The organism is Neorhizobium galegae (assembly GCF_017877135.1).
Taxonomy (GTDB): domain Bacteria; phylum Pseudomonadota; class Alphaproteobacteria; order Rhizobiales; family Rhizobiaceae; genus Neorhizobium; species Neorhizobium galegae_A.
This window is the reverse complement of record NZ_JAGIPH010000002.1, coordinates 336,604-451,585: the sequence shown is the minus strand read 5'-3', so window position 1 is coordinate 451,585 and position 114,982 is coordinate 336,604. Positions and strand designations below refer to the sequence as shown.

Here is a 114,982-nt window from a genome sequence, read left to right as displayed (position 1 = left end):
GGTGTCGCGCTCCAGCTTGATCTCGCTTTCGATGCGATGCACCTCCTCAAGCTTCAGTTCGGCGCGGTGCTTGATGCTGTAGGTCACGACGGCGGTAGCCGTCATGACGCCGATCAGGATCAGGTCGAAGCTTCGCAACATGGTCAGGCTCCCAACTTGTCGAGGCTGGCGAGATCAGGCAGGTCGAAAATCGAAAGATCGGCAGCTCCGGGCGGGGCCGCCGTGCGGAAGGCGGCACGAAGCTTGGCCGAGCGGGCCCGCGGATTGATCTCCGCCTCCGCTTCGGTCGCAGACTGCATGCCCTTGCCGACCGGCTCGAACACGGCAGCCTTTTCCTCGACCATCGGCATGTGGCGCGAGCCGGTGGCGCGGCCGGAGCGGTCAGCGAGGAAGCGCTTAACGATACGGTCTTCGAGCGAATGGAAACTGACGATGACGAGACGTCCGCCGGGCTTCAGCGCCTGTTCGGCGGCAAACAGCGCACGCGCCAGCTCGCCAAGCTCGTCGTTGACGAAAATGCGCAACGCCTGGAAGACGCGGGTGGCCGGATGGATCTTGTCCTTGGCCTTGCGCGGATTGACGGTTTCGATGAGGTTTGCCAGGTCCCGCGTGGTGACGAACGGCTCGGAGGCGCGGCGCTTTTCGATCGCGCGCGAGATGCGCCCGGCCTGCCTCTCCTCACCCAGAAAACCGAAAATGCGCGCGAGATCGCCAGGCTTTGCGCGGTTGACGACGTCGGCCGCCGACACGCCGGACGACGACATGCGCATGTCGAGCGGGCCGTTGCGCTGAAAGGAAAAGCCCCGCTCGGCTTCGTCGATCTGCATCGAGGACACGCCGATATCGAGGACAACGCCATCAAGGCCACCGTCCGGGGCGTGGTCGGCGAGGCGCGAAAAGCGGGTGGCATGAAGCGCCAGACGTCCGTCAAATTCCGCGACCATGGCCTGCCCGGCCGCAATGGCGTTCGGGTCGCGATCGAGCGCCACGACATTGGCACCGGCACCCAGAATGGCGCGGCTATAGCCGCCTGCCCCGAAGGTGCCATCCAGAATGGTCTTGCCGGGGGCCGGAGCAAGTGCCGACAGCACTTCTCCCAGCATCACCGGAATGTGGCGCATCGGTCCACCATCGGCCTCGGAAATTCCGTCGCCAAGATTTGCCGCCATTCCGATCCCCTGTCTTATGCAGGACGCGCCGCAAACGTGGCTCGCCCTGCTCTTGCAGCCGTTTGCGCCTCGTGAAACGCCTGCGGCTGCCAAAGCTGAAAATGATCCGAGCGACCGACGAAGGTGATCTCCGTCGTGATGCCGGCGAAGTCGCGGATGAAATCCGTCACCATCAACCGGCCCTCCGCATCGAGCCGCATATAGACGCCGCCACCGTGAACCAGCAGCGACATCGCGTTTGCCTCCGGCGAGAACGGGTCCGCCTGGGCGATCTGGCGCTCGTACCGCTCGAGCAGATCCGGACCGCCGACGCTCACCGCCGGAAACACGAGATCCTGGAGACAATAAAGCTCCTGGATGTTCCGCTGCGCGAGCACGGCTCGAAAGGGCGCCGGAACGGAAACCCGTCCCTTCGCATCGATCCTGTTCGTCGCATTGGACAAGAAGCGGTTCATAACGCCAAACACCCGCCCCATCATTACGCAGAGCGAAAACACACCCCACAAAACGCAAGCCGCCGGACACAACCGAGCCGTTCAGACGGAAAGCATCCCGTCCGGTTCCCCCTTGCAGGAGCGCTCCGAAACTGTCCGATGAAAGGGCATCTGCCTGCCCGCTCGCAGTGTAGAATTGGGATAACATGGGACCATATGGGCGTCAATGGGAAGCCGCCACACCGGACCGTGGCAACCTGAATTATTTATAACCTGTTAAGTTTAACAAAGGGTTAGCGGAGCCTCACCAGAGACCGCCCCAAACGGGCCTGCAACGGGAAAGGCAAAGACGGTTAAGTCTTTGCCATCATGGCAAGATTTGCGAAAAGCCGAGCCTATGTCAGCACCAAGGATACAACCTTAACGATATTTTAGGTTTTGCCGCACCGCAACGTTAGCGCAATCAGGAGACCTGCCGACGCACCGGAGAGCGAAACCGCTCTCCGGTCGCAGTGCATCGGAATTGAAATCGCCAGTTGGCCTGTAAGCCGGGTTCTGTATGGCCCCGGTGAAAACACCGGAACGTGGCAGCCATTCATCTGGGACGGCGCTTGCACGCCGCCTCACGCAACCCACCCGGATGACTGGTCCGGAAACGGACTGTAGCGCCGAGGCACCCGCGTCATCCCTATTCGGTCTTGCTCCCGGTGGGGTTTACCATGCCGGTCCTGTTGCCAGTCCCGCGGTGGGCTCTTACCCCACCCTTTCACCCTTACCCCGCCAGCTCTTGCGCTCGTTGCCGAGCGAAACAGCAGGCGGGGCGGTTTCCTTTCTGTGGCACTTTCCCTAGGGTCGCCCCCGCCGGACGTTATCCGGCACCGTGTTTCCGTGGAGCCCGGACTTTCCTCACCCTACCGCCTTTCGGCACTGGTAAAGCGCGGCTGCCCGGCCAACTGGCAGGGGCTCCTTAGACGGTTTGGAACCCGATTGCCACCGGAAAGACGAAAGCGGCTCAGGCAAAATCGGGCGCAAAGGAGACACCATAAGCCTCGTCCACGATCCGCCCCTTGTGGAGCAGCTCGGCGCCCAGCCGGCCGATCTCGTCCGAGCTTTTGGCCGCCGCCCCGCAGCCGCCGGTCAGAACGGCGATTGCCGGGCTCTGCGTATAGCCGATGGCCGGATAGCCGCTCGGTGTCTTGGAGACGACGCATGCGCCCGTCGAGATCCGTGTGGTGTCGATGCCGGGCACCAGCGATGTCATGATACCCGCATGATGATCGCGCACGCTCGCGCGTCCGCCGGAGCGGAACCAGGCCCGCATGTCTTCGTCGCGCGTCAGAAGAATGTCATCCGGATCGCCACCGATCTTCAGATAGGTCTTGCCATCGGGATAGCGCACCGGCGGCAGCATGTAGATATGGTTGCGGCTGTCGCGCGGCTCGTAGATCAGCGACGGCATGCCGGCAAACTGCGCCAGTTCCTCGTCCGGAATTTCGAAAAACGTCACCGTACGGGCATAGACGGCCATGTCGACCGGGCGCGCCATGAGATGTTCGGCAATGGAAAAACCACCGGCGGCAACCAGCGCCTTTTCAGCGCTATACACGCCACCTTCCGCGGTGCGCACGACGGCAAGGCCGCCCTCCTCGCGCACGCTGACCACCGTTTCCCCGATGAGACGCGCGCCCTGCCGCCCGGCAAGCTGCGACTGCGCAGCCACCAGCGCGCGCGGGTTCACATAGCCGGCATTATGCGCCTCGAAGACCCCTTTGCAGGCCGGCTCGAAGCCGAAATAGGAAAAGCGCGCGGCAAGCTGCGCATCGGTGAGCAGGTCCGTTTCGACGCCAAGCATTGCGGCGGCGCTCAAGATGCCGTCGATATAGGTGTGGCCAGTTTCCGGATCCGGCCCCACCATCAGGCAACCGACGCCGTGATAGAAGCGGATGCCGCTGTCGCGTTCGATCTCGCCGTAGCGCGCGATGGAGCGGTTGGCGAGGCGCGCCCATACCGGATTGGAATCGATGGTGCGGGTGATTCGGGCCTCGTCATAGTGACTGGCGAAAACACCCCTGTGGGTCTTCGCGTCCGCCGGCTCGTCCGGGCCGATGAGCGCCACGCCGTCGGTCCATTGCGTCAGGTGGCGCGCGGCGGCTGCCCCCATCATGCCGCGCCCGATGATGATGTATTTGAAGTCCGGCGCCATGATCGCCTCTCGCCTGCCCTGTTATGCCTGAAATGCTCATGCGCACTGATACCGCTTTGCGGGCCAGTTTCCAGAGGCGAAACGGTCGCAGCCGCGGCGAGCGCCGAAGGGACGGCAACAGCCCTGGATCAGTCGGATGCCCCATAGCGCGGCAGGTGCGACAGGAGACGGTGCAGCGTCTCGATGGTCGACATGTCGGCAATGCCATCCACGCGCTGCGGCCTGAAATGCCGCTGGAAGGCCTCGACCACGCCCTCCGTCTTTTCGCAGAACTCGCCGGTGATCTCGATGCCGTAGCCGTAGAGCGCCAGCATCCCCTGCAGCGCTTCCACCGGTTGGCCGCTTTCGCCGCGCTGGAAGAACCGCCCGCTGCGGATCGGGCTGGGCTCAACCCAGTGTCCGACGCCGGCGCGGAAGAGCGTTTCCCAGGAAAAATTCTCGCCGGGATCGACCTTGCGTCTCGGCGCCACATCCGAATGGCCAAGCACCCGTTCCGGCCGGATCGACCAGCGCTCGGCACAATCGCGGCAGAGCGCAATCACCGCCTGGATCTGCGCGTCCGGATAAGGAGGAAGCCCGCCCGGATGGCCGGCATTGGCAATCTCGATACCGATGGAGCGGGAATTGATGTCCGTCTCGCCGGCCCAGATGCTTTTTCCGGCATGCCAGGCCCGGCGCGCCTCGGGCACCATCTGCACCACGCGCCCGTCCGGCCAGACGAAATAATGGCTGGAGACCTGGCTTTCGATATTCTTCAGCCACGACACCGCCTGCCCGTGGTCTGCCATGCCGGTGTAATGCAGGATGATCATATCCGGCGCCACGCCGCCAACGCGCTCGCCGTGATTGGGAGACGGATCGACCCGCGCCCCGGCAAAATCAGGCACCAGTTTCATGCAGCCTTGCGTTCCTTGGCAATTGCCGCATAGGCGGCATTGAGCGCGGCCATCCGCTCATTGGCGGCCGCATGCAGGGCTTCGGGCACGCCGCGCGCAATCAGCTTGTCGGGATGGTGTTCGGACACCAGGCTTCTGTAACGCTTGCGGATATCGGCAAAATCATCGTCGGGCGAAACACCGAGGATCAGGTAGGGATTGCCCCCATCCACTTCGACGTGGCGGGCGAGGATGCGTCGAAAGTGGTCCTCATCGATGCGGAAGATATCGGCGATGCGCGCCAGAAACTCCAGTTCCTTCTCATGCACCATGCCGTCAGCCTTGGCGATGTGGAAGAGACCGTCGACGACGTTTTCCAGCATGCGGCAGTTCTGCTCGCCCGACCCGCAAAGACCGGCAAGCTTTTCCGCATAGGCTTCGTATCCGGCCACGTCCTGGCGGGCGAGATTGTAGAGGCGGGCGACGTTCTTCGCCTCCTCTTCCGGAAAATCGAAGATCTGGCGGAAGGCTTCCACTTCGGAGGCAACGACGGCGCCATCGGCCTTCGCCATCTTGGCAGACAGCGCGATGATGGCGACGGAGAAGGACACCTTCCGACGTGTTTCGGGATCGCCTTCGAACAGGGTGCGGATGGCTTCGACGACACGCGACAGCGCATTGGTGGCGGCATCGCCGACACTGCCAAGCAGTCGCTCCCACAGGGACGTCAGTTGAAGGCATGCAAAATCTAAAATCATGCTGCACCTGACCAAATTCTGGAACCCTTGGCAAGCGCAAGCCGGCAAAGGTCGCGTTAAACTTTGTTCACCCTTACGGGATTGGTTTGCGCCCGGTTCTGCAACACGCCAAAACGTCGCAGTCCGGCACAGCGGCCGCGTGGCTTTACCTCGCGTGACGAACTGTCGTTCGGCGCATGCGCGGGCGCTTCCGAATTTGAACCGATTAAATCACCAGGCGTTCCTAAAAAGGCGCGAAATGCCGGATTTTCTTGAGAAATTCACTTTACACCTGCGATCCTCTGTCGCATCCATTTGCCAGTTCTTGGCAAGGCGCATAGGCGCGAAGGAGGGTCGATGGCCAAACAGAAAGTGGCGATGCTGACAGCAGGTGGGCTTGCCCCATGCCTGTCATCGGCAGTGGGCGGATTGATCGAACGCTATAGCGATATTGCCCCCGAACTGGAGCTGGTCGCCTACCGTTCCGGCTATCAGGGCGTTCTGCTGGGCGACCGAATCGAGATCAACCAGACCATGCGCGAGCGCGCCCATCTTCTGCACCGCTATGGCGGCTCGCCGATCGGCAACAGCCGCGTGAAACTCACCAATGCCGCCGACTGCGTCAAGCGCGGGTTGGTCAAGGAAGGCGAAAACCCGCTGAAGGTGGCCGCAGACAAGCTGGCCGCAGATGGCGTGACCATTCTCCACACGATCGGCGGGGACGACACCAATACGACTGCGGCCGACCTTGCCGCCTATCTCGGCGAAAACGGCTATGACCTGACGGTTGTCGGCCTGCCCAAGACGGTCGACAACGACGTGGTGCCGATCCGCCAGTCGCTCGGCGCCTGGACGGCCGCCGAAGTCGGCGCGCATTTCTTCGATCACGTCAGCAACGAGCAGAGTGCGGCCCCGCGCACGCTGGTGATCCATGAAGTGATGGGCCGCCACTGCGGCTGGCTGACGGCTGCCACCGCGCGCGCCTACATTCAGGACACCTGCAACAACGAATATGTCGAAGGCTTCATGATGAATACTCAGATGAAGAACATCGACGGGCTCTATCTGCCCGAGATGGCCTTCGATCTGGAAGCAGAAGCCGAACGGCTGCGCGGCATCATGGATACCTGCGGCTTCGTGACGCTGTTCGTCTCGGAAGGAGCAGGCCTCGACACCATCGTTGCCGAGCGGGAAGCCTCTGGCGAAAAGATCAAGCGCGACGCATTCGGTCACGTCAAGATCGACACGGTCAATGTCGGCCACTGGTTCCAGACGCATTTCGCCTCGCTCCTCCATGCGGAGCGCTCGATGGTGCAGAAATCGGGCTATTATGCCCGCTCGGCACCGGCCAACCAGGAGGATCTGCGCCTCATCCAGGGCATGGTCGATCTGGCCGTCGAAAGCGCGCTGAACGGCGTCTCGGGCGTCACCGGCCATGACGAAGAGCAGAATGGGAAATTGCGCACGATCGAATTCCCGCGTATCAAGGGTGGTAAGCATTTCGATCTCTCCACCCCGTGGTTCGCCGACGTCATGAACTTCATCGGACAGCCTTTCCGGGCGGCGTGATCGAAACCGTGGCCGGCGGCGAGGAAAGGCCGGCCCTGTGTGGCGATTGAGGCGGAGGAGACGACATGGGCACCGAGGCGATCCTGATTTTTTCAGCGCTCTGCGTGCTTACGCTGCACCTGCCGTCTTCCTCCAACCGCTTTCTTGTGGATTATACCATTGCCCGCGGCAAACTGCGGGCGATGGCGCTCGTTCCGTTATTTGCCGCCGGCTCATTCCTGTCGTTTGCGGCAGGCGGCGCGATTTTCCTCTGGCTGTCCGTCTCACTGCGCAACATGCACGATACGCTCGCCTGGGCGGCACTGGCCTATCTGGCGCTATACGGCGTGAAGGGCCTGCAGCAGGGCCTTCGCCTGCGCCTTGCCGACAATGACAACCTGCGCGAGAAGACGCTTGCCCGCGCCATGGCGCGCAGCTTGATGTCTCAGGTGCGCCCGGGCCTTGCGATCGCCTTTGCCGCACTCCTCGTCCAGGTGGCTGATTCGTCTGCGGCAACGCCGAAGGCAGCCCTTGAAACCGCAATCGGATTTGCCCTCGCCGCACTTGCCTCTCCTCTGCTGCAGATGCAGATCGCCCGGCGCCGCGCCGGCAAAATGCGGCTTTCCAGCCTTAGAAATTCCACCTCCACCAGGCCCCAGACACGCTTCATCGCACGCCGCGCCGTCAGCGCCGGCTATCGCCGGATTGCTGCATAGCATCCCCGGGCTTGCCGCCTGCGTTAGGATAAGTTAAGAAATCTTTAGATTTGAGGGGCACTGGCAGGTTGGGATTAATATCTTCGTGAAAGTGAGACCATGGCGATAACCCGAATTCTCGGTTGCAACGCGGTTGTGGCGTTTGCGATTTGCGGGGCTGTTTCCGGCTGCTCGAGCGTGGAAACGGCATCCAAAAAGACAGCGGCAGACACCGAACAGTCCGCAGAGCTGGCCTCTGCCGAGGCTCCTTCCGCCGGTCAGGCGACGGGGCAACAGCCGGCAACCAAGACCGGGCGTATCTCCATTGCAGCAGCAGCCGCCGCTTCGGCTGCCGCAAGCGGGCCTGTCGAAGCACCGGCCGGTACAACGACCGTCGTTGCTGAAAAAGGCGGACGGGTTCACACCGTGACGCTTCCGACCGGCCAGTCGGCGCTTGCCGCGCAGAACGATGCCGTGCGCGCCGCTCTTGCCCAGGCCTCCGAAATGCCCGTGGTCACCCCGGCGCTTGCCGTTGCACCCACCTCCATCCAGACAACGGGTGCGATGGAAGCCATCAATGTGGCAACCACGACCGCTCACACCATGACCGAGCCGGTGTCGGCCACGCCGCTGGCCAAGACCAGCCAGGAAATTGCCCCGACCCTGCAGACCGCCGCCTTGCGATCCACGCAGAAGCCGGCGGAAAAACCGGCCGGCATTCCGCCGGAGTTTTCCGCAAGCTATGCGGCCATTCCGACGCCGCGTCCGCGCCCTGCGCCTTCCAGCACCTCTTCGATGCTCGCCTACGCATCCCCGGCACAGCCGCTCTCGTCCGTGTCCAATGATTTCTTCCCGCCGGCCCCCGGTGCTCCGGTGCCGGCAACGGCTGAGGCCAGCACGCCGACCCTGAACAAGCTGATCAAGCGCTATGCCGGCATGTACGGCGTGCCGGAATCACTCGTCCACCGCGTCGTGCACCGCGAAAGCCGCTACGACCCGAAGGCCTATAACAAGCGCGGCTATTTCGGCCTCATGCAGATCAAATATTCCACCGCCAAGTCCATGGGATATAGCGGCACGCCGGAAGGCCTGCTGGATGCAGAAACCAACCTGAAATACGCCATCAAATATCTGCGCGGCGCCTGGCTGGTGGCCGATAACGAGCCGGATGACGCCATCGGTCTTTATGCGCGCGGCTACTATTACGATGCCAAGCGCAAGGACATGCTGAACGTTCTGAAATAAGCGGCCAAGATCGCCGTCGTTACAGCGCTTGAAGCAATGCCGCCGCCAGCGCGTCCGACCGGTATCCTTTCGCTGCCGGCGTCAGCCCCAGGCGCACCACGACAAGCCCTCTTGACGGAATGACCGTCACGCTTTGTCCGTCATGCCCTTCCAGAGCAAACTGATCCTGAGGGACGACCGCGCGAAACGCCCCCTCCCCCGTCCTTTGACGAGCAAGCCATGTCTGCATGCGCGAATAACGCCCGCCAGACGTCGCATTTTCCTGCCACATGTCTTCCACCAGATGGGGTGGCAGGATGCTGCGGCCCTGCCATTCCCCGCGCTTGGCAAGGAGAAGTCCGAAGCGGGCCCAGTCGCGGGCCGTGGCATACATGTAGGAACTGCCGGCAAAGGTTCCGGTCTCATCCAGCTCCATCACCGCACTTGCCATGCCGAGCGGCTCAAACAGCGCCTTGTGCGGATAGGCGAGCGCCTCGGCCTTCTCCGTGAACCGGTCCATCCACAGGCGCGAGAGCAGCATGGCCGTGCCGGACGAATAATGGAAGCCCGTCCCCGACGTTCGTGCAAGCGGCAGGCTTGCGGCAAACCCCGCCATGTCGGGCTCGAGGAACAGCATTCGGGTCACATCCGCCACGGCACCGTAATCCTCGTTGAAGGCAAGCCCGCTTTCCATGGCAAGCAGCTGCGCAAGGGTGATGTCGGCACGCTCATCACCTTTCCAGGCGCCAAACAGGCCCTTGTCGGCAAGCGTCATGCGCCCGTCGCGGATCATCGTCGCAATGAGCGCGGCATTCACCGTTTTCGTCATCGACCAGCCGAGGAGCGGCATCCGGGCGTCAAAGCCTTGACCGTAGCGCTCGCCAACGATGCGGTCGTCCTTCACCACCACGACGGCCCTTAGCCCCGGCCCCGTCAGGTCGTCGCGAGACAGGATGTCGCCGATGTCCGGCCGGGTGACGACCGTTTCTCCTTCAGGCCAGAGAGCCTTGGTGTCAACCGGTGCCTTTGCCGGCGCTTCGGCCGATGCAGCGGCTGTCGGAAGGCTTGCCGGGGTCTTGCCATCCGCAAGCAGCGTGCAGCCAAAGCCCTCGCGGTAAACGGCGGTTGCCGGCGCGATGGCGCCAAGAATTGCGGCATGCACCCGCCCCGCATCCCGATCCACGGCAACCCGCATCAGGCGAAGCAGCGGATGGCCCGGCGCCTGCACATCTTCAGACAGCACCTCTGCCGATTCGCGCCCGGCCAGAAACACATTCGAGCAGACGATCTTGGCCGCATAGCCGCTTCCGACCCGCAACAGCGCAGGCGGGGCGACATAGAGCCAGACCAGGCAGGCGATGAGCACCAGCACCACGAAGACGAGAAAAAACCGAACAAGACGAAGCACAAGGCGCATGAAACCAATCCCGCTGGACAGCCGCGGCGCTCTCTTCGAACCGAGCCGCCGCGGCGAGCTTCGGCCCCAAGTACGGCGGCAGAAGGACACGTCATGAAACTGTAGCAGCAGGCGGCTACAGCCATTTGACACGCAGGGCGAGACGACAGGGGTTGAGCATGGCCGAGATCGCACCGGAAGCCGGGTTTCTGAAAAACGGAAAGCTGAAGACTGCATTGCTGCAGCACAAGGCCTTGTCGAAGAGCGGCTTTTCCGAGCGCCTGTTCGGCCTGTTGTTTTCCGGCCTCGTCTATCCGCAGATCTGGGAGGATCCGGATGTCGACATGGCCGGCATGGAACTGGCGGCCGGGCACAGCATCGTCACCATCGGCTCCGGTGGCTGCAACATGCTGGCCTACCTCTCCCGCTCGCCGCGCTCCATCGACGTGGTGGATCTCAATCCGCATCATATCGCGCTCAACCGGTTGAAGCTGCAAGCCTTTGCCGCGCTTCCCGCCCATGCCGACGTCGTACGTTTTCTGGCCACCGAAAATGCCCGAACCAACGGGCGCGCGTTTGATCTTTTCATTGCGCCGAAGCTCGACGAGACGACCCGCGCCTACTGGCAGAAGCGGAGCCTCACGGGGCGCCGCCGCATCTCCGTGTTCGAGCGCAATATCTACCGCACCGGCCTGCTCGGCCGCTTCATTGCCGCCGGTCACCTTCTGGCGCGGCTGCATGGCGTCAACCTCACCGAAATGGCGACCATGGGATCGCTGCGTGAACAGCGACAGTTTTTCGATACCCGCATCGCACCGCTCTTCGACAAGCCGCTGATCCGCTGGCTGACGAGCGCCAAAAGTTCGCTGTTCGGCCTTGGCATTCCGCCGCAGCAATATGACGAACTGGCAAGCCTTGCAGCGGATGGATCGATTGCGCCGGTGCTGCGCCAGCGGTTGGAAAAGCTCGCCTGCCACTTCCCGCTTCGCGACAATTATTTCGCCTGGCAGGCCTTTGTGCGCCGCTATGCGCTGCCGCACGAAGGTTCGCTGCCGACCTATCTCAAGGCGGAACACTACCGGACCATCCGCAACAATGTATCGCGCGTTGCCGTCCATCATGAAACCTTTACCGATCTCCTGTCGCACAAGGCCGCCGGGACCGTCGATCGCTATGTGCTGCTCGATGCGCAGGACTGGATGAACGACCGCCAGCTCAACGATCTCTGGGCTGAAATCAGCCGCACCGCCGCACCGGGCGCCCGCGTCATCTTCCGCACGGCTGCCGAAAAGAGCATTATCGAGGGCCGCCTTTCGCCGGCGATCCGTGACCAGTGGCGCTATCTCGACGTCCGCTCGCAGGAACTGAACCTGCAGGACCGTTCGGCGATCTATGGCGGCTTCCACATCTATGAGCGCGCCGCATGACGACCTTTGGCGAAACACGTCCCTTGCCGGCAGCAGACCATGCGGCACGCATGGACCGGATGTATCGCTACCAGCGCCATATCTACGACCTGACGCGCAAATACTATCTTCTCGGGCGGGACCGGGCGATTGCCGATCTTGCGGTGCCGACCGATGGCACGCTTCTGGAAGTCGGCTGCGGCACCGGCCGAAACCTGCTTCTGGCACACCGGCTCTATCCACGCGCACGCCTTTTCGGCCTCGACATCTCCGCCGAAATGCTGGCAACGACACGCGCCAATTTTCGCGGCAAGGCGACAGAGCCGACGCTTTCCGTCGCCGATGCCACGACATTTTCCGCCGCAGACTTTGGGGTCGACGGGTTCGATCGCATCCTGATTTCCTACGCGCTGTCGATGATTCCCGATTGGCAGGGCGCGCTTGTGGCGGCGCTTTCGGCGCTGAAACCGGGCGGATCGCTGCATATCGTCGACTTCGGCCAGCAGGAAAACCTGCCCGCCTGGTTCCGCACCGGCCTCAAGGCTTGGCTTTCCCGATTTCATGTGACGCCGCGGGCAGATCTTGCCGAAGCGCTCGAAGTCCGCCTTTCAGAATTCCATGCCGACATGATGTTCGAGACGATCGGCCGTGGCTATTCATGGCACGCGATCATCCGGCGCAGCATCTGAGACCATTCCCTGCGATAACCACTTGAGAACGGGCGCGTTTTAGCGTAATCTCATAGGACGTGGCGCGCGGGCGGAGAAGGCATGGCGTCGCGTAAGGGAATTTTTACGACGATATGGTTATCAAGACCCTAGCTCGTTGTTTTCGGCTGGTGCTTCGGCCCCCGTCGGCCAAGCGATACGTGTCGCGCTCACCTACGGAATTGCCATGCGTCGATTTCTCTTCGTCCTCCTCTCGACAGCCGTCCTTGCGACGGGCTGCACCTCGACAAGCTATGATTTCATGTCGACGGGATCAATCAGGAAGCCGAAGTTCCAGGATACGGATTCGCAGGATTTCGGCGCGAACCACCCCGACCGCCACGAGATCCATGGCATCGACATTTCCAAATGGAACGGCGACATCGACTGGGCAACCGTGAGGCGCAGCGGCGTATCCTTCGTCTTCATCAAGGCGACCGAAGGCAAGGACAGGATCGATCCGGCGTTCGACACGAACTGGCGCAATGCGGCTCAGGCCGGCCTTGCCCACGCGCCCTATCATTTCTACTATTTCTGCTCGAGCGCCGACGAACAGGCCGACTGGTTCATCGCCAATGTGCCGAAGGCGGCAAGCAGCCTGCCGCCGGTTGTCGACGTGGAATGGAACCACACCTCGAAAACCTGCACGACGCGACCGGCGCCGGAGACCGTGCGGGCCGAGATGAAGCGCTTCATGGACCGGCTGGAGGCCTATTACGGCAAGCGGCCGATCATCTACACCTCTGTCGATTTCCACCGCGACAATCTCGTCGGCGCCTTCAAGGAATATCATTTCTGGCTGCGGTCGGTGGCGGCCCATCCGGCCAAGATCTACGAGTCGCGACCGTGGGCCTTCTGGCAGTATACCTCGACGGGCGTGGTCCCCGGCATCAAGGGCGGCACGGATATCAATGTGTTTGCCGGCACCGAAAAGAACTGGCGCGCATGGCTCGCCTCGGCTGACCGTTAACGGTAATGATACCCCGCCATTGACCTTGACCGGTCCTTGCCCATCTTCGGTCACAAATCTCGCCGACATGGGACTTCTACCCGTCAAAGGAACGTTTTGAATGCCTGCTGCTTCCGCTCGTCCGCTCTTGCTTGCCCTTGCCCTCACCGGTCTTCTGGCGCCATCCGCCTTTGCCCAGACCGCGGCACAGATCGCGCCGGCCTGTGGTGGCGACCTGCCGACCTTCCTGCAGGGCGTCAAGGCCGAAGCCGTATCCATGGGCGCTTCGGCAGAGGCGGCCGATAGGGCGCTTGCAGGGGCTGCGATCGATCAGAAAGTCCTCTCCCGTGACCGCGCTCAAGGCGTATTTCGCCAGACCTTCCTCGAGTTTTCGCAGCGCACCGTGAGCCAGGCCCGCCTCGATATCGGCCGCCAGAAGATGCAGCAGTATGCGCAAGTCTTTCAGCGGGCCGAGAAGGAGTATGGCGTCGCCCCCGGCGTCATCACCGCCTTCTGGGCCATGGAAACCGATTTCGGCGCGGTGCAGGGCGATTTCAACACGCGAAATGCCCTGGTGACGCTGTCGCATGATTGCCGCCGCCCGGAACTGTTTCGCCCGCAACTGCTGGCGCTGATCGAGATGGTGCAGCATGGCGATCTCGATCCCGCGACCAATACCGGCGCTTGGGCCGGCGAGATCGGCCAGGTGCAGATGCTGCCGAAGGATATCATCGCCCATGGAGCGGATGGCGATGGCGATGGCCATATCAATGTGAAGACGAGCGCTCCGGACGCCATCCTGACGGCCGCCTCCTTCATCAAGAGCCTCGGCTTCAAGCCCGGCGAGCCGTGGATCCAGGAGGTCGAACTGCCGGAAAGCCTGCCTTACGAGAAAAGCGGTCTCGGCAACGAAATGCCGGCGTCGGAATGGTTCAAGCTCGGCGTCAAGCCGCGCGACGGCAATACGGCCTTTGGCGCGCTGCCGGCCGCCCTGGTTCTGCCGCAGGGTCGCAAGGGTCCGGCCTTCATCACCTATCCGAATTTTGCGATCTATCTCGCCTGGAACCAGTCATTCATCTACACGACCTCGGCCGCCTATTTCGCCACCCGTCTGGCGGGCGCTCCGCCTTACGCCAAGGGCAATCCGGAACCGGGCCTCAGCGTCGAGGAGATGAAGCTCCTGCAGACCAAGCTCGACGGCATCGGCCATGACGTCGGCAAGATCGACGGCATTTTGGGCTCTGGCACGCGGGTCGCCGTCCAGAAGGCGCAGCAGAAGCTCGGCATGCCCGCCGACGGCTGGCCGACCGCCGCGCTGCTGAACGCCCTGTAAGGTCATTCGGCCCGAGCAGGACTCATCGACATCGACCAACAAAAGACCTCCCGCGGTTTCCCCGGGAGGTTTTTTTAGGTGCGCAGATGAGGCAAATTCGGCCTCTGTCATCACGCAATGTGACAGTTCTTAACAGGGCATCCAGATTTATTCACGAATGGTAAACCCTGTCCGTTAAAGAATTTTCCCTTTCATATCAACCGCTTGAGCCGGCGCACTGGAAGCTGGCGCCGAAAGCGCTGCCGCACTGCAGCACATTATTTGCTTTCCAAGCCTTCAAAAATGCACTTACATCGGAGCTGTTAACGCAAGGAGACAGACATGGGACACGTACATTCCTTCAATGTCATTCTCGTCGGTGCAGCGTTTGTGTTCGTGGCATCCATGCTTTTCGTCTGACAGGGACGAAGAACAATCACTAAGGGCCACGGTTGGGCTGACCGTTTCAACAGTCGTTTAAAAGATCCGGCTTCACACCCCTGGAAGGACGATGCTTTCGCCCTGTCCTGAAGTCCTGGCTCAGGCCGCCGCCCCGGCCTGGGCCTTTTCCGTCTTGGCATAGCCCAGACGATCCAGAACGGCGCTGGTCAACGCCGCCCGGTTCATCGTGTAGATATGGAATTCGCCAAGGCCGCGGCGCATGAGGTCTTCGATCTGTTCGGCAGCCACGTCGGCGGCGACCTTCGCGCGCTCTTCCGGCTTGTCGTCGAGGCCCGCGAAGCGCTCATCGAGAAACGACGGCACGCTTGAGCCGCAACGGCCGGCAAACCGCTTCAGCTGCGTCAGGTTCTGGATCGGCATGATGCCGGGAATGACCGGAATGGTAATGCCCGCCGCACGCACCTGCTCGAGATAGCGCTCGAACACGTCATTGTCGAAAAAGAACTGCGTCAGCGCCCGGTCGGCGCCGGCATCGGCCTTGCGCTTCAGCATCTCGATATCACGGGCGACATTAGCGCTTTCCGGATGCTTTTCCGGATAGGCCGAGACGGAAATCTCGAAACCGCCGATCTCCTTCAGGCCCACCACCAGCTCCGCCGCATTGGCATAGCCCTTCGGGTGCGGCATATAGGCGGTGCCGATGCCGGCTGCCGGATCACCCCGCAGAGCCACGATGTGACGCACGCCGAGCTGGCGCAGGTCCTCGATCACCTGATGCGTTTCTTCCCGGTCCGCGTCGACACAGGTGAGATGCGAGGCCGTTGCCAGTCCCATGTCGTCAATCATCCGCTTGACGGTGGAGAAGGTCGGCGCCTTGGTGGTGCCGCCGGCGCCGTAAGTCACCGACACAAAGTCCGGCTCATAGAGCGACAGCGCATCAACGGTCTGCCAGAGCTGATCCTCCATCTCCGGCGACTTCGGCGGGAAGAATTCGTAGGAGAGCCGGAAGGGCTGGGCCTTGCGGGACAGGGGGGCGACGGTGCTCATAGCTCGATTTCCGACAGAAGGGATTTGCGGGGGGCGGCTTTTTCCATCGCCGGCACATTGAGGGCCTGTGCCCTGGAACCGAGAGGCGATGTGGCAAGCCAGATGGTGACGGTGAGCGCGGAGGCCGGCTTTTGCGACTTCGGCTGAAGATCGATGATCTTCCCGACGGTCAGGCCAAGCTTCTCCAGCCACTCCGTCACCGTCTGGTGGGAAAAGCCGAGACGAAGATGCGCGTGTTCCTCACGCAGGTAATCAAAGGCATGCGGGGCCAGATCGACGATGACGAGGCGACCGCCGGGGCGCAGCACGCGGGCCGCCTCGGCAATGGCGCGCTCGGGCTCGTCGAGGAAGTGCAGCACCTGATGGATGGTGATGAGATCGAAATCCCCCGCCTCCAGCGGCAGGTTGAAGATATCGCCGTGGCGAACGCTCGCCTTGACGATGCCGGCCTTGTCGAGATTGGCGCGGGCAACCGCCAGCATGTCGCGGCTCGCATCAATGCCGACCGCCCGCCGGTAGTTCGCCTCCAGAAGCTGCAGGATCCAGCCGGTGCCGGTGCCAAGGTCGAGGAGCGCATCGACATTGTCGGGCCCCAGCGTTTTCAGGAGCGCGGCCTCGACATCGGCATCGCTTACATGCAGGCGGCGCAGTTCGTCCCATTCAGACGCATTGCGGCTGAAATACGCCTGCGCCCGCTCCGCCCGCGCCCGCTTGACCGTTGCCAAGCGCTCGCCATCGCGGGCAAGAACCGGATCGGCCGCATCGACGGCGGATAGAAGATTGGTCGCAACGACAGCCGCCCGTCCGTCCTGCTTCAGCCGGAAATAGGCCCAGGCGCCCTCCTGGTAGCGCTCGATCAGGCCCTCTTCGGTCAAAAGCTTCAGGTGGCGGGAGATGCGCGGCTGGGACTGGCCGAGAATATCGGTGAGGTCACTCACCGTCAGATCCCCGCCGGACAGAAGCGCCAGCAGCCGGAACCGGGTTGGCTCCCCCGCCGTCTTCAAAATTCCCACCAGACTGTCCAGCGGCAGACCCATCGCAACAATCCATCCACAATCAACACATAAAGATATGTTTATGTGATTTTCAGCCGCGTGACAAGTCCAAAGCCTGTGCCGGACATGAAAAGGACGGCCTGCGCCGCCCTTTTCGAAATTTGCTCAATGAGGTGTAAACACCGGTGTCGATTATGTAAACGCTGCGAAGCCAGCAAGGGCCAAGGCTTTCGCGCCTATGCGGCCCGGGCAGAGCCGCGCCCGGACGGCTGCCCCTGCACCCGTGCGGCACCTGACAGGCGGAAGCGAGACAAAAGATCGGACAGTTGCACGCTTTCCTGCGCAAGACCGGCACCGGCTGCATTCATTTCCTCGACCATCGCCGCGTTGCGCTGGGTGGCCTGGTCCATGTGATTGACGGCAGTGTTGACTTCCGCAAGCCCGGTCGACTGCTCGTGGGCGGCGGTCGCAATCGCATCCATATGCGCATTGATCGTCTGCACCAGCTGTTCGATGGCCGAGAGGCCCTCGCCCGTGTCGCTCACCAGCTTGACGCCTTCGGAGACGGCCGTGGTGGATTTGGAAATCAGCGCCTTTATCTCCTTGGCGGCATTTGCCGAGCGCTGGGCCAGCTCGCGCACTTCCTGCGCCACGACGGCGAAACCCTTGCCAGCCTCCCCCGCACGGGCAGCCTCCACACCAGCATTCAGCGCCAGAAGGTTGGTCTGGAACGCGATCTCGTCGATCACCGAAATGATCTGGTTGATCTGGTGCGAGGATTCCTCGATGCGCTGCATGGCCGAGACCGCATTGCGCACCACGGAACCGGAGTGGTCGGCCCGCGTGCGGGCGTCACGGACGACGTCGCGTGCCTCGCTGGTACGTTTGGAGGTCGCCACGACATTGGCGGTGATTTCCTCAAGTGCGGCCGCGGTCTCTTCAAGCGATGCGGCCTGCTGTTCCGTGCGCTTGGCCAGATTGTCGGACGCGTCGGAGATTTCCTTCGACCCGTTGGTGACGGTCGTCACCGAACCGCCGACGCTCAACAGTGCATCACGCAGCTGCCGCACGGAGGTATTGAAGTCTGCCCGCAGATCTTCAAACTGCGGCGCAAGCGGCGTTTCGATCTCGCACACCATGTCCCCCCCGGCCAGACGGCGCAGACTTGCGGCAAGCGTTCCGGTTGCCTGGTTGAGACGCTCCTCGGCTTCTGCTTCGGCGCGCGCCTGCAATTGCGCACGCTCGGCTTCCATGCGCTGGCGGCTGGTCACGGCTTCGGCTTCCAGCTGCCCGTTGCGGATGGCCGCCTGGCGGAACACTTCCACCGATTGCGCCATGTGCCCGATTTCGTCGGACCGATCGGTAAACGGAATGGAGCGGGACGAATCGCCGCCTGCCAGATCCGTCATCGCGGTGCCGATCCGGCGGATGCGGGCGGCAAGGCCGCGGGTTGTCGCCACGCTGAAGACGATGACCAGGACGACAAACGCCGCAAGGCCGCCGATGACGATCAGCATCTGGCTATGGGCCGCCGTCAGCCGCGCCTGCGTCGCGTCCAGCATCATCTGCCCGTTGTCGCGGATCACGCCGCCCACGTAGTCGCGACGCTTGGCCGTGTCACTCAGCCAACCGTCGAAGGCTTCGGGGCCTCCCTTGTAGTCCTCAAGGGATTCCATGGCTTTGATCTGCCCGGCAATCCTGCCGCCTTCCGGCGTCTGGAAGAAGTCATCGAAACGGGCGATGATTTTTGGAGACGCATGTTCCCGGAAGGGAGCGTCGTAGGTCCGCATCTGGGTGAGCGCACCGGCCAGGCGAATAACATCCGATTTGCCGAGACTGCCGTTGCGGATATAGACTTGGCCCATGCGGGCGAGAATGAGATAGCCCTCATTCACCTTCATCAACGCGTGATGGCCACGAATGTCTCCAGACAGGGCAAGATCCGTGGTGAGGTTGGCACTGCGCAAAGCCAGGGCCAGGCCGGCGGATGCCACCGGCTGCGCATAGCGAAGCGGCAGGATCGGATCATTTTCGCCGGCATCCAACTTCTGGCGGTATTCGGGAATGCGCGAATAGGTGTCCGTAAGCTTGCCGCGCATTTCGCGGGTGATCGGGTCATTGAACCCATAGGATGCCAGAACATCCAACTGGTCCATCATCTGCTTGTAGGTCGCATCGGATTTTTCGCGGATCTTCTGCTTTTCGGGCGCGCTGGTCGGTGCCGCTTCGAGAGGCATCGTCATCATCAACTCGCCACCGGCATAGGCAAGCCCGGCGAAGGCTTCCGCCCTCTGCAACTGCCTGTAATTTTCATAGTTCCTCGCACCGAGCATCCCACCGAGGCCGACTGCCGCCGCAAGGGGAACAAGAGCTAGCAAAGACAGAGTTTTGCGAAATGAAAGCTTTCCGAGTGGCGACAACGCACCCTCCTCCGTTGCATCTCCACGAGAAGCCTCATGCTCGCCGGGCGGGAATCGTCTGCCGCTGCCAATCATGGCAGTCCATTTCACTGGAAAATAAAACGGAAACACTACAAATCTGTATACATTTGAAGTCTATCTCTAAAAGGGGATTTGAAGTCACAAAGTCACTCCGTTCCATATTTTTGAGACCATCAAAAGGCGACGCATTCCGGCATAACAACGCACAGGATCATGCGCCGTTATAGTGAAGCGACATGAGCGGGAAATTTTGAAATCGCAATGAAAACAAAAGCCCCGCATGCTGCAGCGCAACACACGGGGCTTTTTATTGTCACGAACCGTTGCCGGCTTCACGAGCCGGAAGGCATGCCCCTGAGGCAACCGTCACCCGCTGATCGCGAGTGACGATCAAGCCGGTCAGGTTCAGCGCGTCAGACGCTTGTAGGACTGGCTGCCCGGGTTCAGCGCATCGGCGCCAAGGCGACGGACCTTGTCCTGCTCGTAGTCCTCGAAGTTGCCTTCGAACCATTCGACATGACCATCACCTTCGAAAGCGAGGATGTGGGTGGCCAGACGGTCGAGGAACATGCGATCGTGGCTGATGATGATGGCGCAGCCGGCAAAGGCTTCGAGCGCGCTTTCGAGCGCACCCAGCGTTTCCGTATCGAGGTCGTTGGTCGGTTCGTCGAGCAGCAGAACGTTGCCGCCGGCCTTCAGCATCTTGGCCAGATGCACGCGATTGCGCTGACCACCGGAGAGATTGCCGACCTTCTGCTGCTGGTCACCGCCCTTGAAGTTGAAGGCGCCGCAATAGGCGCGGGAGTTCATGTCGAACTTGCCGAGCTTGATGATTTCGGCACCGCCGGAAATTTCCTCCCAGACCGTCTTGTTCGGGTCCAGCGAATCGCGGCTCTGGTCGACGTAACCGAGATGCACGGTGTCGCCGATGCGGATCGACCCGGCATCCGGCTTTTCCTGGCCGGTGATCATCTTGAACAGCGTCGACTTGCCCGCACCGTTCGGACCGATGATGCCGACGATGCCGCCCGGCGGCAGCTTGATCGACAGATCGTTGATGAGGGTGCGGCCTTCAAAGCCCTTCTTGATGCCTTCAAGCTCGACGACCACCTGTCCGAGTCGCTCGGACACCGGAATGATGATCTGCGCATCGCCGGGCCGGATGTTTTCCGCCGCATCGACCAGCTGTTCGTAAGCCTTGATACGGGCCTTCGATTTGGCCTGACGGGCCTTCGGGCTGGAGGCAATCCATTCCTGTTCGCGCGAAAGGGCCTTCTGGCGACCGGCTTCGTCACGGGATTCCTGCTGCATGCGCTTGGCTTTTGCCGTGAGGTATGCCGAGTAGTTGCCTTCGTAGGGAATGCCGCGGCCACGGTCGAGCTCGAGAATCCAGCCGGTGACATTGTCGAGGAAGTAGCGGTCGTGGGTGATCATCATCACGGCACCCGGATAGGCGCGCAGGTGCTTTTCGAGCCAGGCAATGGTCTCGGCGTCCAGGTGGTTGGTCGGTTCGTCGAGCAGCAGCAGGTCCGGCTGCGACAGAAGCAGGCGGCAGAGCGCGATTCGGCGACGCTCACCACCCGACAGAACCGTTACGTCCGCGTCCTTTGGCGGGCAGCGCAGCGCTTCCATCGCCATCTCGACCTGCTGTTCCAGATCCCACAGGCTCTGGCTGTCGATGATGTCCTGGAGCTTTGCGCCCTCTTCCGCCGTCTCGTCGGAATAGTTCATCATCAGTTCGTTGTAACGGTCGAGCACGGCCTGCTTGTCGGCCACACCTTCCATGACGTTCTCGAACGCGGTCTTGGCCGGATCGAGATGCGGTTCCTGCTCGAGATAGCCGACGGTCGCACCTTCGGCGAGCCAGGCCTCACCGGTGAACTCCTTGTCCTTGCCGGCGATGATGCGCAGGACGGTGGACTTACCGGCGCCGTTCGGACCCAGGATACCGATCTTGGCATCCGGGTAGAAGGACAGGTTGACGTTTTCGAGGATCTTCTTTGCGCCGTAGGCCTTGTTGAGCCCGGACATGTGATAAATAAACTGACGTGCCATTGGGATAATTGCTCCGGCGTCTTTGGGGGTTTGGACGCTATCTAGGCGAAACGGGCCGCCGGAGCAATGCGGCAAGCGGAGGAAGAGTGCATGTTCGAGACAGTTAAACGGCTGAAAAGCCCATCCGGCGCCGATCTTGCCGTGCGACATGCGCCCGCCGAGGGGGCTGGCCGAGCCATCCTGCACATCTGCCACGGCCTTGGCGAGCACAGTGGCCGCTATCAGCCATTTGCCCGCTTCATGGCCTCCTGCGGTTTTCACGTCTATGCCCATGATCATCGCGGCCATGGGCTGACGAAGGCGCCGGATGCGCCGCAGGGGCGCTTTGCCGGCACGGACGGCGTCGACAAGGTGATTGAAGACGTCAAGGCCGTCAGCGATCATGCCGCAGCCACTCATCCGGGCCTGCCGATCCTTCTCTTCGGCCATTCGATGGGCGGGCTGATTGCGCTCAACACCGTGCTCTCCCACCCGCGCGCCTATCAGGGACTGGCCGTGTGGAATTCCAACTTCGCCGTCGGGGCCGCCGGACGGCTGGCGCAGGTGGTTCTGAAGACCGAACGGGCGCTGAAGGGATCCGACGTGCCGAGCCTGCTGCTGCCGAAACTCACCTTCGACACCTGGGGCCGCGCCATGCCCGACCACCAGACGAAAGCCGACTGGCTGTCGCGCGACCGCGCCGAAGTTGCCGCCTATCTCGCCGATCCGCTCTGCGGCTTTGATATCTCCATCTCGCTGTGGCTCGATGTGTTTGCCTTGAGTTTTCGCGGCACCGAACAAGAGCTTCTGGCGCGCCTGAAGAAGGATCTGCCGATCCATCTGGTCGGTGGTGGACAGGATCCGGCAACCGAAGGCGGCAAGGCGATTTCCTCGCTGTCGCATCGTCTGGCCGCCAGCGGCTTTTCGCGCGTGACGAAACGCATCTACCCCGAGATGCGCCACGAAACATTAAACGAGATCGGCCGCGAGGCGGCCATGCGGGAGTTTGCCGATTGGGCCACGGCAAATCTGTCCACACCCGCGGCACCTGCCGTTGCGGGAATGACCTCATGACTAGATATCAAGTGCCGCGACCGGGTGGTGACGGTATGAGGGAGATGGAAGGAAGGCGCCTGTTGTGACGCGCGGCCCCTCACACCGCCTCCGCTTCGCGCGGCAGACCTCTCCCGTCGGGGAGAAGGGTTGGCTGGAGGGCGGATGAGGGGGACTACCGAGGCAACAGCAATCTTCCTGTTGGGACACCAACTGACACCGCAGCATGCGTAGACCGGCGAGAAGACATGACCAGCGAGACCCACAACACACCACCCCTCAACGGCATCCGCGTGATCGAACTGGCGCGCGTGCTGGCGGGCCCCTGGGCGGGCCAGATGCTGGCCGATCTCGGCGCCGACGTGATCAAGGTGGAAAACCCCAATGGCGGCGATGATACGCGCGGCTGGGGTCCGCCCTTCGTCGAGGGCAAGGACGGCGAGAACCTGTCTGCCGCCTATTACCATTCCACCAATCGCGGCAAGCGCTCGATCGCGGTCGATTTCTCCACGCCCGAGGGTCAGGAGATCGTGCGCCAGCTCGTCGCCGATGCCGATGTCTTCATCGAGAATTTCAAGCTCGGCGGCCTCAAGAAATACGGCCTCGACTATGACAGCCTGAAGGCCATCAACCCGCGCCTCGTCTACTGCTCGATTACCGGGTTTGGGCAGAACGGTCCCTATGCGAGCCTCGCCGGCTATGACTACATCGTGCAGGGCATGTCCGGCTTCATGTCGGTGACGGGCGCACCGGACGGAGAGCCGATGAAGGCCGGGGTTGCCATTGCCGACATTTTTACCGGCATCTATGCCGTCACCGCCATCCAGGCGGCCCTCATCCACGTGATGAAGACCGGCGAAGGCCAGCAGGTCGACATGGCGCTGCTCGACGTGATGTCGGCGGTGCTTGCCAACCAGAACATGAACTATCTCGTCTCGGGTGCGGCGCCCGTGCGACTCGGCAATGCCCATCCGAACATCAGCCCCTATGAGGTTGTGCCGGTTGCCGATGGCCACCTCATTCTCGCCGTGGGCAATGACGGCCAGTTCCGTCGGCTCTCGGCCATTCTCGGCATCGAAGCCTTTGCCGACGATCCCCGCCATGCCACCAACAAGGCGCGCGTGGCCAATCGCGACAGCGTGCGCGCGGCCGTGATTGCCGAGACGGTGAAATGGACCAAGGCCGATCTGCTTGCCGCCTGCGGCGAGAATGCCGTTCCGGCCGGCCCGATCAATTCCGTGGCGGAGATGTTTGCCGATCCGCAAATTGCGGCGCGTGGCCTTCGCATCGACCTTGAGGCAGAGGACGGCACGACGATCCCAGGTGTGAGGACGCCCATCGTGCTCTCCAGAACACCTCTCTCCTATCACCGACCAAGCCCGGCGCTGGGCGAGCACACCGGCGCGGTTCTGGCAGAACTCGACAGACGACAGAAGGAAAGACAGATCCCATGAAGACCGGCGGTCAACTCATTGTCGAGGCCCTGAAAGCAAATGGCGTCCGGCGCGTGTCCTGCGTGCCCGGCGAAAGTTATCTCGCCGTGCTCGACGCGCTCTATGACAGCGGCATCGAGGTTCTGGTCTGCCGCCAGGAAGGCGGCGCGGCGATGATGGCCGATACCTGGGGGCGCCTCACCGGCGAGCCCGGCATCTGCATGGTCACCCGCGGCCCCGGCGCCACGAACGCCTCTGCCGGCCTGCATGTGGCCATGCAGGATTCCATCCCGATGATCCTCTTCATCGGTCAGGTGCAGCGCGATGCGCGCGAGCGCGAAGCCTTTCAGGAGGTCGAATACCGCCGCGCCTTCACCGAATTTGCCAAATGGGTGGGTGAGATCGATGACGCCCGGCGCATCCCGGAGTTCGTCACCCGCGCCTTTGCCGTCGCGACCTCCGGCCGCCCCGGCCCCGTGGTCCTGACGCTGCCGGAGGACATGCTGCGCGATCTGGTGGAAGCGCCTGAGGCCAAGCCTTACACGCGCGTCGAAAACCATCCGGGGCCATCGCAGATCCAGAAGTTCGAGGCATTGCTGCGGGACGCGCGCCGGCCGATGGTCATTCTGGGTGGCACCGGCTGGTCGGAAGAGGCTGTCGCCGACTTCCGTCACTTTGCCGAACGCTTCCATGTGCCTGTCGGCTGCTCCTTCCGCCGCCAGATGCTGTTTGATCACACGCACAGCTCTTACGCCGGCGATGTCGGCATCGGCATCAACCCGGCGCTGTCGAAGGAAATCAAGGACAGCGACCTCATCGTGCTGCTCGGCAGCCGTCTGTCGGAAATGCCGTCGTCCGGCTATACGCTTCTCGACATTCCCTACCCGTCGCAAAAGATCGTGCATGTCTTCCCTGACCCGGAAGAACTCGGCCGCATCTACCGACCGGATCTTGCCATCTGCGCCGGTCCCGCCGAATTCGTCGCCGCCATCGGCGATCTGCAGCCGCCGGCCTCGCCGGTCTGGGCCGAACGCACAGCGGCCATGCATGATGCCTATCTGCGCTGGTCGACGCCGCCGGAAACCGGACCGGGTGACGTGCAGATGGGTCCGATCATGACCTGGATCGAAGAAAACACGCCGAAGACCGCCATCTTCACCAATGGCGCCGGCAATTACGCCACCTGGCTGCACCGCTTCCACCGTTTCCAGGCGTTCAACACCCAGTCGGCACCGACATCCGGCTCGATGGGTTACGGACTTCCGGCAGCGGTTGCGGCAAAGCAGCTGTTTCCCGAACGTGAAGTGGTTTGTTTTGCCGGTGACGGCTGCTTCATGATGCACGGGCAGGAATTCATCACCGCCGTACGTTACGGGCTGCCGATCATCACCGTGCTCGTCAACAACGGCACCTATGGCACGATCCGCATGCACCAGGAGCGCGACTTTCCCGGCCGCGTCAGCGCCACGGATCTCGTGAACCCCGATTTCGTCGCCTTTGCCGCAGCCTATGGCGGCCACGGCGAGCGGGTGGAAAAGACCGAACAGTTCGGCCCCGCCTTTGAACGCGCCCGCGCCTCCGGCAAGCCCGCCATCATCGAGGTGATGCTGTCACCGGAAGCGATTACCCCGACCCGCACGCTGAGCCAGATCCGGGGCACACCCATCGCTTGATTCCCTGGATTGACAAGCATCTTCCGCCGCAATAAACCTTTTGAGGTACGTACATCAGATTGATTGTCGTGCGCATCTCAAAGGTTTTCGGGAGGAAAAACAGATGCAAGCGTTCTCACCCGACCCGCTGTTTACCATCAAGAATGAGGACGGCCTGAGAAGCCTGTTCGAGCCAACGCATGATCTCGCCATCATAAAGTGCCGGGAGACGCTGAGCGACCATGCGAAGGCCTTCATCGGCCGCTCACCGTTTCTCTGCATCGGCACGCAGAACGCTGACGGACGCACTGATGTCAGCCCCCGCGGCGATCCAGCCGGCTTCGTTCAGGTGCTGGATGACAGTACGCTGGCGATCCCGGATCGGCCGGGCAACAACCGCCTGGATACGCTCGCCAATGTTCTCGGCAATCCGAATGTCGGCCTGCTGTTCATCATTCCGGGCTTTGAAGACACGTTACGCGTGAACGGGCGTGCCACGCTGACGATGCAACCGGAATTGTTGGACCGCATGGCAGTCAACGGCCGGTGCCCGAAACTTGCGATCGTCGTTCACATCGACGAAATCTTCTTTCACTGCGCCAAGGCCTTCCGGCGGTCGCATCTGTGGAACCCTGAGCATTTCCAGGATCGCAGGCAGATGCCTTCGCTCGTCCAGATCATTCTCGATGAAACGACGGGAGCACCGGAGGGTGAAGCAGAAAAGCGCAAGCTGGATGATGATCTGGAAGAGGCTTACAAAAGATCGCTTTATTAGGAATACAGTTTTTCTTCCTGCAAAGCACAGGAGCAGACGATCCGTTAGCGGACGTCTTGAACCACAAGCTGGTGTGGCAGCCGTCGGGCAGGCCTCATGGCCGTCCATGCATTAATGAAATGGCAACGCAGCTATATGTCTGCGGTGCCATCATCGACTGATCAAATCGGGCTCAGAGAGCAGCCGTTACGATAAATTCGACCTTGTAATCCGGCGTTGCGAGCGGTGCACCGCTGGTTGCACGTGCCGGCGGGTTTGCCGGGTCGATCCAGGCTTCCCAAACGGCGTTCATTTCGGCAAAGTTGGCCATGTCCGAAAGATAGATGATCGTCTGCAGGATCTTGGACTTGTCCGTGCCGGCGAGCGCCAGCAGGCGATCGACTTCGGCAAGGGCCGACTTCGACTGTTCGGTCACGGACGTGCCTTCGCCAACCTGGCCGGCGAGGTAAACGGTGTTGCCGTGAACGACGGCGCCGCTCATGCGCTTGCCGGGTTCGATACGCTTGATGCTCATGGAATGCTCCTCATGAAAATGAGCGGGATGAAAACCGATGACGGTTTCGGGAAAGGACGATCAGCCGCGAATGTGCAGGCTTTTTTCGTAGATGGCCTTGGAACGGGCGCCCGAACGGCAATAGCCCAGCATGGGGCGCGGGAACTCGTCCAGCGCATCCACCATGCCCTGGACCGCTTCGGCATCGACGCCCATGCGGCCCACCGGCACATGCGCAATCTCAAGGCCCAATTCGCGGGCCCGCGCTGCCACTTCGTCGAAGCTCGGCTGGCCGGGCTCTTCGTCGTCGGGGCGATTGCAGACGATGGACTTGAAGCCCAGGGCTTTGATGTCGTCGAGATCGGCGGGCGTGATCTGCCCGGTGACGGAATATTCGTCGTTGATCTGGCGAATGTCCATGATGTCGGCCTCCAGTGTTCAAAGAGCGTTTCAATTACGACGCCTGACAAAGGGCGTCAATGAAAACACGGGCGTTCAGGAAAAGCTGAAGCGAAGGGCGTAGTCGACGCTTTCGCCGGGTTTCAGCATCTGCAACTCGCCAGAGGCCGCAAGGTCCTCGCGGCTCACCCAGCGGTGCGACACCGGCTCGATACCCAGCACATGCGCCGGCGCCCGCTGGTTGCGCCAGACCTGCAGATGGGGAAGCGTATCGGTCCTGAAGCGCACCTTCAGCGTCACGCCTCCCAGTGCCGCGATCGGGCCCAGCATCACCTGCGCCCATTCCTCGCCGGCAACGGCAGCCGGCACGCAAAAGACGCCGCCCGGCTCCTCGCCAAAATTCCAGGGGAAGCCGCCACCCTCCAGCATCTGGCCGGAAAGGCGCACGTCGCCGTCAAACAGCCAGGCGCCGATATTCATGTGATACATATGAACCCTGGCAAATGGCGTCGAGCCGACATTGCTGACACGGTCAATGAGGCAGGTTTCCCCGCTTTCGCCATCCATGCGCACATGCCGCTCAAGAAGGGCGATGCCGCCCTCTGCCGTCTTGACCGTCACGCGCGCCTTGCATTCGGCAGTCTCGCCCTGCGCATCCCAGAACAGGATTTCCGCAGGATTGCCGGAATAGGATCCATGAAGGGGGTATTTGCGGCCGCTGGCATCGCCTTTAATCGCTTGCGGATGGCGGATGTGGTCCGGCCCGCAGGTAAACAGAAACCCCTCCAGCGAATGGTCGATGCGCGGATCGCCATCATCCGGAATGGCTCGCCCGGGCGCCACATCGATGCCGTTGACGATGCAACTGCCGATATCCAGGACGCTGGTTTCGTCAAGAAACAGCTTTGGGCCCCGCCCCGCCACAAATGCCTTCATTCCATCCTCCATCAGCGACGCCTCAACAAAGCGTGACAAACTCTCAAAATTAAGTATTCGTTCACCACAATGGCCAATTCTTCCTTACTGGCGTCAAATTTGACCTGTCTGAGGAAGACCCGGCAATCGGGGAACGTGTCAGCGCGTGCCGCCGTTATACGTCGTAATCTCGAATCGGTGATATTGTGAAGTCCACTTCAGTGTTCAGCCTCAGTCTGGCTCTCCTCCTCTCGGTCGCGGCACTTTCGCCCGCAGCGGCCCAGGGCGCCTACGGTTCCCGCTCGGACACCGTCCTCGTGGCGCCGACCGGGGAAATCCTCGATTACATACCCGAAGCCGGAGAGGTCGTAATCAGCCGCGACCGCATGGGACGACAGGTATTGATCGACCATTTCGGCAATGTGGTGGCAACGGAAATGCGCCGGGATACCTACCGCAACTCGGTCGATGGCGGCTACCCTTCCAGACCGCAGCGCGGCTATGGTTCGGCTTACCCGCCCCAGCCCACCTATTCGCGGCAGGACAATGGCGGTTACCGCGACTATCGCCAGTATCGTCCGGGCGAGCCGGGTGCCGTCACAGGCTCGATCCCGCGCGACAGCTCCATCGTGCGCCTGCCGCTCGATGCCGATGGCGCGATCCTCGACGACGGACAGGAAGAGGCCTCGCTCGAAACACAACCGATGCCGCAGCCGAGCATCGTGCCGCGCGCCGAAAAGCCGGTGATGGCGATCACCAACAAGCCGCAGGCGGAAGTGACGGCGCTGCAGGTGTTTCTCGACCGCGAGGGCATTTCGCCCGGCGTCATCGACGGCCATCTCGGCGACAACGTCAACAAGGCGATTGCCGCCTGGCAGGAAATGACCGGCGAGACGCTCGACCCGAACAATTCCGAAGACATCATGCAGCGCCTCTCCTATTCGGGCGGACTGCCAATCGTCAATTACACGATCACGCCCGCCGATGCGGCCGGCCCCTATGTCGCCTCCATCCCGGATGACTATGCCCACAAGGCGCAGCTGCCGGCCATGTCCTACACCTCCACCAGCGAGGCGCTGGCGGAACGCTTTCACATGGACGAAGGCTACCTCAAGGCGCTCAATCCCGGCGTCGACTTCTCCATCCCCGGCTCGACGATCAAGGTGGTCAATCCCGGCCAGCCGAAAACCGGCGATGTCGTGCGGGTGGTGGCAAACAAGGCGAAGAAGCAGGTGTTCGCCTATGGCGCCGATGGCAAGCTGATTGCCGCCTACCCTGCCACCATCGGCTCGTCGGACACCCCCTCGCCCACCGGCACCCATACCGTGCAGCGCATCGCGCTCAATCCGGGCTATACCTATAATCCGAAGATCAATTTCAAGCAGGGCGACAACGACCAGATCCTGCAGATCCCGCCCGGCCCCAACGGCCCCGTCGGCACCGTCTGGATTGCCCTGTCGAAGCCGACCTATGGCATTCATGGCACGCCGGAGCCCTCCAAGATCGGCAAGACCAACAGCCATGGCTGTATCCGCCTCACCAACTGGGATGCGACGGAGCTTGCCAAGATGGTGAAGCCCGGCACGGTGGTGGAATTCGTCGACTGAGGCTGGCGACGGCCACACAGCCGAAATCAGAAAGGGCGCCTTCGCGGGGCGCCCTTTTTCATAAGTCGTGACGGAGGAATATTACGCCGCGTGGCGACCGAAGCCGATGATGCGGGGAAGACCGGTGCGCACCACGCGCGTCGGCATCAGGCGCTTGACCTCTTCGGCCAGCAGACGGGCGTTTTCGCGCGCCTTGTCGAGGTTTGACACCTTTGCCGCATCCAGCGTGTGCAAGGTGCCGCCCACTTCGAAGAGTTCGCGAAAGGCGGTGCGCTCGCCGATCGGCGTGTTCAGCACGTTGACGCCGCGCTGGGCCAGCAGCCCCTTGATGGCAACCAGCGCCCGGGTGGTGACGACCGGCGTGACACGGGTCAGCACCACCGAATGGGCAATGGCAAGCCCCGCCTTTTCCTTCATCAGCGCCAGAAGATCGAGGATCTGGGCGGCCCCCTTGGCGTCCATGGCAGAGCCCTGGACGGGGATCAGGACATGGTCGGAAAGCCCAACGGCGGTCGTCACCAGCGCATCGCGCGCCCCGGCAAGATCGATGATGAAGTAATCCGTCGCCGACGACATTTCGCGCAGGTGACATTGCAGCGACGCAACCGTGACTTCCGTGATGATGGTGATGTTGCGCACCGCGCCGGACATTTCATGCCACTGGCTGATCCAGCGCTGCGGGTCGGCATCGACCAGCGTCACGCGATGCCCCTGATGCGCCAGTTCCGTGGCAAGAAGAAGCGCCGCCGTCGTCTTGCCGGCACCACCTTTGGCATTTGCAAATGAAATCACAGGCATAGTTTGTCCTCGATGGTCATCGAGCCGCATCGCTCAGAAGCGGCACCGCCTCATGACATGGTGCCTATGACGGTAACCTTTGCAAAAACAGGGTTAATGATCGGTAAATTTTAAGGCCATCAATATGACCCGGCAGAACTGAGGTTGCGGTGTGTTGCTGACAGAACCTCATGAAAAAACCGGGCGGATGGCCCGGATTTTTCGACGCGTAAAACCGTGCGGCCTGCTCTCAGAAGCAGTCGGCAAAAAGTTTCTTGGTATTTTCCAGCGTCATCTTCACCGGATTGCCGCCGCAGGACGGATCTTCGATGGCCATGGCCGAAAGCTCATCGATCCGGTCGGGCTTGATGCCCATGGCGGTGAGATTTTCCGGTACGTTGAGTTCGCTGCGCAGCGCCATGACATAATCGTAGAAGCCGTCAAAGCCGCCGGAAATGCCGAGATAGGCAGCGGCGCGCTCGATCTTGTCTTCGATGGCCTTGCGGTTGAAACGCAGGACGGCCGGCATCACCACGGCGTTCGTCATGCCGTGATGGGTGTTATAGACGGCACCGATCGGGTGCGACAGGGCGTGAATCGCGCCGAGCCCCTTCTGGAAGGCAACCGCGCCCATGGCCGCCGCCGCCATCATGTTGGTGCGCGCTTCCAGATCGTTCGCCTCATGATAGGCGCGCGGCAGAAATTCCTTCACCAGACGCATGCCTTCCAGCGCAATGCCGTGGCTCATTGGATGGAAGAAGGGCGAGCAATAGGCTTCCAGGCAATGGGCAAACGCATCCATGCCGGTGCCGGCGGTGATCGCCTTCGGCATGCCCATGGTCAGTTCCGGATCGCAGATGACGACGCCGGGCAGGAATTTCGGATGGAAGATGATCTTCTTCACATGCGTCTTGGAATTGGTGATGACGGACGCGCGGCCGACTTCCGAGCCGGTGCCGGCCGTCGTCGGCACGGCAACGATGGGCGCGATGCCGTCGCTGTTCGCCCGCGTCCACCAATCACCGATATCCTCAAAATCCCAGACAGGCCGCGTCTGGCCGACCATGAAGGCGATGCATTTGCCGAGATCGAGCCCGGAGCCACCGCCGAAGGCGACGACGCCATCATGGCCGCCATCGCGATAGGCCTTGATGCCGGCTTCCAGGTTGATCTCGTTCGGATTCGGATCCACCTCGGCAAAAAGGGCGCGGCCAAGGCCCGCCTCTTCCATCGCATCCAGCGCCCCTTGCGTGATCGCCATGCCTGCAAGCCCGCGGTCGGTTACCAGCAACGGCTTCTTCATGCCGAGCGATTTGCAGGCATCGCCGAGTTCCTTGATGCGCCCGCGGCCGAGCTTGATGGCGGTGGGATAGCTCCAGTTGGCGGTAATGTTCATGAGGGTCAGGCTTTCTTCAGGTGATAGGATTTCGGCCGCGTGAGGTTGTGGAAGCCGAGGACGGAGAGCGAGCCGCCGCGTCCGGTCTGCTTGACGCCGGTCCAGACGAGGGCCGGATCGAGATAATCGCAACGGTTCATGAACACGGTGCCGGTTTCGAGATCGGCGCCAAGGCGCGAGGCCCGCTCCTCGTCCTTCGTCCAGAGCGAGACGGTGAGGCCATACTGGCAATCGTTCATCAGCGAGAGCGCTTCTTCGTCGCTCTTCACCTTCATGATGCCGACGGCCGGGCCAAAGGTTTCCTCGCGCATGAAGGTCATGGAATGGTCGACATCGACCAGAACCTGCGGCATCAGATAGGCGCCGCCATCGTCCTCAGGGAACAGCTTCGGATCGACCAGCGCCTTCGCGCCCCGCGATACGGCATCGGCCACCTGCTCGCGCACGGTTTTGGCAAACCGGGCATGTGCCATCGGCCCCAGCGTCGTTTCCGGGTCCAGCGGATTGCCGAGCTTGTAGTTCGAGACCCAGGCGACGGACTTTTCAACGAAGGCGTCGTAGAGGCTTTCGTGCACATAGATGCGCTCAATGCCGCAGCAGCACTGGCCGGAATTGAAAGTGGCGCCATCCATCAGCGTGTCGACGGCAGCGTCGAGATCGGCGTCCTCCATCACATAACCGGGATCCTTGCCGCCAAGCTCCAGACCCATGCCGGTGAAGGTTCCGGCTGCGGCGCGCTCCACGGCACGGCCGCCAGCCACCGAACCGGTGAAGTTGATGAAGTTGAACGAGCCGGAAGCGATCAGCTTTTCGGTCGTTGCGTGATCGAGGAAGAGGTTCTGGAACACGTCTTCCGGCACGCCCGCCTCGACAAAGGCGCGCACCATGCGCTCGCCCACCAGCAGCGTCTGGGCGGCATGTTTGATGATCACGGTATTGCCCGCCATCAGCGCCGGCGCCACGGTGTTGATCGCCGTCATGTACGGATAGTTCCATGGCGCAATGACCAGCACCACGCCATGCGGTTCGCGCTCGATGCGGCGGGTGAAGGCAGAACTGTCCTCGACAAGGATCGGCGCCAGCGCATCGGCGGCAACGGAGGCGACATAATTGGAGCGCTCGTTGAAGCCACGGAATTCACCGCCGTAGCGCACAGGCCGGCCCATCATGTGGGCAAGCTCCGGCACCACCTCGTCCACCATCTCGTTCAGCCGCGCGACGCCCTTCATCACAAGCTGCACACGCTCATCCAGCGGGCGGTTGGCCCAGGACTTCTGCGCCTTTTTTGCGCGCGCCACCGCCTCTGCGGCAGGCTCAAGCGCCATCGCCGGCCGCTCGGCATAAACCGAGCCATCGATCGGCGAAATACATTGAATCATCGACATGGTTGTTTCCTGTTACCCAAATCAGCTGGCGAGCCGAGAGACGTTTTACGCCCTCTCGAACCCTCTCGCCACCTCCCAATCCGTGACGCGGCGGTCATATTCCTCCTGCTCCCATTCGGCGGCGCGGACATAATGATCGATGACGTCTTGGCCAAAAGCCTGACGCAGCATGGCCGAGGCGCGCAGCTTTTCGGTCGCGTCGCGCAGCGTGCGGGGAATTTCGCGCACACCCTTGCCGCCATAGGCGTCCCCGACGAAGGCGGGCTCCAGTTCCATCTTGTTCTTGATGCCCTCGATGCCGGCGGCCAGCAATGCGGCCATGGCAAGATACGGATTGAGATCGGAGCCACCGATGCGGCATTCGATACGGATGCCCTTGGTGCGGTCACCACACAGGCGGAAACCGGCCGTGCGATTGTCCATGCTCCAGACGATCTTTGTGGGGGCAAAGGTGCCGGCGACGAAACGCTTGTAGGAGTTGATGTAGGGTGCCAGAAAATAGGTGTACTCCTCGGCATAGGCGAGAAGGCCTGCAATGTAGTGCCGCATGGTCTCGGAAATGCCGTGGTCGGCGTCCTTGTCGAAGAACAGCGGCACCTTGCCATCCGTGCTCCACAGCGACTGGTGGATATGCGAGGACGAGCCGGCGGCCCTGTCGTTCCACTTGGCAAGGAAGGTGACGGCCTTGCCCTTGGCCCAGGCAATCTCCTTGCAGGCATTCTTGATGATGACGTGGCGGTCGGCCATGGTGAGCGCCTCGGCGTAGCGCACATTGACTTCCGCCTGGCCGGGCGAGGCCTCGCCCTTGGTGTTTTCCACCGGCACCCCTGCCCCCTGAAGCCCGGTGCGGATCGCCCGCATCACCTCTTCCTCCTTGGTGGTCTGGAAGATGTGATAGTCTTCGTTATAGGCGCTGGAGAGACGCAGGTTGCGGTAGCCCGTCTCGCGGGCATGATCAAACGTCTGGTCGAACAGGAAGAATTCAAGCTCCGTTGCCATGAAGGCGGCAAAGCCCAGATCTTCCAGCGCCCGCATCTGCTTCTTGAGGATGGCGCGCGGCGAATGGGGCACTTCCTCATGGGTGTGATGGTCCAGCACGTCGCAGAGCACGAGCGCCGTGCCTTCCAGCCATGGCAGCTTGCGCAGCGTGGCCAGATCCGGCTTCATGATGTAGTCGCCGTAACCCTGCTCCCAGCTGGTGGCCTTGTAGCCGGAGATGGTTTCCATCTCGATGTCGGTGGCCTGCAGGTAGTTGCAGCTGTGGGTTTCCTTCCAGGCGCTGTCGACGAAATATTCCGCCTGAAAGCGCTTGCCCATCAGGCGTCCCTGCATGTCGATCTGGGCTGCAATGACAGTATCAATCCGTCCGGCGGCAACATCGATCTTCAGGTCGTCGAACGTGTAAGGTGAGGTCATGGACGTATCCGTTTCGAAAAGGGAGCCGCCGCACGGGTGCGGCGGCGGATGAAGGTTGAAGACGAAGCGGCGATCACGCCTCGCCGACAGCCGCTTCGGCTGCGGCAATCTCCGCCTTGCGCTTTGCAATGGCGTCGCCGATCGGCGGGCCCTGGAAGCGGCGCTTTTCGAAGGCGAACCAGACCACCGCCGTCAGCACCAGGAAGCCGACGGTGATTTCCAGCGCCCAGTCGTTCGGCGGCTGTACGCCGATGAAGAAGATCACGATCATCGCGACGATGGCAAGAACGGCGACCAGCTTGTAGGTGGCAACGCCCATGTTCCACGGCCCCATGGCCGGCCATTTCGCCGTCCCGATGGCGCCGAGCCCCAGCGCAATCGGCATCATGAAGGACAGGAACAGGAAGATCACCGTGCAGGACACGACGATGGAATAAGCGGGCGTTCCGGCAATGGTGATGGCCGAGGTGAACCAGACAAACAGAACCGACAAGACCGATCCCGTCCAGATCGCGGCAACCGGCGTGCGGTATTGCGGGCTGACCTTGGCAAGCTTGGAGGAGGCCGGCAGCCCCTTGTCACGCGAGAAGGCAAAGATCATGCGCGACAGCGAGGTGACCGTCGCCATGCCGCACAGGAACTGCGAGATGAAGATCAGGAGGTAGAGCACGATCTTCACCTTTGCATTCACCTGGGTATCCATGGCCCAGAAGAACACGTTCCAGCCCTGTTTCGCCGCATCTTCCATATTGGGCAGCATCAGAACGAAGGCGCACAGCATGACGTATCCGAAGACCGAGGACCAGATCACCGAGGACACCATGCCGCGTGGCACCGATTCGGCGGCCTTGACGGTTTCTTCCGAAGTGTGGGCGGACGCGTCGTAACCGGTGATCGTATAGATGGGCAAAAGCAGGCCGAGCAGGAAGGCCATCGCGCCGGACACGACATTCGGCCAGACGGCCGCTCCCGTCAGCGTGCCATCGGCAGCAACCGTCGGCTGGCCGGTATAGTTGGCGAAGGTGAACAGGCGCGAGAACTCCCAGCTCGGCGCATAGGCGAGGCACGCGACCGTCAGCGCAAGCGCCGTCAGGAAGATCAGGTAGCCGGAGAAGTCGGTGAGCTTTGCCGTGAGCCCGATGCCGAAATGGTTGATGGCGGCCTGCAGACCGGTGATCACGGCAACGAACAGCACGCGGTGCACCAGCGTGTCCTCGATGCCGAAGGTCGTCCCAAAGGCGCCGAAGAAGAAATAGAAGGTACCGACATTGATGGCGCCGAGCACCGTGACGAGACCGAGCAGGTTCAGCCAGGCCGACAGCCAGCCGGTGAAGCGGTTGCCGAGGATCGAGCCCCAGTGATAGAGCCCGCCGGCCGTCGGATAGGCCGAGCTGATCTGTGCAAGGCCAAGCGCGAAAATGCCGGAAATCAGGCAGCCGAGCGGCCAGCCGATGCCGATCGAAGCGCCCCCGGCGCCGGCGGTCGCCTGCCCCAGCGAATTGATGCCACCGGACAGAATGCAGATAATGGAAAATGAAATGGCGAAGTTGGAAAAGGAGCTCATACGCCGCTCCAGTTCCTGCGCGTAACCCATGGAATGCAGGATTTGAACATCCTGCTTTTTATCATTTTCGGTGTAAGCGGACATGAGATTCCCCTCTCATCAGGTCGACCGCTTCATTGCGGCCGCCCAGTTTCAACCCCCGTGACCCAACGGTCGCGGGCATGCCACCAACTGCTCCCCTGGATCTTATCGTTGGATGTCGCGAAGGCTTTTCGCCAGCAACTCCGTGAGAAAACCGGCCACGACCCTTTGCCCGGCTTCCGTATCGATCAAATCGTTTCTCACCTCTATCATCACGTTCAAAAGCCGGGCCGGCAAAGCGTGAAGCGCAAGCGTGTGCGTCACGCCATCGGCGGGGCCGTAAGGTTCGTTGCGCTCCACCCGGAAGCGTCCATTGCCATCGGCCGCCTGCAGCATGCGGTCGGCAAGCCGGCTGTCTTCGTCATGCAGGATGCCGATTTCGACGGCCCGCGGCTTGCCGTAATAGACCGGCGTGAACGAATGGATGGTGACCAGCACCGTCTCCTGCCCGCGGTCGCGCCTGTGGACGATCTCCTCGGCGATCCGACCCTGGAACGGATAGTAAAGCGCCTCAGCGCGGGCTGCCTTCTCCGCCTCCGAGAGGTTCTCGTTGCCGGGAATGCGGAACACTTCGCTCACATCCCGAATGGCGCCCGGAGCGCCCGGTGGCCGGTTGCAGTCGAAAACCAGACGCGAAAAGCGCTGGAAGATCAGGCAGGCATCGAGATCGGCGGCCAGCAGCCGCGACACGGCAAGCGCCCCCGGATCCCAGGCGATGTGGGAGGACAGCGCATCCTGCGAAAGACCGAGCGTTCCAACCCGCGCCGGCAGACGCCGCGACGCATGCTCGCACACCAGAAGCACAGGTCCGCGAGCCTCCGGCTGCTCGACGGCAACCGGGCTTTCATCTGCGCTGGTCAGAAAATCGGTCTGAGCAAACATCATCAGGTTTTCCGCGCCTGTATCAGACTTCAACAAGAAGAGAATTCTTCAAACCCAGTCCATCGTCAACCACTTCCTGAAAAAATCTTTTCAGTGAATGGATTGACTCACTCCACCCGCGATTGTTTATTTGCGCAAAACCGGCAAAGACCGGGAAGGGGAACAACAGGTCGTGACGTCACAAACGCAGACCGTGCTGGACGTGATACGCCTGCATTATGACGGGCTGACGCCGGCCGAGAAAAAGCTGGCGGAAAGCCTGATCGACAACTATCCGATGTCGGGGCTCGGCAGCATCACGGCAACGGCGGACAATGCCGGCGTCTCGACGCCGACGGTTGCCCGCATGGTTCAGAAGCTCGGCTACAAGGGCTATCCGGAGTTCCAGGCGCATCTGCACCAGGATCTCGAGGCGACAATTTCAAGCCCGATTGCCAAGCATGACCGCTGGACGGCCGGGGCTCCAACCGCCCATATTCTCAATCGCTTTGCCGACGCACTGACCGAAAACCTGCGCGCGACGCTTTCCACCATCGACGTGACAAGCTTCGACGGAGCCGCCGATCTGTTGCGCGACGACAAGCGCAGCATCTATTTCGTCGGCGGACGCATCACCGGCGCGCTTGCCGATTACTTCTTCACCCATATGCAGGTGATCCGGCCCAAGACGACGCTGATCTCGACCAATCGCAGTTCGTGGCCGCAATATCTCCTGAACATGTCGGCCGGCGACGTGCTGGTGATCTTCGACATCCGCCGCTACGAGCAGGAACTGGCCACGCTTGCCGAGGCGGCAGCCGCAAGCGGCGTGATCATCATTCTCTTCACCGATGTGTGGGCCTCACCTGTCGCCCGCCACGCCCGCCATGTCTTCAAGGTGGCCATCGAGGCGCCATCGGCCTGGGATTCCTCCGTCGTCACCCTGTTTACCGTGGAAGCGCTCATCGAGGCAGTGCAGAGCGCTACCTGGGAGCGTACCCGCGAGCGCATGAATTCGCTGGAGGCGCTGTTTGAACGCAGCCGCCTGTTTCGCCGCCCCGAGCCCAAGGACCGGGACAAATGACTGGAAAAAAGGAGAAAATTCGCGCGTCGCATCAGAACCGACGCTTGCGGGACAGAAAGTGATACTGTCACATGCCATTCATGAACTGCCTCTACTTGTCGCGCCACCAACCATAACCTTGAGGAGAAAAACGTGATGTCCAAGACCCAACGTCTTCTGTCCATGACGACGGCCATCGTCGTCGCATCGACGAGCTTTGCCTTTGCCGAGCCGAGCGCCGAACTCATCGCCGCTGCCAAGAAGGAAGGCATGCTGACCACCGTCGCCCTTCCCCACGACTGGTGCGGCTACGGCGACGTGATTGCCGACTTCAAGAAGAAGTATCCGGAAATCACCGTGAACGAACTGAACCCGGACGCCGGTTCGGCCGACGAAGTGGAAGCCATCAAGGCCAACAAGGACAACAAGGGCCCGCAGGCGCCTGACGTCGTCGACGTCGGCCTCGCGTTTGGTCCGCAGATGAAGAAGGAAGGCCTCCTTCAGCCCTACAAGGTTTCCACCTGGAGCGAGATCCCCGACAACGTCAAGGATGCAGAAGGCTACTGGTACGGCGACTATTACGGCGTCATGTCGCTGCTCGTGAACAAGGATCTGGTCAAGAACACGCCAAAGGACTGGTCCGACCTGAAGAAGCCGGAATATGCCGGCCAGGTTGCTCTTGCCGGTGATCCGCGCGCCTCCAACCAGGCCATTCTCGGCGTTCTCGCAGCAGGCCTTGCAAGCGGCGCCAAGGCTGGCAAGGAAGCCGGCGAAGCCGGTCTCAAGTATTTCGGCGAGCTGAACAAGGCCGGCAATTTCGTGCCCGTCATCGGCAAGTCGGGCACGCTCGCCCAGGGTGCAACCCCGATCGTCGTGATGTGGGATTACAACGCCCTTGCCGCCAAGGACACGCTTGCCGGCAACCCGCCGGTTGACGTCGTCGTTCCGGCCTCCGGCGTTCTCGCCGGCGTCTACGTCCAGGGCATTTCGGCCTACGCTCCGCATCCGAACGCTGCAAAGCTGTGGATGGAGCACCTGTATTCGGATGCCGGTCAGCTCGGCTGGCTGAAGGGCTACTGCCACCCGATCCGCTTCAACGCGATGGCCAAGGCCAACAAGATCCCGAAGGATCTGCTCGACAAGCTGCCGCCGGCCGCCGCCTACGAAAAGGCCTACTTCCCGACGCTCGAGGAAGTCGATGCCAACAAGGCTGCCGTCACCGGCGCCTGGGACAGCGTCGTCGGCGCCAACGTCAAGTAAGACCTGAAAGCCGCCGCCCCGGTTGCAATCACCGGGGCGGCGTTGCACTCTTAAAACAAGAACCGTTGCCTGAAACCAAAACGGAACCGAGGGGAATGACGTCACCGAACCCACCGACCGGGCCCTCCCCGGCGAGGCGAATGCGCCTGCCCCTGCACTGGCTCGGCATTCTGCCCTTTGCGGTCTTCGTGCTGCTGTTTCTGATCATGCCGACGATGAAGATCGTCATCGGCGCCTTCCAGCGGCCGGACGGAAGCTTCACCTTCTCCAATATCGGCAATCTCTTCACGCCCTCGATCCTCGCTGCCTACGGCATCTCGATCCGCATCAGCATGGCATCGGCCTTTTTCGGCTGCCTCATCGGCTTTGGCACGGCAGCAGCCGTTGTCCTCGGCGGACTGCCGCGCGCTATCCGCGGGCCGCTGATGACCTTTTCCGGCGTCGCCTCCAACTTCGCCGGTGTGCCGCTTGCCTTTGCCTTTCTGGCAACGCTTGGGCCCGTCGGCTTCATCACCGTCTTCCTGCAGAGCGAGCTTGGCATCAACCTGCGCATGCTCGGCTTCAACCTCCTCTCCTTCTGGGGGCTGACGCTCACCTATCTGTTCTTCCAGATTCCGCTGATGATCCTCATCATCACGCCGGCGCTGGACGGGCTCAAAAAGGAATGGCGCGAGGCCGCCTCCATTCTCGGCGCAACGAACGCGCAGTACTGGCGCATGGTCGCACTGCCGATCCTGACGCCCTCCATCCTCGGCACGTTTGCGCTCCTGTTCGCCAATGCCTTCGGGGCCGTCGCTACCGCCATTGCGCTCACCGGCTCATCGCTCAGCATCGTGCCGATCCTTCTGTTTGCGCAGATCCGCGGCGATGTGCTCGGCGATCCCCATCTTGGCTATGCGCTCGCCTTCGGCATGATCGTCGTCACCGGCATTGCCAACACGGTTTACATCTGGCTGCGCGCCCGCAGCGAAAGGTGGATGAGATGAAGCGTTTCTGGGCCTGGGGAGCGCTGATCATCGGCCTCCTCTATTTCATCCTGCCGCTCATCGGCATGACCAATTTCTCGCTGAAGATGCGCCGCGGCGTCTATTCCTTCGACGCCTATGCCAAGGTGCTTGGCGATACGCGTTTCCAGGAAACATTTTCCTATTCCGTGACGCTTGCGCTGCTGACCATTCTCGTCGGCGTGTTTCTGGTCGTGCCGACCGCCTATTGGGTGCGGCTGAAACTGCCCTTCCTGCGGCCATACATAGAATTCGTTACGCTTTTGCCGCTGGTCATTCCGGCCATCGTCGTGGTGTTCGGCTATATCCGGCTCTACAACACCTCGAGCTGGCTGCCGCTGACCGGCACAGCACTCGGCACCGATGTGCTGCTGGTCGCCGGCTATACGATGCTTGCCCTTCCCTACATGTACCGCGCGGTGGATACGGGGCTTCGCACCATCGATGTGACGACGCTGACAGAGGCGGCGCAAAGCCTCGGCGCCGGCTGGTTTACGATCATCACCCGCATCATACTGCCGAACGTGCTGGTGGCGGTTCTGTCTGGCGCCTTCCTGACCTTCGCCATCGTGATCGGCGAGTTCACCATGGCCGCCCTGCTCAACCGCCCGGCGTTTGGGCCCTACATGCAGGTGCTTGGCGCCAACCGTGCCTATGAGCCGGCGGCCCTTGCCGTCATTGCCTTTGCCATCACCTGGGGCTGCCTGGGCCTGATCCAGCTTGTCTCGCGCTTCCAGAAATCCGCGCAGCGCCCGGTTTGAGGATTTTTATCCATGAGTTTCCTGACCCTCACCCATCTGCAAAAATCCTTCGGCTCCGTGAAGGTCGTGCATGATTTCAACATGACGATCGAAAAGGGCGAGTTCATCTCCTTCCTTGGCCCGTCCGGCTGCGGCAAGACCACGGTGCTGCGCATGATTGCCGGCTTCGAGATCCCGACCGGCGGCACGATCGAGATTGCCGGCAAGGACCAGACGAACCTGCGCCCCAACCAGCGCAATATCGGCATGGTGTTCCAGGCCTATGCGCTGTTTCCCAATATGAGCGTCTTCGACAACGTTGCCTTCGGCCTGAAGGTGGCCGGCAAGCCGAAGAGCGAGATAGATGCCCGCGTGAAGGAGATGCTGAAACTCATTCACCTCGAGCATCTGTCCGATCGCTATCCTTACCAGATGTCCGGCGGCCAGCAGCAGCGTGTGGCGCTCGCGCGCGCGCTTGCGCCAAAGCCGCAGGTGCTTCTGCTCGACGAGCCGCTCTCGGCGCTCGATGCCAAGATCCGCGTGTCGCTGCGCGAGGAAATCCGGCAGATCCAGCGCCAGCTCGGAATTACCACCGTCTTCGTGACGCACGACCAGGAAGAGGCCCTGTCCATCTCTGATCGGATCGTCGTGATGAATGCCGGCAAGGCCGACCAGATCGGCACGCCGGGCGAAATCTACAACCGCCCGACCACGCGCTTCGTCGCCAACTTCGTCGGCACGCTGAACGTCATCGAGGCAATCCTCGTCAATGCCGCCACGGGAACCGTCAAGATCGGCGAGGAGGTGGTGAGCCTGCCGCAACCGATTACCGGCAAGAGCGATGGCCAGTCGATCTCTATCGCCTTCCGCCCGGAAGCGGCCACCATTGCCGGCCCTTCGACCGGGCCCGCGGCCGTGACCGGAACAGTGCTGTCATCGAACTTCCTCGGTTCGGTGGTGCGCACCAAGGTCGATGCCGGCGGCAATATCATCTCCTTCGATATGTTCAACCAGGCCTCCGCCCAGATCCCGAAGGCCGGCGAAACCGTGTCCCTTTCGCTGCAGCCCGATGGCCTGATGGTGCTCGGCGACTGACTGTTTTTGCGCAAGCGCGGCGCATCGCATCTCATCTTTGCGGCTTTTCACCGGCGGGCAAATCGGGCTACGGATAGCCCGATTCTAGACAAGGGATGGCAGGATGCGCGCACTTTATTTCGAACGCTTTGGCGAAACGCCCAAGGTTGCCACCCTGCCCGATCCGACCCCGTCACATGATGGCGTGGTGATTGCCGTGAAGGCGACCGGGCTTTGCCGCAGCGACTGGCATGGCTGGATGGGCCATGACACGGACATCACGCTGCCGCATGTGCCGGGCCATGAATTTGCCGGCACGATTGCCGCGACCGGACGGGACGTCACCCGCTTCAAGGTGGGCGACCGCGTCACCGTGCCCTTCGTGTCCGGCTGCGGCCACTGCCACGAATGCCGCTCCGGCAATCAACAGGTATGCGAAACGCAGTTCCAGCCCGGCTTTACCCATTGGGGATCGTTTGCCGAATATGTCGCGATCGACCATGCCGAGCAGAACCTCGTCGCGTTACCGGAGGCCATGTCCTATGCGACGGCGGCAAGCCTTGGCTGCCGCTTTGCCACCTCGTTTCGGGCGGTGGTGGATCAGGGGCGGCTGAAGGGCGGTGAGTGGCTGGCCGTCCATGGTTGCGGCGGCGTCGGCCTCTCGGCCATCATGATCGGGCGCGGGCTTGGCGCGCGCGTGGTGGCGATCGACATTGCCGAAGACAAGCTGGCCTTGGCGCGCGAGCTCGGCGCAGAGGTCACCATCAACAGCCGCAGCGTGACAGATGTGGCAGAGGCCGTTCGGGATGCGACCAGCGGCGGTGCACATGTTTCCGTCGATGCGCTCGGCCATCCGCAGACCTGCTGCAACTCCATCTCCAACCTTCGCCGCCGCGGTCGCCACGTGCAGGTGGGCCTGATGCTAGCGGACCATGCCATGCCGCAAATCCCCATGGGGCGGGTGATTGCGCATGAGCTGGAAATCTACGGCAGCCACGGCATGCAGGCCTGGCGCTACGATGCCATGCTCGCGATGATCGAGGCGGGCCAGCTCTCGCCGGAAAAGCTGATCGGGCGCCATATCTGCCTCACCGATGCCGCCGAGGCGCTTCCCGCAATGGACAGTTTCCGCGAAAGCGGCATCAGCATCATCGATCGTTTCGAGTAAACACCCATGACCTTTCGCCTCGACGTCATCGCCAGCCTGACGGATGCCGGCAAGCCCGGCCGACCCAATGAGGACAGGCTCGGCTCCAATCGCACTGCCGCCTTCGTGGTGGATGGCGCAACCGGGCTCGGCGACCGTCAGTTCATGAGCGACTATGGCAGCGATGCCGCTTGGATCGCCGATTATGCCGCCCGGCGGATGGCCGTGGAGCTGACGCCCGATGTCGCCTTGCCGGACCTCCTGGCACGCATCAGCGCCGATGCGCGCGCAATTTTCGATGCGACCGCCGGTGAGCAGCCCCGCTATGCCTGGCCGCTGGCCGCGCTTGCCGGGCTTCGCGTCACGGAAGACGGGCTTGAATTCTTCGGGCTTGGCGACAGTGTCGTCTATCTCCTGCATGACGATGGCCGGACCGATACCTTCACCGCGCTGCCCGATGCCTTTGCCCGCGAACAGGCCGCCGCCCGCCGTCATGTGGAGCGTGTCGGCGGCATCGGCGCAAGCGGGGCGGCCCTCGGCGACCCCGAGACGCTCGAAGAACTGCGCCGCAACCGCGAGCGCCAGAACACGCCGGACGGCTGGGTCTGGTCGCTAGGCCTCGTCCCGGAGGCGGCCGAGCATCTGGCGCGCCAACCTATCCCGGTCACCGGAGGCGCGACCGCCGTCATCTGCTCGGACGGACTTGCCGATCTCGTCAGCCTCTACCAGACCTGCGACGCCGGCACGCTCGTGCGCCGCGCCGTCACCGCCGGCCTTCAGCCCCTCGTTACCGAGCTTCGGCATCTGGAACGCGAGGTGGACCCGGACGGTCTAAAATATCCGCGCTTCAAGCAGTGTGACGATACGACGGCAGTCCTGGTGCGGGTGGAGGGGTAAGGGAAATCCCTTTTTTCAAGCACTTCGGCCTGAAGACGGAATCACACTGGCAAGCACCTCATGCAGGAGATCACCTTGGGTGCGCCGGCACTTACGGTTGCGCCGGCGTGGCCGCAGTCAACCCGGCGTTCACCGAACTGTTTCGGCTGACATCAGATTCCGCTTGAAATGACGGGCTCTACGGGTCACGAGGCGTGGTTGCCGTTCGAAACAAGGTCTTCCGCATGCCCCCGATCACGCCAGCTCTCGTCGCGCCCCATAAACTCACATCGCAGGATTACCGCACCTTGGGACTCTCGGCCCTCGGCGGCGCCCTGGAATTCTACGATTTCATCATCTTCGTCTTCTTTGCCACCGTCATCGGCCACCTGTTCTTTCCGCCGGACATGCCCGACTGGATGATCACCATCCAGACCTTCGGCATCTTCGCGGCGGGCTATCTGGTCCGCCCGGTCGGCGGCATCGTGATGGCGCATTTCGGCGACCGGTTCGGCCGCAAAAAGGTGTTTACCTTTTCCATCCTTCTGATGGCGCTGTCGACGCTTGGCATGGCCGCCATGCCGACCTATGCGTCGATCGGCATCGCCGCCCCCATCCTGCTGATCGCCATGCGCATCCTGCAGGGAGCAGCCATTGGCGGCGAAGTGCCCGGCGCCTGGACCTTCGTCTCCGAACACGTGCCGTTCCGCCGCGTCGGCTTTGCCTGTGGCTTCCTCTGCTCGGGCCTCACTCTTGGCATTCTGCTCGGCTCTTTCATTGCGACCATCATCAACACGGTCTTCACCCCGGACCAGGTATCGGCCTATGCCTGGCGCATCCCTTTCCTCCTTGGCGGGATCTTCGGCCTGCTTGCCGTCTACCTGCGCCGCTGGCTGCAGGAAACGCCGGTCTTTGCGGAAATGAAGAAGAGCCGGGCGCTGGTGCGTGAATTGCCGCTGAAGGCGGTGCTGCGCGACCATCCGCGCGGCGTCATCATCTCGATGCTGCTCACCTGGGTCCTGTCGGCCGGTATCGTCGTCACCACGCTGATGACCGCCACCTTCCTGCAGAAACTGTATGGCTACAGCGCCCAGATCTCACTGGCGGCCACCAGCTTTGGCACGCTGTTCCTGATCGTCGGCACCGCCTCGGCGGGCGCCGTCGTCGACCGGGTCGGATCGGGCCGCTTCTTCACCGTCGCCAGCCTGTTCTTCGGTGCTGCGACCTTCGCTTTCTACACCTATGCCGGCGTGTCGCTGACGGTGCTTTTTGTGCTTTACGCGGTGATGGGACTGGCCGTCGGCATGGTCGGCGCAGTGCCCTACGTCATGGTACGCGCATTCCCCGCCCATGTGCGCTTCAGCGGGCTGTCCTTCTCCTACAACGTCTCCTATGCGATCTTTGGCGGCCTGACGCCGCTTGTGGTGAGCGCCCTGCTGCCGGTGAGCCCGATGGCCCATGCCTGGTACCTGGTGTTCATTGCAGCGCTTACCTTCTGCCTCGGCCTCTACCTGCTCGCCCGCGGCGATGAAATCGAAGCCAAGGTCGGCATCGAGGAACTGTCGACACGCGCAGCCACCACAGCCTGAAACGGTCAAGTTGACCCTGCCTAAAGAAAAATCCCCGGGACGCGACAGCCTCCCGGGGATTTTGTGGTGAGTACAGATTACGCTCAGGCGGCGTCGTCGATGACTTCACCCCCCCGCGTCGGCACATAGTTCAACACTGGCCCGAGCCAGCGCTCGATCTCTTCCACTTCCATGCCCTTGCGGCGGGAATAGTCTTCCACCTGGTCGCGCTCGACCTTGGCAACGCCAAAGTAATAGCTGTCGGGATGGCCGATATAGAGGCCGGAGACGGAGGAGCCGGGCCACATGGCATAGCTTTCCGTCAGCACAACACCAGTCGTCTCCTCCGCCTTCAGGAGGTTAAACAGGGTGCGCTTTTCAGTATGGTCGGGCTGGGCCGGATAGCCCGGTGCCGGGCGGATACCGGCATAGGTTTCCGAAATCAGCTCTTCCGGGGTCAGCGCCTCGTCAGCGGCATAGCCCCAGTAGTTGCGGCGCACCTCTTCGTGCATGCGCTCGGCAAAGGCCTCGGCAAAGCGGTCGGCGAGTGCCTTGACGAGAATGGACGAATAGTCGTCGTTTGCCCGCTCGAAACGTTCGGCAATCGCCACTTCCTCGATGCCGGCCGTCACCACGAAACCGCCGACATAATCGGCCTTGCCGCTGTCAACAGGTGCGACGAAATCGGAAAGCGCCACGTTCGGCCGTCCGTCCCGCTTGGAAAGCTGCTGACGCAGGGTAAAGAAGGTGGCGAGTTCTTCTGTGCGGCTCTCGTCGGTGTAGAGGCGAATGTCGTCGCCCACCGCATTGGCCGGCCAGAAGCCGATCACGGCGCGAGGACGGAACCACTTTTCCTCAACGATCTTCTTCAGCATCGCCTGCGCATCGCTGTAGAGCTGGCGCGCCGCCTCGCCCTGCTTCTCATCTTCAAGAATGGCGGGATAACGCCCCTTCAGTTCCCAGGTCTGGAAGAAGGGCGTCCAGTCGATATAGGGAACGAGGTCTTCCAGCGCATAATCCTCGAACACCTTCGTGCCGAGGAAGGACGGCACCTTGGGTTCAAAGGCTTCCCAATCCACCTTCTGCGCATTGGCGCGGGCGCGCGCGATCGGCAGGCGGATCTTGTCAGCTTCTGAACGGGCATGGGCGGCCGCTACCTTGGCATATTCGGCGCGGATGTTTTCCACGTAGTCGGTGCGGCCGCCTTCGGCGAGAAGGTTCGACACGACGCCGACGGCGCGGCTGGCATCCGTCACATAGATCGCCTGGCCGGCATTGTATTTCGGATGGATTTTCACCGCCGTGTGGACGCGGCTCGTCGTCGCGCCACCGATCAGCAGCGGGATGTCGAAACCCTGGCGCTCCATTTCAGACGCCACATGCACCATCTCGTCCAGCGACGGCGTGATGAGACCGGAAAGGCCAATGACATCGACCTTTTCCGCGATCGCCGTTTCCAGAATCTTCGTGGCCGGCACCATGACGCCGAGATCGATGATCTCGTAATTGTTGCAGGCGAGAACGACGCCGACAATATTCTTGCCGATGTCATGCACGTCGCCCTTCACCGTCGCCATCAGCACCTTGCCGGCGGACTTGCGCTCCTCGCCGCCGTTCAGGCGCTTTTCCTCTTCCATATAGGGCAGAAGAACCGCCACGGCCTGCTTCATCACGCGGGCGGATTTGACCACCTGCGGCAGGAACATCTTTCCCGAGCCGAACAGATCGCCGACGACATTCATGCCGGCCATCAGCGGGCCTTCGATGACATGCAGCGGACGCTCCGCCTGCAGACGGGCTTCTTCGGTATCGGCGTCGATATAATCGGTGATGCCGTTCACCAGCGCGTGTTCGAGGCGCTTGGCAACCGGCCATTCGCGCCAGGTGAGATCCTGCGCCTTGGCCTCCTTGCCGGCAGCACCGCGATAGCGTTCGGCTACAGTCAGCAGCCGTTCCGTGCCATCGGGCCTGCGGTTCAGCACCACGTCCTCACAGGCCTCGCGCAGCTCCGGATCGATGTTTTCGTAGATCGCCAGCTGCCCGGCATTCACGATGCCCATGTCCATGCCGGCCTGGATGCAGTGATAGAGGAAGACCGCATGCATGGCCTCGCGCACCGGCTCGTTGCCGCGGAACGAGAAGGAGAGGTTCGAGACGCCGCCGGAAATATGCACGAGCGGCATTTCCTGGCGGATGGTGCGCGTCGCCTCGATGAAATCAACGCCGTAGTTGTTGTGCTCCTCGATGCCGGTGGCGACGGCAAAGATGTTCGGGTCGAAGATGATGTCCTCCGGCGGAAAGCCCGCCTGTTCCGTCAGGATCTTGTAGGCGCGGCGGCAGATTTCCACCTTGCGCGTATAGGTATCGGCCTGCCCCTGCTCGTCAAAGGCCATGACCACGACGGCTGCGCCATAACGACGGATCAGCTGGCCCTGGCGGACAAAATTCTCCTCGCCTTCCTTCAGCGAGATGGAGTTCACGACGGCTTTGCCCTGCACGCATTTGAGGCCGGCCTCGATAATCTCGAATTTGGACGAGTCGATCATCACCGGCACGCGGGCGATATCGGGTTCTGCGGCGATGAGGTTCAAAAACTCCACCATGGCGCGGCCGGAATCGATCAGGCCCTCGTCCATGTTGATGTCGATGATCTGCGCGCCGTTTTCCACCTGGTCGCGGGCAACGGCAAGGGCTGCCGTATAATCGGCCGAGGTGATCAGCTTGCGGAACTTCGCCGAGCCGGTGACATTCGTGCGCTCGCCGACATTGACGAAGGGGATGTCCTTGGTCAGCGTAAACGGTTCGAGGCCAGAGAGCGACATGAAGGACTTGTGGTCCGGCACCTGGCGCGGCTTGAAGGGGGCCACGGCCTCGGCAATCGCTGCAATATGCTCCGGCGTCGAGCCGCAGCAGCCGCCGACGATGTTGATCAGGCCTTCGCGGGCAAATTCCCGCACCTGGCGGGCCATGTCGTCCGGCGACTGGTCGTACTGGCCGAATTCGTTGGGCAGGCCGGCATTCGGATAGGCGCAGACGAAGGTATCGGCGACGGCCGACACTTCCTGCAGATGCGGCAACATGGCATCGGCGCCGAGCGCGCAGTTGAAGCCGATGGTGAACGGCTTGGCGTGGCTCACCGAATTCCAGAAGGCCGTCGGTGTCTGGCCAGACAGCGTGCGGCCGGAAAGGTCGGTGATCGTGCCGGAAATCATCACCGGCAGGCGGATGCCCTTTTCCTTGAACCGCTCTTCGCAGGCAAAGATCGCCGCCTTGGCATTCAGCGTATCGAAGATCGTCTCGATGAGGATGATGTCGGCGCCGCCATCGATCAGACCGTCGATCTGCTCGGCATAGGCAAGGCGCAGATCATCGAAGGACACGGCGCGGTAGCCCGGATTGTTGACATCCGGCGAGATGGAGGCCGTACGGTTGGTCGGGCCGATGGCGCCGGCCACGAAGCGGCGCTTGCCATCCTCCCGCGTCGCCCGCTCGATGGCGCGGCGCACCACCTGCGCCCCTTCCTTGTTGAGGTCGTAGACGGCGCCTTCCATCTGGTAGTCCGCCTGCGCGATGCGGGTGGACGAAAACGTGTTGGTCTCGATGATATCGGCACCCGCCTTGGCATAGCGGTAATGGATGTCCTCGATGGCCTGCGGCTGGGTGAGGATCAGAAGATCATTATTGCCCTGCTGGTGGCAGGCGCAGCCGATGAAGCGATCGCCGCGGAAATGATCCTCGTCATAGCCGAGCCCCTGGATCTGCGTGCCCATGGCGCCATCGAGAATCAGGATCCGTTCGCGGGCGGCCTTGGCCAGCGCCTCGAAAATCTCCGCGCCATTGCGCTGCGCACCTTCGGCACCAAACAGATGATCGAACATGGGCGCTTTCCTCCAGCCTGATTTTTGTCATTTCGTTTAATCACATAAAGATATCTTTATGTCAATGTGAAGCAGGAATGACATGATACGCGCTCCCCCTGCTGACCGGGATCGGACCGAGAGCCAAAGCCGCATGCAGTCGCGCACGTGATTCCCGCCCGGTCGGTATGGTTTCATCATGACAGACGCGGGAGCGGCCGGTATAGACCTTTCCGGTTTCCAGTTTCACACGTCGTCCTTTCGGAGTCATTATGACCGCAGCCGGAAAACTTAAGCCCCTGTGGGCAGATCGTCCCTATCACCGTCAATGGCTGTTGTCCCAGGCGGAGGGCCTGATGGACTTCTTCCAGAGCCGGGCCCTCAATCCGAAGGGGGGCTTCTACGACCTCGACCGCGCCGGCGCGCCGCTCTCCACCGACAATCCGGCCCGCGGTATCCATGCCAGCGCCCGCATGGTGCATTGCTTTGCCATTGCCGATTTGCTCGGGCGGCCGGGTGCGGCCGATGTCGTCGATCATGGCATGCGCTATCTCTGGGAAAAACATCGGGACGAGAAGAACGGCGGCTATTTCTGGCAGGCCGACGATCATGGCGCGGCAGATGGCTCCAAGCAGGGCTATGGCCATGCCTTCGTGCTGCTGGCAGCCTCGTCCGCCAAGGTCATCGGCCATCCGCTCGCCGACCGCATGCTCGCCGACATCACCGAGGTGATCGAGACAAAATTCTGGGAAGAGCGCCACGGTGCGATTGCGGAAGAGTTTTCCGCCGACTGGCAGCCGGTTGCCGGCTATCGCGGCCAGAATTCCAACATGCACCTCACCGAAAGCCTGATGGCTGCCTTCGAGGCAACGGGGGAAAGCCATTACCTCGCCAAAGCCGAGCGGATTGCCGATCTGCTGATCAACCGGCGCGCCCGCGAGGAAGGGTTTCGCGTGGCCGAACATTTTTCCGAGGAATGGGTGGTCGACCGCAGCTATTACCATCCGAACGAGATGTTCCGCCCGGCCGGCACGACGCCCGGCCACTGGCTGGAATGGGCGCGGCTTCTGCTGCAGCTTTATGCCCTCGGCGGCAAGACGAAAAGCTGGATGCCGGAAGCGGCAACCGCGCTTTTCGAACGCTCGATGACGCTCGGCTGGGACGAGGACAAGGGCGGCTTCTTCTATACGCTCGACTGGCAGGATGTGCCTGAAAAAAAGAGCAAGCTCTGGTGGCCGATGTGCGAGGCGGCCGGTGCCGCATATTTCCTCAACGCCCATGTCGGCGGCGCATTTCATGAGGAGAGCTACCGCCGGATCTGGTCGACGATCGCTGGCAATTTCCTCGACCGTGAGTATGGCGGCTGGTTCGAGGAACTGACGGATGACCTGACGCCGGCCAACACGCTGTTTCCCGGCAAGGGCGACATCTACCACGCCTTCCAGGCCTGCCTCATCCCGCTGTTTCCGGCAGAGGGCAGCCTGACCAAGGTCATCCAGGACAATGGCGCAGCGCTTTGAGGAGGCGAAAACCACCGGCCTCAGGGTCGATGGATTAGACGCAGTTGCTTGTGGCAGGTAAGCCCCTCCCCCTTGTGGGGAGGGGTTGGGGAGGGGTCTTATCCGCCACGCTCCACGCGCACCTTTTTGGAAAGTTGGTTGTCGCCGCCCAAACCCCCTCTGGCCTGCCGGCCATCTCCCCCACAAGGGGGGAGACCGCGAGGGGCGGGCTCTCTGCCTCAAAGCTGCCGACGTAGCCGGGAGCGGCATCCACGACGCCCTTGCCCCCTCGCCCCGCCTGCGAGGAGAGGGCTGGGTGAGGGCCCAAACTATTGATAGGGTTCGCGAATTAGCCCCTCATCCGGCTGCGTCCTACGGACCCTTCTCCCCGTCAAGACGGGGCGAAGGGCCATTGCGGCCGGCCGACACTCCAAATCTTGAGGTGAGGACGGTTTGTCAGCAGCCTGAACCGCCGACATCATCGCTGCCGGCTCTTCCTTCCGCCGCCTCAGCCCTGCGCTGCGTCGAGCATCTTGCGGTGCAGAAGCCAGGCATTCCTGCCGAGACGGAAACAGAAGGCAGGGGCCGGCACGCCGGAGAGGTTCAGCACGGTCTCGTACATGTTTTCCGCGCCAAGCTTTGCCACCGCCTTCTGCGAGCGGATATTGGTCGGCGCGATGTGGAACCACACCTCGTCATAGTGTTCGAATGCATGATCGAGCATCAGCCGCTTCAGCTCGAAATTGGTGCGCCCGCCCCAGTATTCATGGTTGATGAAGGTGTAGCCGATGGAGAGGCTATCCTGCCTGTCCGGCGCCAGATAGTAGCGCGAACAGCCGATGATCGCCTGTTTTGCCCGGTCGATGACGGCAACGGTGCCACCGCTCTCCAGGAGAAGCCCAAAATAGGGTTCGAATTTTTCCCGCGTGTAGCGGTCGCTGGCCGGGTGGCCGGCCCAGACGGCGGGATGGCCGGCGGCGGCAAACAGCCCGTCCCAGTCATCGTGCCGAAGCGGCCGGATGGCGATGGAGGGGCCTTGAAGGCTGGGCTGCGGATCGAACCCCGGTCTGAACATGAATGAAACTGCCTTTCGGAAAACCGCCTCCCCCGCCACGGATGCGGCGACGGAGATGCTTGGTTCAGCGGCGGATTTCGCCCACCAGATCGCGGATGCGCTTCGCCAACTGATCGTAATCATAGGGCTTGGTGATGAGGCTTGCCTTGTGCAGCCCTTCCGATCCCGGCACATGCATGTCGCCGGTCGCAAAGATGACCGGCAGATCCGGATGCGTTTCGCGCATGCGGTTCAAGAGATCGAGCCCGTTCATGTCCGGCAGATTGACGTCGGTGACGAGGATATCAATCGCGGCACCATCAACGGCCTCGAGCGCCTCGCGGGCATTGCCCGCCTCCACCACCGTCATGCCGAAATCCTGCAGATAATCGGCCGTCGAGATGCGGATCAGGGCCTCGTCCTCGCACAAAAGGACACGGATCGATGGCGGCGGACCGCCGCCGCCTCCCCTGCTGGCGCCGGTTTCGCCGGTCGGGCCGCGTTCCTTTGCCTTGTCGAGCAGCATGCGGATCTTTCGTGCCAGCGTTTCGCGGGCATAGGGTTTGCTGAGAAGATTGACGCCCGGATCGAGCCGGCCGCCGTGGACGATCGAATTTTCCGTATAGCCTGAGGTAAACAGCACCTCAATATCCGGCCTCCGCTCCTTGGCCTTTCGCGCCATCTCGCTGCTTTTCAGCCGACCCGGCATCACCACATCGGTAAACAAGAGGTCGATCGACACGCCACTCTCGATGATGGCAAGGCCGCTGTCGGCATCGCGCGCCTTCAGCACCTTGTAGCCCAGTTCCGACAGAAGGCTGACGGTGATATCGCGCACGGCCTCGTCGTCCTCGACCACGAGAATGGTTTCGCTGCCGCCGGCGACACTGCCGCCTGCTTCTTCCGTCAGCATGTCCTCGGCTTCCATGGAGCGCGGCAGATAGATGCGCACCGTCGTGCCGCTGCCAAGCTCGCTGTAGATATTGATATGGCCGCCCGACTGTTTGACGAAACCATAAACCATGGAAAGGCCAAGGCCGGTGCCCTTGCCTTCCGGCTTGGTGGTGAAGAAGGGATCGAAGGCGCGCGCCAGAACCTCTGCCGGCATGCCCGAGCCGGTGTCGCTGACAGCCAGCATGACATATTGCCCGGCCACCACGTCAAAGGCGTTCTGGGCATAGTGATCATCGAGATAGGCATTGCCCAGTTCGATGGTGAGGCGGCCGCGCCCGTCCATGGCATCGCGCGCATTGATGGCAAGGTTGAGGAGCGCGTTTTCGACATTGGAGGGATCGACCTGCGTGTTCCACAGGCCGCCACCGACGATCGTGTCGATCTCGATCGCCTCGCCGAGGCTGCGCCGGATGAGGTGATCCATTTCGCGCACCAGGCGCCCGAGATTGACCACCTTGGGCGCCAGCGGCTGGCGCCGTCCGAAGGAAAGAAGCTGCGAGGCGAGACGCGCACCGCGCGAGGCACCGGAGAGCGCGCTCGTGAGGCGCCGCTCGGCCGCCTCATTGCCCGCCACATCCTTGGCCAGCAGTTGCAGGTTGCCGGTAATGACCTGCAGGAGATTGTTGAAATCATGCGCGATGCCGCCGGCGAGATTGCCGATGGCTTCCATCTTCTGGCTCTGGCGCAGCACTTCCTGCGTCTTGACCAGTTCGGCAGTTCGCTCCTCCACCCGGCCTTCCAGCGTGGTCGCAAGGTTTTCCAGCCGCCTGACGGTCTTCTTCTGCTCCTCGATATCGGTATTGGTGCCGACCCAGCGGATGATCTCGCCGCCGGCATTGCGGATCGGCACCGCACGGCTGAGGAACCAGCGGAACTCCTCATCCTTGTGCATCAGGCGCATTTCGGCATTGAAATCGGTGCCGGAAGCGACGCTCTGCATCCATGCCTCGCGGATCCGGGCGACATCATCCGGATGGATATAGTCGCGCATCAGCGGCAGACCGCTCTCGCCCTCGCATTTCGTCAGATACCGGCGCATGGCAAGGTTTGCCCATTCCAGTTCGCCAACGGCCGTGGCTGTCCAGACATGGTTCGGCAGCGATTGCGCCAGCGTGCGGAAACGATCCTCGCTTTCCTGCGCGGCATCCTGCGCCTGCTTCAATTGCGTCACGTCATGGCCCTGGACGAAGATGCCGCTGACGGCGCCCTCGCTGTCGCGCAGCGGCTGATAGATGAAGTCGAGGTAAAGCGCGTCGATGCCGCCGCCGCCGGGGCGCTGCAGGTCGAGCCGCGCGCCATGGGCGCTATAGACCTCGCCGCTCTCATAGACCTGATCGAGAAGCTCGAAAAAACCCTGCCCCTCCACATCCGGCAGAGCCGACCGTACCGGGCGGCCGAGCAGGTCGGTCCGACCAACCAGCGTCTGGTAGGCGGCATTGGCAATTTCGAACACGTGCTGCGGCCCGCGCAACACCGCCATAAAACCCGGCGCCTGCTCAAACAGACCGCGCAGATATTCACGCTCCTGCCCGAGCGCCAGGTTTTCGCCCTGCACCGCATCGGCACGGCGCAGAACGTCGGTTTCGAGCCGCCAGTCCGAGGCGGGCACGGACTGGCGCAGCCGATGCAGCTCGCTCACATCCACCGTATGCTGGAGGATGAGCCGCACCTTGCCAGTGTCGCTGAGGATCGGGGTATGGGTGGCGCTCCAGTAGCGCTCCTCCATGGTGCCGTCCGGCTTTGCAATCGGATAGGGAATCAAAGGCAGATGATCCACCTGGCCGGTTGCGAGAACCTTGGCGAAGGATTGGCGCAGCATGCGGCCGCTTACCGATTGCGGATCGCTCGGAAACACCTCGAATAGGGGGCGGCCGATCAGGGCCTCCCGCGACTTCATCGTGGTTGAAAGATAGGCATTGTTCATACCCACCATGACGAGGTCAGGGTCGACGATCACGTACGGATTCGGAGACAGATTGAATAAGTGATCGAGATCGGACCCAGAAAGCCCAGTCCGTCGAAACATGCCATTTCCCCACGCCGCACCGATAATCGGCGAGGATATAGGACAAAGCGCACGCAAGACAATGACGTAGTCTCACGTTTAGATCAGGAATCGCACCGGCTTCGAGGCAATCGCCCCCGGAGGGTGCGGCGGTGCCGTTCTCAATGGAAGACCGGCGACAGATCCGCCAGACGACGTGCGGCGACGAGATCCCGCGCATAGGAAGAGCGCATCCGCATTCCCTGGTCCGCCTGATTGTCTTTCTGCCGGATGATCGGATGGACACCATCGGCAAAGGTGCCCGTCGCATCCCACGCCGTTTCGTCCATCGTCCGGTTATCGATAAATCTGAACAACATCATCCGCCTCCCTGCCTGTCCGTATGCAGCCCGTCGAGAAACGCCAGTGGCCGTCCTCCGTTCCATGGTGCGCCTGAAATATTAAAGAATTAACCATGCAAGCTTCGGCAAAGGCTGGCTGATTCCCTCACACGCGGACATTGTCCACAGGTGTGCGGTGATCCGGTTCTGCATGCAGAACAAAGCGGGACAAAGAGAAAACGGATCTGTTCCTCTTCAACCTCTGTCCACAGCTTATCCACAGGTCATGCAACGGCGGCCGGCATTGGAAGGCCCGCGTTGCCGGTGCATGCGCCGCGTTTTGCATGCGACCTGTGCAAAGACGAATTTCACGGCCCACAGCAATTTCGACAAAATTCGACAATCTGATGCGGCCATGTCTGCGATATACATTTGTCGCAATGAACCGGCAGGATGCAGCCACAGGATGGAGGACCCGCAATGGAACCAGATTTGACCATCGCCGAGGTGGCAGCCGACCCGCTGATCGCGATGATGATCGAGGCCGATGGCGTTTCGGTGGAAGACCTGAAGACGCTGCTGCACCAGACGGCAAGGGTCGAGGTGGAACGGCTGCGCGTTCGGCTGCACGAGCGGCAGGCGAGCCACTTTTATGCACGGCTGGATGACCAGGATGCCGCAGGCAAGGCTCTGTCATCAGCGGAAGGATCAGCCTGACCAGAACGGCGGAGGCCGCCGCCTTGCCCCACTCAATGCGTCAAGGGCTGATCCGACAGATCCACCACATCCGACAGCTTCACCAGGGTGACGCCGCGCCGCTTCAGCGCAAGGATGCCACGCGCGACACCCTCGCCGGCCGCATGCGTCGGCTGGTTGATATGGGACAGCACCACATCGCCATCCTTGGCGGCGGCAATGCGCTTTTCCGCAACCAATGCCCCCAGCAGCGAGCCACCATCACCGTTCAGCGAGTAACCGGCAATGCGAAAACCCATGGCGCGGATCTGGGCCATGGCCGAGGCATCGTATTTTGCCGTCGAACCGCGAAACCAGTGCGGCGCGGCAAGACCGGAGGCCGCCATGGCGCGCGCGCCGCCCGCCACTTCCTGCTCCACCGCCTGCGGTGAACCGGCAGCGGCAATGCCATAGATCTTCACCGGCATATCGACCGCCGGCACATGGTTCTCGCCATGGTTCTCCAGTTCGAACTGGTCCGGATGCGCCTGCAGAAGGGCAACCGTCTGCGGGTTATGCCGCAACCAGCGCGCCGTCACGAAAATCGTCGCCGGGATCTTTTCGTCAATCAGGACGGACAGAATGCGCTGGTCGGCTTCACCCATGCAGGCATCGAAGGTCAATGCCACCCGCACCTCCCCCGGCTTGCCGGATTTCGGCAGATGCAGCGATGGCTCCAGAAGTCTGGGCGTAGGACTGGCTTGCGGCGGCTCGACGGCCTTGGCCGGAAGAGCGGCAAGGCTGGCAAGAAGGAAAAGGCAGGACCGAAAAGGCGTAAGGCGCATCAGAACAACATCCGTGATCTGGCGCTCCATAGCGCACAGCATCGGCGAATGCCATCCCTGACGAATGCACGAACCGGCGCGAGGCGATGTGTTTCGAAATGAAACGCTCCTCGCACCCCTCTTCGGTTGCATCAGAACGCTCACACCGACCCAGTCTCACACAACCGCCGGCTCGAAACCGCGCTGACGGAAATGGTAGACCAGCGACACAGCGCAAGGCCGGCAGTGATGCAAATGTCCGGTAGATGGGCCATCCACTCAGGTCCCAGCAACTGACTGATTGTGCGTACATTATCAAAGCGGAGCGGCCAGACCGTCGGCGTGAAGAGCGTAAAGAAGACGACGAAAACTACCGCATCCGGCATGAAGCCGTCTGCCGAAACCGGACCAGTCAGCCGACAAAATCACAGGTCCAACGCGTCGCGACGCCTTTTCTGGACCCTTCAGACGACAAAAAAGTCGCAAAACAACACAACCAAAAATAGAATTTTCGCAAATTTGGGTTGAAAACACCGGCCGCAGGTCGAATTCCGGCCGTCAAGACGCGTCAAACGCGGGGCCGACTCTTTCCTTTTCAAGAAAGAACTGACACACTCTTTTCATTGATTTTGGACGGGGACCCAATCATGCGAACAGAAACAGAATTTCTCTGCGCTTCCGCCAGCGCACTCTCGACGTCGGCCCTGCTGACATCTCTGATCAGCACGCTCGTGCAAAAGAATGTCCTGTCGCCCGAAGACGAAAAGGCCATCTACCTGAACGCCATGGATACGCTGGACGAGAATGCCGGCGACGATCCACAGGGTATTTTCGAACTCGCCCGCGACCTGATTGAAGACCAGCTGCCAGTGGGTGGTCCAGGCCCTTCGGGTGAACCGGTCACTCTCACACTGGTCAGCGTTACAGGCTGACGCACGATTTGCAGGCCGACTTCTGGCACGGTTCGACACAGTTTGCAAGCGGCTCGCGGTTTTTTCACCGCGAGCCGTTTCATTTCGGGACTCCCTCATATAATCCAGCGCTGACATTCGACGTCGGCAGCACACGGACCGGTTCGGCAACTCTGAGCAACATCGGACACCTAACCGAGGCTTGAGACAGCAGGCGCCCGCCAGCACGCGGCAAAGCCTTTTCCCTTGTTTCCACAACCCTTTGCAGACGTTCAACGACTGCCGCCCCGGGGCCTTTCCCACCATAGGTCGAGGTGTCCTTGCACGCCCTGACGGAACCGAAGCGTGAGGCGAATATCAGTGCCGAGAAGGCAGCAAAAAATCAGCCCCTTCTAATCGACAAGTACAGGCCCTGCATTTATATCATGAATGCAGATACATATCGCCTACGCTTCAGAAAGATCCCGAATGACACCCAATTTCCTGCTGATCGACGCGGAGAAGGATTTCGAAGTCCTGAAGGCGGCGGCCTCGCTCGTGCGAGTCCAGATCCTGAAGGCTCTGCACGAGACGGGCGGCCTCAACGTCAACGAGATCGCCGAACGGCTCACCTTGCCGCAATCGACCGTATCGGCAGGGGTTACCGCGCTGGAAGCGGCGGGATTGCTGCGGACAGAAACCCGCAAGGCACGCAAGGGCAGCCAGAAGATCTGTTTCGCCACCTGTGACGAACTGGTCATTTCCTTCCACAAGCCGGAAAAAGCCATTGATTCCAGCCGGATCACCGTGGCCATGCCGCTCGGTCTCTATACCCAGGCCTCTGTGACCGGACCATGCGGCATCTGTTCGCCCGATGGCATCATCGGCCTTCTCGACGTGCCCGACACATTCATGGATCCGGACCGCATGAAGGCTGCCCTCCTCTGGTTCACCTCCGGTTATGTCGAATATCAGTTTCCCAACAATGCCAAGATCCAGGGCCGCACCGTCACGGAAATGGAATTTGCCATGGAGGTGAGCTCCGAAGTCCCCGGCACCCATAGCAACTGGCCCTCCGACATCACCCTCTCCGTCAACGGTGTGGAACTCGGCGACTGGACCTCTCCCGGCGACTTCGGCGACAAGCGCGGTGTCTATACGCCGGACTGGTGGAAACTGTCCGGATCGCAATATGGCATGCTGAAAACCTGGCGCATCACCGAAGAAGGCTCCTTTGTCGACGGCAACCGAATTTCTTCTATCACGCTGAAAGACATAGGTATTTCCGATCACCGCTCGATCCGGCTGCGCATTGAGGTGAAGGCTGGCGCGCGCCATCCGGGCGGGCTCAACATCTTTGGCCGCGGCTTCGGCAATTACGATCAGGATATCCTGCTGCGGCTGCGCACGGCCGGCTGAAACGGGATACCTGTCGCAACAGTATGATTTCTTGCGTTGACAAGTCCCCTCTCCCCCGCCAATAATATCACAAAATAAAGTTCGTATCCAATTTGCTGATACAGACTGTCTCGGGAGGAGACCTCATGAAAACGCGTATTTCCGTCCACCGGGATTTCCGGATTGGGCGCATTGACGATCGCCTGTATTCTGCCTTCATCGAGCACATGGGCCGCGCTATTTATGGCGGCATTTACGAGCCGGGCCACCCGAATGCCGACGCGAACGGTTTTCGCAAGGATGTGCTGCAATTCGTCAAGGACCTGAAGATCCCCGCCATTCGCTATCCCGGCGGCAATTTCGTCTCCGCCTATCGCTGGGAAGACGGGATCGGCCCGCGCGACCAGCGGCCGGTGCGGCTTGATCTCGCCTGGCGCTCCAAGGAAACCAACCAGATCGGCATCAACGAATTCGCCCAATGGGCCGGCATGGCCGGCATCGAGATGATGCTGGCGGTCAACCTCGGCTCGCGCGGCCTGGATGACGCCCGCAATTTCCTCGAATATGTCAACTTCCCCGGCGGCACGACGCTGAGCGACCTGCGCCAGAGCCACGGCGCCAATGCCCATGGCGTGAAGATGTGGTGCCTGGGCAACGAGATGGACGGCCCCTGGCAGATCGGCCACAAGACGGCTGTCGAATATGGCCGCCTTGCCAACGAGACGGCAAAAGCCTTCAAGGGGTTCGACCCCACCATCGAAGCCATCGTCTGCGGCAGTTCCAACGACCGCATGCCGACCTACCCCGAATGGGAGCGCGAGGTGCTGGAGGAGTGCTACGAGAACGTCGACCACATCTCGCTGCACAAGTATTTTGGCAATACCAGCCACGACACGCTCAACTACTTCGGCAAGATCGAGGAAACCGGTCGCTATATCCAGACCATTGGCGGCGTCATCGACTATGTGAAGGCCAAGAAGCGCGCCAAGAATGATGTCGGCATCTGCTTCGACGAATGGAACGTCTGGTATCACATCCGCGAGGAAGACGGCCGCCGCATCAAGTCTTGGGATTGGCCGGAAGCGCCTGCGCTTTTGGAGGAAACCTATAACTTCGAGGATGCGCTGTTCGTTGCCGGCCTTCTCAACGAATTCATCCGCCGCTCGGACCGGGTGCGCATTGCCTGCATCGCCCAGCTCGTCAACGTCATTGCCCCGATCCGCGCTGAAAAGAACGGGCCGGCCTGGCGCCAGACCATCTACTACCCCTACCAGTTCGCCTCGCTCTATGGCCGAGGCGATGCGCTGAACATCGCAGTCGATTGCCCGACCTATGACTGCGCCACCGCCGACGATGTCAAATATCTCGATGTGGCGGGCGTCCATAATGCCGAAGAGGGCATGGTGACCCTCTTCGTGCTGAACCGCCACCTCACCGAGGCAGCCGACATCGACGTGGCTTTGACCGGTTTTGCCGGCGCCAGCCTGTCGCTCCACATTGCCTACGAGGGCCATGACCTGCGCACCGGCAACGGGCCGGACCAGCCGGACCGCATCGTGCCCGGTCCCGGACAGGGCATCGCCATGCAGGATGGTGCCTTGAGGGGCAAGGTGGCACCGCTCTCCTATCACGTCATCCGCCTCAGCGTTCAGTGAGGCGGCGATGGGTGTCCGTCTGACCAGCGTCGCCAAATCGTTCGGATCCTTCCGGGCGATTGAGGATGTCTCCATGGAGATCCCGACCGGCAGCTTTGCCGTCTTCGTCGGCCCGTCGGGATGCGGAAAATCCACCTTGTTACGGATGATCGCCGGTCTGGAGGAAACGAGCGGCGGAGAGATTGCGATCGACGGACGTGACGTGACGGCCGTGGAGCCGGCCGAGCGCGAAGTGGCCATGGTGTTCCAGAACTATGCGCTCTATCCGCATCTCACCGTTTTCGAGAACATGGCCTTCAGCCTGAGGCTCGCGCGCCGTCCGAAGGACGAGGTCAACGCCCGCGTCGGGGCGGCAGCCCGCATCCTGCAGCTCGAAGAGCATCTTCACAAGAAGCCATCGCAGATGTCGGGCGGTCAGCGCCAGCGCGTCGCCATCGGCCGCGCCATCGTGCGCCAGCCGAAAGTGTTTCTGTTCGACGAGCCGCTCTCCAACCTCGACGCCGAACTGCGCGTGCAGATGCGGCTGGAGCTCACCCGGCTGCACCGGAAACTCGGCGCCACCATGATCTATGTGACGCATGACCAGGTGGAGGCAATGACGCTTGCCGACCACATCTTCGTCATGAAGAACGGCCACCTGCAGCAGGCAGGCCCGCCGCTGGTGCTCTATGACGACCCCGACAACCGCTTCGTCGCGGGCTTCATCGGCTCGCCGGCGATGAATTTTCTGCCCGCCCGTGTCACGGGCCGCGACGGCTCGCGCGTCTTTCTGTCGGTGGAGGGGAGCGACCATCCGTTCCTCACCGACCTTGCCGCGGCACCGTCCATCGGCGAGACGGTGGAGATCGGCATCCGGCCGGAGCACCTGGCGATCGGTGCCGCCCCCGGCCTGCCGGTCACCATCGACGTGGCCGAGGAACTGGGCGACGTTTCCTATCTCTATGCCCGCACGGCCAATGGCCAGGAGCTGGTGGTCCAGCGGCAGGGCTCGCGTGAACGCCTCGATGGAACCACCGTGTTCCTGTCGGCGGATCCGAAACATGTGCTGGTCTTCAATGGTGAAGGCCGGCGGCTGCGCTGAACGCGGGGAGGCGTTTTTCGCAGTGCCTGAAGCGCTTCCGATGGATCGGCGGCGATGACGACAAACCTTGGGAGGAGTAATACGATGCGACTGATCAAGAGCCTGTTCCTCAGCACCGTGCTTGGCCTTGCAGCACTTCCGGCTGCGGCCCAGCAGGATATCGTCTGGTGGGATTTTCTCTCCGGCGGCGACGGCGTGCGCATGAAGGCGCTCATCGAAGCCTTCAACAAGGAACATCCCGATATCCGCATCCGCGGCACGACGCTTGAATGGGGCGTTCCCTTCTACACCAAGGTGCGCACCGCCTCTGCCGTTGGCGAGGGTCCCGACGTCATGACCTACCACCTGTCGCGCGCAACGCTCGGCATCGAGGAAAAGGTGCTGAGCCCGATCACCGACGAAGATCTTGCCAATGCCGGACTGAAGAAGGACGATTTCTTCGAGGCGCCGATCAAGGCCGCCACCCATGACGGCAAGCTCTATGCCGTACCCTTCGATATCCACGCCCTCATTCTCTATTACAATGCCGATCTCCTGAAAGGTTCGCCCTATATCGATGCCAATGGCAAGCTTGCCGGCATCAAGACGCTGGAGGATTTCAACAAGGCGCTCGACTGGCTGAAACAGAAGGGTGTGCCGACGCCCCTCACCTACCAGTCCGGTGGCGATGGCGGTGTCTGGCGCGTCTTCTATACGCTGCTCACGCAACAGGGCGGCGAGTTCGTCACCAATGGCAAGGTGCTGGATGGCGACAATGCCGCCAAGGCCGCCAAAGCCATCGACATCATGAGCGCCTGGCGTGAAAAGGGGCTGACGCCCGAACAGGCGGAATATGAAGCCTCGGTCGCGCTGTTTTCCGCCGGAAAATCCGCCTTCCAGCTGAATGGCGTGTGGGAAGTGCCGACCTTCAAGGATCTCGAGAAGAACGGCAAGCTGGGCTTCAAATGGGGTGCCGTCGAAGTGCCGCCCTTCATGGGCAAGCGCTCGACCTGGGCCGATTCGCATGCCTTTGCCATTCCCAATGAAGGCGACAAGACGGTCTCCGGCGAAAAGCGCGCAGCCGTCATGAAGGTCATCGGCTGGATGGAAAAGCACGCCATCTCCTGGGCCGATGCCGGCCATATCCCGGCTTACAAGGCCGTCACGGAAGGCGCCGACTACAAGGCGATGGAGCCCAACGCCACCTATGCCACGCTTGCTGAGGCGGCAGCCTTTGATCCGCAGACGCGCATCACCGGCGTTGCCTCGCCCGCCTATGACGCCGCCCTCAACGTGATCGCGCCCGCCATCCAGGGCTATATGAACGGCACCGATGCCGTGGCGCAGATCAAGCTCGAACTTCAGGACAAGCTGAAGTGACGGGCGGCCCTGCGGCTTCCCTTCGCAGCCGCAGGGCCATTTTTCTCTGACGTGCAAGACCACGGCACGGCACACAGGCAGGAGATCCGCGGATGGCGATGATCGAGAACCGGCGCAAGAAATCCCTCGTCGCGCTGACGATGGTGACCCCCTTCCTCGTGACCTTCACGATCTTCTTCCTCTATCCGATGCTTAAGATGATCGAGCTGAGTTTCACCGATGCGCCTCTGATCGGGGCCGGCCAGTGGATCGGCTTTGACAATTACGCCAAGCTGCTGAGCGACCGGCTGTTCACCATTTCGCTGAAGAACAATGCCTATTTCGTTGCCCTGACGGTGGTCCCGACGACCGCCATCGCCCTTTTGATCGCGCTTGGCATCAGCCGCCTCTCGGGAGTGCGCCAGACGCTGGTGATGGCGCTGTTCTTCATGCCCTATGTGCTGCCAGTTTCGGTGGTGACGGAAATCTGGGCCTGGATGCTCGATCTGCAGTTCGGCATCCTGCAGCCGCTGATCGCGCTCATCTCTGGCAAGCCCGTGGCCGTGTTCAAGAACCCTTACTGGGTCATGCCGACGGTTGCCGTCGTCACCATCTGGTGGACGAACGGGTTCAACGTGCTGCTGTTTCTCGCCGGCCTGCGCAATGTGCCGGCGGAGCTTTACGAGGCAGCTGCGCTGGACGGCGCCACGACCTGGCAGAAATTTTCGCGTGTCACCTGGCCGCTCCTCTGGCCGGTGACGGCGCTGGTGCTGACGCTGCAGCTCATCCTGCAGCTGAAGATTTTCGACCAGATCTATCTGTTGAGCGGCGGCGGCCCGTTCAATTCGTCCTATGTCCTGCTCTTGAAGGTCTATCGCGAGGCCTTCCAGTCCAACAATGGCGGCTATGCGTCTGCGGTGGCAACCGTGGTCTTCCTGCTGATCGCTGTCATATCCGTCCTGCAATTCCAGCTGCTGCGCATCCGGAGGAACTCATGAGCGACGTTTTGACCGCGCCCCGCAGCCAGACCCGGCGCCCGGCCAAGAGCCTTGCGCGCCGCATCGAAAACATCGTGCTGTCCACCATCACGCTGGTGGCGGCATTGGTCTGGATCTTTCCGCTCTACTGGACGCTGATCACCTCCATCCGGTCGGACGAGAACGTCGCCGGCAATGCCTCGCTCCTGCCTGACGAATTCCGGCTGAACGCCTATGTGAATGCCATTTTCAACACGCGGCTGATGACCTGGTATCTGAACTCCGTCGGCACGGCGGTCATCGTCACGGTGCTGGTGCTGTTCATCTCGATGCTCTGCGCCTACGCGCTGTCGCAGATCCGCTTTCCCGGCCGAGGCCTGCTCTATGGCGTTGTGCTGGCGAGCTTCATGGTGCCGGCGCAGACGCTGGTGGTAACGCAGTTCATCCTGATGAAGGATTTAAACCTCATCAACACCTGGGCCGGCATCATCCTGCCGCAGCTCATCGCCCCGGTCGTCATCATCGTCTACAAGCAGTTCTTCGACAGCGTGCCCAAGGAAATGCGCGAGGCCGTGGTGCTGGATGGCGGCGGCGAATACACCATTCTCTTCAAGGTGTTTCTGCCGCTCAACTGGGGCATCACGACGGCCATGGCGATCGTCACCTTCATCGGCGTGTGGAATGCCTTCTTCTGGCCCTTCCTGGTGGTGACCTCGGAAAACATGATGACGATCCCCGTCGGCATCACCCAGGTAAAGGACGCCTTCGGCGTCGCCTATGCCCGCCTCATGGCCGTCGCCATGCTCGCAGCGCTGCCCGTCATCATCGCCTACATCATTTTTCAGCGCCGCGTGACGGAAGCCATCATGATCTCATCGGGCGTGAAGGGGTGAGGCCGGATCCAGACCCTCAAGGGGTAACCCGCCTCGGCCCGAAGGGGCGCAGCAATAAGCGCATCCACGCCCCTGTCACGAAACTGCTCCATCAGGCGCAATGCCAGGCATTGCGGGGTATCAGTTCGGGATCAGTGACAGCGTCGGATCGGCGACCGCGCTTTGGAAATCCGTTCTGGGGATTGCGCGTTGCGGCGGTGCTGCAGGCGGCTCGCGGCGGTTCAAGCGCTCGATGAAGTCGTCGAAGATGGTGTAACCCTGTGACCAGCGTCCAAAGCCACTGGCGATGTTGATATGGCCGACGGCGCCCAGGGACTTCACGTCGGTGCCCCACAGGGCGGAATGGCGCTGAAGGGAGGCCGGATCCATGTAGGGATCGTTTGCGCTGCCGATAACGAGACTGGGGAAAGGAAGGGGTTCGTCGGGAAACCGGTCCAGGTGGACGGCGCACGGGTGCAACTCCTCCACCTTCTTCATGTCGCAGGGCGCGACCAGAAGCGCGCCCCGGATTTTTCTGGCATACGGCGACCAGGCAAGGCTGGCCGCCAGAATACAGCCCAGACTGTGCGCGACCAGCACGACGCTGTCCGATGCCGACAGTTCCTCTTCCAGCCTCTCCCGCCACTGGCGCAGGTCGGGACAGGCCCAGTTCTCCTGCTCAAGGACCCGGCAATGCGGCCGCTCCCGGCTCCAAATGCGCTGCCAATGCGCCTCACCCGATCCGTTGAGGCCCGGCAATATAAGCGTATCAACCATGCAGGGGTTTCCCGTTAGATTGCGATTTTGGCATGATACGCCGCCACAACCAGCGACCGAAGAAATCCCCTACCGAATTCCATCAGTTCACTAGATTATTTTATGGCATTCCCGCGCCTGCGTGGTTCGTCGGGTCTGCCCCATGGGGCGATAACACAGCCACCGGTGCTGAAAACGATATTTTCACACGCTCGCTGAGCGAGGGGCGAAAATTGAACCGCGCATAGCCCCGCCACGGCCAAAGTCAGTTTTCGCGCCAAACGGCCTCAAGAGAAAGATCCATTCTCTCAAGGTCGCCGCAAATAGAATAGTTATTTTATGGACAATATTGACGATTCTGGCGCAGGGAACGACACTGGATACTTCAACGGATGCGGAGGTTTCCAATGCTCTCTTTCTTGCAAACACGACCTCTCCGGCGGATTTTCGGATGGAGGACATCCGGTCCCGTCACGCCCTTGCCCGTACAGGTCGAGCCGGGCGAACCGAACGGACCGACCGCTCTTTCGGACCGTGACCGCGATCAGGCAGCCGAAGTCTCCTTCTGGAGACTTGCGGCCTTCCCCGTTCTTTGAGGATCTGCCATGGCTTATGTGGTTGAACGCCCGACGCGCACCATCACCTGGCCGAGCCTGCGGCTGAAGGGGCCGATCGACCTTCTCATCGGTCGCTGTGCGCTCGCGGCATCCTTCGCCTTCGTCCTTTTCATGACGCTCGGATTTTAAGGCTGAACGCCATGTTGCGCGCTTGACGCGACCGGAACCGCCAAGCAAGGTCGGCCGCCTCAGAGACAAACCGTTCAAGAAAGCACCATGCCACCCATCTCAGACAAGCCCGTGATTGCCGTGGTCGGCGGTGGTTTCAGTGGCGCCGCTTTCGCGCTTCACTTCGTGCGGCACCATGGGGATGCGGCCCGGATCGTCATCATTGAACCGCGCTCGACGCTCGGCGCCGGTCTTGCCTACAGCACCTCGGATCCGGCTCACCGGATCAACGTGCCGGCCGGGCGTATGTCGCTTTATCCTGACCTGCCGGACAGCTTTGAAGCTTTCGTAGAGCGCCGCAGCGAGCAGGATCGGGATGGCAACCTGCTTGCCCCGGATGGCAATCCCTATCCGCGCCGCAGCGTCTTTGGTGACTATGTCGCCGCCGAAATCGCCCCGCTGCTGGCATCCGGCGTTGTCGTTCATCACCGCTCCACCGTGTACAGCATTGCCCGGATTGCTAACCGCTGGCACCTCACGGATGCGCAGACGGAGAGCATCATCGCGGATGTGGTCGTGATTGCCGCAACGCATCCGTCACCCGCCATGCCCTCGGCCTTGTCGCCGGTTAAAAACCATCCCAAGCTTATCAGCGACGTCACGGTTGCGGAAGCGCTGGAGCCGGTCGGCCGCGATGACGCTCTGCTGATCATCGGCAATGGCCTCACCTCCGCCGATGTGGTGGCAAGCCTTGCCCAACAGGGCCACCGCGGACCCATCACCTCCATTTCCCGCCGGGGCCTGCGCTCGCGCGGCCATCCGATGAGCATACAAGACCCCTTCGGCGACTTCACCACATCCCCCTCGCGAAAGGCATCCGAGCTTCTTCATCGCATTCGCGCTGCGATCCGGGAGGCGAAGGCGCTGGGTCTGACATGGCACCCGGTGCTGGATGCCGTTCGCACGCAGGGTTTTGCCATCTGGCGTGCGCTGGATATTCCCGCCCGTCGGCGCATTGCCCGGCTGGCGCGGCCTTTCTGGGATGCCCACCGTTTCCGCATCGCGCCACAGGTCGAGGCCGTCCTGGACGATGCCGTGTCAGCCGGGCGTCTCACAATCCTCGCCGCTTCGCTTGCCAGGGTGGAGGCAAGCCAAGCGGGTTTTCGCGTCGAACTCCGGCAGAGGCAACAGGCCACCACCTCCCTTGACGTGGATGCCATCGTCGTCACCACCGGCCCGGCGCACGGGCAGATCCTGCGCTCGCAATCCTTTCTGCAGGAACTGGCGCAAGCCGGGTTCCTCACAGCCTGCGAGACCGGCCTCGGTCTCGCCTGCGATCTCAACGCCAATGCGCTGGGTGCCGAAGGTCAGCCCATCAGGGATCTCTTCATCGCAGGACCGCTGGCCCGCGGCACCTTCGGCGAACTGATGGGGCTGCCGCAGGTGACGGAACATGCGCTTCTGGTGTCGCAGAAGGTGGCGCACCATCTCGCTTTGCCCGAACTGCCGGGCGCAAAACAACAACCACATGAGCCGGACGATGAAAGTGATCGGGCGCTGCCCGCGCTCCGGTCCCGTGCCAGATAAGGAAGCCCCTATGACAAGGACCGACAAGCCGCTTGATTTTCTGTGGTTCATCCCCTCCTCCGGCGATGGCGCCTATCTCGGCTCTGACGATCTCAGCCGTCCCTCCGATCCGGGTTATTTCAAGGAAATCGCCCAGACGGTCGACCGCCTCGGCTATTCGGGCGTGCTGATCCCGACGGGGGCTGCCTGCGAGGAATCCTTCATCCTGGCCGCCAATCTCGCGGCCCATACGGAACAGTTGAAGTTCCTGGTCGCCATCCGACCCGGCGTTGCCTCGCCCGCCTATTATGCCCGCCTTGCCTCCACGCTCGACCGCGTATCGAATGGCCGGCTTCTGCTCAACATCGTCGTGGGCGGCAGCGCGCAGGAACTGGCCGGTGACGGCATCTTCCTGCCGCATGACGAACGCTATGACCATGCGGACGAATTTTTCCAGGTGTTCAACAAGCTGATCGAAACCGGCAGCGCCAATCTGGATGGCAAATACATCAAGGCGCATGATGCGGAACTGGTTCTGCCGCCGGTTCAGGACCCGCGCCCGCCGATCTATTTCGGCGGCTCCTCCGATGCAGCGATCGATTTCTGCGGCGGGATCATCGACAAGTACCTCACCTGGGGCGAGCCGCCGGCACAGGTGGCCGAGAAGATTGCCAAGGTGCGCAAGGCCGCCGCCGCCCATGGCCGCGAAGTGACCTTCGGCATCCGCCTGCACTTCATCGTCCGCGAAACGGATGAGGAAGCCTGGGAGGCGGCCGACCGGCTGATCTCGAAGCTCTCGGATGACACCATCGCCGCCGCGCAGCAGGTGTTTGCGAAAAACTCCGACTCCGTCGGCCAGGCGCGCATGGTGGCGCTGCATGGCGGGCGTCGCGACAAGCTGGAAGTCTCGCCTAATCTCTGGGCTGGCATCGGCCTGGTCCGTTCAGGCGCCGGCACGGCACTTGTCGGCTCGCCGCAGACAGTGGCTGAGCGGCTGCGCGAATACCAGGATCTCGGCATCGATACCGTTATCGCCTCCGGCTATCCGCATCTCGAAGAAGCCTACCGGGTGTCCGAGCTGCTGTTCCCCGAAATCGGCCTTGGTGGCCCGCGAAACCAGCTGCGCTCCTCCTTCGGCAAGAAGCAGCTGTTCGGCGGCGGCGGCCATGGCGGCAATGTGCGTGTCGCCTCCGGATCCTGAAGCTGCGCCAATAGCCATTTGCACTGCATCTCGCGGCGGCGCTCCGAGAGGAGCGCCGCCCTTTCTGTTTCTGAGAGGAACACTGATCTTCTCCCACCAGGACGGGCACATCGCCGACAACGGAACAAAGCGTGCAAGCCCGGCGGAAAATACAGCCCATTAGTTCACTTTATCTATGGGTTTAAAGGTTTTTATTTCTCCTGCTCCCGCGCAGAGCCCCCTATGCTGAACGACACATAAGGACGGGAAACACTATCTCAGGAAGGGGCAAACAATGCTTTTCAAAAAAATCCTCACGGCCGCTGCTGCCATCGGTCTCACGCTTGTGGCAGCCTCCGTGAACGCCGCCGACAAGAAGGTCGTGGTCGGCTATCAGACCGATGCGCTGCCGTCGTCTGTCGCCATCGCCAACGGCGAATTCGCAACAGCCACCGGCTATGACATCGACTTCCGCAAGTTCAATTCGGGTGCTGATGTCTTTGCGGCCATCGCATCCGGTGACGTCCAGGTCGGCTATGTCGGGTCCAGCCCGTTTGCCGCGGCCACGTCCCGCGGACTGGCTGTCAAGGCCTTCTATCTCGCCTCCATCTCCGGCATTGATGAAGCGCTTGTCGTCCGCAACGGCTCGGGCATCAATTCGCTGAACGATCTGAAGGGCAAGAAGCTGGCGGCAGCGCCTGTTTCAACAGACCATTACCAGCTCCTGCAGCTCATCAAGTCGCTGGGCCTGACCGAAAAGACCGTTCAGGTTCTTGCCATTCCCCAGCCGGAAATTGTCGCTGCCTTCAATCGCGGCGATATCGACGGCGGCTTTGTATGGGATCCGGCCCTGACGGAACTGAAGAAAACCGGCAAGGTCCTGATCACCTCGAAGGAAGTGGCGGAAAAGGGGGCTCCAACCTTCTCGGCATGGGTGGTGTCCGACAAGTTCGCCAAGGACAACAGCGCTTTCCTCACCCAGTTTTCGAGCGTAATCAACAAATACTACGCGTCCTTCACGCGGGACAAAACCGCCTGGTCGGCAGAGAGCGACAATGCCAAGGCGCTTGCCAAGCTTCTGGGCGGAACCGCCGAGCAACAGGCCGCGGCATTGAACAACCTCAACCTGCTGACGCCTGAGGCTCAGGCCTCCGCAGCCTGGCTCGGCGGCGGCGAGAAGTCGGGTGCCGCCCAGATCCTGAAGGAAACCTCCCAGTTCCTGAAGGAGCAGGGCAAGATCTCCGAAGTGCTGCCCAGCTACGCGGCCTTCGTGACGCCGGATGCCTTGAAGGCCACGCAGTAAGGTCAATCATCACGGGGCAAATCGCCTGCGCTGATATTTTCATGTCCCGCACAGCAAAGGCTTGCGGGGCATTTTTCGCGAGGAAATGAGATGTTGCGAATAAGCAATGCCAGCGTCTTCTTCGAGGGACGGCAACGCAAGGAAATCCACGCACTGGATCGTGTGAGCCTCGATATCAGCGAAGGTGACTTTGTCGTTGCCCTTGGCGCATCCGGCTGCGGCAAATCCACCCTGCTGAACGCCATTGCCGGCTTCCTGCCGCTGACCGAGGGATCGATTACCCTCAACGGACGTCCGGTTGGTGGGCCCGGTGCGGATCGTGGCGTTGTCTTCCAGAAGGACACGCTGCTGCCCTGGTCGACGGTCATAGACAATGTCGCACTCGGGCTGAAATTCGCAGGTGTCAGCCGCAAGGAACGGCATGAAAAAGCCGCAGAACTGCTGGGCTTGGTGGGGCTTGCCGATTTCGCCCGCAGCTTTCCCCATGAACTCTCCGGCGGCATGCGCCAACGCGTCGGGATTGCGCGGGCGCTTGCGACCGAACCAGATATTCTGTTGATGGACGAGCCCTTCGGCGCCCTGGACAGCCTGACGCGTGAACAGATGCAGGAATTGCTGATCTCCGTCTGGCATCGCACCGGCAAGCGGATCTTCTTCATCACGCATTCAATCGAAGAGGCTCTCTTCCTCGGCACCAAGGTCATCGTCATGTCTCCGCGCCCAGGCCGCGTCGTGGCGCGCTATGATCTCGATTTTGTGCGTCGATTTATCGAGACGCAGGACGTTCGCTCCATTCACCTCTCGCCGGAATTTGCAAATCTGCGCGAGGAGATCCGCGACATTCTTCATTCCGACCATCATCTTGCAGGTGCCGCCGCATGACCGTTCTCGAACTCAACACCACCGCAGAAAAAGGCACGGTTGCTTCCGCCAAAAAGACGGTACGGCCGATCGGCTTCGGGCTGGAAGGCAGAAGCACGACGGCGATCAGCATCGCCACCGCCATTGCCCTGATCGCGCTCTGGTGGCTTGCCACGGAGCTGAAACTGGTGCCGCGACTTTTTCTTCCCTCGCCCGCGGAAGTGCTTCGTCAGTTCGTGACCATCTTCAATGACGGCTACGCCGGTGCATCTCTTGGCGAGCACGTCGGCGCCAGCCTGTTTCGGATCGGGCTCGCCGCCGCTCTCGCCGTCCTGACCGGCATACCGCTCGGGCTCCTGATGGGGCTCAACCGCTGGGCAAAGGGCGTGCTGGATACGCCCATCGAATTCTACTGGCCACTGCCGCCGCTTTCCTATCTACCGCTCATGATCATCTGGCTCGGCATTGGCGAAACATCCAAGATCTCGCTTCTGTTTCTCGCCATGTTTGCGCCAATCTGCCTGTCCGCACAGGCCGGCGTCCGCTCGGTTTCGGTGGAGCGTGCCAATGCGGCAAAGTCGCTCGGGGCCAAGCCGTGGCAACTCTTCATCCACATCGTCCTCCCAAGCGCCCTGCCGGAAATCCTCACAGGCGTCCGTATTGCGATTGGCGTGGGCTGGGGCACGCTGGTCGCCGCTGAACTGATTGCATCGACGAGAGGCATCGGCTTCCTGATCATGTCGGCGGCACAGTTTCTAGCCACTGACGTGGTCTTCGTAGGCATCGCCATCATTTCGCTCTGCGCCTTCGGCTTCAGCTTTACGCTGAGACTGCTGGAGAAAATCCTGGTGCCCTGGAAAGGCAAGAGCTGAATTCAGATGTGGCCATGATGACTCATAGCTCCGTTATCATCTGAGGAACGCTCGGCTGATTTCGAGATCCAATCGCGCCGGAGGCGAGCAATCAAACAGCGCTGAAGAATTGAATTCTACAATCTTTATGGGGAATGAAATAGACTGTCTCGCATCTCCCCTTGGCCGCCGTTAGCCTGTCAGCATCGAACCACCGCTCAGGGATAGCGCAATGACCAGTCAGTTTTCCGCGAAGGCATTTGAGACAGATGATGCTCGCCCGCTACCGCAAGATCGTCCGGCGGATGCAGACAGCCTGAAGCTTGCGCTTCGAAGCCTTGCCGGTGGTGTCAGCATCATCACCACAGGTGAAGGCGAAACGCGCACGGGCGCCACCGTGACATCGGCAACCGCCCTGTCCATCGAGCCGCCGCGCATGCTGGTGGCACTCAACCGGACATCGTCCACCTGGCCGGTTCTGGAGCGCTATGGGTTTTTCGGCGTCAATGTCGTCGGGCCCGGACATCAGGCGCTCGCCAACCAGTTTGCCGGCGTCGGCGGCTTGAAGGGACAGGATCGCTACCGCGGATGGGAATGGACCCGGCTTGCCAGCGGCGCACCGCTGCTGGAAGATGCCGTGGCTGCGATCGACTGCGTTGTCGAGGAAGCGATTGAACGCCATAGCCATGTGATCGTGATCGGCAAGGTGCTGGCCATCCGCGTCTCGGGCGGCCGCTCGCTCGTCTACCAGGGCGGCACCTATCATACGCTCGGCTAGTTCCGCGTGTTTTGACGCAGCCCGTGAACGGGGAAAGATTTGCTTTCCCGATCGGCCTTGCCGGATGAAACGTTCTTCCCGTGGGGCTTTGCCCGTGGCAGCATTCTGAAAGGATTTGGAGGGCCGTACATGCAAAATGTGTTTCGCCTGCCCGTTCATTCGCAACAGGATATGGGGCATCCTTCGACGGAAGAGGAGGCGCTGGCAGCCGCACGGGAGTTCGCCAGGCGCACTGTTGCCTCCGCCTCGCCTAGCGAGGGCCATACCCTGCCCTATCGCGAGCTGGAGTGGATCGCCCATGCCGGGCTTCTGGGGGTCACGGTACCGGCCGAATTTGGCGGGCCCGATCTTGCCAATGCCTCGCTTGCCGATATCGTCGCCATCATGGCCGAAGCCAATCCGCTGATCGGCGAAAGCCTCAAGAGCCATTTCACGGTGCTGGAAACGTTACGCATCGCAGCCGCACCGGCCCAGCAGAAGTTCTTCTTTGCCGGCGCGCTTGCCGGCGAGCAGTTCTGCGCCGTGCCGTTGCAGCCTTCGAACAGGCAGGCAGGTTCATCTGCGCAAGCCCAGCTTTCCATCAACCGGTCGGGATGCAGCCTGACCGGAGAGTTGCGCGCGCTGCTGCCGCTGTTTGCGGACTGGATCGCGGTGTCGAGCCTTGATGGACATGGCCAGTCACACATGGCGCTTGTTCATCGCGACACGGACGAAATCAGCTTCAAGGACATGTCGGCGAATGCCGAACAGGTGGGACAGGAAGCCCCGCTGCTTGTCTTTGCCGATGTGCATATCGCAGCAGACAGCATCCTGACCCTTCCGGCCGAGGGGCAAAAGCCGTCCACGCCGGCAATCCTCTCCCTGCTGCTCGACAGCGCCATCGATCTCGGCATCGCGCGCCGCATTCTGAACGATCTCGCCGCAAGGCAGAGCCGGGAATGGGCCGATCGCGCCGGTCCCGACCGGCGGGACGACGAGGAACTGCATGTGTTGAATGCGCTCGGCCGGCTGGCCGCAGGCATTGAAGGCTTGGGCGCCATGGTGGAACGGGCGGGCTTGCATCTCGACATTGCCCAGGTCGATGCGACAGTGGAGTCGGAGAACAAGGCCTGGCTGTCGGCGACATCCGCCAACATCCTGTCCGGCGAGATCGTCCGGGAGGCGATTGCAGCCATTCTGGATCTGCAGGGCCCGTCATCGCTTCCGGCGATTGCCCATGGACACGTGGAAAACGGGCGCGTATCCAACCGGCATCGGGCCGGTCACCGCCAGGTTCTGGCCCGGTATCTCATTGCAGCGTCAAACACCGGAACAACCACGGCGGTCAATTGACCAAAGTCAGATTTCGGTCGCGGCGCTCAGGCGTTCCGATGTCGGTTTTTTGTTCTGCACGAATTGCGCAAGGCTGGTGCCGTCGAGAATGGCGGCCATGGCATCGCGCACATCCGTCATCGTGGCGCGGATCTGACAGTCCTCCGGATGATCGCAATCATCGCAGGGTTCGAATGCTGTCTTGCTGGCACAGCGAAGCGGCGCCAGGGGACCGTCCAGAATACGGATCGCCTGCCCGACGAAGATCTCGGTAGCCGGCTTGGAGAGCGCATAGCCGCCACCCGGCCCCTTCTTGGAGCGAAGAAGCCCGCCATTGCGCAATTCGAGAAGGATCGTATCGAGGAACTTCTTCGAAATATTGTTCTGGGAAGCGATGTCGGCCACGAACGCCGTTTCTCCCGGCGCCAGTTGTGCAAGGTGAACCAGCGCCTTCAGCCCGTATTTGCCCTTCTTCGTCAGCATCGCCTTATGATCATCCCGCTCGGTGTATCGTCTGCATATAGGCGATCAGCGCCACAAAGGGCAAGGGCGCTCGCGATGCTGGTGCAAGGATGACGATTGAGCCTGGCAAGCCCTTTCGGCGCCGGTGGGCAGCGCCTAGCATTCATCCGGTGAGTCTTGCTGCATGGCTTGCGGCGGCAAACCGCGCAATCGCCGCCTTTCCGAGGATTGTGCGGATCATGTGGCTCTGCGGTGCATGCGCTCTGGCCGTCACGGCATCGCGGTGATGCCGCTCCAGATGATAATCCCGGCGAAGGCCGCGATTGCCGCCGAGTTCCAGCGCGAGATCCGTGACCCGGACCGCGTTTTCGATGACCAGGTGACGCAGCATCATGGCGTCTGTATCGACGGACCTGCCGGCATCGACATCGCGACTGACCGATTGCAGCAGCCGTGCATTGGCGGCCAGAAGAACCTCGATCTCGCCCAATCCCTCCTGAAGCCGCGGGATCGAGGCAAGCGGCTGCCCCAGACTGGACGGGCTGTGCTGCGTCAGGTGCCCCAGCAGATCGTCACGGGCAGACGTGGCGACACCCTGATAAACGGCTGCCAGCAGCGTGAAGAACACATTGCCGCCTGCCTCGTCGCGTCTGAGAGGCTCGCTTGCCGGCTGTTCGGCTATGATGTGATCGATCGGCACCCGGACCTCTTGAAGCACCAGATCGTCGCTCGCCGTGGCATACATGCCCGCCGCCTCCCAGGTCTTCACCTGCGAGATCCCCTGCGCATCCAGGGGCACCAGAAGCTGGATCAGGCGCGGCACCGGCTCCTGCGTCAGCGCCAGCACATTGGCGAAGGCGAGGCCCGTCAAGCCCGTGATGAAGCTCTTGCGGCCATCGATGATCCAGTGCTCGCCCTCGCGCCGCGCCGTCGTGGCGGGCAGGCCGCCATGGGCGGGCGATCCCATGCCGGGTTCGGCCTGGGCGGCATTCAACAGCGCCGGCCGCCGTCGATTGGCCGCGAGCACCCGTTCCGCCAGATGCGACGGCCATTGGCCACGCCGGATGGCGGCGTGGTTGTTGTAATGCATGGCAAGAACCAGCGCCGTCGAGGGTTCGCCGGTCGCGATGGCGGAAATCACCGCCTGTGCTGCTTCAAGTCCTTCTCCGAGGCCCCCCTGCTCGCGGGCGGTCACCAGCCCCAGCAGTCCTTTCTCGAACAAAGCCCGGATATTGGCGGTGGGAAATTCGCCTGTTCGATCTTGGTGGGCGGCCGTCTGCGCAAAACGCACCGCCAGATCCCGGGCGATTGCGACCACATCCGCCTCGACCGGCGCCCTGGGGAAAGCCGTTGCCGAAACGGTCATGCCACCGCCCTTCCGTCAAGCAGTTCCCACGGCCTGTGATCCACCCAGTCAGCCACGCTGAAATCGGCCTCCAGGAAACCCCTGTCGCGTAGAAAATCCTTGTAATGGCCAACCGCATCGACAAGCGCCGGGTCGAGCGAGAGGCCGAGGTGGCGATGCACATCCGGGCCATTGGCCGCAAGCACCTGCTCTTCGGTTGCACCCGCCTCGCGCGCCACGAAGCGTCGGGTCTCCTCAGGGTTCCGTTCAGCCCAGGCGGAGGCCTGATGGATCGCGCCGATCAGGCGCGCCACCAGATCCGGCCGCTCGTCCGCCAGCCTCTGATCCACCGTCAGGATGCGCGGCGAGCCGGAATTGATCCGGATCTTCGGATCGGGGTGAAAGCCGAATTCCACGACCGGCACCGCACCGATGAAGTTGGCAGCGGCAATGCCGGCGGTTCCCTTGACGAAGATCGCGTCCACCTCGCCCCGCAGGAGCGCCGCGGCCTCCTCGCCAAAAGACTGCCGGCGCTTCAGGCCGAAGAGCGACTGTCCTTCCTGGTCGGCAAGAACCGACTGCGCGATCTCGACATCCACCAACTGAACGTCATCGACGGAAAGACCCTCCAGCGAAAGCGCCGAGACCAGCCCCTTGAGTGCCGTGGCCCGCATGAAATCGACAATGCCTTCGGGACGCTTCGGAATGCCGATTCGCCGCCCCACCAGATCCCGGATCGACCGGATGCCGCTCTTGGGAGGCGTCACGATCGCCTGGAACTCGTCCGTCCAGGTGATGCCGACCAGCCGCGTTTGCCGCCCTTCCGATCGGGCGCGAATGGGTGGCACATTGCCGCCGTGGCGGAAGGACCATTCGAGCGTATGATTGAAATGGCTCTGCCGGACATTCCTGTCCGGAGAGTCGATGATCGATTTCAGCGTCACGCCCGCATCGGAAAACGTCTTTTCCAGAAGGCCGAGTTGCGCGGCAAGGCCGACGGGTGTCGGCACCGGGCAGCGGGTGTACCAAAGTTCAGACAGGGTCATGATCATTGTCTCCAAGGCCATCGGATGTGGCCGGCATCCGGAAAAACTCAGGCTGAGGTGACATAGGCAAAGGCCAGACTGCCGGAGACGCCCTCGGCGCCGACCGTGTGGTCTGCGATGCGCTTGTTGTAGATCGTGATCTCCGGCGGGCTGGCGATATCGATCGCCGGCAGATCCTCCACAAGCAGGCGCTGGATGTCGCGCCATTGTTCGAACCGTTTTTTCGGATCGATCTCAATGGCAGCGGCTTCCAGAAGCGAATCGACCACAGGATTGGAATAGGCAGCACCATTGGAGAACGGGACACCCTTTCGGAAATTCTTGCTCCAATAGAGCCGCTGCACCCCGACCGTCGGATCGAACAGATTGCTCATGCCCTCATAGGCGAAGTCGAAGTCGCGATCCGTGTAGATCCGCTTGGTGTAGGTGGCAAAGTCCTGCGCCCGCACCGTGACCTCGATGCCGACCTTCGACAGCGCCTGGCGGATATACTCGGCGCCCCGCGCGTAACCTTCGCCGCTCGGCACGTAGTCGATCGTCAGTTTCGCCCGGATACCGCCGGTCCCACGCTTGTAGCCGGCCTCGTCGAGCAGCGCTTCGGCCGCCTTCAGATCGACCGGATAGGTCTTAAGGTCACCCACATACCATTTTGTCAGCTTGGGATTGATCGGACCCGGATTGATCGAGCCATAGCCGTAATTGACCGTGTTGAAGATGACCTTCTTGTCGATGACATGAGCGAAGGCGCGGCGCACGCGCACATCCTTGAAAATATCCTTCTCGAGATTGAACTCGATGCGGCTGACACTGTTGGAATACTGGTACCCCTGCGTCTCGAAACCGATATGCGGCAGGGCCTTGATGCGGTCGAGATCGCTGTAGGGCAGCGGCGTGCTGGGTGCGAGATCGATTTCCCCGGTTTCGATGGCAATCGCCCGTGCGGCCGAATCGGGAATGAAGCGAACGATGAGGCGATCAAGATAGGGCCGCGGCTTGTCCCAGTAGTCGGGATTGCGCTCATAGACGAGATGGCTGCCGCGCACCCATTCCTTGAAGCGGAACGGACCGGTGCCGATCGGCGCCAGATTGACCGGATTTTCCGCCGCTTTCGTCCCTTCATAAAGATGCTTCGGAACGATCGGCGTCTCGGCGGCGGCCAAGGCGGTAATCAGGTAAGGCGCCGGCTTGGACAGCACCAGGACCGCCGTCAATTCGTCCGGCGTCTCCACCGCCGTCAGGTTCAGGAAGGTGTTGCGTCCGCGCGGATGAATCTCCCTGATCGTCTGGATGGAAAAGGCCACGTCCGCCGATGTGAACGGCTTGCCGTCGTGCCACTTGACGCCCGGACGCAGACGGAAGGTGTAACGCAGACCATCCGGGCTGATCGCCCATTCCCGTGCCAGAAGCGGCTTCGGGTTCAGGTCGAAATCATAGGTGAGCAGACCCTCGGTGACCTTGGGGGAGACATAGACGGAATTATACGCCGTATGCGCGATGGTGGTCAGAACAGGCGGCTCGGAGGCAAGCACGAGCGTTGCTGTTCCGCCGCTGGCCGGCGCGGCCGCCTGGACTGACACCTGCGTGAGCGACAGGCTTGCTAGCGCAACGGAGCCTTGCAGGAGACGTCTGCGGCTGAGGTGGAATTTGGTGTGCATGAGGCCCTCTCTTTTTGGGCGGTGAGAATTTCTTTCTTCGCCGCCGATGTGTCGTGGATTTTTGCGCAAATGTTCGCAGGATTAGAAAATACAATCCGATTTAATCCGTAAATCGGCATAAACACCCAATAAACAGAGATAATTCGACCATTCATCGCAAAAAATTTCTCATGTTATTTGACAAATTCTATAAAACTAGTCAACTATCAAGGTCGGAGTTTCGCGGGCTGCCGCATCATCGGATTGACCATATGATTGTATCCAGAAGGCTCTTTCAGCGACTGAGGCGCACCGCCATCCAGGCGGTCCCCACCGTCGTGGGAATTGTGATCCTCAACTTTTTCCTGTTGCAGTTCGCCCCCGGCGATGCGGCAGATGTGATGGCGGCGGAAGCGGGCTCGGCGACGGTGGAAACCATGGCGGACCTGCGATCCCGTTTCGGGCTCGACCTGCCTGTCATCCACCAGTTGCTGAACTATCTGAGCAATCTCGCTCATTTCAGCCTGGGCTATTCGCCACGCTACGGCATGCCGGTTGCCGAACTGATCGGCCAGAGACTGCCGGGCACGCTGATCCTGATGGGCGCAGCACTGCTCTTTGCGCTCACCATCGGCGTGATCCTTGGTTCGCTGATGGCGCAGTTTTCCGGTCGCCTGCCGGATCGCGTGCTTTCCGTCGGTTCGCTGCTTTTCTATTCCGTGCCGGGCTTCTGGATCGGCCTGATGCTGATCCTGCTTTTTTCGGTGAAGCTCGGCTGGCTGCCGTCCGGCGGCGACAGCACGATCGGAAGCAGTCTCACAGGCTTTGCCGCACTTGCCGACAGGGCGCGCTATATCGTGCTGCCGGCGCTGTCGCTCTCGCTCTATTATCTCGCAATCTATGCACGGCTGACGCGCGCCGCGATGCTGGAGGTGAAATCGCAGGATTATGTGCGCACCGCCCGTGCCAAGGGGGTTTCGCCGCTGCGCCTCGTGCTGCGCCACATCCTGCGCAACGCGCTGATACCGATCACCACGCTTGCAGGCATGCATATCGGCGGCATGCTCGGCGGCGCCGTCGTGGTGGAAACCGTGTTCAGCTGGCCGGGGCTTGGCCGTCTCGCTTTCGAGGCCGTGATGGCGCGCGATTTCAGCGTCCTGCTCGGCATCCTTCTTCTGTCCTCATTTGTCGTGATCATCGTCAACGCCACAGTCGATCTGCTGCAGGCCTGGCTTGATCCGCGCATCGGAGAAAGCCGATGACCCTCACGCAGTCTTCCATCGCCCGTTCCCCGCGCCTCGGTGCCCTTCAATCGGATGAAGTTGAAGCGGCAACGCCGGAACAGTCCAAGGACTGGCCGTTCCTCCATGCGCCGGATGCACTGACCCAGTCTTCCGCCGCCGTGACGAAGGCCGGTCTGCGCCGGGAGTTGCGCATTTTCCTCACCAATCCCAACGCCATCATTGGCCTCACCTTTCTGGTGACGGTCGTGGTCTTGGCGCTGGCTGCCCCCTATCTCTTCCCGGGCGATCCCCTGGAAATGGTGGCCCGCCCCTTCCTGTGGCCGGGGCAGAACCCGGATTATCCGCTGGGCACCGATTCCATGGGGCGTGACGTGCTGGCAGGCATCGTTCATGGAGCGCGGATTTCGCTCACCGTGGGCATCGCCGCAACGCTGATCGGCCTTACCATCGGCATTCTGGTCGGCGCGATTGCCGGCTATTTCGGCGGCCTTGTGGACGATGTGCTGGTGAAGCTCATCGAGATCTTCCAGACGCTGCCGAGCTTCGTGCTGCTGGTCGTGCTGGTCGCCATCGCCCAGCCGAATGTGCTGACCGTCACCTGCGCCATCGGCATCATCACCTGGCCGATGGTTGCCCGCCTGACCCGTGCCGAGTTCCGCGCCATCCGCGAAAAGGATTACGTGCTGGCCGCCCGCAGCCTCGGCTATGGCCATGTGCGGATCGTGTTCCGCGAGATCCTGCCGAATGCGCTGCCGCCCATCATCGTCACCTCCTCCGTCATGGTCGCCGGCGCGATCCTCATGGAAGCGGCCCTCTCCTTCATGGGGCTGGGCGATCCGAACCGTGTCTCCTGGGGGTCGATGATCGGCGCCGGCCGCGATGTCATCCGCACCGCCTGGTACCTGACGGCGCTGCCGGGTCTTGCCATCGTCTTCACCGTCATTTCGCTCAACCTGATCAGCGATGGTCTGAATGACGCGCTCAACCCGCGCTTTTCGGAGGAACGTCGATGACTGCCCTTCTCGAGGTTCGCGATTTCTCGGTTGCCTTTGGTGCCAGCCAACCGGTCAAGGGCGTCAGCTTCACCGCCAATCCCGGCGAGATGCTCGCCATCGTCGGCGAGTCCGGCTCCGGCAAGTCGCTGACGGCGCTTGGACTGATCGGTCTGTTGCCACGCCATGCCAAAACCGGTGGCGAAATTCGCTTCGAGGGCCGCAATCTTCTGGCCCAGAGCGAGCGGGACTGGCGCAGGATCCGCGGGCGCGACATCGGCATGATCTTCCAGGAGCCGATGACCTCGCTCAATCCGGTGCTCACCGTCGGCGAACAGATCATCGAGGTGCTGCGCATCCACGAACGGCTGGATCGCAAGCAGGCCCGGCAGCGTGCGGTGGACCTTCTGGAACTCGTCAATATTCCCGAAGCGCGCAAGCGCGTCGATGATTATCCGCATCAGCTTTCCGGCGGCATGCGCCAGCGCGTGATGATCGCCATCGGCGTTGCCTGCAATCCGAAACTGCTGATCGCCGACGAGGCAACGACTGCTCTCGACGTAACGATCCAGGCGCAGATCCTGCAACTCCTCGACAATCTGCGCCGCGATCTGAACATGGCCGTCATCCTCATTACGCACGATCTTGGCATCGTCGCGCAATGGGCGGACCGGGTGATGGTGATGTATGCCGGTCGCAAGGTGGAAGAGGGTCTGCCGGAGCCGGTCTTTACCGACCCCTACCATCCCTATACGCGCGGACTTCTGGGCGCCTCGCCGCGCGCCGAAAGCGGCCATCACTATCGCGACGGACCCCTGATCGAAATTCCAGGCTCCATCGTATCCGCGACGGGTGAAAAGGGCTGCGCCTTCCGGCCCCGCTGTCCGAGCGCGCAAGCCTCCTGCGGCTTTGCCGTACCGGCGCTGAGACAGATTGCCGAGGACCGTCTCGCCGCCTGCCCCTTTACCCCGACGCGCTTTGTGAGCCAGATCCATGACGCTTCTCTCCGTTCGTAATCTCTCCACCCATTATGCCGGTGGGCGCGGCACCGTGCGCGCCGTCGATGACGTCTCGCTCACCATCGAGCCGGGCGAAACCGTGGCGCTGGTGGGCGAATCCGGCTGCGGCAAATCCTCGCTCGGCAAATCGCTGATGCGCCTGGTCGAGCCAACATCCGGACAGGTGGAATTCAAGGGCCGGGATGTGACCGCCATGACGTCCGGCGAGTTGCGCAGTCTTCGCCGCAGCATCCAGATGATCTTTCAGGACCCGTTTGCGTCCCTCAATCCGCGCCAGACGATCCGGGCGATCCTGACGGCGCCGCTGAAGGTTCATGGCATCGGCGATACAAAACGCCGCCAGCAGATCGTCGAGTCCATCATTCTTCAGGTCGGCCTGCCGGCGGATTCGCTCGATCGCTATCCGCACGAGTTTTCCGGCGGGCAGCGGCAGCGCATCGGCATCGCCCGCGCCCTGATCCTTCAGCCGGAACTGGTGGTGTGCGACGAGCCGGTCTCGGCGCTCGATCTCTCCATCCAGGCGCAGATCCTGAACCTGCTGGTGGAGATGAAGAACAGGCTGTCGCTCTCCTATCTTTTCGTCTCGCACGATCTGTCCGTGGTGCGCTATTTCTCCGACCGGGTGCTGGTGATGTATCTCGGCAAGATCGTCGAAAGCGCGCCGACCGCCGAGCTCTGGGCAGATCCGAAGCATCCCTATACCCGCGCGCTTCTGGCCGCCGTGCCGGATCCCAGCCGCCGCAGAGAAGCAGCCCCCATTTCCGGCGACCTGCCAAGCCCGCACGATCCGCCCTCCGGCTGCCGGTTTCATACCCGCTGCCCGCTGGCCACCGATCTCTGTCGCAGTGAGGCGCCAGACTACCGTCTCTTCGGCACCGCCCATGCGGTCGCCTGCCATCATACAAACTGAAGACCGATTGGAGTACAAAAATGGTCGATTATCGCTACCTTGGCCGCAGCGCGCTGAAGGTTTCACCCTTGAGCCTCGGCACCATGATGTTCGGCGGCCCAACGCCGGATGACGTGGCCTTCCGCATCATCGACAAGGCGAAGGACCAGGGCATCAACTTCATCGACACCGCCGATGTTTACCACAACGGTAAGTCCGAAGAGGTCGTCGGGCGCGGCATCAAGGCGCATCGCGACCATTGGGTGCTGGCGACGAAATTCGTCAACTCGCATGTGAAGGGCCCGAACCTCGGTGGCCATTCGCGCAAATGGGTCATCGAGACGGTGGAAAACTCGCTGCGGCGCCTGAACACCGACTACATCGACATTCTCTATTTCCATCGGGCCGTGTTCGATGCGCCGCTGGAAGAGCCGGTGCGCGCCATTGCCGACCTCATCCGCGCCGGCAAGCTGCGCTATTTCGGCGTGTCCAACTTCCGTGGCTGGCGCATTGCGGAAATCTCACATCTGGCCGACCAGCTCGGCATCGATCGTCCCGTTGCCAGCCAACCGCTCTACAACATCGTCAACCGCACGGCAGAAGCCGAACAACTGCCGGCAGCGCATCATTATGGCCTCGGCGTCGTTTCCTATTCGCCGCTGGCGCGCGGCGTGCTGACCGGAAAGTATCAGCCGGGCGCAGCACCGGCCGCCGATAGTCGCGCCGGCCGTGGCGACAAGCGCATTCTGGAGACGGAATGGCGCCCGGAATCGGTCGAGATCGCCCAGAAGATCGGGGCGCATGCCGCCCGCAAGGGCATCAAGGCCGCCGATTTCGCGCTCGCCTGGGTGCTGAACAACCAGTTGGTCACGGCTGCCATCACCGGCCCGCGCACCGAAGAGCACTGGGACGGCTATATCCGCGCGCTTGATGTGCAGATCGATGCGGAAGACGAAGCTTTGATCGACAGCCTCGTGACGACCGGCCACCCCTCCACGCCCGGCTTCAACGATCCGAGCCATCCGGTGGAAGGCCGCGTGCCGCGTGCTGTGAAAGCAACCGCACCGGTTGCTGCGGCGCCGCGCGCTGTCGCCTGACCGACACCTCTTCGGGCGGCGGGATCAGCTGCCGCCCTATCCTCTTTATTCTCCTGGAACAGAACCATGCCCAGCACGCTTCGATCCCTCTCTGCCGATCCCGTACCCACCTCTCCGTTCTCCCGCGAGGAGTTGATCGAAAGTGCGCGACGGATCGCTGCCGATCTGGCCAAGGATGCGGCCCGGCGTGAGCGCGAGCGGGTTCTGCCCTTCGACATATTTGAACAGATCAAGCAGGCCCGTCTCGGGACGCTGCGCATTCCGAAGGCGCTTGGCGGTCCCGGCGGCAGCATCCGCGATTACATCGAGGTGCTGATGATCCTGGGTGCGGCCGACAGCAATGTGCCGCATGCCCTGCGCAGCCACTTCAATTTCACCGAAGGACTGGTGCTGGGCGGCATCCAGGGCGAACGCGAGCGCACGCTGCTTGCACATGTGCTGGACGGCAAACTGTTCGGCGGCGCGCATACCGAACAGGGCACGCACAAGCCCGGCGAGATCACCACGCGGCTGACGCGTGACGGCGAGAATTTTCGGCTCAACGGCCGCAAGTGGTATGCGACGGGCACGGCCTTTGCCGATTTCGCCAGCTTCAGTGCCCTGGATGATGACGGAAACCCGGCCTACAGTCTCCTGCCCGTCACGCGCGAAGGCGTGACCGTTCTGGATGACTGGGACGGCATGGGCCAGCGGATGACGGCCAGCGGCGGCGTTCTCCTGGACAACGTTCTTGTCCATGCGCATGAGATTTCCAACCGGACGCTCGGATCGCTGGTCGGGCGTCATTGCTCCACGATGCGGCAGCTGCATCTGGCGGCATCCGCCGCCGGCGCCGTTCAGGGCGCGGTGGAGGAAGGCATCCGCTATGTCCAGAAACAGGCACGCGCCGCAGCCCACAGTGCCGCCGATACCGCAGCCCAGGATCCGTTCGTCCAGAATGTGGTGGGAGAGCTGAGTGCGGCAGCCTTTGCCGTGCAAACCCTTATTCGCGAGGGAGCCGGCGCACTTGATCGAACCGTCGCAGCCTTCGCCACGGGCGATGAAGAGGCAATCGAACAGGCTTTGACGGACAGCGCGCTGACCACGTCACGCGTCCAGATCGTGACCGCGCAGCTGGCGCTTTCGGCCGCGACCAAGGTGTTCGAACTGGGCGGCGGCTCCGCCACCTCGCGCGACCTCAACCTCGACCGCTACTGGCGCAACATCCGCACCGTCTACAATCACAATCCGCTGCTGCACAAGGCGCGCGTGGTCGGCGATTTCTACCTCAACGGCACCAAGACGCATCTTCTCGAAGGCCGCGTTTTCTAAACAACGATAGGATCGTCATGGGACAGTCAGCCATCCTTCGAGCGACCCAACCCTTGCCGGGGCTTTCCCGGCTGCCGCCGCTGACGGCGCTGAGGGCCTTCGTGGTCACGGCACGCTATGCCAGCTTCTCAAAGGCTGCCGAGGACCTGCACGTCACGACGGCTGCGATCGGCCAGCAGATCCGGTTGCTGGAAACCCATTTGGGCGAAGTGCTGTTCAGCCGCAACCGCGGCGAACTGGTGCTGACGCCCGCCGGCGCCTCGCTCTATCCGGGCCTGTCTGCCGCCTTCGAATCCATCGTCGACAGTCTGGGCGCGCTCTATGCGCAGGGCCGGCGTACGACGCTCCGGCTCATGGTGGATGATGCCTTTGCCAGCCGCTGGCTGGCGCCGCGCCTGCATCTCCTCAACGAAGGCATCGGGGACACCGATCTGGTGATCGAACGATCCATCTCCGGCGAGGCGGACCTTGCCCGGCTGGAGGCGGACTGCGCCATCCTGCCGCTCAGCTACCCGCTTGCGGGACACCACTGCGAACTGCTGCTGCCCGACAGCATTCTGCCCGTCTGCACGCCGGCCTTTGCAGCGCGGCATGAACTGCAGGAGGGCGCGCATCGTCTGCGGGACGTGCCTGTGATCTACGACGCGCAGGCGGAGCCCGAACTCGATTGGCCACGATGGCTGCGGGCCTGCGGCTTTCCGGTGCGGCTATCCGGCAAGGGGCCGCGCCTCACCAGCATTCCGGCATTGATCGAAACGGTGTTGGCGGGCAGCGGCATCGCGCTGGCCAGACATTCGCTCGTCTCGGCCGAGTTGCAGACGGGCCGCCTGGTGAGCCCGCTTGGTCGCGCCATTCCCGTCTCGTCGCCCTATTATCTCATCGCCTCCGATGATCGCCGCCGCCTGCCGCAGGTGGAAGCGCTGTTTGCACTTCTGCATCAGGAAGCAAAGGGCTTCCCCTCCTCTGCTCACTGAGACGTGGCGGGCATGTGCCAGCCATGCTTGGTGATCTTTTGCTTATGCGCTCGCCTTGCGGTTTCTTCCCGCCGTGTAGAGACTCTCCGGCCGCGGCAGCCCATAATGATCGCGCAGCGTCTTGCCCTCGTAATCCAGACGGAACAGCCCGCGCCGCTGCAGGATCGGCACGACCTCGTCGGCAAAGATCTCGAACCCGCCCTTCAGGTAAGGCGGCATGATGTTGAAGCCGTCGGCAGCACCACTGAGGTGCCAAAGCTCGATCCAGTCCGCCACCTGCTCCGGCGTGCCGGTAATGACCTTGTGGCCACGCGCGCCCGCAAGCCGGTGCAACAACTGACGCAACGTCGGCTTCTCCCGGTCGATCACATCCAGCACCAGTTGATGGCGGCTGGCAGCAGCACGGGCCCGTGTCGCGTCCACGGCTTCCTTCGGCACCGGCGCATCGAGATCCGCGCCGGAGAGATCGACGCCGATGATGCGGCGCAGTTGCTGGAGCGAGAAGGCCGGCTGGATGAGATTGTTGAACTCGTCCTCCAGCGCCTTGGCCTCTGCTTCCGTGGAAGCGATAAACGGGCTGAGGCCCGGCAGGATCTTGACGTGATCGGGATTGCGACCCTGGCCCCGCGCGCGGCTCTTGATATCAGCATAGAACTCCTGCGCGCTTTCGAGCGACTGATGCGCGGTGAAGATCGCTTCCGCAGTGCGCGCGGCAAAGGCCCGGCCATCATCGGAGGAGCCCGCCTGCACGTAGACCGGACGCCCCTGCGGCGAGCGCGGCAGGTTCAACGCGCCCTGCACGCTGTAGAACTCGCCCTTGTGATGAATGGCATGGATATGATCTGTCTCGGCAAACAGACCGCTTGCCGGATCGACCACCAGCGCGTCATCCTCCCAGCTGTCCCAGAGCTTGGTGACGACATCGACAAACTCCGCCGCCTGCCGGTAACGGTCGGCATGCGGCGGGTGTTTCTCCAGCCCGAAATTGGCCGCCGCGCGATCAGCCGAGGTGGTGACGATATTCCATCCCACGCGTCCGCCGCTGATATGGTCCACCGACGCAAACAGCCGCGCGAGATTGTACGGATCGTAATAGGTCGTGGAGGCCGTGGCGATGAAACCGATCCGCTCGGTGACGGCGGCCAGCGCCGTGATGGCCGTGATCGGTTCCAGCCGGTGGCGCGCCGCATAACGGATGTTCTCATCGAGAACCGGCGCGTCGGCAAAGAAGATCGCGTCCAGCTTGGCAGCCTCGGCCTTCTGGGCGATCTCCTGATAGAGCTTGATGTCGGTAACCCGATGCGGCTCGGACGCCGGATAGCGCCAGGCCGCCTCGTGATGGCCGGCCGGATAGATGAAAGCGTTCAGAACAAGCGAGCGTGACGGCACTGTCATGCGATCATCCTTTTTGCGGTTCGAGATTTAATGCAGGCGGGGAAAGCCGTGGCGCTCCGCCAGAAGATCGAGAATGCGCTTCGTGTCCTGCACAAAATGAACACCGCCAGCCTCACGCGCGTCTTCCGGTGGATTGTCGCCCAGCACCAGCAAGGGCAGCGACTGGTTTTCCTCGCCGACCACGGCAATCACGTCCGCCCTCGGGCGCAGAAAACCGACCCGGTTGACCTCGATCTTCTGCGCAAGAGCGGGAAAACTCGCGAGCAGGCCTTCCACCTGGTTGCAGTAGGGGCAGACGAAGACCGTGCCCGGATACTTCGGATCTTCAAAGCCGGGAGCGATGAGGAAGAGCCTGTCCTTTGCCATGCAATGCGCCATCCATATTGGAAAATTCAACTCTGCATGCAGCTTGAAGCTGGATTGCGCTTCGGTCCAGCAATCAATATTGGCGCATCAAGAAGAAAAAAATTGCGCACGCCGTCCTCGTTTGAATGGCATCAGGAAGTGGCCGGAAACGCAAAAAGCCCCGGCGTCCCGAAGGAGCGCCGGGGAGTTGGAGGAGACCCACATCACCTCAACTGTGTCAGCGTGTAGTCCTGCCATGGCCGCCCGTGAATGGCGGTTTGCGTTAGAGGCGCAGGCCGGCCTCCTTCATCAAAGGCAAGATGCGTTCTGCGAAGTATTCAAGGTCCTCGCGGAAATCGTAGAAATTCAATTGGACGCCATCGATGCCCGCCTTCTTGAGACCGATGAGTTGCTCGACCACCTGTTCCGGCGAGCCGATGATCTCGATATTGCCGCCGAGATTGCGGCCCTGCTTGTGGCGGGCATCGCCGCGGCCGCGCCAGGCATGGGCATCGCTGTCGTAATTGTTGGTGGCAAAGGCGCGCGTGCCCGGCTGCGGCCGGCCTGCCTCGATCGCATCGGCATAGGCAATCGCTTCCGCTTGCGTATCGCGGCTGACGATGATCGGGTTGATGATGGTTTTCACGCTCCGGCCATAGGCGTTGGCGCGATCCTTTACCGTCCGGATATGAGCAGGCAGCGTCTCCAGGGCGCTCTCGATATGCGCGCCGCCCGGAGACGTGACGAAGACGAGATCCGAATGGCGCGCGGCAAAATCAATGCCCGCCGGCGAACCGGTGGCCGTGACGAGGTTGGGACGCCCGAACAGCGGCTTCGGCGTGATCCAGCCATTGTTGACCGACCAGGGATTGAGCTTGCCCTCAAAGGAGTAGTTTTCCGTTTTGCCCCAGAGATGGTGCAGCACCTCGAAGAGTTCAGCGGCCATCTCGTAGCGCTTGTCGTGGTCGATGCGCTGCCAGCCGAACATCTCATGCTCGATGGCGCGGTGGCCGGTGACGATATTGATGCCCCAGCGACCCTTGGCGATATGATCGAGTGTTGCACCATATTTGGCCAGATGCAGCGGGTGCAGCGGCCCGTACAGCACATGGATCGTCGAGATGAGCAGGATGTTCTTGGTGATCGCCGCCATGGCGCCGAGTGCAATAAAACTGTCGAGCGAGGATTCGCCGTCATAGCCGCCCTTGGGCAGCCACTGCGTGCGGCTGAAGGCGATCTCGAAACCCAACTCGTCCGCCCGCTTCACCAGCTCCGCGTTGTAATCGAAGGTCCAGCTGTTGCTGGTCGGCAGGCTGGAGAAGTTGATGTCCTGCAGATTGAGAAACAGCCCCAGCATCAGCGGCTGGCGCGTCGCCCGGCTGAGCGGACTTTCCTCGAAATCCGATGGCGCCCTCAATTCCGCGCCGGTGGCCTGAATAGCCGTCACTGCCATTGTCTGTCTCCCTCAGCCTGTTTCGGCATTACGTTTCGAAGGCATGAGCGCCTGTTCGAGCACATGGCGCAGGCTGATGGGCCTGCGCCCCAACATACGCTCGACGGTGTCGGTCACCGGCGCGGCCAGTCCTTCTGCAATGAGGGCGCCAAACTCCCGCACCGCCTGCGCCGCAAACGTATCGTCGTGTCCGGGGGAGACAGCGACCGCTTGCGTATCGATGCCGACGGGGCGGCGCAGAATGGCGGAGACGAGGCCTGCGATGTCCGAGGTGGTGAAGGCTTTCGCGCCGGTCAGCACCAGCGGTTCGCTGACGTTCAACCCGGAATGCAACACACGCGCGGCGACATCGGCAATGTCGTTGATGTTGATAAAGGAGACGGCGGCGCCCGCATAGCGACCCGGCAGATCGCGGCCGGCCAGAGCGGCGGCAATGACCGGCGCCAGGGACACCTGCATCCACGCATTGGGACGGATGATCGCATGAGAAAGACCGCGCGCGGCAAGATGCGCCTCCACCTTTCGGTGCTGCGCACCGGCCGTGGAGCGGTCGGAATGTTCGATCGTCCAGGTCGAGCCCGAGATCTTCACGATATGGCGCACGCCCGCATCGGCTGCCGCATCGATGAGAGCGGTCTGGTGGGCGCCAAGATTGGCGCTGATCGGAGACAGAAGAAAGACCCGCTCGACGCCATTCAAGGCCGTCATCAGGCTTGAACGGTCTCCAAAGTCTCCTTGAGCGATATCGACCGCGCCGTTAAAGAGCCGCTTTGCTTCGTCGGGGCGGCGTGTCAGGACGCGGACACGATCACCGCTGTAGATCAAACGGCGCGTCACCAGCTGGCCGAGCCGGCCCGTGGCACCCGTGACAAGGATGGAGGATGGCATGATCCGACCTCACAAAGGCTGACGCAGATGCGCCAGCGCCAGCGGGCGCGGATCCACCCAGTTTTCGACGTTGAAGTTTTCCGGAATGAACTTCCATTCCAGCAGGAAATCCTTGAAATGCGCGATGGCATCGATCTCGTCCCTGTCGAGCGTCAGCGCCAGATGGCGGTGAACCTCGGGACCATTGGCGGTCCGGACCGCATCCTCGCTGACACCGATTTCATTCGCGATGAAGCGGACGGCGTCCGACGGATGCTGTTCGGCCCAGTCGGCCACGCGCTGGATCGTGGCAATCAATTCCGCCACGAGATCCGGGCGCTCGTCGGCAAAGGTCGCATCCACCGTCAGGGGGCGCGGCGTGCCGTTGTTGATGCGGATCTTGGGGTCCGGGTGAAAACCCGTCTCGACCACGATATGGGCGCAGATCAGGCTGGCGACGGTGACACCCTCCGCCCCCTTGACGAAGAAGGCGTCGATCTCGCCGCGATGCAGTGCCGCGATCTCCTCGCCATAGGGAAGCTTGCGGCGCGGCGTAAAGGTCGAGGCGTCCGCGCTCGAACCGGGGCTGGAGGACTGCGCGACCAGATCCACCAGCTCCACGTCGGCAGCCGCCAGACCATGAATTTCCAGCGCCGACACGATGCCCTTCAAGGAGGTTGCCCGCTGGAAGTCGATGATATCGCCGGGACGGCGGGGCAGCCCGAGCTTTCGTCCCTTGAGGTCTGCGCCAGTACGAATGCCGAGATGCGGCAACGTGATCACCGCCTGAAATTCATCGGTCCGCGTCAAGCCGACGAGACGGGTGCGGCGCCCGCCGGATCGCGCCCAAATCGGCGGAATATTGCCGCCCTGACGGAACGACCAGTCGAGATGATGGTCGAAATGGCTCTGGCGGATTTTTGGATCGGCGGAATCCCGAATAGACGTGACATCGATCCGGTGGCGGGAAAACGCCTGGTCCACCCAACCCAGCTGGGCCGCGATGGAAAGCGGCGTCGGCGCCGGGCAGCGCGTATACCACACCGAGGACGGTGCAGAGGAAAGACGGGGAGCGGCCTGCGCCATCGAGACATCCTGCGTCGGAGAAAAGGATGCCTCAGGCTAACGACATTCATGAAAAGTCCATAGAAATTATATACTATAATCACGCGGGGGCGGGAACGGATCGTTTCCAAGTCCCGGTTGGCGCGAAAAGGGCCGGATTCGCATCCGGCCCCCACATCCGACCCCATTGGGCGTTTGCGGGAAAAAGTAGAAAGCCTTTTCCCGAAACAATCACCATGAAGCGAGCCAAGGCTACTTCAGAGGGAATCCAAGCCGCCGCAGAATGGCGGTGAGCTGCGAGCGCCCCTTGAGCGCCGCTGCGTTTTCGATGCGCTTGGCAATCACGCTGGTCCAGCCGGAGAGCGGCAGCTTCTGCTTCTGCTGGAAGGCCTTCATGGCGTCATCATAGGAGGCGAGATCCTCCGGGCGGATTGTTCCATACTCTTCGCGGAAGAGGACGGCCGATTGCGGCAGGCGCGGCTTCACATCCGTTTCCACCGCAGGATCCGGATAGCCGACGGTCAGGCCGAAGACGGCAACCGTTTCCGGCGGCAGCTTCAGTTCGCGGGCCACATCTTCCGGCTGGTTGCGCATGCCGCCGATATAGCAGGAACCGAGCCCGAGCGAGTCGATGGCCACCACCGCATTCTGCGCGGCAAGCGCCGCATCGATCGCGCCGATCAGGAAGCTCTCGTGGAAATCGAGCCCTTCGCCACTGTTGCCATGCTGGCGGGCAATCTCCCTCAGGCGTGACAGATCGACCAGCCAGACCAGGAAAAGCGGGGCCGCCAGAATATGGGCATTGCCGCCGGTAAAGCCCGCAAGCCGGGCTTTCCGCTCCGGGTCTTCCACGGCAATCACGCTCCAGGCCTGAAGGTTGGACGAGGTCGGCGCCGATTGGGCGGCGGCCACCAGCAGTTCGACCGTACCGGTTGGCAAGGCATCAGCGCGATAATTGCGCGAGCTTCGGTGGCTGAGCAGGACCTCGAGCGTTTCGTTCCACTCGGAAGGCAGGGCCGGAACCGGTGCCCGACCATACCGTGCCTGCCAAAGTGTCTCTCGATCCACCTCGCCATCCTGCGAGGATATCTGCCGTAAAACTGTCGATGTCATGAAATGTCCTCGCCTGAATGGATTTCTCTTCAATGGCCAGCGAGCGCGCTTGGGCTGCCGTCCTCTGTCACGCTCACTAAAACTCCGACTTGCCGCCTTGCCGAGGAATTTCCTCCCAACAGCATGAGGCTGGATGAAAGATCATTTCGGCCGTTCGGGCGCAATGGCGGTTCGGCTGATTTTTCTCAAATGGCGCGGACGCCAAATGGTGAGGTTCGGCAAACTCGCGGCGAGCCCTCAGACGAACTGAAAAGGGCCAGATCACCCTCGATCCTAGCAAATTCTACCGGACACAGGAAATTTTACTGCTCCATAAAGAAATTCATTCTTCTGAATTCGGCGAGGCTTCGTGATGCTCTGACGATCGGATTGCCCCTCGTTCACAGGAGACTGCGCCCATGTCATTTTCAAGACGCGCCTTCAACAGCCTGCTGCTGGCTGCCACGGCCGGAACCTCCCTCTCCTTGCTGTCACCGTCCTTTGCATCGGCGCAGACGGCAAAGCCCGTCTCCGGCGGAACGCTGAAGCTTCTCTACCGCGTCGATCCGGGCAATGCGCTGTTTGCCATCAACACCTCCTCCGGCACCGGGCAGGCCATCGGGCCGAAAATCGTCGAAGGCCTGCTGACCTTCGATTTCGATCTGAAGCCGCAGCCGCTTCTGGCGACCGAATGGTCGATCTCCCCGGATAACCTACGCTACACCTTCAAGCTCCGGCCCGGCGTGAAGTGGCATGACGGCGCGGATTTCACCTCCGAAGACGTGGCCTTCTCCATCTTCCGCCTGAAGGAGGCGCATCCGCGCGGCCGCATCACCTACCAGAACGTAGTGGCCGTCGAGACGCCGGACCCGCTGACCGCCGTTATCGTGCTTTCCAAGCCCGCTCCCTTCCTGCTGGCGGCCCAGTCGAGCTCCGAATCCCCGATCGTCCCGAAGCACATTTTCGAAAAACTGCCGCCCGGCGACGGCCAGACCTTGAAGACCGCCATCGGCACCGGTCCGTTCAAGCTCAGCGAATGGGTACCGGGCAGTCACCTGATCTTCGAGAAGAACCCCAACTACTGGGACAAGGGCAAGCCCTATCTCGACCGCGTCGTGCTGCGCATCGTGACCGACCCCGCAGCCCGTGCCGTGGCGCTGGAAACGGGGGAGGCCGATATTGGCGACAACCCGGTGCCGCTGGCGGACATCGAGCGCCTGAAGCAGAACAAGAATCTGGTGGTCGATACCACGACCTATGCCTATGCGGGCCCGCAACAGCAGCTTTTCTTCAATTACGATACCGAGCTGCTGCGCAACAAGGATGTCCGTCTTGCCATCGCCAAGGCGATCAACCTGCAGGAAATCGTCAATGTCGCGCTCTACGGCTATGGGCAGGTGTCGCCCAGCCCCGTCAGCACAGCCCTGCCGAACTGGTATGATTCCAAGATCACCGCCCACCCCTACGATCCCAAGGCGGCAGAAGCGCTGCTCGACAAGGCGGGCTTTCCGCGCAAGGCGGATGGCAAGCGCTTTCAACTGCGGCTGACCTACAATTCCTACCTGGTGCCAGGCTACGCCGATGTGATCCGCAGCCAGCTGGAAAAGATCGGCATCGGCATCGAGATCCGCAAATACGACCTGCCGACCTTCCTGAAGACGGTCTACACGGATCGGGCCTTCGATCTCGTGGTGGAATCGCTGTCGAACACGTTTGATCCGACGCTCGGCATCCAGCGCGCCTACTGGAGCAAGAACTTCAAGATCGGCCTGCCCTTCTCGAATGCCGCCCATTACGACAATCCGCAGGCGGATGCCCTGCTGGAGGCCGCCGCCATCGAGTCGGACCCGCAAAAGCGCTGGGAATTGTGGAGCCGCTTCCAGCATCTCATCCATGACGAGGTGGCCTCCGTCGATCTCGTCGCCGCCGGCAGCCAGATCGTCGCCAACAAGCGCGTGAAGAATTTCGTCACCGGCGCCCAGGGCCTCAACTGGAGCTTTGGCGACATCTGGCTGGAACCGGGCGTCTGAAGGAGAGCGAAATGACACATCAGATCGACAAGAAGACTTTCGCCGCCTGGCTGGCGGATCGCCGGGAACTTGCGGTTCTCGATATTCGCCCCGCAGATGAGGTCGGCTATGCCTCGCCGCTGTTTGCCACCAATCTGCCGGCGGACCGGCTGTTTGCCGAGATCGATCGCTTCATCCCCCGCCGCTCGATCCGCACCGTGCTCGTGGACGACGGCAAGGGAGCCGCGGTCGCAGCTGCCGAGGCGCTGTCGAAGAATGGCTGGGGCGATCTTCATGCCCTGAAGGGCGGCATTCCCGCCTGGACCGAGAAGGGAACCGACAACCTGCCCACCTTCGATGTGCCGGGCGTGCCTTTCGTGAAAAAGATCCGCGACGAAAAGCAGACACCCGTCGTTTTCGCAGCCGAACTTCAGGCCTGGCGCGATGCCGGTGAAGATGTGATCGTCATCGACACGCGCACTTTGCCGGAATTCGAGAAGGGCCATGTGCCGGGCGCGGTCGCCATTCCCGGCGCGGAGCTTCTGCTGCGCTTCCGCGACAGCGTGCCGAACCCGCAGACGAAAGTGGTCGTTTCCTGCGCCGGCCTGCCGCGCGCAATCCTCGGCGCCCAGACGCTGATCGATGCCGGGGTGGAGAACTTCGTGGCCTATCTGGACGAGGGAACACGCGGCTGGACGGAAGCAGGCTTTGGGCTGGAACAGGGCCTGACGGCCACGTTCGGCAAAGCCAGCGATCAGGCGGTGCGGTTTGCGGAGGACCATCTCGCCACCTTGTCAAAGGACGATCAGCTGACCTTCATCGACCTCGAAACAGCGAAAGCCTGGACGTCCGATCCGGAGCGGACAACCTATCTTCTCGACGTGCGCACGCCGGAGGAATTTGCGGCGGATCATCTGCCGCACTCCATCTCGTCGGAAGGTGGGCAGCTGCTGGGTGTCGCCTATCGCACACTCTCGGTGCGCGGAGCGCGGGTTATCTTGGTCGACGATTCTCTCGGCGCTCGCGCCCGGATTGTCGCCCATTGGCTGGCTCGCCGGGGTTTTGAGATCGCGCTTCTGCTCCACGACTTCAACGCCGAGAAACGGGCGGCGGCCTGACCGGTCGCTGCCTGCAGGACCGGACCCGGACAGCGGCATGATCAGGGGCGGCATGCCGCGTCCGGGTCCGGTTCAAACAATAATTTCTTTCGCCACGAGCAAACATTCATCGCCTGCGTCCTCTCAGCCAGCTGATAGGTTTGGACCTCGTGGCCGACCGTCCGCGGGAGGATTCTTAAGACATGACCGACATTGCCAACGCCTGGGGTGCTGCGCCAAGCGAACGATTCGACGCCATTGCGAGCCGGTTTCGGCCGATCTTCGCCGATATTCATGCCGGCGCCATCGAACGCGATCTGGCCCGCACGCTTCCCTTTGCGGAATATCGGCGGCTCAAGGACGCAGGCTTTTCGGTCCTGCGGCTGCCGGAAGAAATCGGTGGCGCGGAGCTGACGCTGCCGGAACTCTTCGGCCTGCTGATCGAGCTGGCAGAAGCCGATCCCAACCTCACCAATGCCTATCGCAGCCATCTCGGCTTCACCGAAGATCTTCTGAACGCGCCGCCCGGCGACTGGAGGGATCGCTGGCTTCTGAAGCTTGCGGCGGGCGAAACCATCGGCAGCGGCTTTTCCGAGATCGGCAATGCGCCCCTTGGCAGCTACTCCACCCAGCTCATCCGCAACGGCGATCATTGGCTGCTGAACGGCCAGAAATTCTACACGACCGGCTCGCTCTATGCCGACTGGATCACGCTCGGTGCCGTGGACGGCGATGGCCATCCGATCGGCGCACTCGTGCCGACCAGAGCGGCAGGCGTCGAGATCATCGATGACTGGGATGGGTTTGGCCAGTCGCTGACGGCAAGCGGCACCGCGCGTTTCGCCGATGTTGAGATCAGCAATGACCTGATCAAGCCGAGCGCGCTGCGTTTCTCCTATTCCGGTGGCTTCTTCCAGTTGGTGCATCTCGCCTCGCTGGCAGGCATCGGCCGGGCAGCTGCCACGGAAGTGGCGGGGCTGGTGGCGGAGCGGCGGCGCGTCTATGCGCGCAGCAACGCCACCCTCCCCGGTGAAGACCCGCAGATCCTGCAGGTTGTCGGTCGCGTGCGCAGCGCCGCCTATGCGGCCGGCGCCATCGTGCTGAAGGCCGCCGACGCGCTGCAGCGCGCGCATGCGGCCAATCTGACCGGAGACACCGAGGCCATTGCGCGCGCCAACCGCGATGCCGAACTGGAGGTCAGCCAGTCGGTCACCGTCGTCTCCAGCCTGATACTCGAGGCCACAACGATATTGTTCGATGCGCTTGGCGCGTCGGCGGCCAAGAAGAGCCATGGTCTCGACCGCCACTGGCGCAATGCCCGCACCATCACCTCCCATAACCCCCGCATCTACCATGATCGTGTCGTCGGCGACTTTGCCATCAACGGCACACTGCCCTCCCCGCAAGTGGGCGTCGGCATTCATCCTGAAAGAGAAAAAGCCAAAGCATGACTGAGACAAAGAGACGGCTGAACCTGAATGTCGGCATCAACACAACCGGCTATCTGGCCAATGCCTGGAAATACCGCACCGGTGACCGGCATGACATCAACGACCCTGACTACTATCGCCGCCTGACGGAGCTTGCGCACAAGGGGCGGTTCGATGCCGTCTTCTTCTCCGATCACCCGGCCCTGCTGACGGACCCACTGAGCCGCCCGTTCCACACGCTGGACCCGCTGATCCTCTGCACGACACTCTCGGCCCAGGTGCCGGATATCGGCTTTGTCGCCACGATCACCTCCACCTATAATTCGCCCTATAATCTGGCGCGGCGGGTGCAGTCGCTGGATATCGTCTCCGGCGGGCGGCTGATCGTCAACGTCGTCTCCTCCTTTAACCCGAATGTGGCGGCCAATTTCAGCAACGCGCCCCTACCGCCGCGCAGCGAGCGCTATCCGCGCGCCATCGAATTCCTGGATGTGGCGAAAAAGCTCTGGGCAAGCTGGGATCCGCGTCGTGAAGGTGAGGTTCCGCCGGATCGTTTCTGGGATGCATCGAGCGCGCACACCATCGATCACGAGGGGCAATTCTTCCAGGTGCGGGGGCCGCTCAACGTGCCGCGCAGCCCGCAGGGGCACCCGGTCATCGCGCAGGCGGGCGCCTCGGAAGGCGGCATCGAACTTGCCGCACGCCACGGCGAAATCATCTATTGCAACATCCTCTCCCGCCCGGCCGGACAGGCTTTCGGCAAGAAGGTGAAGGACAAGGCCGTCGAAGTTGGCCGCGACCCGTCGGGCATCCGCATCGTGCCGGGGCTCGTCGCCATCATCGGCGAAACCCGAGAAGAGGCGCTGCGCAAGCACGAACTGTTCAGCGGCACCGGTTCCGAAGACGGGCTGCTTGCCCGTTTCGCCAGGGAAAACGGCATTGATCCCGCGACCTTCGATCCCGATGCCGTGCTGGAAGCCGAGCGTTTCGTGCCGGATCAGAACCGCCAATGGGCGGTCGGCATGGGGCTTGGCCTGTCGGACCTGCTCACCTACGAAAGGCTGACGGCGCGTGAGGCCGTACGCCGTTCGGAAGGTCACCACCGCCTCGTCCTCGGCACGCCGGAAGAGGTGGCAGACCAGATCATCGATCTCTGGGAGGACGGAACCGTGGACGGCTACACCCTGCAGCCGCCACGCGCGCCGGACGATATCGAGGAATTCGTCGAGAAAGTCGTGCCGATCCTGCAGGATCGCGGCGTCTACCCCCGCGACTACGAAGGCCGCACCATCCGCGACCGCTACCGCCTGCCCTATCCGGAATGAAGGCCCAAGACGGGGCGGACAGGTCAAGGGGGAGGCCGCCGTGTTGCGGCCCAGCTCCGTACCGCCACACGCCGCTACAGCCGCAGATACGAAGCCAAAAACCGCTGGAGCGAACTTAAAACTGGTTAAGCTCGGGGGCAAGGTCACCAACAGACGCTTGTCTACTTGATCATGGTGGCAATCGCGGAGGCCGCCGATCAGTCACGTCGAAGCGATCCGCCTTCGGCTCTCCACTGACCAAAGCTGATCAGTTCGGCCGATTGCTTCCGTGCGCATGGTCAACTCGGCCAACGTGGCCCACTCAAAAACCCTTCATAGAACGTTCACAGCGGCCAAATGACTAATAGCCGTCCATCGACGTTAATCACGTATTATAAGACATTTTTGCAAAGGTTCGCTACCCTCTTAAGATTGCACATAGTTGTAGGGGGCGGCCATGGACGAAAAAACCTATGCACGGGAGTTATTTGAACAAACCTTCGTAGCTATTCAGCATGCGACAGATGTCGCAGCTTCGATAATTCTATTGAGAGATGCTTATAAGCTCTCGCATGTGACCTACCACATGGCACAAACCATAGCGTCTCGGATAGACGCACCATTCGTCAGAACGACGTACCCGCCGAACTGGGTCAGCAGATACCTGCAGCAAGGCTACTTCAACATTGATCCCGTTCTAATTGAGGGCGTTTCAAGGAGCCTGCCATTTCTCTGGAGCGAGCTGGAGGTAACCCCCGCGACTCAGCGACTGTTCGAGGACGCCACGCAGCATGGTCTCGGAATTTCAGGCTATGCAATACCAATCATTGATAGGTGTGGCCGCCGAGCCCTCGTATCGCTCAATACTGACATGCCGCAAGATCAGTGGTCAGCCCTCGTCGTGCACTACAGAGCTCACTGGCTTGAACTCGCACACGGCTTGCACACAAAGGCGTTAGTTGAACTCTATGGCAAGGAAGATCCGGCACCACCACTTGGCCGGCGCGAGAGGGAATGCCTTCATTGGGCAGCCTTGGGCAAGGAATACAAAGACATTTCCTGCATCCTGGGCATCTCAGACCACACAGCCAGAGGATATCTGAAGTCTGCACGCTTTAAGCTGTCCTGTGCGAACATTCCCCAAGCCATCGCCAAAGCGATAAGCCTGCGCCTGATCAATCCAGTCTGACCCCCCAAATGGGGCGGCGCAAGCGGGGGAGTTTCAACTGGAACTGCAACTCTGCATGATGCCTCTGCAATATCCAAAAGGGGGAACTCATGTTTATCACGCTAGAAGCGCATCAATATGCACGATATCCGGGGCTGCTGGACCGCATGTTCAAGCTGCGCAAGGAGGTATTCTCAGACCATCTTGGTTGGTCAGTGACCGTCACCAACGGCAGCGAAAAAGACCGTTACGACGACCTCGGCCCGGTATACTTGTTATGGTGCGACGACGACGGACAACGATTGTATGGATCCATGCGGCTTATGCCGACCACCGGTCCCACGCTCCTCTATGATGTCTTCCGCGGGACATTCCCTGCAGACATCGATCTCGTGGCGCCGGGCATCTGGGAAGGAACGCGCATGTGTGTCGATGAGAAAGCAGTCTCACTCGACTTTCCAGAGCTTACGCCTCTGGACGCATTCAGTCGCCTTCTGGTCGCGCTGTGCGAATGTGCACTCCATCACGGGATCGATATGATGCTCTCCAACTACGAGCCGCACATGCGTCGCGTGTATCGAAGAGCAGGGGTGGATGTTGATGAGCTTGGCCGCGCCGATGGCTACGGTCGATTGCCCGTGTGCTGTGGATTGTTTGAGGTCTCGCCGGTTGTGTTGGACCGAATGCGCGAAGCAACCGGGATTACCGACCCTCTTTATTCCAAATCGTTGTCCATCGAACAACCCAGAGCGATTGGATTGGCAGCGTGAACGGGCGGGCGGCAATGCCACGGCTTCCCATGAAGCACATTCGAAAGCTGACGGAACAAGCCTACCTCATCGCGTTTGAGTGCAAGGACGCCCAGCTCGTCTTGCATCTCGGACTCGCCCTGCAGGTAATTTCCGCCAGGGAGGTCACGGAGCAACTCAACAATCTGAAGCTTGTCAACGCTGAAGATGTGGGAGCTATGCTCAACAGGACAATCAAGCTGGGTGGTTTCGAGAGCTACTCGTCTCAGAACTGAAATCTGAGGCAAACCCATCTCGGCTGTTACTGTGCGTCAAAAATCGCTGGGCGCGGGCGAAGTTTCCGGGGGAATTGGAAATTCATTTTTCCGGAACCTGCCGTCAAAATTCCGGAAATCCGCGTCAAGCTACAATCATTGATTTTAAATAAATTTGGTGGGCCCGGAGGGACTCGAACCCCCAACCAAGCGGTTATGAGCCGCCGGCTCTAACCATTGAGCTACAGGCCCTCAACCTTCTGCAAAAAGGTGGGCCTGCGTGCAATGGTTCATGCGGGCCGCTTGAGGTTCGGCTCTAACGCAAAAAGCTACGGGCGACAAGCCGTTGCCGTATTGGCTTCACATTCTCAAGGCACCTATCGTCTTCAACCGCAAGAGTGTCACGCAGAAGTGGGGCAACCTTGCAAAGATCATAGCGGAGGATATTCATGCCGGGCTTGTTGACGCGTTCCAGACGGCTTTCACTTCTAATCCTTGGTGTCTCGGCAGGTCTTGCCGGGGCGCCGGCCGTCTGGGCGCAAATGCCGCCGCCGCCACCGCCGCATCAGGCGATGATCAGCGTCACCGGCGAAGGCCGCGCGGCCATTGCGCCGGACATGGCGGTCGTGTCGCTGACGGTGACACGCACGGGCGAAACGGCCGATGCCGCGCTTGCCGCCAACAATGCCGCCATGCGCGATGTTCTGGCGGCGCTGAAGGCCGACGGTATTGCCGAGCGGGAGATCCAGACCAGTGATTTCTCGATCTTTCCGCAGTACAGCCAACAGGAAAGCTCCGGCCAGAATGGCGCAGGCCAGACGAACGAAGCGCCGCGCATCATCGGCTATCAGGTCAGCAACGGTCTTTCCGTGCGGGTGCGCGACCTTGCAAAGCTCGGCGGCCTCATTGATCACTCCGTAAAACTCGGCGTCAACCAGGGCGGCCAGATCAGCTTCACCAATGATGATCCGAAAGGTGCCATGGAAGAGGCAAGACGCAACGCCGTGGCCGATGCCATGACCAAGGCGAAGACACTCGCCGACGCCGCCGGCACCAAGCTTGGCCCCGTGGTCTCCATCACCGAAAACGGCACGCGCCCGGTGTCGGCGCCGATGATGCGCATGGCCATGGCGAAGGAGGCCGATTCGGTTCCGGTCTCCGGGGGCGAGAACAGCTATACCGTGACGGTCGACATGCGGTTTGAAATCGCGCGCTGACCTTTTATCATTGCTGCAGGCATCGACAGGTGCCTGCAGCCGCGCACTGCCGTGACATTCGGGCCTTCCGTTTCAGCGGAACAGGATTGCAGACAGCAGCCCGTCGCGCTTGTGCTGCCGCGTGAGGCGTTCAGAGAGTTTTCGCGGCCGAGGAACTCAGGCTGCGACCCGATCGGGTCAATGGCGAACACGGCAGAGCCGAGAAGTCCGACGAAGGTCGGCGGATCCCGCAAAAAGGTCTGAGGGACCATCGGAATGGGCAGAGCGTGCGGCACGCGCCCGGCATAACCTCGGCTTGGGACTGGTCGCCGGCGGCGCCTGAGGCTTCCCGCAATGACGGTCTCGTCGTTACCCTTCAGGCACGGGAGGCCCCATACCGCAAATCGCATAGCGGACGTGCAACAAGACGCGGAAAGCCGCCGCTCAGATGCTAGGGGGCGTGAGCGACGGCTTCATCCGTCCATTGGGCTATGGAGCGGATTTCGGCAAGTGAGAAAGGTCGAGGTTAGCGACGGATGACCGGGCAGCCGCGTTCATTGGCAAACACAACGCGGTCGCGGCCGCGACGGTCAAAACCGGCCACCACCACCACGCGCCGGTTCATATCCACAACGCGGGCACGGCGAAGGCCCATGCGGGCAGCCTTGTCCTCGGCATGCCAGGGGGCGCAGCCGGCGCGGCGATCGGGACCACGATCGTAGTGGCGCGGGCCACCGCGGTCGTCACCGCGCCATTGCACCTCGACCCGCAGGCCATTATCGGCCGCAGAGGCGCTGGCAAGCGGCGCGACAAGCCCGGATACGACCATCAGGGCGGCAAGACCGGCCTTGGCAAGAAGCTGTCTCATTGGGTATTCCTCCAGTATTGCATTGCGCCACGGCGGGCACTGGAGGCAATCTAGTGGACCGGATCTGAACGCCTTCCGAACCGCTCGTTCATTCACCATTCAGTATAATCACCGCTCAAGGCGACAGATGCAGCACCACCTCGCGACGGTGCGGCCGGTCGCGATGTTCAAACAGATAGATCCCCTGCCAGGTGCCGAGCGCCAGTCTTCCGCCGACAACCGGGATGCCGAGCGACACCGTGGTGAGCGCCGATTTCACATGCGCGGGCATGTCGTCGGGCCCTTCCGTGGTGTGAACCATAAAGCGCATGGAGGGGTCGTCGCTCGGTGGCACAAGGCGCTGGAAAAACGCAAGCAGATCGCGGCGGACATCCGGATCGGCATTTTCCTGCACCAGCAGCGAACAGGAGGTGTGGCGCACGAAGAGCGTCAGAAGCCCCTCATCAAGCCCGGCGCCGCGGACGAAGGCCTCGGCCTCGCGGGTAAATTCGGTCAGCCCCTGCCCGCGGGTTTCAAGGCGAAGTATGGTCTGCGGCATGGTCTCTCCTTGACGATTGTGGTGCCATCAGGCGCCCGGCAGGCGGCGGCGCTGCCAATCCTTTTGCGGCACCTCGCCTCCCAGGCGATAGCTGAACGAGGTGACCTTCATCGTCTTCATATCGACAGTGCACTGAAAGCTCACATCGAACCAGCGGCCGCCGCTGCGAAAGGCGCCGCCATCGGCATCCAGCGTGCTGTTGCGGATAAACCCGCCGGAGGGGCCATAGGGCATGATGAAGTCCGGCGTCGTTTCCGGGCGCGCACGCGCCACCTGCTCTGCCACTTCGAAGCTGCAGATCTGTGTCAGGCGCCGCTTGGGAGGCAGTTGCCCCAGCGCCGCTTTCAGGGCCGGGTTTTGGAGGCGCGCGTCAGACAGAAGCGTATCCGCCTTTGTCATGGCGCCGCCCGGATTTGCCTGAGGCTCCGGGGTGGGAGACACGGGCTGCAGGCGGGGCGTCGGCACGGGCACGGCCTGAACGGCATCGGTCGGTTGCACGGAAGGTTTGCCGTCGGCAAGGCCCGGCGCAAAATCGGCCTGCGGCGGCGATACATCGTCGGGAAGCGGAGCGCCAGCCTCTGCCGGCTGTTGTTCCGGGTGCGGCTCAGCGGCCGCTTGCGTCTCGACGGGCGGCGGAACGGACGGTTTAGCCGTCTCCTGTGGCGGTGATGCCGGCGAGGTGCCGGGCTGCGCGGCCGGATCGGGCGCGGCAGGCGGTGCCTTGTCCGGGTCATCCTTTGCAAGCGGTGCCGCCTCCACCGGCGCCGGCTCATCCTTGGCCTGCGTCTGGCCCGACTGATCATTGCGCTCCGGCTGGTCGGACGGCGGCGGAGGCGGTGCCGCAATCATCGTGGCCTGCGGCGGTGGCGGCGCCTGTTCCTGCGGCTTTTCTTGCGGTTGCGGGGCGGCAGGCGGGGGGGCGTCTTTTGCACTGTCCGGTTCTTCGGCCGGCGGAACGATTTCCACCGAAACGGCTTCTTCCTGCGCCACATCCGGAACAACGGACGGGAACGGGATGAGAAAGACGGCAAGGACCAACAGGTGCAACAGGGCGGAGGTCGCGCCGAGACCCCAGCCGCTGCGCAGCCGCCGCGTGGGCTTCGCCATGGGCGAGCCTATATCCGAAACATCCTGCATCTTCTGCCATGTAAGCCGGAATGGCCGGAGTATCGAGGGGATAAGTTGCAGCGCGTCACAAATAATTGCAGAGGCCGCACAGATCGTCCCTCACCTCTGCCAACACTCTCGCAAGCCCACGATGTACGGTCATCTGGCGCCGCTGAAGCAGAATGAACGTCAAAACCCATCAATTTTAACCGAAAAATACCTTGGAAGGCGGGCGCGGGTCATGCATGTTGGAGGACGCGGTTTCATATCGGCCGCATCACGGACGACCGTCGCGCCACTGCGGCAGGCCGTCTGTTTACACGACAACGAAGCACACCGGGTCCGCCGACAGACAAGGCCGCGCGGGTAAAGAAAACAGTGTCTCGAAGGGGGGAGCCCATTATCGGTAAATATGCATGGCCGGCCATCGGCATCGCCGCAGTTGCCGTTTCCATCTGGCTTCTGTTCAAGGAACTGCGCGGGCTGTCGATCGATCAGCTGGGTGAAAGCCTGGCTGCCATCTCGCACACCCATTGGCTTCTATGCGCCGCCAGCGCGGTTCTCGCCTATCTGGCCCTTGCGGGATATGATGCACTGGCGCTGAGCTATCTGAAGCATCGCGTCAATTTCCTCTTCATCACGCTCACCTCGTTCACCACCTACGCCTTGTCGCATAATCTCGGCGCATCGGTTCTGTCCGGGTCGATCATCCGCTATCGGGCCTATTCGTCAAAGGGCATGTCGGGCCTTGAAATCGGCCAGCTGATTGCGTTCTGTTCGTTCACCTTTGCGCTCGGCACGATCCTGCTGACCGGTCTTGTGCTGACCTTCGAGCCGTCGGTAGGAGAACGCTTCATCAACCTGCCGGCAACGGATACGCTGCGCTGGGTCGGCATTCTGCTGCTGGTGGGCATCGCGGCCTATGTCTATGGCAGCTGGAAACAGTTCCGCCCGCTTACCATCGGTCCCCTCAAGATCTATTACCCGCAGCTCAGAACCGTCGCCCTGCAGCTTCTCATCGGGCCGCTGGAAATTATGGGCGCGGCCGCCATCATCTATTTCGCGCTGCCGGAGGCAGGCAATCCCGGCTATTTCGTCGTGCTCGGCATTTTTCTCCTGTCGTTTTCCGCGGCACTTCTCTCCAGTGCGCCTGGCGGGCTCGGCGTGCTGGAACTGCTCTTCGTCAACGGTCTTTCGGAAATGCGCGATGCCGACGTGCTGGCGGCCCTCCTGGTGTTCCGCCTGCTCTACCTGCTCATTCCGCTTGCCCTGTCGATTGCGGTGGTGCTGGTGTTCGAGCGGCGGCGGATGCGGGAGGCCTAGTTTTTTGACTGCGGGCGAATGTGATTCTATCAGGATAAAGGGACCTGTCAGGACAACAGAATAGCGTCCTGCCCTTGTGCCTTCGACAAGCTCACCGCATCCCTGTAGAACGACGCAAAGGTCTCGCCACCCAGCCACCGCCCTTCATGGACAATCACACCGTCGGCGAAGTCGCCCCCTGTCTGGAGGAATGCCAAGCCAGCTTCCACCGCAGGCAGGTTGGCGATAACATTTTCGGTTTCCAGAAAAGCACGAATGGCCGCCACGATGCTGGGGCGCGGCACATTGTAGGCGCGCGATAAAACCCAGGCCAGTTCGCAGAAAGACTGGAGTGTGATGGCCACAAGTTCAGCCGATGCCAGAAGTTCGACAGCGGCTTTCGCCTGCGCCGGATCATCCGCCACCACGATGCGGACCAGAAGATTGGTGTCGGCGGTGATCTTCATCCCCTGCCCGCCTCGGCACCGGCCTCGGCAATTGCATCATTCAACGCCTCAAGCGTCAGAACCCGGCCATTCGTCTGATCCTTCAGAAGACCGTGGAGGTCGCGAAAAGTCCGTTTGCCGACGGCTGCCCTCAACTGTGCCCTCCCATCCGGAAGGAGGTCGATTTCGATCTTCTCGCCCGGCTGAATGCCAAGATGCCGCAAGACCTCCTTGAATAAGGTCAATTGTCCGAAGGGTGTCACTATGAGCGGGATCATGGGTTTACTCAGTTCAAGACCATGGAACACCGGGCAGCGTGTGCAAAAACTCAAACGCCACCCAAGATGAAAAGCCGGCAAGATCTCTCCAGCCGGCTCATCCTGTAAAGGCTAAAGAGAAAACTCTCTTTTTAAAATTGAATACAAGCGCTCTGCGCCCTGCCTATCCAACTGCAGTGTCTGGCTCTTCTTACCAGGTATCTGCCTATCCTCCGATCCATAGGTGTCAATCTGGAGGACTTTTATATCGCCGTCTCCAAACACCGAATACGTCGCGGAAATCTCTTTGTGAAGAGAATTTCGCGACATCTCCTTTTGTTCGAAGCTACGAACCAGCGCCATCTCAGCTATCCAGGAACGAACGCAGCTTGCGGCTGCGGCTCGGGTGCTTCAGCTTTCTCAGCGCCTTTGCCTCGATCTGACGGATACGTTCGCGGGTAACCGAGAACTGTTGGCCGACTTCTTCCAGCGTATGGTCGGTGTTCATGCCGATGCCGAAGCGCATGCGAAGAACACGTTCTTCGCGCGGCGTCAGCGAGGCAAGCACGCGGGTCGTCGTTTCGCGCAGGTTCGCCTGGATGGCGGCGTCGATCGGCAGCAGCGCGTTCTTGTCCTCGATGAAATCGCCGAGGTGGCTGTCTTCTTCGTCACCCACGGGGGTTTCGAGGGAGATCGGCTCCTTGGCGATCTTCAGGACCTTGCGGACCTTTTCGAGCGGCATGGCAAGCTTTTCGGCCAGTTCTTCCGGCGTCGGCTCGCGGCCGATTTCGTGCAGCATCTGGCGCGAGGTACGAACGATCTTGTTGATCGTCTCGATCATGTGCACCGGAATACGGATCGTGCGGGCCTGGTCGGCGATCGAACGGGTGATCGCCTGCCGGATCCACCAGGTGGCATAGGTCGAGAACTTGTAGCCGCGACGATACTCGAACTTGTCGACCGCCTTCATCAGGCCGATATTGCCTTCCTGGATGAGGTCGAGGAACTGCAGGCCGCGGTTCGTGTACTTCTTGGCAATCGAGATGACGAGACGCAGGTTGGCCTCGACCATTTCCTTCTTGGCAATACGCGCTTCGCGCTCGCCCTTCTGGACCATGTGCACGATGCGGCGGAATTCGGTGACCGAGATCCCGGTTTCCGTCGCAAGATTCTGGATTTCCTGGCGGATATCGCGAATCGTCTGGTTCTCGGCGCGGGCGAATTCCTTCCAGCCGCGGGCGGACAGGTTGGAGACCGACTTCATCCAGTGCGGATCAAGCTCGGCACCCTGATACTGTTCAAGGAACGAATCGCGCTTGACGCCGTAGGATTCGGCCAGACGCAGCAGGCGGCCCTCGTTCTGCACGAGACGCTTGTTGATGTCGTAGAGCTGCTCGACAAGGCTGTCGATGCGGTTCTGGTTGAGCGACAGCGACTTCACCGCCGTGATCAACTGATCCTTCAGTTCCTTGTAGCGGCGCTCCTGACCGGTGGACAGCGTGCCGGTGCACGACAGGCGTGCCTCGACCTGCTGGTCCTGAAGCTTGCGCAGCTTCTTGTAGGTATCGGCAATGGTGTCGAGGGTTTCCATCACCTGCGGGCGCAGTTCCGCTTCCATGGCGGCGAGAGACAGGCTCGACTCGTCGTCGTCCTCCTCTTCCTCTTCCATGGGCGGCAGGTCGCCGCCGACATTGGTGATGTCGTCGTCGGAGGACCGCGGACGGCGGGTCTTTTCCTTTTCCTCGGCGGCCTTGCGGTCAGCCTCGATCTTTTCCGGGCTCTGGAACTGCGGCGCGGCCTTGGCTTCCGGACCGGAATAGGTCGTTTCGAGATCGATGATCTCGCGCAGCAGCGTCGTGCCTTCGTTCAACTCGTCGCGCCAGATGATCAGCGCCTGGAAGGTGAGCGGGCTCTCGCAGAGACCGGCGATCATCGTCTCGCGGCCAGCCTCGATGCGCTTGGCGATGGCGATTTCGCCTTCGCGCGACAGAAGCTCGACGGAGCCCATTTCGCGCAGATACATGCGCACGGGGTCGTCGGTGCGGTCGGTCGGCTCTTTCTTCTTCGTCGTGGCCACGGCCGTGCCGCCGGTGGGAGCAAGCTCTCCGCCTTCGCTTTCGGCCTCTTCGTCATTGCTGTCGTCGTCACTGGCCGCCGGTTCTTCGGCTTCCTCGTCTTCCACGACATTGATGCCCATGTCGGAGAGCATCGCCATGGTGTCTTCGATCTGCTCGGACGTCACCTCTTCGGAGGGCAGCACGGCATTCAGCTCGTCCATCGTGACATAGCCACGCTTCTTGGCGAGCTTGATCATCTTTTTGACCGCGTCGTCGGAAAGATCGAGAAGCGGACCGTCGGTGGCGCCGTCGCGTTCGTTTTCAGCTTCTTCGTTTTCTTTGACTTTTGTTGCCATGTATTCGTCTTTCCTTGGACGTCATTCGCGGCGCTTACACATCGCCGTTCGCAACACAGCAAATGCCGCGATGCGAATCGCAATCAATCACGTACCGGGTGGACATTTAATTCCCGCTTAACCGAGATCGTGTTCCGACCCCTCAAGCATCGCTTTGCGTTCACGCCAACGATCCCTGCATTTGCGGCCCGCACGCCTCAGTTCGCCCTTTTATGCCTGGAACGGTGATTCCCACAAATTCACGTCCCGTCAAGCCTTCTTAGAGGCAAAGCGCAGTTAAAAGTGTAAAAAGCGGAATTGTGGCGGGCTCCCCGCACTGTTGTCACTGGTTCGCAAGATATCTAGTGATGCGCCGACCAAAGACAAGTCCCCGGCCGGCGAATAAAACAGCAACGATCACACAGCACAACCAGACGGCGATCAATTGCCGTGCCCGACGGCAGCGCCCTTCACGCGGCCCGACATCACCCCAAAGCCGTCGATGATCGCCTCCTGGTTTTCCATGCGCACGATTTCCAGTTGCACCTCGGAAAGCGCGCGCAGCAGCGGTTCGATATTGTCCTCGTCACCGGCTTCGGTGGCGGCCGAAATCTCCCGCTCCAGTTCCATCTTCTGGAAACGCAGCGCCTTGGTGCGCTTGTGGAGCGACAGGGCCTGCCGGTAGCCTTCGCGCGCATCCTCGGGGGCCGCCTGCTGGGTGGCGATCCAGAGCCGTGCATTGCGCACCTGAAGATCAAGCGCGGTGACAAGCGGCTCGAAGCCTTGAGCCGCCAACCGCTCCATCAGGTATTCGCGCGAAAGGTTCGCACCAGCGGTTGCCGCTGCTGGCAGCATGGCCGACCAGAAGCGCTGCAGGTCGCGGTTTTCGAAATCGATGGCGGCGATCTCGTCATACTCGTCGAGCAGAAGCTGCGGATGATTGACGATGGTAATCGCCAGCACCACTTCGCGCAGCGCCGGCAGATCCTGATAGCCGCGCACGAGGCCCGAGCGCGCCAGCCGATCCGACACGCCGAGGCTGCGGCCGGCGCCGCCAAAGTTCTGCCCCTGGCCGCCGCGTCCGCCGGAACCACCCTGCCCGCGTCCCTGCTGGTTCGAGCGGCCGGAAAAGCCGCCCTGGCGATTATCGCGTCCGGCTCTCACCGGCGCAAAAAACGTGTTCAGCCGGTCGCGCATGTCCTGCTGGTAATGGCGGCGCACGTTTTCATCGGCAATGACGGCAACGATCTGCTTCAGCCGCGCCTCCAGTTCGGCGCGCTTTTCGGGCGTGTCGAACTGACCATTGCCCGCTTCGCGCATCCAGATCATCTCGGCGAGCGGACGGGCCTGCTGCAGGACCGCGTCGAACGGCGCTCGCCCCTCATGGCGCACCAGATCATCCGGATCCTTGCCATCGGGCAGAAGCGCAAAGCGCACCGTGCGGCCGGGTTTGATGTGCGGAAGCGCAAGGTCTGCCGCGCGGCTTGCAGCGCGAAGGCCGGCACCATCTCCATCGAAGCAGAGGACCGGCTGCGGCGTCATGCGCCACAACAGTTCCAGCTGGTTTTCGGTGAGCGCCGTGCCAAGCGGTGCAACGGCATTCTCCACGCCTGCCTGATGCAGCGCGATGACGTCCATATAGCCTTCGACGGCAATAATGGTGGCGCTTTCGTCGTCGCGGCCCTTGGAGAGCGCCTGAGAGGCTTTTCGCGCACGGGTGAAATTGTAGAGCACGTTGCCCTTGTGAAAGAGTTCCGTCTCGTTGGAATTCAGATATTTCGCCGGCGCATCCGGCGCCATGGCGCGCCCGCCAAAGGCAATCACCTTTTCCCGCGACGACAGAATCGGAAACATAATGCGGTCGCGGAAGCGGTCATAGGACACGGCGATGCCTTCACCATGCACCACAAGGCCGCAGGCCTCGATCTGATCCTTCGGGATGCCCTTTCCCGCGAGATATTCTTTCAGTGCGCTGCGGCTTTCCGGTGCATAGCCAAGGCGAAAGGTCTCGATGGTGCGCCCGGTCAGGCCACGATCGCGCAGATAAGCGCGGGCCTTTGCGCCCCCGGCGGTCTGCAACTGGTCCTGGAAGAACACCGTTGCAAGTTCCATCACGTCGAGAAGCGTCGAGCGCTCCTTCTCGCGTCGTTCGGCCTGCACGTCCGGCTGCGGCATAGCAACGCCTGCCATGTCTGCCAGTTGCTGCACCGCTTCGGGAAAGCTCAAGCCCTCGATTTCCTGCATGAAGCGGAAATGGTCGCCGGAGACGCCGCAGCCGAAACAATGGTAGCGGCCCTTGCGATCCTCGCAATGGAAGCTCGGGCTCTTTTCGCCGTGGAAGGGGCAGCAGGCCCAGTAATCGCCGCGCGGCACATTGGTCTTCTTGCGATCCCACGTGACCCGACGGCCGATCACGGCCGAAATCGGCACGCGATCACGTATTTCGTCGAGAAATGTATTGGAAAAGCGCATCGCTACCCTCAAGGACCAGCCTTCATATAGGCATGTCGCAGGCCCTGCGCCACAGCTGGCTGCGCTTGCACCCGCAATTCACAGGGTACTTACAGGTACCAATAAATAAACCGCTCAATTGCAGGTTCCGTTGCGTCAATTTTAAGGCAGTTTCCGCGCTGCAAAAATTACGTTTTTTTAATTTGAATTTGCTCCTCCCGGGGCTCTTAGTGTCCCCGTGACTTCCTGACGTCCCACTCTCTCAACAGGAAGAGCCACGCAACAAGGGTGTGTATTCCCCCATAACGCACACCTTTGGCATCGCAATCCTTCCCCCGGAAGCGATGCATTCCAGGCGTCAGAGGCAGGACTTCCCCAGTCCTGCCTCGCTTGCCGGATTAATTCTTTTTCCCGCAAGAAGAAACACCCGCCGATTTCCCCGGTTTCACGCCCCTTGATCCATGACACTCTAACCTTGCCGCAGACGGCATTGACGAGGGGGTGTGTATATACAATGATACATACAGCGGGCTTTTGGGCGCGAAGTCGCCATGACTGCTTGCGGCGGCGGCTACCGGCACCCACGTCCAGACTGACAGCGGAGCATATGCTTGCACGCTGAACGTGGGTTTGAAAATTTCGAATGGGACGAGGCAAAGCGGCAGGCGAACATTGCCAAGCATGGGATCGACTTCGAGGATGTCGTGCTGGCGATGGATGATGCAGCCTATATCTACCGCTCCGCCTATGACCGCGAAGAACGATGGATTGCCATCTGTCTGGAAAGCGGCAGGCTTATCGCCGTGGTGTTTACGAAGAGAGGAAGCGCCTGCCGGATTATTTCGGCGCGCATTGCGAGGCAAAATGAGCGAAGACGGTATCACGCGCATCACAGCCGAGGAGATTCGTGAACGGCGGCGCCGTGGAGAAAAGAGCCAGACCGACTGGGCCCGCGTCGATGCCCTCACCGATGAAGACATCGAGGCGGCCATGCGCGACGATCCCGACTGGCAGGATCTTCTCGATGTCGACTGGTCGAAGGCTGAGTGGGTGGTGCCGGAGAAGAAGAAGGCGATATCTATCCGGCTCGATGCCGATATCGTCGATTTCTTCCAGGCGACGGGTAGCGGGTACCAGACGCGGATCAACGCGGTGCTGCGCCATTTCGTGTCGGAGCAGAAACGCAAAGGCGGCTGACGACATCATCTGCCGCAGCCGCCCGTCCATCTCGGCGATTGAAGCAATGCCTATTTCAGCAGGTCCTTCACCATGGCGGAAGCCTTGGCGAAATCCATCTGGCCGGCATAGCGCTCCTTCAGAACGCTGATGCACTTGCCCATGTCGCGCAGGCCTTGCGCACCGATCTCGGCAATCACGCCCTTGCAGGCTTCCAGAACCTGGTCATCGGACATCTGTTCGGGCATGAAGCTGCGGATGATGGCGATTTCCTCGCGCTCCTGCTCAGCCAGTTCCTCGCGGCCGCCTTCGGAATAGATCTTGGCCGATTCCTCGCGCTGCTTGATCATCTTCTGCAGGATCTGCAGAATGTCGTCGTCGCTCACCGGATCCTTGCCGAGGCCGCGATTGGCAATGTCGCGATCCTTGATCGCCGTCTGGATCAGACGGACGGTGGACAGCCGGCGGGCTTCCTTCGCCTTCATCGCGTCTTTCATTGCATTGGAAAGCTTGTCGCGCATCATCTTGTTCTTCTCCTTGGGAAAAGCTGTGTTTGACTTTCAAACCGGCCGCTTTTCCGTGTCTTTCGCGCCGCCGTCATAGACGAGACGGGCAAGAGGATCAATCAGCGCCTTTTGAACCTTGACATCAGAACGGGATAAATCCACCTGACGCAAGGTCGCGCAATTGACCACCTCGACCGCTTCCGTTATTTTCCGGCACCTGCACGAGATTAAAAACCAGAGCCCAAGCGCGAAAACATTTCGCGCGCCCTTTTACCGCGACCATAGATGGCCCTAGTGCCCAGCTGCTTCAAGTGGCCGGGCAACGGGCGGAGACGAACCGACATGACAGAGACAGCACCCTGGACCTCCCGCAAGCCCACGGCCCTCCTCGTCCTCGCCGACGGGACGGTGATCGAGGGGCATGGCGTCGGCGCCACGGGCAAGGTAACGGCAGAAGTCTGCTTCAACACGGCGCTCACCGGCTATGAGGAAATCCTGACGGACCCCTCCTATCTCGGCCAGATCGTCACCTTCACCTTTCCGCACATCGGCAATATCGGCACCAATGAGGAAGACATCGAGGACCTGACGCCGGCGGCCCGCCGCGGTGCGGTCGGCGTCATCTTCAAGGCCGACATTACCGAGCCATCGAATTACCGCGCCTCGCGCCATCTGAACGACTGGCTGTCCTCGCGCGGCATCATCGGCCTCTCCGGCATCGATACGCGCGCACTGACGGCCTGGATTCGCGAGAACGGTGCCCCGAACGCGGTCATCGCCCATGATCCGAACGGTGTCTTCGACATCGAGGCGCTGAAGGCGGAAGCCCGCGCTTGGAGCGGTCTTGTCGGACTTGACCTTGCCAAGGAAGCAACCTCCGGCCAGTCCTCGCAGTGGACCGAGACGCCCTGGGTGTGGAACGAAGGCTATGGCGAGACCTCGCCGGACGATGCCAAGTACCACATCGTCTGCGTCGATTATGGCGTGAAGCGCAACATCCTGCGCCTGTTTGCCGGTCTCGACTGCAAGGTGACGGTGGTTCCGGCTGCAACGTCGGCCGAAGACATCATGGCGCTCAATCCGGATGGCGTCTTCCTGTCGAACGGTCCCGGCGACCCGGCAGCCACGGGCGAATATGCCGTGCCGGTCATCCGCGAGATCATCAAGACCGACACACCGACCTTCGGCATCTGCCTCGGCCACCAGATGCTGGGCCTGGCGCTCGGTGCGACGACCGAAAAGATGCACCAGGGCCATCACGGCGGCAACCATCCGGTGAAGGACCACACGACCGGCAAGGTGGAAATCGTCTCGATGAACCACGGCTTTGCCGTTTCGTCGAACTCGCTGCCGGCGGGCGTCGAGGAAACCCATGTCTCGCTGTTTGACGGCAGCAATTGCGGCCTGCGGCTCACCGACAAGCCGGTGTTTTCCGTGCAGCATCACCCGGAAGCCTCGCCTGGCCCGCAGGACAGCCACTATCTCTTCCGCCGTTTCCTCAACATGGTGCGCGATAAGAAGGGCGAGCCGGCGCTTGCCGAACGCTGATCCGCTAGAGTTGGATCACAAGTTAGGAAGACGGCCCGCCTCACCCGCGGGCCGTCTTTTTTCTGTCAATGCTGGTGGCGGCGCACCAGAAACCAGAACCGTACGCAGAGC

The 114,982-nt window shown here is 61.8% G+C and carries 101 protein-coding genes, 1 tRNA gene and 1 other RNA gene (2 of these 103 running past the window's edge); 56 read left to right on the top strand and 47 right to left on the bottom strand.

The features are described from left to right. The 7 genes from ftsL to J2858_RS09625 all read right to left on the bottom strand — a co-directional run. Positions 1 to 141: the 5' end (the start) of a cell division protein FtsL gene (gene ftsL / locus J2858_RS09655; RefSeq protein ID WP_210104578.1), read on the bottom strand. 330 nt of this gene lie to the left of the window's left edge; only the first 141 of its 471 coding nucleotides appear in the window; its start codon is at positions 139 to 141; its stop codon lies off the left edge, out of view. Positions 142 to 143: 2 nt separating this feature from the next. Next, positions 144 to 1,169 carry a 16S rRNA (cytosine(1402)-N(4))-methyltransferase RsmH gene (rsmH, locus tag J2858_RS09650; protein WP_210104577.1) on the bottom strand — a complete coding sequence of 342 codons (1,026 nt, stop codon included), beginning with the start codon at positions 1,167 to 1,169 and terminating at the stop codon, positions 144 to 146. 14 nt (positions 1,170 to 1,183) lie between these two features. After that, complete coding sequence (mraZ, locus tag J2858_RS09645) at positions 1,184 to 1,624, bottom strand: division/cell wall cluster transcriptional repressor MraZ (protein WP_210104576.1); 441 nt, start codon at positions 1,622 to 1,624, stop codon at positions 1,184 to 1,186. 507 nt (positions 1,625 to 2,131) lie between these two features. Then, positions 2,132 to 2,560, bottom strand: an RNA gene (rnpB, locus tag J2858_RS09640) — RNase P RNA component class A. A 55-nt stretch (positions 2,561 to 2,615) separates the two neighbouring features. Further along, on the bottom strand, positions 2,616 to 3,806 hold the full coding sequence (locus tag J2858_RS09635) for an NAD(P)/FAD-dependent oxidoreductase (protein ID WP_210104575.1): 1,191 nt from the start codon (positions 3,804 to 3,806) through the stop codon (positions 2,616 to 2,618). Positions 3,807 to 3,934: 128 nt separating this feature from the next. Continuing rightward, entirely contained in the window at positions 3,935 to 4,702 is a 768-nt protein-coding gene (locus tag J2858_RS09630; RefSeq protein ID WP_210104574.1) for an N-acetylmuramoyl-L-alanine amidase, read from the bottom strand. After that, on the bottom strand, positions 4,699 to 5,439 hold the full coding sequence (locus tag J2858_RS09625; protein WP_210104573.1) for a J domain-containing protein: 741 nt from the start codon (positions 5,437 to 5,439) through the stop codon (positions 4,699 to 4,701). Before J2858_RS09625 ends, J2858_RS09630 begins: the two co-directional genes overlap by 4 nt. 336 nt (positions 5,440 to 5,775) lie before the next feature. On the opposite strand from J2858_RS09625, the gene J2858_RS09620 reads away from it, so the two are divergent. From J2858_RS09620 to J2858_RS24305, 3 genes are all read left to right on the top strand, one after another. Further along, positions 5,776 to 6,987: a pyrophosphate--fructose-6-phosphate 1-phosphotransferase gene (locus J2858_RS09620; protein ID WP_210104572.1), complete on the top strand. Its 1,212-nt coding sequence runs from the start codon at positions 5,776 to 5,778 to the stop codon at positions 6,985 to 6,987. Between the two features lie 65 nt (positions 6,988 to 7,052). After that, positions 7,053 to 7,682 (top strand): hypothetical protein, encoded by a 630-nt coding sequence (locus tag J2858_RS09615; RefSeq protein ID WP_210104571.1) that lies wholly within the window; start codon positions 7,053 to 7,055, stop codon positions 7,680 to 7,682. A 177-nt stretch (positions 7,683 to 7,859) separates the two neighbouring features. Beyond that, complete coding sequence (locus tag J2858_RS24305; RefSeq protein ID WP_210104570.1) at positions 7,860 to 8,906, top strand: transglycosylase SLT domain-containing protein; 1,047 nt, start codon at positions 7,860 to 7,862, stop codon at positions 8,904 to 8,906. A gap of 19 nt (positions 8,907 to 8,925) precedes the next feature. Here J2858_RS24305 and J2858_RS09605 read toward each other — a convergent pair whose 3' ends face one another. Then, positions 8,926 to 10,302 (bottom strand): serine hydrolase domain-containing protein, encoded by a 1,377-nt coding sequence (locus J2858_RS09605; protein ID WP_210104569.1) that lies wholly within the window; start codon positions 10,300 to 10,302, stop codon positions 8,926 to 8,928. 158 nt (positions 10,303 to 10,460) lie between these two features. On the opposite strand from J2858_RS09605, the gene J2858_RS09600 reads away from it, so the two are divergent. From J2858_RS09600 to J2858_RS09585, 4 genes are all read left to right on the top strand, one after another. After that, positions 10,461 to 11,708 (top strand): DUF3419 family protein, encoded by a 1,248-nt coding sequence (locus tag J2858_RS09600; RefSeq protein WP_210104568.1) that lies wholly within the window; start codon positions 10,461 to 10,463, stop codon positions 11,706 to 11,708. Then, positions 11,705 to 12,376, top strand: a complete 672-nt coding sequence (locus tag J2858_RS09595) for a class I SAM-dependent methyltransferase (RefSeq protein WP_210104567.1) — start codon at positions 11,705 to 11,707, stop codon at positions 12,374 to 12,376. The genes J2858_RS09600 and J2858_RS09595 overlap by 4 nt, the downstream gene beginning before the upstream one ends. A gap of 205 nt (positions 12,377 to 12,581) precedes the next feature. Then, positions 12,582 to 13,364: a glycoside hydrolase family 25 protein gene (locus J2858_RS09590; protein WP_210104566.1), complete on the top strand. Its 783-nt coding sequence runs from the start codon at positions 12,582 to 12,584 to the stop codon at positions 13,362 to 13,364. 100 nt (positions 13,365 to 13,464) lie between these two features. Next, positions 13,465 to 14,676, top strand: a complete 1,212-nt coding sequence (locus J2858_RS09585; protein WP_210104565.1) for a lytic murein transglycosylase — start codon at positions 13,465 to 13,467, stop codon at positions 14,674 to 14,676. Between the two features lie 519 nt (positions 14,677 to 15,195). Here the strand turns inward: J2858_RS09585 and metF are convergent. From metF to ettA, 4 genes are all read right to left on the bottom strand, one after another. Continuing rightward, a complete protein-coding gene (metF, locus tag J2858_RS09580) occupies positions 15,196 to 16,104 on the bottom strand; it encodes a methylenetetrahydrofolate reductase [NAD(P)H] (RefSeq protein WP_210104564.1) in 909 nt (302 codons plus the stop codon). Next, complete coding sequence (locus J2858_RS09575; protein ID WP_210104563.1) at positions 16,101 to 17,141, bottom strand: ArsR/SmtB family transcription factor; 1,041 nt, start codon at positions 17,139 to 17,141, stop codon at positions 16,101 to 16,103. Before J2858_RS09575 ends, metF begins: the two co-directional genes overlap by 4 nt. A gap of 194 nt (positions 17,142 to 17,335) precedes the next feature. Beyond that, positions 17,336 to 19,432 carry a methyl-accepting chemotaxis protein gene (locus tag J2858_RS09570; RefSeq protein ID WP_210104562.1) on the bottom strand — a complete coding sequence of 699 codons (2,097 nt, stop codon included), beginning with the start codon at positions 19,430 to 19,432 and terminating at the stop codon, positions 17,336 to 17,338. Between the two features lie 513 nt (positions 19,433 to 19,945). Next, positions 19,946 to 21,595, bottom strand: a complete 1,650-nt coding sequence (ettA, locus tag J2858_RS09565; protein WP_210104561.1) for an energy-dependent translational throttle protein EttA — start codon at positions 21,593 to 21,595, stop codon at positions 19,946 to 19,948. Between the two features lie 90 nt (positions 21,596 to 21,685). Between ettA and J2858_RS09560 the strand changes: the two genes are divergently transcribed. From J2858_RS09560 to J2858_RS09545, 4 genes are all read left to right on the top strand, one after another. Further along, positions 21,686 to 22,648, top strand: coding sequence for an alpha/beta hydrolase (locus tag J2858_RS09560; RefSeq protein WP_210104560.1), 963 nt, complete (start codon positions 21,686 to 21,688; stop codon positions 22,646 to 22,648). A 227-nt stretch (positions 22,649 to 22,875) separates the two neighbouring features. After that, on the top strand, positions 22,876 to 24,081 hold the full coding sequence (locus J2858_RS09555; protein ID WP_210104559.1) for a CaiB/BaiF CoA transferase family protein: 1,206 nt from the start codon (positions 22,876 to 22,878) through the stop codon (positions 24,079 to 24,081). Further along, a complete protein-coding gene (locus tag J2858_RS09550) occupies positions 24,078 to 25,733 on the top strand; it encodes a thiamine pyrophosphate-binding protein (RefSeq protein WP_210104558.1) in 1,656 nt (551 codons plus the stop codon). The genes J2858_RS09555 and J2858_RS09550 overlap by 4 nt, the downstream gene beginning before the upstream one ends. A 103-nt stretch (positions 25,734 to 25,836) precedes the next feature. Next, complete coding sequence (locus J2858_RS09545; RefSeq protein WP_210104557.1) at positions 25,837 to 26,487, top strand: pyridoxamine 5'-phosphate oxidase family protein; 651 nt, start codon at positions 25,837 to 25,839, stop codon at positions 26,485 to 26,487. A gap of 172 nt (positions 26,488 to 26,659) precedes the next feature. On the opposite strand, the gene J2858_RS09540 is transcribed toward J2858_RS09545, so the two are convergent. From J2858_RS09540 to J2858_RS09530, 3 genes are all read right to left on the bottom strand, one after another. Beyond that, complete coding sequence (locus J2858_RS09540) at positions 26,660 to 27,001, bottom strand: RidA family protein (protein ID WP_210104556.1); 342 nt, start codon at positions 26,999 to 27,001, stop codon at positions 26,660 to 26,662. Between the two features lie 60 nt (positions 27,002 to 27,061). Next, positions 27,062 to 27,400 (bottom strand): TIGR01244 family sulfur transferase, encoded by a 339-nt coding sequence (locus tag J2858_RS09535; RefSeq protein ID WP_210104555.1) that lies wholly within the window; start codon positions 27,398 to 27,400, stop codon positions 27,062 to 27,064. 75 nt (positions 27,401 to 27,475) lie between these two features. Beyond that, a complete protein-coding gene (locus tag J2858_RS09530; protein ID WP_210104554.1) occupies positions 27,476 to 28,315 on the bottom strand; it encodes a DUF4432 family protein in 840 nt (279 codons plus the stop codon). Between the two features lie 185 nt (positions 28,316 to 28,500). Here J2858_RS09530 and J2858_RS09525 point away from each other — a divergent pair, with 185 nt between their 5' ends. Then, on the top strand, positions 28,501 to 29,901 hold the full coding sequence (locus J2858_RS09525; RefSeq protein WP_348635466.1) for a L,D-transpeptidase family protein: 1,401 nt from the start codon (positions 28,501 to 28,503) through the stop codon (positions 29,899 to 29,901). A gap of 81 nt (positions 29,902 to 29,982) precedes the next feature. Here J2858_RS09525 and J2858_RS09520 read toward each other — a convergent pair whose 3' ends face one another. The 6 genes from J2858_RS09520 to J2858_RS09495 all read right to left on the bottom strand — a co-directional run bounded on the left by J2858_RS09520 (position 29,983) and on the right by J2858_RS09495 (position 37,405). Continuing rightward, positions 29,983 to 30,699: a ParA family protein gene (locus J2858_RS09520; RefSeq protein ID WP_210104553.1), complete on the bottom strand. Its 717-nt coding sequence runs from the start codon at positions 30,697 to 30,699 to the stop codon at positions 29,983 to 29,985. Between the two features lie 229 nt (positions 30,700 to 30,928). Further along, complete coding sequence (locus J2858_RS09515) at positions 30,929 to 32,074, bottom strand: iron-containing alcohol dehydrogenase (RefSeq protein ID WP_210104552.1); 1,146 nt, start codon at positions 32,072 to 32,074, stop codon at positions 30,929 to 30,931. A gap of 5 nt (positions 32,075 to 32,079) precedes the next feature. After that, positions 32,080 to 33,459: an aldehyde dehydrogenase family protein gene (locus J2858_RS09510; RefSeq protein ID WP_210104551.1), complete on the bottom strand. Its 1,380-nt coding sequence runs from the start codon at positions 33,457 to 33,459 to the stop codon at positions 32,080 to 32,082. 45 nt (positions 33,460 to 33,504) lie between these two features. After that, entirely contained in the window at positions 33,505 to 34,875 is a 1,371-nt protein-coding gene (locus tag J2858_RS09505; RefSeq protein WP_210104550.1) for a glutamine synthetase family protein, read from the bottom strand. 73 nt (positions 34,876 to 34,948) lie between these two features. Continuing rightward, complete coding sequence (locus J2858_RS09500; RefSeq protein WP_210104549.1) at positions 34,949 to 36,523, bottom strand: amino acid permease; 1,575 nt, start codon at positions 36,521 to 36,523, stop codon at positions 34,949 to 34,951. A gap of 102 nt (positions 36,524 to 36,625) precedes the next feature. Continuing rightward, on the bottom strand, positions 36,626 to 37,405 hold the full coding sequence (locus tag J2858_RS09495) for an N-formylglutamate amidohydrolase (protein ID WP_210104548.1): 780 nt from the start codon (positions 37,403 to 37,405) through the stop codon (positions 36,626 to 36,628). Positions 37,406 to 37,574: 169 nt separating this feature from the next. Between J2858_RS09495 and J2858_RS09490 the strand changes: the two genes are divergently transcribed. The 8 genes from J2858_RS09490 (at position 37,575) to J2858_RS09455 (ending at position 46,134) form a co-directional block, all read left to right on the top strand. After that, a complete protein-coding gene (locus J2858_RS09490; RefSeq protein WP_210104547.1) occupies positions 37,575 to 38,465 on the top strand; it encodes a MurR/RpiR family transcriptional regulator in 891 nt (296 codons plus the stop codon). A gap of 135 nt (positions 38,466 to 38,600) precedes the next feature. Next, positions 38,601 to 39,704, top strand: a complete 1,104-nt coding sequence (locus tag J2858_RS09485) for an ABC transporter substrate-binding protein (protein ID WP_245365691.1) — start codon at positions 38,601 to 38,603, stop codon at positions 39,702 to 39,704. 95 nt (positions 39,705 to 39,799) lie between these two features. Continuing rightward, positions 39,800 to 40,690 (top strand): ABC transporter permease, encoded by an 891-nt coding sequence (locus J2858_RS09480; protein WP_210104545.1) that lies wholly within the window; start codon positions 39,800 to 39,802, stop codon positions 40,688 to 40,690. Next, on the top strand, positions 40,687 to 41,469 hold the full coding sequence (locus J2858_RS09475) for an ABC transporter permease (protein WP_210104544.1): 783 nt from the start codon (positions 40,687 to 40,689) through the stop codon (positions 41,467 to 41,469). Before J2858_RS09480 ends, J2858_RS09475 begins: the two co-directional genes overlap by 4 nt. A gap of 12 nt (positions 41,470 to 41,481) precedes the next feature. Then, positions 41,482 to 42,543 (top strand): ABC transporter ATP-binding protein, encoded by a 1,062-nt coding sequence (locus tag J2858_RS09470; protein WP_210104543.1) that lies wholly within the window; start codon positions 41,482 to 41,484, stop codon positions 42,541 to 42,543. A gap of 103 nt (positions 42,544 to 42,646) precedes the next feature. Further along, positions 42,647 to 43,690, top strand: coding sequence for a zinc-dependent alcohol dehydrogenase family protein (locus J2858_RS09465; RefSeq protein WP_210104542.1), 1,044 nt, complete (start codon positions 42,647 to 42,649; stop codon positions 43,688 to 43,690). A gap of 6 nt (positions 43,691 to 43,696) precedes the next feature. Next, the gene (locus tag J2858_RS09460; protein ID WP_210104541.1) at positions 43,697 to 44,566 is read left to right on the top strand and encodes a protein phosphatase 2C domain-containing protein; all 870 of its coding nucleotides are present in this window, start codon (positions 43,697 to 43,699) and stop codon (positions 44,564 to 44,566) included. A 224-nt stretch (positions 44,567 to 44,790) separates the two neighbouring features. Next, positions 44,791 to 46,134: an MFS transporter gene (locus J2858_RS09455; RefSeq protein WP_210104540.1), complete on the top strand. Its 1,344-nt coding sequence runs from the start codon at positions 44,791 to 44,793 to the stop codon at positions 46,132 to 46,134. Between the two features lie 83 nt (positions 46,135 to 46,217). On the opposite strand, the gene metH is transcribed toward J2858_RS09455, so the two are convergent. Further along, positions 46,218 to 49,991, bottom strand: a complete 3,774-nt coding sequence (gene metH, locus J2858_RS09450; RefSeq protein WP_210104539.1) for a methionine synthase — start codon at positions 49,989 to 49,991, stop codon at positions 46,218 to 46,220. A gap of 251 nt (positions 49,992 to 50,242) precedes the next feature. Here metH and J2858_RS09445 point away from each other — a divergent pair, with 251 nt between their 5' ends. Continuing rightward, positions 50,243 to 51,490, top strand: a complete 1,248-nt coding sequence (locus J2858_RS09445) for an AGE family epimerase/isomerase (RefSeq protein WP_210104538.1) — start codon at positions 50,243 to 50,245, stop codon at positions 51,488 to 51,490. Between the two features lie 487 nt (positions 51,491 to 51,977). Here the strand turns inward: J2858_RS09445 and J2858_RS09440 are convergent, their stop codons facing one another. The 3 genes from J2858_RS09440 to J2858_RS09430 all read right to left on the bottom strand — a co-directional run bounded on the left by J2858_RS09440 (position 51,978) and on the right by J2858_RS09430 (position 55,841). Continuing rightward, positions 51,978 to 52,544 (bottom strand): GNAT family N-acetyltransferase, encoded by a 567-nt coding sequence (locus J2858_RS09440; protein ID WP_210104537.1) that lies wholly within the window; start codon positions 52,542 to 52,544, stop codon positions 51,978 to 51,980. A gap of 64 nt (positions 52,545 to 52,608) precedes the next feature. Continuing rightward, positions 52,609 to 55,503: a hybrid sensor histidine kinase/response regulator gene (locus J2858_RS09435; protein WP_245365690.1), complete on the bottom strand. Its 2,895-nt coding sequence runs from the start codon at positions 55,501 to 55,503 to the stop codon at positions 52,609 to 52,611. A gap of 140 nt (positions 55,504 to 55,643) precedes the next feature. Then, complete coding sequence (locus tag J2858_RS09430) at positions 55,644 to 55,841, bottom strand: hypothetical protein (protein WP_210104535.1); 198 nt, start codon at positions 55,839 to 55,841, stop codon at positions 55,644 to 55,646. Positions 55,842 to 56,282: 441 nt separating this feature from the next. Between J2858_RS09430 and J2858_RS09425 the strand changes: the two genes are divergently transcribed. After that, a complete protein-coding gene (locus tag J2858_RS09425) occupies positions 56,283 to 56,519 on the top strand; it encodes a hypothetical protein (protein WP_210104534.1) in 237 nt (78 codons plus the stop codon). A 32-nt stretch (positions 56,520 to 56,551) separates the two neighbouring features. On the opposite strand, the gene J2858_RS09420 is transcribed toward J2858_RS09425, so the two are convergent. Next, positions 56,552 to 57,322, bottom strand: coding sequence for a polysaccharide deacetylase family protein (locus J2858_RS09420; RefSeq protein WP_210104533.1), 771 nt, complete (start codon positions 57,320 to 57,322; stop codon positions 56,552 to 56,554). Positions 57,323 to 57,948: 626 nt separating this feature from the next. Between J2858_RS09420 and J2858_RS09415 the strand changes: the two genes are divergently transcribed. The 7 genes from J2858_RS09415 to J2858_RS09385 all read left to right on the top strand — a co-directional run bounded on the left by J2858_RS09415 (position 57,949) and on the right by J2858_RS09385 (position 65,533). Continuing rightward, entirely contained in the window at positions 57,949 to 58,233 is a 285-nt protein-coding gene (locus J2858_RS09415; RefSeq protein ID WP_210104532.1) for a hypothetical protein, read from the top strand. A 447-nt stretch (positions 58,234 to 58,680) separates the two neighbouring features. After that, a complete protein-coding gene (locus J2858_RS09410; RefSeq protein ID WP_210104531.1) occupies positions 58,681 to 59,610 on the top strand; it encodes an ArsR/SmtB family transcription factor in 930 nt (309 codons plus the stop codon). A 125-nt stretch (positions 59,611 to 59,735) separates the two neighbouring features. Then, on the top strand, positions 59,736 to 61,244 hold the full coding sequence (locus J2858_RS09405) for an alpha-N-arabinofuranosidase (protein WP_210104530.1): 1,509 nt from the start codon (positions 59,736 to 59,738) through the stop codon (positions 61,242 to 61,244). Positions 61,245 to 61,251: 7 nt separating this feature from the next. Continuing rightward, the gene (locus tag J2858_RS09400; RefSeq protein ID WP_210104529.1) at positions 61,252 to 62,325 is read left to right on the top strand and encodes an ABC transporter ATP-binding protein; all 1,074 of its coding nucleotides are present in this window, start codon (positions 61,252 to 61,254) and stop codon (positions 62,323 to 62,325) included. An 84-nt stretch (positions 62,326 to 62,409) separates the two neighbouring features. Continuing rightward, positions 62,410 to 63,684, top strand: coding sequence for an extracellular solute-binding protein (locus J2858_RS09395; RefSeq protein ID WP_210104528.1), 1,275 nt, complete (start codon positions 62,410 to 62,412; stop codon positions 63,682 to 63,684). Positions 63,685 to 63,776: 92 nt separating this feature from the next. Continuing rightward, positions 63,777 to 64,661, top strand: coding sequence for a carbohydrate ABC transporter permease (locus J2858_RS09390; protein ID WP_210104527.1), 885 nt, complete (start codon positions 63,777 to 63,779; stop codon positions 64,659 to 64,661). Then, complete coding sequence (locus tag J2858_RS09385) at positions 64,658 to 65,533, top strand: carbohydrate ABC transporter permease (protein ID WP_210104526.1); 876 nt, start codon at positions 64,658 to 64,660, stop codon at positions 65,531 to 65,533. The genes J2858_RS09390 and J2858_RS09385 overlap by 4 nt, the downstream gene beginning before the upstream one ends. Before the next feature lie 120 nt (positions 65,534 to 65,653). On the opposite strand, the gene J2858_RS09380 is transcribed toward J2858_RS09385, so the two are convergent. Beyond that, a complete protein-coding gene (locus J2858_RS09380) occupies positions 65,654 to 66,289 on the bottom strand; it encodes an RBBP9/YdeN family alpha/beta hydrolase (RefSeq protein WP_210104525.1) in 636 nt (211 codons plus the stop codon). 584 nt (positions 66,290 to 66,873) lie between these two features. Between J2858_RS09380 and J2858_RS09375 the strand changes: the two genes are divergently transcribed. The 8 genes from J2858_RS09375 to J2858_RS09340 all read left to right on the top strand — a co-directional run bounded on the left by J2858_RS09375 (position 66,874) and on the right by J2858_RS09340 (position 74,864). Beyond that, positions 66,874 to 67,014: a hypothetical protein gene (locus tag J2858_RS09375; RefSeq protein ID WP_210104524.1), complete on the top strand. Its 141-nt coding sequence runs from the start codon at positions 66,874 to 66,876 to the stop codon at positions 67,012 to 67,014. Positions 67,015 to 67,101: 87 nt separating this feature from the next. Further along, the gene (locus tag J2858_RS09370; protein ID WP_210104523.1) at positions 67,102 to 68,580 is read left to right on the top strand and encodes an FAD/NAD(P)-binding protein; all 1,479 of its coding nucleotides are present in this window, start codon (positions 67,102 to 67,104) and stop codon (positions 68,578 to 68,580) included. Positions 68,581 to 68,590: 10 nt separating this feature from the next. Then, complete coding sequence (gene ssuD / locus J2858_RS09365; RefSeq protein WP_210104522.1) at positions 68,591 to 69,760, top strand: FMNH2-dependent alkanesulfonate monooxygenase; 1,170 nt, start codon at positions 68,591 to 68,593, stop codon at positions 69,758 to 69,760. 274 nt (positions 69,761 to 70,034) lie between these two features. Further along, positions 70,035 to 71,042: a taurine ABC transporter substrate-binding protein gene (gene tauA / locus J2858_RS09360; protein WP_210104521.1), complete on the top strand. Its 1,008-nt coding sequence runs from the start codon at positions 70,035 to 70,037 to the stop codon at positions 71,040 to 71,042. A gap of 90 nt (positions 71,043 to 71,132) precedes the next feature. After that, positions 71,133 to 71,924 (top strand): taurine ABC transporter ATP-binding protein, encoded by a 792-nt coding sequence (locus J2858_RS09355; protein ID WP_210104520.1) that lies wholly within the window; start codon positions 71,133 to 71,135, stop codon positions 71,922 to 71,924. Beyond that, positions 71,921 to 72,775, top strand: coding sequence for an ABC transporter permease subunit (locus tag J2858_RS09350; RefSeq protein WP_210104519.1), 855 nt, complete (start codon positions 71,921 to 71,923; stop codon positions 72,773 to 72,775). Before J2858_RS09355 ends, J2858_RS09350 begins: the two co-directional genes overlap by 4 nt. A 211-nt stretch (positions 72,776 to 72,986) precedes the next feature. Beyond that, entirely contained in the window at positions 72,987 to 73,532 is a 546-nt protein-coding gene (locus J2858_RS09345) for a flavin reductase family protein (RefSeq protein ID WP_210104518.1), read from the top strand. Positions 73,533 to 73,661: 129 nt separating this feature from the next. Further along, the gene (locus J2858_RS09340; RefSeq protein ID WP_210104517.1) at positions 73,662 to 74,864 is read left to right on the top strand and encodes an acyl-CoA dehydrogenase family protein; all 1,203 of its coding nucleotides are present in this window, start codon (positions 73,662 to 73,664) and stop codon (positions 74,862 to 74,864) included. A gap of 6 nt (positions 74,865 to 74,870) precedes the next feature. Here the strand turns inward: J2858_RS09340 and J2858_RS09335 are convergent, their stop codons facing one another. The 4 genes from J2858_RS09335 to J2858_RS09320 form a co-directional block, all read right to left on the bottom strand. After that, the gene (locus J2858_RS09335) at positions 74,871 to 75,326 is read right to left on the bottom strand and encodes an RrF2 family transcriptional regulator (RefSeq protein ID WP_210104516.1); all 456 of its coding nucleotides are present in this window, start codon (positions 75,324 to 75,326) and stop codon (positions 74,871 to 74,873) included. A 142-nt stretch (positions 75,327 to 75,468) separates the two neighbouring features. After that, the gene (locus J2858_RS09330) at positions 75,469 to 76,671 is read right to left on the bottom strand and encodes an acyl-CoA dehydrogenase family protein (protein ID WP_210104515.1); all 1,203 of its coding nucleotides are present in this window, start codon (positions 76,669 to 76,671) and stop codon (positions 75,469 to 75,471) included. Further along, complete coding sequence (locus tag J2858_RS09325; protein WP_210104717.1) at positions 76,668 to 77,702, bottom strand: ABC transporter substrate-binding protein; 1,035 nt, start codon at positions 77,700 to 77,702, stop codon at positions 76,668 to 76,670. The genes J2858_RS09330 and J2858_RS09325 overlap by 4 nt, the downstream gene beginning before the upstream one ends. 41 nt (positions 77,703 to 77,743) lie before the next feature. Then, positions 77,744 to 79,351 carry an ABC transporter substrate-binding protein gene (locus tag J2858_RS09320; RefSeq protein WP_210104514.1) on the bottom strand — a complete coding sequence of 536 codons (1,608 nt, stop codon included), beginning with the start codon at positions 79,349 to 79,351 and terminating at the stop codon, positions 77,744 to 77,746. Between the two features lie 251 nt (positions 79,352 to 79,602). Here J2858_RS09320 and J2858_RS09315 point away from each other — a divergent pair, with 251 nt between their 5' ends. The 7 genes from J2858_RS09315 (at position 79,603) to J2858_RS09285 (ending at position 86,856) form a co-directional block, all read left to right on the top strand. Then, positions 79,603 to 80,592: an ABC transporter permease gene (locus tag J2858_RS09315; RefSeq protein WP_210104513.1), complete on the top strand. Its 990-nt coding sequence runs from the start codon at positions 79,603 to 79,605 to the stop codon at positions 80,590 to 80,592. Continuing rightward, a complete protein-coding gene (locus tag J2858_RS09310) occupies positions 80,589 to 81,587 on the top strand; it encodes an ABC transporter permease (protein ID WP_210104512.1) in 999 nt (332 codons plus the stop codon). Before J2858_RS09315 ends, J2858_RS09310 begins: the two co-directional genes overlap by 4 nt. After that, entirely contained in the window at positions 81,584 to 82,582 is a 999-nt protein-coding gene (locus tag J2858_RS09305) for an ABC transporter ATP-binding protein (protein ID WP_210104511.1), read from the top strand. The genes J2858_RS09310 and J2858_RS09305 overlap by 4 nt, the downstream gene beginning before the upstream one ends. Then, the gene (locus tag J2858_RS09300; RefSeq protein ID WP_210104510.1) at positions 82,560 to 83,495 is read left to right on the top strand and encodes an ABC transporter ATP-binding protein; all 936 of its coding nucleotides are present in this window, start codon (positions 82,560 to 82,562) and stop codon (positions 83,493 to 83,495) included. Before J2858_RS09305 ends, J2858_RS09300 begins: the two co-directional genes overlap by 23 nt. A 20-nt stretch (positions 83,496 to 83,515) precedes the next feature. Beyond that, the gene (locus tag J2858_RS09295; RefSeq protein ID WP_210104509.1) at positions 83,516 to 84,571 is read left to right on the top strand and encodes an aldo/keto reductase; all 1,056 of its coding nucleotides are present in this window, start codon (positions 83,516 to 83,518) and stop codon (positions 84,569 to 84,571) included. Between the two features lie 66 nt (positions 84,572 to 84,637). Beyond that, positions 84,638 to 85,882, top strand: coding sequence for an acyl-CoA dehydrogenase family protein (locus J2858_RS09290; protein ID WP_210104508.1), 1,245 nt, complete (start codon positions 84,638 to 84,640; stop codon positions 85,880 to 85,882). A 17-nt stretch (positions 85,883 to 85,899) separates the two neighbouring features. Continuing rightward, positions 85,900 to 86,856 (top strand): LysR substrate-binding domain-containing protein, encoded by a 957-nt coding sequence (locus tag J2858_RS09285; RefSeq protein WP_210104507.1) that lies wholly within the window; start codon positions 85,900 to 85,902, stop codon positions 86,854 to 86,856. Positions 86,857 to 86,898: 42 nt separating this feature from the next. On the opposite strand, the gene J2858_RS09280 is transcribed toward J2858_RS09285, so the two are convergent. From J2858_RS09280 to J2858_RS09255, 6 genes are all read right to left on the bottom strand, one after another. Next, on the bottom strand, positions 86,899 to 88,251 hold the full coding sequence (locus tag J2858_RS09280; protein WP_210104506.1) for an LLM class flavin-dependent oxidoreductase: 1,353 nt from the start codon (positions 88,249 to 88,251) through the stop codon (positions 86,899 to 86,901). A gap of 27 nt (positions 88,252 to 88,278) precedes the next feature. Then, a complete protein-coding gene (locus J2858_RS09275; RefSeq protein WP_210104505.1) occupies positions 88,279 to 88,617 on the bottom strand; it encodes a DUF3088 domain-containing protein in 339 nt (112 codons plus the stop codon). Between the two features lie 262 nt (positions 88,618 to 88,879). Continuing rightward, positions 88,880 to 90,049, bottom strand: coding sequence for an LLM class flavin-dependent oxidoreductase (locus J2858_RS09270; RefSeq protein ID WP_210104504.1), 1,170 nt, complete (start codon positions 90,047 to 90,049; stop codon positions 88,880 to 88,882). A 12-nt stretch (positions 90,050 to 90,061) separates the two neighbouring features. Continuing rightward, entirely contained in the window at positions 90,062 to 90,937 is an 876-nt protein-coding gene (locus tag J2858_RS09265; protein WP_210104503.1) for an NmrA family NAD(P)-binding protein, read from the bottom strand. 9 nt (positions 90,938 to 90,946) lie between these two features. Beyond that, positions 90,947 to 92,002: an ABC transporter substrate-binding protein gene (locus J2858_RS09260; protein ID WP_210104502.1), complete on the bottom strand. Its 1,056-nt coding sequence runs from the start codon at positions 92,000 to 92,002 to the stop codon at positions 90,947 to 90,949. A 231-nt stretch (positions 92,003 to 92,233) separates the two neighbouring features. Continuing rightward, positions 92,234 to 93,094 (bottom strand): NADPH-dependent oxidoreductase, encoded by an 861-nt coding sequence (locus J2858_RS09255; protein WP_210104501.1) that lies wholly within the window; start codon positions 93,092 to 93,094, stop codon positions 92,234 to 92,236. A 398-nt stretch (positions 93,095 to 93,492) separates the two neighbouring features. Between J2858_RS09255 and J2858_RS09250 the strand changes: the two genes are divergently transcribed. From J2858_RS09250 to J2858_RS09220, 7 genes are all read left to right on the top strand, one after another. Beyond that, positions 93,493 to 95,103, top strand: coding sequence for an ABC transporter substrate-binding protein (locus tag J2858_RS09250; RefSeq protein WP_210104500.1), 1,611 nt, complete (start codon positions 93,493 to 93,495; stop codon positions 95,101 to 95,103). Between the two features lie 11 nt (positions 95,104 to 95,114). Further along, positions 95,115 to 96,200: a rhodanese-like domain-containing protein gene (locus J2858_RS09245; RefSeq protein WP_210104499.1), complete on the top strand. Its 1,086-nt coding sequence runs from the start codon at positions 95,115 to 95,117 to the stop codon at positions 96,198 to 96,200. A gap of 182 nt (positions 96,201 to 96,382) precedes the next feature. After that, positions 96,383 to 97,630: an acyl-CoA dehydrogenase family protein gene (locus J2858_RS09240; protein WP_210104498.1), complete on the top strand. Its 1,248-nt coding sequence runs from the start codon at positions 96,383 to 96,385 to the stop codon at positions 97,628 to 97,630. Further along, positions 97,627 to 98,934, top strand: coding sequence for an NtaA/DmoA family FMN-dependent monooxygenase (locus J2858_RS09235; RefSeq protein WP_210104497.1), 1,308 nt, complete (start codon positions 97,627 to 97,629; stop codon positions 98,932 to 98,934). Before J2858_RS09240 ends, J2858_RS09235 begins: the two co-directional genes overlap by 4 nt. A 436-nt stretch (positions 98,935 to 99,370) precedes the next feature. After that, entirely contained in the window at positions 99,371 to 100,102 is a 732-nt protein-coding gene (locus J2858_RS09230; RefSeq protein ID WP_210104496.1) for a LuxR family transcriptional regulator, read from the top strand. Positions 100,103 to 100,191: 89 nt separating this feature from the next. Continuing rightward, positions 100,192 to 100,851, top strand: a complete 660-nt coding sequence (locus J2858_RS09225; RefSeq protein ID WP_210104495.1) for an acyl-homoserine-lactone synthase — start codon at positions 100,192 to 100,194, stop codon at positions 100,849 to 100,851. A 29-nt stretch (positions 100,852 to 100,880) separates the two neighbouring features. Beyond that, on the top strand, positions 100,881 to 101,105 hold the full coding sequence (locus tag J2858_RS09220; protein ID WP_210104494.1) for a hypothetical protein: 225 nt from the start codon (positions 100,881 to 100,883) through the stop codon (positions 101,103 to 101,105). Between the two features lie 155 nt (positions 101,106 to 101,260). On the opposite strand, the gene J2858_RS09215 is transcribed toward J2858_RS09220, so the two are convergent. Then, positions 101,261 to 101,336 (bottom strand) — tRNA-Ile (locus J2858_RS09215). Positions 101,337 to 101,533: 197 nt separating this feature from the next. Here J2858_RS09215 and J2858_RS09210 point away from each other — a divergent pair. Further along, positions 101,534 to 102,301 (top strand): SIMPL domain-containing protein, encoded by a 768-nt coding sequence (locus J2858_RS09210; RefSeq protein WP_210104493.1) that lies wholly within the window; start codon positions 101,534 to 101,536, stop codon positions 102,299 to 102,301. A gap of 505 nt (positions 102,302 to 102,806) precedes the next feature. Here J2858_RS09210 and J2858_RS09205 read toward each other — a convergent pair. The 3 genes from J2858_RS09205 to J2858_RS09195 form a co-directional block, all read right to left on the bottom strand. Continuing rightward, a complete protein-coding gene (locus tag J2858_RS09205) occupies positions 102,807 to 103,148 on the bottom strand; it encodes a hypothetical protein (protein WP_210104492.1) in 342 nt (113 codons plus the stop codon). Positions 103,149 to 103,263: 115 nt separating this feature from the next. Beyond that, positions 103,264 to 103,686: a secondary thiamine-phosphate synthase enzyme YjbQ gene (locus J2858_RS09200; RefSeq protein WP_210104491.1), complete on the bottom strand. Its 423-nt coding sequence runs from the start codon at positions 103,684 to 103,686 to the stop codon at positions 103,264 to 103,266. A gap of 27 nt (positions 103,687 to 103,713) precedes the next feature. After that, positions 103,714 to 104,793 (bottom strand): DUF930 domain-containing protein, encoded by a 1,080-nt coding sequence (locus tag J2858_RS09195; protein WP_210104490.1) that lies wholly within the window; start codon positions 104,791 to 104,793, stop codon positions 103,714 to 103,716. Between the two features lie 378 nt (positions 104,794 to 105,171). On the opposite strand from J2858_RS09195, the gene J2858_RS09190 reads away from it, so the two are divergent. Further along, complete coding sequence (locus J2858_RS09190; protein ID WP_348635465.1) at positions 105,172 to 106,116, top strand: lysylphosphatidylglycerol synthase transmembrane domain-containing protein; 945 nt, start codon at positions 105,172 to 105,174, stop codon at positions 106,114 to 106,116. A gap of 47 nt (positions 106,117 to 106,163) precedes the next feature. On the opposite strand, the gene J2858_RS09185 is transcribed toward J2858_RS09190, so the two are convergent. The 4 genes from J2858_RS09185 to dnaG all read right to left on the bottom strand — a co-directional run bounded on the left by J2858_RS09185 (position 106,164) and on the right by dnaG (position 111,662). Beyond that, a complete protein-coding gene (locus J2858_RS09185; protein ID WP_210104489.1) occupies positions 106,164 to 106,562 on the bottom strand; it encodes a type II toxin-antitoxin system VapC family toxin in 399 nt (132 codons plus the stop codon). Further along, on the bottom strand, positions 106,559 to 106,900 hold the full coding sequence (locus J2858_RS09180) for an AbrB/MazE/SpoVT family DNA-binding domain-containing protein (RefSeq protein WP_245365689.1): 342 nt from the start codon (positions 106,898 to 106,900) through the stop codon (positions 106,559 to 106,561). Before J2858_RS09180 ends, J2858_RS09185 begins: the two co-directional genes overlap by 4 nt. A gap of 262 nt (positions 106,901 to 107,162) precedes the next feature. Beyond that, on the bottom strand, positions 107,163 to 109,211 hold the full coding sequence (gene rpoD, locus J2858_RS09175) for an RNA polymerase sigma factor RpoD (protein ID WP_210104488.1): 2,049 nt from the start codon (positions 109,209 to 109,211) through the stop codon (positions 107,163 to 107,165). A gap of 420 nt (positions 109,212 to 109,631) precedes the next feature. Next, entirely contained in the window at positions 109,632 to 111,662 is a 2,031-nt protein-coding gene (gene dnaG / locus J2858_RS09170; RefSeq protein ID WP_210104487.1) for a DNA primase, read from the bottom strand. Positions 111,663 to 112,252: 590 nt separating this feature from the next. Between dnaG and J2858_RS09165 the strand changes: the two genes are divergently transcribed. Beyond that, positions 112,253 to 112,552, top strand: coding sequence for a BrnT family toxin (locus J2858_RS09165; protein WP_210104486.1), 300 nt, complete (start codon positions 112,253 to 112,255; stop codon positions 112,550 to 112,552). Continuing rightward, positions 112,506 to 112,838 (top strand): BrnA antitoxin family protein, encoded by a 333-nt coding sequence (locus J2858_RS09160; RefSeq protein WP_210104485.1) that lies wholly within the window; start codon positions 112,506 to 112,508, stop codon positions 112,836 to 112,838. Before J2858_RS09165 ends, J2858_RS09160 begins: the two co-directional genes overlap by 47 nt. 50 nt (positions 112,839 to 112,888) lie before the next feature. Here J2858_RS09160 and J2858_RS09155 read toward each other — a convergent pair whose 3' ends face one another. Next, positions 112,889 to 113,338, bottom strand: coding sequence for a GatB/YqeY domain-containing protein (locus tag J2858_RS09155; protein ID WP_210104714.1), 450 nt, complete (start codon positions 113,336 to 113,338; stop codon positions 112,889 to 112,891). Between the two features lie 327 nt (positions 113,339 to 113,665). Here J2858_RS09155 and carA point away from each other — a divergent pair, with 327 nt between their 5' ends. Next, complete coding sequence (carA, locus tag J2858_RS09150; RefSeq protein WP_210104484.1) at positions 113,666 to 114,871, top strand: glutamine-hydrolyzing carbamoyl-phosphate synthase small subunit; 1,206 nt, start codon at positions 113,666 to 113,668, stop codon at positions 114,869 to 114,871. A 65-nt stretch (positions 114,872 to 114,936) separates the two neighbouring features. On the opposite strand, the gene J2858_RS09145 is transcribed toward carA, so the two are convergent. Further along, positions 114,937 to 114,982, bottom strand: partial view of an MATE family efflux transporter gene (locus J2858_RS09145; protein WP_210104483.1) — the final stretch only. 1,343 nt of this gene lie beyond the right edge of the window; only the last 46 of its 1,389 coding nucleotides appear in the window; the start codon falls outside the window, past its right edge; the stop codon is at positions 114,937 to 114,939.

Bases quoted from the DNA above. Each gene is read 5' to 3' on its own strand.
- rsmH (WP_210104577.1), bottom strand. From the start codon at position 1,169: ATGGCGGCAAATCTTGGCGACGGAATTTCCGAGGCCGATGGTGGACCG.
- mraZ (WP_210104576.1), bottom strand. From the start codon at position 1,624: ATGAACCGCTTCTTGTCCAATGCGACGAACAGGATCGATGCGAAGGGA.
- J2858_RS09635 (WP_210104575.1), bottom strand. From the start codon at position 3,806: ATGGCGCCGGACTTCAAATACATCATCATCGGGCGCGGCATGATGGGG.
- J2858_RS09630 (WP_210104574.1), bottom strand. From the start codon at position 4,702: ATGAAACTGGTGCCTGATTTTGCCGGGGCGCGGGTCGATCCGTCTCCC.
- J2858_RS09625 (WP_210104573.1), bottom strand. From the start codon at position 5,439: ATGATTTTAGATTTTGCATGCCTTCAACTGACGTCCCTGTGGGAGCGA.
- J2858_RS09620 (WP_210104572.1), top strand. From the start codon at position 5,776: ATGGCCAAACAGAAAGTGGCGATGCTGACAGCAGGTGGGCTTGCCCCA.
- J2858_RS09615 (WP_210104571.1), top strand. From the start codon at position 7,053: ATGGGCACCGAGGCGATCCTGATTTTTTCAGCGCTCTGCGTGCTTACG.
- J2858_RS09605 (WP_210104569.1), bottom strand. From the start codon at position 10,302: ATGCGCCTTGTGCTTCGTCTTGTTCGGTTTTTTCTCGTCTTCGTGGTG.
- J2858_RS09600 (WP_210104568.1), top strand. From the start codon at position 10,461: ATGGCCGAGATCGCACCGGAAGCCGGGTTTCTGAAAAACGGAAAGCTG.
- J2858_RS09595 (WP_210104567.1), top strand. From the start codon at position 11,705: ATGACGACCTTTGGCGAAACACGTCCCTTGCCGGCAGCAGACCATGCG.
- J2858_RS09590 (WP_210104566.1), top strand. From the start codon at position 12,582: ATGCGTCGATTTCTCTTCGTCCTCCTCTCGACAGCCGTCCTTGCGACG.
- J2858_RS09585 (WP_210104565.1), top strand. From the start codon at position 13,465: ATGCCTGCTGCTTCCGCTCGTCCGCTCTTGCTTGCCCTTGCCCTCACC.
- metF (WP_210104564.1), bottom strand. From the start codon at position 16,104: ATGAGCACCGTCGCCCCCCTGTCCCGCAAGGCCCAGCCCTTCCGGCTC.
- J2858_RS09575 (WP_210104563.1), bottom strand. From the start codon at position 17,141: ATGGGTCTGCCGCTGGACAGTCTGGTGGGAATTTTGAAGACGGCGGGG.
- J2858_RS09570 (WP_210104562.1), bottom strand. From the start codon at position 19,432: ATGCTCGGTGCGAGGAACTATGAAAATTACAGGCAGTTGCAGAGGGCG.
- ettA (WP_210104561.1), bottom strand. From the start codon at position 21,595: ATGGCACGTCAGTTTATTTATCACATGTCCGGGCTCAACAAGGCCTAC.
- J2858_RS09560 (WP_210104560.1), top strand. From the start codon at position 21,686: ATGTTCGAGACAGTTAAACGGCTGAAAAGCCCATCCGGCGCCGATCTT.
- J2858_RS09555 (WP_210104559.1), top strand. From the start codon at position 22,876: ATGACCAGCGAGACCCACAACACACCACCCCTCAACGGCATCCGCGTG.
- J2858_RS09550 (WP_210104558.1), top strand. From the start codon at position 24,078: ATGAAGACCGGCGGTCAACTCATTGTCGAGGCCCTGAAAGCAAATGGC.
- J2858_RS09545 (WP_210104557.1), top strand. From the start codon at position 25,837: ATGCAAGCGTTCTCACCCGACCCGCTGTTTACCATCAAGAATGAGGAC.
- J2858_RS09540 (WP_210104556.1), bottom strand. From the start codon at position 27,001: ATGAGCATCAAGCGTATCGAACCCGGCAAGCGCATGAGCGGCGCCGTC.
- J2858_RS09535 (WP_210104555.1), bottom strand. From the start codon at position 27,400: ATGGACATTCGCCAGATCAACGACGAATATTCCGTCACCGGGCAGATC.
- J2858_RS09530 (WP_210104554.1), bottom strand. From the start codon at position 28,315: ATGAAGGCATTTGTGGCGGGGCGGGGCCCAAAGCTGTTTCTTGACGAA.
- J2858_RS09520 (WP_210104553.1), bottom strand. From the start codon at position 30,699: ATGCCTGTGATTTCATTTGCAAATGCCAAAGGTGGTGCCGGCAAGACG.
- J2858_RS09515 (WP_210104552.1), bottom strand. From the start codon at position 32,074: ATGAACATTACCGCCAACTGGAGCTATCCCACCGCCATCAAGCTCGGC.
- J2858_RS09510 (WP_210104551.1), bottom strand. From the start codon at position 33,459: ATGTCGATGATTCAATGTATTTCGCCGATCGATGGCTCGGTTTATGCC.
- J2858_RS09505 (WP_210104550.1), bottom strand. From the start codon at position 34,875: ATGACCTCACCTTACACGTTCGACGACCTGAAGATCGATGTTGCCGCC.
- J2858_RS09500 (WP_210104549.1), bottom strand. From the start codon at position 36,523: ATGTCCGCTTACACCGAAAATGATAAAAAGCAGGATGTTCAAATCCTG.
- J2858_RS09495 (WP_210104548.1), bottom strand. From the start codon at position 37,405: ATGATGTTTGCTCAGACCGATTTTCTGACCAGCGCAGATGAAAGCCCG.
- J2858_RS09485 (WP_245365691.1), top strand. From the start codon at position 38,601: ATGTCCAAGACCCAACGTCTTCTGTCCATGACGACGGCCATCGTCGTC.
- J2858_RS09480 (WP_210104545.1), top strand. From the start codon at position 39,800: ATGACGTCACCGAACCCACCGACCGGGCCCTCCCCGGCGAGGCGAATG.
- J2858_RS09475 (WP_210104544.1), top strand. From the start codon at position 40,687: ATGAAGCGTTTCTGGGCCTGGGGAGCGCTGATCATCGGCCTCCTCTAT.
- J2858_RS09470 (WP_210104543.1), top strand. From the start codon at position 41,482: ATGAGTTTCCTGACCCTCACCCATCTGCAAAAATCCTTCGGCTCCGTG.
- J2858_RS09465 (WP_210104542.1), top strand. From the start codon at position 42,647: ATGCGCGCACTTTATTTCGAACGCTTTGGCGAAACGCCCAAGGTTGCC.
- J2858_RS09460 (WP_210104541.1), top strand. From the start codon at position 43,697: ATGACCTTTCGCCTCGACGTCATCGCCAGCCTGACGGATGCCGGCAAG.
- J2858_RS09455 (WP_210104540.1), top strand. From the start codon at position 44,791: ATGCCCCCGATCACGCCAGCTCTCGTCGCGCCCCATAAACTCACATCG.
- metH (WP_210104539.1), bottom strand. From the start codon at position 49,991: ATGTTCGATCATCTGTTTGGTGCCGAAGGTGCGCAGCGCAATGGCGCG.
- J2858_RS09445 (WP_210104538.1), top strand. From the start codon at position 50,243: ATGACCGCAGCCGGAAAACTTAAGCCCCTGTGGGCAGATCGTCCCTAT.
- J2858_RS09440 (WP_210104537.1), bottom strand. From the start codon at position 52,544: ATGTTCAGACCGGGGTTCGATCCGCAGCCCAGCCTTCAAGGCCCCTCC.
- J2858_RS09435 (WP_245365690.1), bottom strand. From the start codon at position 55,503: ATGTTTCGACGGACTGGGCTTTCTGGGTCCGATCTCGATCACTTATTC.
- J2858_RS09430 (WP_210104535.1), bottom strand. From the start codon at position 55,841: ATGTTGTTCAGATTTATCGATAACCGGACGATGGACGAAACGGCGTGG.
- J2858_RS09425 (WP_210104534.1), top strand. From the start codon at position 56,283: ATGGAACCAGATTTGACCATCGCCGAGGTGGCAGCCGACCCGCTGATC.
- J2858_RS09420 (WP_210104533.1), bottom strand. From the start codon at position 57,322: ATGCGCCTTACGCCTTTTCGGTCCTGCCTTTTCCTTCTTGCCAGCCTT.
- J2858_RS09415 (WP_210104532.1), top strand. From the start codon at position 57,949: ATGCGAACAGAAACAGAATTTCTCTGCGCTTCCGCCAGCGCACTCTCG.
- J2858_RS09410 (WP_210104531.1), top strand. From the start codon at position 58,681: ATGACACCCAATTTCCTGCTGATCGACGCGGAGAAGGATTTCGAAGTC.
- J2858_RS09405 (WP_210104530.1), top strand. From the start codon at position 59,736: ATGAAAACGCGTATTTCCGTCCACCGGGATTTCCGGATTGGGCGCATT.
- J2858_RS09400 (WP_210104529.1), top strand. From the start codon at position 61,252: ATGGGTGTCCGTCTGACCAGCGTCGCCAAATCGTTCGGATCCTTCCGG.
- J2858_RS09395 (WP_210104528.1), top strand. From the start codon at position 62,410: ATGCGACTGATCAAGAGCCTGTTCCTCAGCACCGTGCTTGGCCTTGCA.
- J2858_RS09390 (WP_210104527.1), top strand. From the start codon at position 63,777: ATGGCGATGATCGAGAACCGGCGCAAGAAATCCCTCGTCGCGCTGACG.
- J2858_RS09385 (WP_210104526.1), top strand. From the start codon at position 64,658: ATGAGCGACGTTTTGACCGCGCCCCGCAGCCAGACCCGGCGCCCGGCC.
- J2858_RS09380 (WP_210104525.1), bottom strand. From the start codon at position 66,289: ATGGTTGATACGCTTATATTGCCGGGCCTCAACGGATCGGGTGAGGCG.
- J2858_RS09375 (WP_210104524.1), top strand. From the start codon at position 66,874: ATGGCTTATGTGGTTGAACGCCCGACGCGCACCATCACCTGGCCGAGC.
- J2858_RS09370 (WP_210104523.1), top strand. From the start codon at position 67,102: ATGCCACCCATCTCAGACAAGCCCGTGATTGCCGTGGTCGGCGGTGGT.
- ssuD (WP_210104522.1), top strand. From the start codon at position 68,591: ATGACAAGGACCGACAAGCCGCTTGATTTTCTGTGGTTCATCCCCTCC.
- tauA (WP_210104521.1), top strand. From the start codon at position 70,035: ATGCTTTTCAAAAAAATCCTCACGGCCGCTGCTGCCATCGGTCTCACG.
- J2858_RS09355 (WP_210104520.1), top strand. From the start codon at position 71,133: ATGTTGCGAATAAGCAATGCCAGCGTCTTCTTCGAGGGACGGCAACGC.
- J2858_RS09350 (WP_210104519.1), top strand. From the start codon at position 71,921: ATGACCGTTCTCGAACTCAACACCACCGCAGAAAAAGGCACGGTTGCT.
- J2858_RS09345 (WP_210104518.1), top strand. From the start codon at position 72,987: ATGACCAGTCAGTTTTCCGCGAAGGCATTTGAGACAGATGATGCTCGC.
- J2858_RS09340 (WP_210104517.1), top strand. From the start codon at position 73,662: ATGCAAAATGTGTTTCGCCTGCCCGTTCATTCGCAACAGGATATGGGG.
- J2858_RS09335 (WP_210104516.1), bottom strand. From the start codon at position 75,326: ATGCTGACGAAGAAGGGCAAATACGGGCTGAAGGCGCTGGTTCACCTT.
- J2858_RS09330 (WP_210104515.1), bottom strand. From the start codon at position 76,671: ATGACCGTTTCGGCAACGGCTTTCCCCAGGGCGCCGGTCGAGGCGGAT.
- J2858_RS09325 (WP_210104717.1), bottom strand. From the start codon at position 77,702: ATGATCATGACCCTGTCTGAACTTTGGTACACCCGCTGCCCGGTGCCG.
- J2858_RS09320 (WP_210104514.1), bottom strand. From the start codon at position 79,351: ATGCACACCAAATTCCACCTCAGCCGCAGACGTCTCCTGCAAGGCTCC.
- J2858_RS09315 (WP_210104513.1), top strand. From the start codon at position 79,603: ATGATTGTATCCAGAAGGCTCTTTCAGCGACTGAGGCGCACCGCCATC.
- J2858_RS09310 (WP_210104512.1), top strand. From the start codon at position 80,589: ATGACCCTCACGCAGTCTTCCATCGCCCGTTCCCCGCGCCTCGGTGCC.
- J2858_RS09305 (WP_210104511.1), top strand. From the start codon at position 81,584: ATGACTGCCCTTCTCGAGGTTCGCGATTTCTCGGTTGCCTTTGGTGCC.
- J2858_RS09300 (WP_210104510.1), top strand. From the start codon at position 82,560: ATGACGCTTCTCTCCGTTCGTAATCTCTCCACCCATTATGCCGGTGGG.
- J2858_RS09295 (WP_210104509.1), top strand. From the start codon at position 83,516: ATGGTCGATTATCGCTACCTTGGCCGCAGCGCGCTGAAGGTTTCACCC.
- J2858_RS09290 (WP_210104508.1), top strand. From the start codon at position 84,638: ATGCCCAGCACGCTTCGATCCCTCTCTGCCGATCCCGTACCCACCTCT.
- J2858_RS09285 (WP_210104507.1), top strand. From the start codon at position 85,900: ATGGGACAGTCAGCCATCCTTCGAGCGACCCAACCCTTGCCGGGGCTT.
- J2858_RS09280 (WP_210104506.1), bottom strand. From the start codon at position 88,251: ATGACAGTGCCGTCACGCTCGCTTGTTCTGAACGCTTTCATCTATCCG.
- J2858_RS09275 (WP_210104505.1), bottom strand. From the start codon at position 88,617: ATGGCAAAGGACAGGCTCTTCCTCATCGCTCCCGGCTTTGAAGATCCG.
- J2858_RS09270 (WP_210104504.1), bottom strand. From the start codon at position 90,049: ATGGCAGTGACGGCTATTCAGGCCACCGGCGCGGAATTGAGGGCGCCA.
- J2858_RS09265 (WP_210104503.1), bottom strand. From the start codon at position 90,937: ATGCCATCCTCCATCCTTGTCACGGGTGCCACGGGCCGGCTCGGCCAG.
- J2858_RS09260 (WP_210104502.1), bottom strand. From the start codon at position 92,002: ATGGCGCAGGCCGCTCCCCGTCTTTCCTCTGCACCGTCCTCGGTGTGG.
- J2858_RS09255 (WP_210104501.1), bottom strand. From the start codon at position 93,094: ATGACATCGACAGTTTTACGGCAGATATCCTCGCAGGATGGCGAGGTG.
- J2858_RS09250 (WP_210104500.1), top strand. From the start codon at position 93,493: ATGTCATTTTCAAGACGCGCCTTCAACAGCCTGCTGCTGGCTGCCACG.
- J2858_RS09245 (WP_210104499.1), top strand. From the start codon at position 95,115: ATGACACATCAGATCGACAAGAAGACTTTCGCCGCCTGGCTGGCGGAT.
- J2858_RS09240 (WP_210104498.1), top strand. From the start codon at position 96,383: ATGACCGACATTGCCAACGCCTGGGGTGCTGCGCCAAGCGAACGATTC.
- J2858_RS09235 (WP_210104497.1), top strand. From the start codon at position 97,627: ATGACTGAGACAAAGAGACGGCTGAACCTGAATGTCGGCATCAACACA.
- J2858_RS09230 (WP_210104496.1), top strand. From the start codon at position 99,371: ATGGACGAAAAAACCTATGCACGGGAGTTATTTGAACAAACCTTCGTA.
- J2858_RS09225 (WP_210104495.1), top strand. From the start codon at position 100,192: ATGTTTATCACGCTAGAAGCGCATCAATATGCACGATATCCGGGGCTG.
- J2858_RS09220 (WP_210104494.1), top strand. From the start codon at position 100,881: ATGAAGCACATTCGAAAGCTGACGGAACAAGCCTACCTCATCGCGTTT.
- J2858_RS09210 (WP_210104493.1), top strand. From the start codon at position 101,534: ATGCCGGGCTTGTTGACGCGTTCCAGACGGCTTTCACTTCTAATCCTT.
- J2858_RS09205 (WP_210104492.1), bottom strand. From the start codon at position 103,148: ATGAGACAGCTTCTTGCCAAGGCCGGTCTTGCCGCCCTGATGGTCGTA.
- J2858_RS09200 (WP_210104491.1), bottom strand. From the start codon at position 103,686: ATGCCGCAGACCATACTTCGCCTTGAAACCCGCGGGCAGGGGCTGACC.
- J2858_RS09195 (WP_210104490.1), bottom strand. From the start codon at position 104,793: ATGGCGAAGCCCACGCGGCGGCTGCGCAGCGGCTGGGGTCTCGGCGCG.
- J2858_RS09185 (WP_210104489.1), bottom strand. From the start codon at position 106,562: ATGAAGATCACCGCCGACACCAATCTTCTGGTCCGCATCGTGGTGGCG.
- rpoD (WP_210104488.1), bottom strand. From the start codon at position 109,211: ATGGCAACAAAAGTCAAAGAAAACGAAGAAGCTGAAAACGAACGCGAC.
- dnaG (WP_210104487.1), bottom strand. From the start codon at position 111,662: ATGCGCTTTTCCAATACATTTCTCGACGAAATACGTGATCGCGTGCCG.
- J2858_RS09160 (WP_210104485.1), top strand. From the start codon at position 112,506: ATGAGCGAAGACGGTATCACGCGCATCACAGCCGAGGAGATTCGTGAA.
- J2858_RS09155 (WP_210104714.1), bottom strand. From the start codon at position 113,338: ATGCGCGACAAGCTTTCCAATGCAATGAAAGACGCGATGAAGGCGAAG.
- carA (WP_210104484.1), top strand. From the start codon at position 113,666: ATGACAGAGACAGCACCCTGGACCTCCCGCAAGCCCACGGCCCTCCTC.